General features: G+C 71.3%; 101 protein-coding genes, 6 tRNA genes, 1 rRNA gene, 1 other RNA gene and 1 pseudogene (1 of these 110 running past the window's edge). 58 read left to right on the top strand and 52 right to left on the bottom strand.

All coding sequences use genetic code 11. The features are described 5' to 3' along the window. Both BMY61_RS06825 and BMY61_RS06820 read right to left on the bottom strand, forming a co-directional pair. Positions 1-979, bottom strand: partial view of a PP2C family protein-serine/threonine phosphatase gene (locus BMY61_RS06825; RefSeq protein WP_042454214.1) — the 5' portion only. It extends 302 nt beyond the left edge of the window; 979 of the gene's 1281 nt are visible here — the first part of the coding sequence; its start codon is at positions 977-979; its stop codon lies off the left edge, out of view. Positions 980-1233: 254 nt separating this feature from the next. Then, complete coding sequence (locus tag BMY61_RS06820) at positions 1234-1899, bottom strand: glycosyltransferase family protein (protein ID WP_143094207.1); 666 nt, start codon at positions 1897-1899, stop codon at positions 1234-1236. A gap of 351 nt (positions 1900-2250) precedes the next feature. On the opposite strand from BMY61_RS06820, the gene BMY61_RS06815 reads away from it, so the two are divergent. Beyond that, positions 2251-2904 (top strand): bifunctional DNA primase/polymerase, encoded by a 654-nt coding sequence (locus tag BMY61_RS06815; RefSeq protein WP_042454216.1) that lies wholly within the window; start codon positions 2251-2253, stop codon positions 2902-2904. Positions 2905-3126: 222 nt separating this feature from the next. Here the strand turns inward: BMY61_RS06815 and BMY61_RS06810 are convergent, their stop codons facing one another. From BMY61_RS06810 to BMY61_RS06795, 4 genes are all read right to left on the bottom strand, one after another. Continuing rightward, on the bottom strand, positions 3127-4101 hold the full coding sequence (locus BMY61_RS06810; RefSeq protein ID WP_042454218.1) for a DUF5926 family protein: 975 nt from the start codon (positions 4099-4101) through the stop codon (positions 3127-3129). Between the two features lie 111 nt (positions 4102-4212). Next, on the bottom strand, positions 4213-4704 hold the full coding sequence (locus tag BMY61_RS06805; RefSeq protein ID WP_052439125.1) for an ATP-binding protein: 492 nt from the start codon (positions 4702-4704) through the stop codon (positions 4213-4215). A gap of 274 nt (positions 4705-4978) precedes the next feature. After that, complete coding sequence (locus tag BMY61_RS06800) at positions 4979-5812, bottom strand: glycerophosphodiester phosphodiesterase (protein ID WP_042454220.1); 834 nt, start codon at positions 5810-5812, stop codon at positions 4979-4981. A 105-nt stretch (positions 5813-5917) separates the two neighbouring features. Continuing rightward, positions 5918-7282 carry a purine-cytosine permease family protein gene (locus tag BMY61_RS06795; RefSeq protein ID WP_042454222.1) on the bottom strand — a complete coding sequence of 455 codons (1365 nt, stop codon included), beginning with the start codon at positions 7280-7282 and terminating at the stop codon, positions 5918-5920. A gap of 287 nt (positions 7283-7569) precedes the next feature. Between BMY61_RS06795 and BMY61_RS06790 the strand changes: the two genes are divergently transcribed. The 8 genes from BMY61_RS06790 to BMY61_RS06755 all read left to right on the top strand — a co-directional run bounded on the left by BMY61_RS06790 (position 7570) and on the right by BMY61_RS06755 (position 16961). After that, complete coding sequence (locus BMY61_RS06790) at positions 7570-9264, top strand: S1C family serine protease (protein ID WP_075003783.1); 1695 nt, start codon at positions 7570-7572, stop codon at positions 9262-9264. Between the two features lie 79 nt (positions 9265-9343). Further along, positions 9344-9430: transfer RNA gene (locus tag BMY61_RS06785), tRNA-Ser, on the top strand. Positions 9431-9837: 407 nt separating this feature from the next. Next, entirely contained in the window at positions 9838-11025 is a 1188-nt protein-coding gene (locus tag BMY61_RS06780; RefSeq protein ID WP_042454224.1) for a serine hydrolase domain-containing protein, read from the top strand. A gap of 122 nt (positions 11026-11147) precedes the next feature. After that, positions 11148-12872 (top strand): DUF885 domain-containing protein, encoded by a 1725-nt coding sequence (locus BMY61_RS06775; RefSeq protein ID WP_042454229.1) that lies wholly within the window; start codon positions 11148-11150, stop codon positions 12870-12872. A gap of 183 nt (positions 12873-13055) precedes the next feature. Beyond that, the gene (locus BMY61_RS06770) at positions 13056-13373 is read left to right on the top strand and encodes a hypothetical protein (RefSeq protein WP_042454230.1); all 318 of its coding nucleotides are present in this window, start codon (positions 13056-13058) and stop codon (positions 13371-13373) included. A 100-nt stretch (positions 13374-13473) separates the two neighbouring features. After that, on the top strand, positions 13474-14754 hold the full coding sequence (locus BMY61_RS47450; protein WP_042454231.1) for an OB-fold domain-containing protein: 1281 nt from the start codon (positions 13474-13476) through the stop codon (positions 14752-14754). Then, positions 14751-15935, top strand: a complete 1185-nt coding sequence (locus BMY61_RS06760; protein WP_042454233.1) for a lipid-transfer protein — start codon at positions 14751-14753, stop codon at positions 15933-15935. The genes BMY61_RS47450 and BMY61_RS06760 overlap by 4 nt, the downstream gene beginning before the upstream one ends. Before the next feature lie 42 nt (positions 15936-15977). After that, positions 15978-16961: a GNAT family N-acetyltransferase gene (locus BMY61_RS06755; protein ID WP_042454236.1), complete on the top strand. Its 984-nt coding sequence runs from the start codon at positions 15978-15980 to the stop codon at positions 16959-16961. Between the two features lie 117 nt (positions 16962-17078). On the opposite strand, the gene BMY61_RS06750 is transcribed toward BMY61_RS06755, so the two are convergent. Further along, positions 17079-18059 (bottom strand): EamA family transporter, encoded by a 981-nt coding sequence (locus BMY61_RS06750; RefSeq protein ID WP_143094206.1) that lies wholly within the window; start codon positions 18057-18059, stop codon positions 17079-17081. A 185-nt stretch (positions 18060-18244) separates the two neighbouring features. On the opposite strand from BMY61_RS06750, the gene BMY61_RS06745 reads away from it, so the two are divergent. The 5 genes from BMY61_RS06745 (at position 18245) to BMY61_RS06725 (ending at position 24651) form a co-directional block, all read left to right on the top strand. Next, positions 18245-19114, top strand: a complete 870-nt coding sequence (locus BMY61_RS06745; RefSeq protein ID WP_052439127.1) for a DUF1906 domain-containing protein — start codon at positions 18245-18247, stop codon at positions 19112-19114. Positions 19115-19313: 199 nt separating this feature from the next. Further along, positions 19314-20981: a long-chain fatty acid--CoA ligase gene (locus BMY61_RS06740; protein WP_042454240.1), complete on the top strand. Its 1668-nt coding sequence runs from the start codon at positions 19314-19316 to the stop codon at positions 20979-20981. Positions 20982-21223: 242 nt separating this feature from the next. Further along, on the top strand, positions 21224-22540 hold the full coding sequence (locus BMY61_RS06735) for a hypothetical protein (protein ID WP_143094205.1): 1317 nt from the start codon (positions 21224-21226) through the stop codon (positions 22538-22540). Between the two features lie 229 nt (positions 22541-22769). After that, positions 22770-23714: a PD40 domain-containing protein gene (locus tag BMY61_RS06730; protein WP_042454242.1), complete on the top strand. Its 945-nt coding sequence runs from the start codon at positions 22770-22772 to the stop codon at positions 23712-23714. Positions 23715-23895: 181 nt separating this feature from the next. Continuing rightward, entirely contained in the window at positions 23896-24651 is a 756-nt protein-coding gene (locus tag BMY61_RS06725; RefSeq protein ID WP_143094204.1) for a hypothetical protein, read from the top strand. 31 nt (positions 24652-24682) lie between these two features. On the opposite strand, the gene BMY61_RS06720 is transcribed toward BMY61_RS06725, so the two are convergent. After that, entirely contained in the window at positions 24683-28195 is a 3513-nt protein-coding gene (locus tag BMY61_RS06720) for a hybrid sensor histidine kinase/response regulator (protein WP_143094203.1), read from the bottom strand. 207 nt (positions 28196-28402) lie between these two features. Between BMY61_RS06720 and BMY61_RS06715 the strand changes: the two genes are divergently transcribed. From BMY61_RS06715 to BMY61_RS06695, 5 genes are all read left to right on the top strand, one after another. Beyond that, positions 28403-28493, top strand: a tRNA-Ser gene (locus BMY61_RS06715). 408 nt (positions 28494-28901) lie between these two features. Next, positions 28902-28977: transfer RNA gene (locus BMY61_RS06710), tRNA-Arg, on the top strand. A 107-nt stretch (positions 28978-29084) separates the two neighbouring features. Next, a tRNA-Arg gene (locus BMY61_RS06705) sits at positions 29085-29160 on the top strand. Positions 29161-29352: 192 nt separating this feature from the next. After that, a complete protein-coding gene (locus tag BMY61_RS06700) occupies positions 29353-29868 on the top strand; it encodes a L,D-transpeptidase (RefSeq protein ID WP_052439130.1) in 516 nt (171 codons plus the stop codon). Between the two features lie 93 nt (positions 29869-29961). Then, positions 29962-30453 (top strand): peptidylprolyl isomerase, encoded by a 492-nt coding sequence (locus tag BMY61_RS06695; RefSeq protein ID WP_042454247.1) that lies wholly within the window; start codon positions 29962-29964, stop codon positions 30451-30453. An 86-nt stretch (positions 30454-30539) separates the two neighbouring features. Here the strand turns inward: BMY61_RS06695 and BMY61_RS06690 are convergent, their stop codons facing one another. Beyond that, positions 30540-31124 carry a class I SAM-dependent methyltransferase gene (locus tag BMY61_RS06690; RefSeq protein ID WP_201777619.1) on the bottom strand — a complete coding sequence of 195 codons (585 nt, stop codon included), beginning with the start codon at positions 31122-31124 and terminating at the stop codon, positions 30540-30542. A 111-nt stretch (positions 31125-31235) separates the two neighbouring features. Between BMY61_RS06690 and BMY61_RS06685 the strand changes: the two genes are divergently transcribed. Next, positions 31236-31757: a DUF4240 domain-containing protein gene (locus BMY61_RS06685; protein WP_042454313.1), complete on the top strand. Its 522-nt coding sequence runs from the start codon at positions 31236-31238 to the stop codon at positions 31755-31757. A 144-nt stretch (positions 31758-31901) separates the two neighbouring features. Here BMY61_RS06685 and BMY61_RS06680 read toward each other — a convergent pair whose 3' ends face one another. Then, on the bottom strand, positions 31902-33425 hold the full coding sequence (locus tag BMY61_RS06680) for a S53 family peptidase (RefSeq protein WP_042454251.1): 1524 nt from the start codon (positions 33423-33425) through the stop codon (positions 31902-31904). Between the two features lie 243 nt (positions 33426-33668). Between BMY61_RS06680 and BMY61_RS06675 the strand changes: the two genes are divergently transcribed. Genes BMY61_RS06675 through mscL form a run of 3 tightly spaced genes read left to right on the top strand, consistent with a single transcriptional unit; the run spans position 33669 to position 36283 of the window. After that, on the top strand, positions 33669-34151 hold the full coding sequence (locus BMY61_RS06675; protein WP_042454253.1) for a MarR family winged helix-turn-helix transcriptional regulator: 483 nt from the start codon (positions 33669-33671) through the stop codon (positions 34149-34151). Then, on the top strand, positions 34148-35827 hold the full coding sequence (locus BMY61_RS06670) for an MDR family MFS transporter (protein ID WP_082015367.1): 1680 nt from the start codon (positions 34148-34150) through the stop codon (positions 35825-35827). The genes BMY61_RS06675 and BMY61_RS06670 overlap by 4 nt, the downstream gene beginning before the upstream one ends. A gap of 36 nt (positions 35828-35863) precedes the next feature. Continuing rightward, complete coding sequence (mscL, locus tag BMY61_RS06665; protein ID WP_042454255.1) at positions 35864-36283, top strand: large conductance mechanosensitive channel protein MscL; 420 nt, start codon at positions 35864-35866, stop codon at positions 36281-36283. Between the two features lie 3 nt (positions 36284-36286). Here mscL and BMY61_RS06660 read toward each other — a convergent pair whose 3' ends face one another. Continuing rightward, positions 36287-36940: a nucleoside/nucleotide kinase family protein gene (locus BMY61_RS06660; RefSeq protein ID WP_174514545.1), complete on the bottom strand. Its 654-nt coding sequence runs from the start codon at positions 36938-36940 to the stop codon at positions 36287-36289. Next, complete coding sequence (locus BMY61_RS06655) at positions 36940-37908, bottom strand: aldo/keto reductase (protein ID WP_042454257.1); 969 nt, start codon at positions 37906-37908, stop codon at positions 36940-36942. Before BMY61_RS06655 ends, BMY61_RS06660 begins: the two co-directional genes overlap by 1 nt. A 141-nt stretch (positions 37909-38049) precedes the next feature. Here BMY61_RS06655 and BMY61_RS06650 point away from each other — a divergent pair, with 141 nt between their 5' ends. Continuing rightward, complete coding sequence (locus BMY61_RS06650; RefSeq protein ID WP_042454259.1) at positions 38050-38250, top strand: hypothetical protein; 201 nt, start codon at positions 38050-38052, stop codon at positions 38248-38250. A gap of 28 nt (positions 38251-38278) precedes the next feature. Here BMY61_RS06650 and BMY61_RS06645 read toward each other — a convergent pair whose 3' ends face one another. Next, entirely contained in the window at positions 38279-39076 is a 798-nt protein-coding gene (locus BMY61_RS06645; RefSeq protein ID WP_052439131.1) for a hypothetical protein, read from the bottom strand. Between the two features lie 149 nt (positions 39077-39225). Here BMY61_RS06645 and BMY61_RS06640 point away from each other — a divergent pair, with 149 nt between their 5' ends. Beyond that, on the top strand, positions 39226-40044 hold the full coding sequence (locus tag BMY61_RS06640; RefSeq protein ID WP_042454261.1) for a tyrosine-protein phosphatase: 819 nt from the start codon (positions 39226-39228) through the stop codon (positions 40042-40044). Between the two features lie 16 nt (positions 40045-40060). On the opposite strand, the gene BMY61_RS06635 is transcribed toward BMY61_RS06640, so the two are convergent. From BMY61_RS06635 to BMY61_RS45990, 6 genes are all read right to left on the bottom strand, one after another. Next, entirely contained in the window at positions 40061-40732 is a 672-nt protein-coding gene (locus tag BMY61_RS06635; RefSeq protein ID WP_143094202.1) for a VC0807 family protein, read from the bottom strand. Between the two features lie 10 nt (positions 40733-40742). Continuing rightward, positions 40743-41360 (bottom strand): TetR/AcrR family transcriptional regulator, encoded by a 618-nt coding sequence (locus BMY61_RS06630; protein ID WP_042454263.1) that lies wholly within the window; start codon positions 41358-41360, stop codon positions 40743-40745. A 71-nt stretch (positions 41361-41431) separates the two neighbouring features. Continuing rightward, positions 41432-42235, bottom strand: coding sequence for an RNA polymerase sigma factor SigF (locus tag BMY61_RS06625; RefSeq protein ID WP_042454324.1), 804 nt, complete (start codon positions 42233-42235; stop codon positions 41432-41434). 299 nt (positions 42236-42534) lie between these two features. Next, positions 42535-43422 (bottom strand): RNA polymerase sigma factor SigF, encoded by an 888-nt coding sequence (locus BMY61_RS06620; protein ID WP_425314669.1) that lies wholly within the window; start codon positions 43420-43422, stop codon positions 42535-42537. A 171-nt stretch (positions 43423-43593) separates the two neighbouring features. Continuing rightward, positions 43594-43887 (bottom strand): Dabb family protein, encoded by a 294-nt coding sequence (locus BMY61_RS06615; protein WP_042454264.1) that lies wholly within the window; start codon positions 43885-43887, stop codon positions 43594-43596. Positions 43888-43938: 51 nt separating this feature from the next. Next, positions 43939-44103: a hypothetical protein gene (locus BMY61_RS45990; protein ID WP_169791884.1), complete on the bottom strand. Its 165-nt coding sequence runs from the start codon at positions 44101-44103 to the stop codon at positions 43939-43941. 448 nt (positions 44104-44551) lie between these two features. Here BMY61_RS45990 and BMY61_RS06610 point away from each other — a divergent pair, with 448 nt between their 5' ends. The 5 genes from BMY61_RS06610 to BMY61_RS06590 all read left to right on the top strand — a co-directional run bounded on the left by BMY61_RS06610 (position 44552) and on the right by BMY61_RS06590 (position 48983). Beyond that, positions 44552-45361 carry a pentapeptide repeat-containing protein gene (locus tag BMY61_RS06610; protein WP_236656426.1) on the top strand — a complete coding sequence of 270 codons (810 nt, stop codon included), beginning with the start codon at positions 44552-44554 and terminating at the stop codon, positions 45359-45361. A gap of 93 nt (positions 45362-45454) precedes the next feature. Next, on the top strand, positions 45455-45811 hold the full coding sequence (locus tag BMY61_RS06605) for a YciI family protein (protein ID WP_042454266.1): 357 nt from the start codon (positions 45455-45457) through the stop codon (positions 45809-45811). 3 nt (positions 45812-45814) lie between these two features. After that, a complete protein-coding gene (locus tag BMY61_RS06600) occupies positions 45815-47053 on the top strand; it encodes an RNA polymerase sigma factor (RefSeq protein WP_236656428.1) in 1239 nt (412 codons plus the stop codon). A gap of 74 nt (positions 47054-47127) precedes the next feature. Then, the gene (locus BMY61_RS06595) at positions 47128-47721 is read left to right on the top strand and encodes a sigma-70 family RNA polymerase sigma factor (RefSeq protein ID WP_063773338.1); all 594 of its coding nucleotides are present in this window, start codon (positions 47128-47130) and stop codon (positions 47719-47721) included. After that, entirely contained in the window at positions 47718-48983 is a 1266-nt protein-coding gene (locus BMY61_RS06590) for a hypothetical protein (RefSeq protein WP_042454267.1), read from the top strand. Before BMY61_RS06595 ends, BMY61_RS06590 begins: the two co-directional genes overlap by 4 nt. A 72-nt stretch (positions 48984-49055) precedes the next feature. On the opposite strand, the gene lysA is transcribed toward BMY61_RS06590, so the two are convergent. The 7 genes from lysA to BMY61_RS06555 all read right to left on the bottom strand — a co-directional run bounded on the left by lysA (position 49056) and on the right by BMY61_RS06555 (position 57594). Beyond that, positions 49056-50333, bottom strand: coding sequence for a diaminopimelate decarboxylase (gene lysA / locus BMY61_RS06585; RefSeq protein ID WP_042454268.1), 1278 nt, complete (start codon positions 50331-50333; stop codon positions 49056-49058). Positions 50334-50618: 285 nt separating this feature from the next. Then, the gene (locus tag BMY61_RS06580; protein ID WP_042454269.1) at positions 50619-53090 is read right to left on the bottom strand and encodes a PKD domain-containing protein; all 2472 of its coding nucleotides are present in this window, start codon (positions 53088-53090) and stop codon (positions 50619-50621) included. Between the two features lie 438 nt (positions 53091-53528). After that, entirely contained in the window at positions 53529-55754 is a 2226-nt protein-coding gene (locus BMY61_RS06575; RefSeq protein ID WP_042454270.1) for a YncE family protein, read from the bottom strand. Between the two features lie 171 nt (positions 55755-55925). Next, positions 55926-56012 (bottom strand) — tRNA-Ser (locus tag BMY61_RS06570). A gap of 62 nt (positions 56013-56074) precedes the next feature. Further along, positions 56075-56569 (bottom strand): tRNA adenosine(34) deaminase TadA, encoded by a 495-nt coding sequence (tadA, locus tag BMY61_RS06565; protein WP_042454271.1) that lies wholly within the window; start codon positions 56567-56569, stop codon positions 56075-56077. A gap of 10 nt (positions 56570-56579) precedes the next feature. After that, entirely contained in the window at positions 56580-57149 is a 570-nt protein-coding gene (locus BMY61_RS06560) for a tRNA adenosine deaminase-associated protein (RefSeq protein ID WP_042454272.1), read from the bottom strand. Positions 57150-57378: 229 nt separating this feature from the next. Further along, a complete protein-coding gene (locus BMY61_RS06555; RefSeq protein ID WP_042454273.1) occupies positions 57379-57594 on the bottom strand; it encodes a hypothetical protein in 216 nt (71 codons plus the stop codon). Positions 57595-57731: 137 nt separating this feature from the next. Between BMY61_RS06555 and upp the strand changes: the two genes are divergently transcribed. Continuing rightward, positions 57732-58370: a uracil phosphoribosyltransferase gene (upp, locus tag BMY61_RS06550; protein WP_042454274.1), complete on the top strand. Its 639-nt coding sequence runs from the start codon at positions 57732-57734 to the stop codon at positions 58368-58370. A 60-nt stretch (positions 58371-58430) separates the two neighbouring features. On the opposite strand, the gene BMY61_RS06545 is transcribed toward upp, so the two are convergent. The 3 genes from BMY61_RS06545 to BMY61_RS06535 all read right to left on the bottom strand — a co-directional run bounded on the left by BMY61_RS06545 (position 58431) and on the right by BMY61_RS06535 (position 60848). Continuing rightward, positions 58431-59177: a LytR C-terminal domain-containing protein gene (locus tag BMY61_RS06545; protein WP_052439133.1), complete on the bottom strand. Its 747-nt coding sequence runs from the start codon at positions 59175-59177 to the stop codon at positions 58431-58433. A gap of 192 nt (positions 59178-59369) precedes the next feature. Continuing rightward, on the bottom strand, positions 59370-59666 hold the full coding sequence (locus tag BMY61_RS06540) for a type II toxin-antitoxin system VapB family antitoxin (RefSeq protein ID WP_042369700.1): 297 nt from the start codon (positions 59664-59666) through the stop codon (positions 59370-59372). 9 nt (positions 59667-59675) lie between these two features. Continuing rightward, the gene (locus BMY61_RS06535; protein ID WP_042454276.1) at positions 59676-60848 is read right to left on the bottom strand and encodes a glycoside hydrolase family protein; all 1173 of its coding nucleotides are present in this window, start codon (positions 60846-60848) and stop codon (positions 59676-59678) included. A gap of 296 nt (positions 60849-61144) precedes the next feature. Between BMY61_RS06535 and BMY61_RS06530 the strand changes: the two genes are divergently transcribed. The 3 genes from BMY61_RS06530 (at position 61145) to BMY61_RS06520 (ending at position 67395) form a co-directional block, all read left to right on the top strand. Further along, the gene (locus BMY61_RS06530) at positions 61145-62527 is read left to right on the top strand and encodes an MFS transporter (protein WP_042454277.1); all 1383 of its coding nucleotides are present in this window, start codon (positions 61145-61147) and stop codon (positions 62525-62527) included. 171 nt (positions 62528-62698) lie between these two features. After that, positions 62699-65308 (top strand): protease pro-enzyme activation domain-containing protein, encoded by a 2610-nt coding sequence (locus BMY61_RS06525; RefSeq protein ID WP_042454278.1) that lies wholly within the window; start codon positions 62699-62701, stop codon positions 65306-65308. Between the two features lie 134 nt (positions 65309-65442). Next, positions 65443-67395 carry a S9 family peptidase gene (locus tag BMY61_RS06520; RefSeq protein WP_082015370.1) on the top strand — a complete coding sequence of 651 codons (1953 nt, stop codon included), beginning with the start codon at positions 65443-65445 and terminating at the stop codon, positions 67393-67395. A 54-nt stretch (positions 67396-67449) separates the two neighbouring features. Here the strand turns inward: BMY61_RS06520 and BMY61_RS06515 are convergent, their stop codons facing one another. The 10 genes and pseudogenes from BMY61_RS06515 to ffs form a co-directional block, all read right to left on the bottom strand. Beyond that, a complete protein-coding gene (locus BMY61_RS06515) occupies positions 67450-68247 on the bottom strand; it encodes an SURF1 family protein (protein WP_042454279.1) in 798 nt (265 codons plus the stop codon). A 20-nt stretch (positions 68248-68267) separates the two neighbouring features. Further along, positions 68268-69977, bottom strand: coding sequence for a hypothetical protein (locus tag BMY61_RS06510; protein ID WP_042454280.1), 1710 nt, complete (start codon positions 69975-69977; stop codon positions 68268-68270). Positions 69978-70111: 134 nt separating this feature from the next. Continuing rightward, positions 70112-70741 (bottom strand): annotated as a pseudogene (locus tag BMY61_RS47440) (SigE family RNA polymerase sigma factor); the annotation flags it as partial. A gap of 192 nt (positions 70742-70933) precedes the next feature. Then, positions 70934-72037, bottom strand: coding sequence for an aspartate-semialdehyde dehydrogenase (locus BMY61_RS06500; protein WP_042454281.1), 1104 nt, complete (start codon positions 72035-72037; stop codon positions 70934-70936). Beyond that, positions 72034-73320: an aspartate kinase gene (locus tag BMY61_RS06495; RefSeq protein WP_075003781.1), complete on the bottom strand. Its 1287-nt coding sequence runs from the start codon at positions 73318-73320 to the stop codon at positions 72034-72036. Before BMY61_RS06495 ends, BMY61_RS06500 begins: the two co-directional genes overlap by 4 nt. Before the next feature lie 368 nt (positions 73321-73688). Next, positions 73689-74387, bottom strand: a complete 699-nt coding sequence (locus BMY61_RS06490) for a DUF5063 domain-containing protein (RefSeq protein WP_075003780.1) — start codon at positions 74385-74387, stop codon at positions 73689-73691. Beyond that, the gene (gene recR / locus BMY61_RS06485) at positions 74380-74979 is read right to left on the bottom strand and encodes a recombination mediator RecR (RefSeq protein WP_042454283.1); all 600 of its coding nucleotides are present in this window, start codon (positions 74977-74979) and stop codon (positions 74380-74382) included. Before recR ends, BMY61_RS06490 begins: the two co-directional genes overlap by 8 nt. A gap of 159 nt (positions 74980-75138) precedes the next feature. Beyond that, on the bottom strand, positions 75139-75480 hold the full coding sequence (locus BMY61_RS06480; RefSeq protein ID WP_042454284.1) for a YbaB/EbfC family nucleoid-associated protein: 342 nt from the start codon (positions 75478-75480) through the stop codon (positions 75139-75141). Between the two features lie 171 nt (positions 75481-75651). Next, complete coding sequence (locus tag BMY61_RS06475) at positions 75652-77796, bottom strand: DNA polymerase III subunit gamma and tau (RefSeq protein WP_075003779.1); 2145 nt, start codon at positions 77794-77796, stop codon at positions 75652-75654. 46 nt (positions 77797-77842) lie between these two features. Then, positions 77843-77939, bottom strand: an RNA gene (gene ffs, locus BMY61_RS06470) — signal recognition particle sRNA small type. Between the two features lie 142 nt (positions 77940-78081). Here ffs and BMY61_RS06465 point away from each other — a divergent pair. From BMY61_RS06465 to BMY61_RS06455, 3 genes are all read left to right on the top strand, one after another. Next, positions 78082-78166: transfer RNA gene (locus BMY61_RS06465), tRNA-Ser, on the top strand. 153 nt (positions 78167-78319) lie between these two features. After that, positions 78320-79030, top strand: a complete 711-nt coding sequence (locus BMY61_RS06460; protein ID WP_143094201.1) for a hypothetical protein — start codon at positions 78320-78322, stop codon at positions 79028-79030. Between the two features lie 82 nt (positions 79031-79112). Next, the gene (locus BMY61_RS06455) at positions 79113-81245 is read left to right on the top strand and encodes a hypothetical protein (protein ID WP_143094200.1); all 2133 of its coding nucleotides are present in this window, start codon (positions 79113-79115) and stop codon (positions 81243-81245) included. Between the two features lie 126 nt (positions 81246-81371). Here BMY61_RS06455 and BMY61_RS06450 read toward each other — a convergent pair whose 3' ends face one another. From BMY61_RS06450 to BMY61_RS06440, 3 genes are all read right to left on the bottom strand, one after another. Beyond that, complete coding sequence (locus tag BMY61_RS06450; protein ID WP_042447619.1) at positions 81372-82610, bottom strand: tyrosine-type recombinase/integrase; 1239 nt, start codon at positions 82608-82610, stop codon at positions 81372-81374. Positions 82611-82621: 11 nt separating this feature from the next. Further along, positions 82622-82924, bottom strand: a complete 303-nt coding sequence (locus BMY61_RS06445; protein ID WP_042447623.1) for a helix-turn-helix domain-containing protein — start codon at positions 82922-82924, stop codon at positions 82622-82624. A gap of 189 nt (positions 82925-83113) precedes the next feature. Continuing rightward, positions 83114-83626 (bottom strand): helix-turn-helix domain-containing protein, encoded by a 513-nt coding sequence (locus BMY61_RS06440; RefSeq protein ID WP_042447625.1) that lies wholly within the window; start codon positions 83624-83626, stop codon positions 83114-83116. 389 nt (positions 83627-84015) lie between these two features. Here BMY61_RS06440 and BMY61_RS06430 point away from each other — a divergent pair, with 389 nt between their 5' ends. The 5 genes from BMY61_RS06430 (at position 84016) to BMY61_RS06410 (ending at position 90101) form a co-directional block, all read left to right on the top strand. Continuing rightward, entirely contained in the window at positions 84016-85215 is a 1200-nt protein-coding gene (locus BMY61_RS06430) for a DUF3631 domain-containing protein (protein ID WP_042447631.1), read from the top strand. 573 nt (positions 85216-85788) lie between these two features. Then, positions 85789-86775: a DUF2637 domain-containing protein gene (locus BMY61_RS06425; RefSeq protein WP_042447634.1), complete on the top strand. Its 987-nt coding sequence runs from the start codon at positions 85789-85791 to the stop codon at positions 86773-86775. Positions 86776-86933: 158 nt separating this feature from the next. Beyond that, a complete protein-coding gene (locus BMY61_RS06420) occupies positions 86934-87803 on the top strand; it encodes a MobC domain-containing protein (protein ID WP_143094198.1) in 870 nt (289 codons plus the stop codon). Beyond that, the gene (locus BMY61_RS06415) at positions 87793-89571 is read left to right on the top strand and encodes a relaxase/mobilization nuclease domain-containing protein (protein WP_075003813.1); all 1779 of its coding nucleotides are present in this window, start codon (positions 87793-87795) and stop codon (positions 89569-89571) included. Before BMY61_RS06420 ends, BMY61_RS06415 begins: the two co-directional genes overlap by 11 nt. Positions 89572-89792: 221 nt before the next feature. Beyond that, positions 89793-90101, top strand: a complete 309-nt coding sequence (locus BMY61_RS06410) for a hypothetical protein (protein WP_052438693.1) — start codon at positions 89793-89795, stop codon at positions 90099-90101. 142 nt (positions 90102-90243) lie between these two features. Here BMY61_RS06410 and BMY61_RS06405 read toward each other — a convergent pair whose 3' ends face one another. Beyond that, complete coding sequence (locus BMY61_RS06405) at positions 90244-90558, bottom strand: hypothetical protein (protein ID WP_143094197.1); 315 nt, start codon at positions 90556-90558, stop codon at positions 90244-90246. 9 nt (positions 90559-90567) lie between these two features. Between BMY61_RS06405 and BMY61_RS06400 the strand changes: the two genes are divergently transcribed. The 3 genes from BMY61_RS06400 to BMY61_RS06390 all read left to right on the top strand — a co-directional run bounded on the left by BMY61_RS06400 (position 90568) and on the right by BMY61_RS06390 (position 93378). Next, a complete protein-coding gene (locus tag BMY61_RS06400) occupies positions 90568-91386 on the top strand; it encodes a serine/threonine-protein kinase (RefSeq protein WP_174514498.1) in 819 nt (272 codons plus the stop codon). Positions 91387-91524: 138 nt separating this feature from the next. Next, positions 91525-92367, top strand: a complete 843-nt coding sequence (locus BMY61_RS06395) for a hypothetical protein (RefSeq protein ID WP_042447645.1) — start codon at positions 91525-91527, stop codon at positions 92365-92367. Positions 92368-92427: 60 nt separating this feature from the next. After that, positions 92428-93378 (top strand): phosphotransferase, encoded by a 951-nt coding sequence (locus BMY61_RS06390; protein WP_063773248.1) that lies wholly within the window; start codon positions 92428-92430, stop codon positions 93376-93378. Here BMY61_RS06390 and BMY61_RS06385 read toward each other — a convergent pair. From BMY61_RS06385 to BMY61_RS06365, 6 genes are all read right to left on the bottom strand, one after another. Next, the gene (locus BMY61_RS06385; protein WP_042447650.1) at positions 93336-94004 is read right to left on the bottom strand and encodes a nucleotidyltransferase domain-containing protein; all 669 of its coding nucleotides are present in this window, start codon (positions 94002-94004) and stop codon (positions 93336-93338) included. The genes BMY61_RS06390 and BMY61_RS06385 overlap by 43 nt on opposite strands. Continuing rightward, entirely contained in the window at positions 94001-95488 is a 1488-nt protein-coding gene (locus BMY61_RS06380) for a pyridoxal phosphate-dependent decarboxylase family protein (RefSeq protein WP_042447653.1), read from the bottom strand. Before BMY61_RS06380 ends, BMY61_RS06385 begins: the two co-directional genes overlap by 4 nt. A gap of 16 nt (positions 95489-95504) precedes the next feature. Continuing rightward, complete coding sequence (locus BMY61_RS06375) at positions 95505-96281, bottom strand: aldo/keto reductase (protein WP_236656013.1); 777 nt, start codon at positions 96279-96281, stop codon at positions 95505-95507. 8 nt (positions 96282-96289) lie between these two features. Beyond that, positions 96290-97486 carry a JmjC domain-containing protein gene (locus BMY61_RS06370; protein WP_042447659.1) on the bottom strand — a complete coding sequence of 399 codons (1197 nt, stop codon included), beginning with the start codon at positions 97484-97486 and terminating at the stop codon, positions 96290-96292. 97 nt (positions 97487-97583) lie between these two features. Beyond that, positions 97584-97751, bottom strand: a complete 168-nt coding sequence (locus BMY61_RS45985; protein ID WP_169791853.1) for a hypothetical protein — start codon at positions 97749-97751, stop codon at positions 97584-97586. Between the two features lie 207 nt (positions 97752-97958). After that, a complete protein-coding gene (locus BMY61_RS06365; protein WP_143094196.1) occupies positions 97959-98378 on the bottom strand; it encodes a hypothetical protein in 420 nt (139 codons plus the stop codon). A gap of 247 nt (positions 98379-98625) precedes the next feature. On the opposite strand from BMY61_RS06365, the gene BMY61_RS48310 reads away from it, so the two are divergent. The 10 genes from BMY61_RS48310 to BMY61_RS06320 all read left to right on the top strand — a co-directional run bounded on the left by BMY61_RS48310 (position 98626) and on the right by BMY61_RS06320 (position 107291). Further along, positions 98626-99990: a helix-turn-helix domain-containing protein gene (locus BMY61_RS48310; RefSeq protein ID WP_042447664.1), complete on the top strand. Its 1365-nt coding sequence runs from the start codon at positions 98626-98628 to the stop codon at positions 99988-99990. After that, complete coding sequence (locus tag BMY61_RS06355; protein WP_042447667.1) at positions 99987-100892, top strand: phosphotransferase family protein; 906 nt, start codon at positions 99987-99989, stop codon at positions 100890-100892. Before BMY61_RS48310 ends, BMY61_RS06355 begins: the two co-directional genes overlap by 4 nt. Positions 100893-101016: 124 nt before the next feature. Then, positions 101017-101442: a hypothetical protein gene (locus BMY61_RS44790; protein ID WP_143094195.1), complete on the top strand. Its 426-nt coding sequence runs from the start codon at positions 101017-101019 to the stop codon at positions 101440-101442. 231 nt (positions 101443-101673) lie between these two features. After that, positions 101674-103434, top strand: a complete 1761-nt coding sequence (locus tag BMY61_RS06350) for an Eco57I restriction-modification methylase domain-containing protein (protein ID WP_052438694.1) — start codon at positions 101674-101676, stop codon at positions 103432-103434. Between the two features lies 1 nt (position 103435). Next, positions 103436-104539, top strand: a complete 1104-nt coding sequence (locus tag BMY61_RS06345; RefSeq protein ID WP_042447670.1) for a BsuBI/PstI family type II restriction endonuclease — start codon at positions 103436-103438, stop codon at positions 104537-104539. 72 nt (positions 104540-104611) lie between these two features. Further along, a 5S ribosomal RNA gene (gene rrf / locus BMY61_RS06340) occupies positions 104612-104728 on the top strand. Between the two features lie 437 nt (positions 104729-105165). Then, complete coding sequence (locus tag BMY61_RS06335; RefSeq protein ID WP_143094194.1) at positions 105166-105822, top strand: hypothetical protein; 657 nt, start codon at positions 105166-105168, stop codon at positions 105820-105822. 187 nt (positions 105823-106009) lie between these two features. Next, entirely contained in the window at positions 106010-106417 is a 408-nt protein-coding gene (locus tag BMY61_RS06330; protein ID WP_244904196.1) for a type II toxin-antitoxin system Phd/YefM family antitoxin, read from the top strand. Further along, complete coding sequence (locus BMY61_RS06325) at positions 106414-106677, top strand: Txe/YoeB family addiction module toxin (protein WP_042447675.1); 264 nt, start codon at positions 106414-106416, stop codon at positions 106675-106677. The genes BMY61_RS06330 and BMY61_RS06325 overlap by 4 nt, the downstream gene beginning before the upstream one ends. A gap of 314 nt (positions 106678-106991) precedes the next feature. Next, entirely contained in the window at positions 106992-107291 is a 300-nt protein-coding gene (locus BMY61_RS06320) for a hypothetical protein (protein ID WP_082015042.1), read from the top strand. A 29-nt stretch (positions 107292-107320) separates the two neighbouring features. On the opposite strand, the gene BMY61_RS45980 is transcribed toward BMY61_RS06320, so the two are convergent. After that, the gene (locus BMY61_RS45980) at positions 107321-107497 is read right to left on the bottom strand and encodes a hypothetical protein (protein ID WP_161791253.1); all 177 of its coding nucleotides are present in this window, start codon (positions 107495-107497) and stop codon (positions 107321-107323) included. 179 nt (positions 107498-107676) lie between these two features. On the opposite strand from BMY61_RS45980, the gene BMY61_RS06315 reads away from it, so the two are divergent. Next, positions 107677-108834 carry a sensor histidine kinase gene (locus BMY61_RS06315; protein ID WP_042447683.1) on the top strand — a complete coding sequence of 386 codons (1158 nt, stop codon included), beginning with the start codon at positions 107677-107679 and terminating at the stop codon, positions 108832-108834. 42 nt (positions 108835-108876) lie between these two features. Then, positions 108877-109518 carry a response regulator gene (locus BMY61_RS06310; RefSeq protein ID WP_042447686.1) on the top strand — a complete coding sequence of 214 codons (642 nt, stop codon included), beginning with the start codon at positions 108877-108879 and terminating at the stop codon, positions 109516-109518. Between the two features lie 27 nt (positions 109519-109545). Here BMY61_RS06310 and BMY61_RS06305 read toward each other — a convergent pair whose 3' ends face one another. Both BMY61_RS06305 and BMY61_RS06300 read right to left on the bottom strand, forming a co-directional pair. Further along, positions 109546-112140 carry an FtsX-like permease family protein gene (locus BMY61_RS06305; RefSeq protein ID WP_082015016.1) on the bottom strand — a complete coding sequence of 865 codons (2595 nt, stop codon included), beginning with the start codon at positions 112138-112140 and terminating at the stop codon, positions 109546-109548. Further along, positions 112137-112910 (bottom strand): ABC transporter ATP-binding protein, encoded by a 774-nt coding sequence (locus BMY61_RS06300; protein WP_042447689.1) that lies wholly within the window; start codon positions 112908-112910, stop codon positions 112137-112139. The genes BMY61_RS06305 and BMY61_RS06300 overlap by 4 nt, the downstream gene beginning before the upstream one ends. A gap of 535 nt (positions 112911-113445) precedes the next feature. On the opposite strand from BMY61_RS06300, the gene BMY61_RS06295 reads away from it, so the two are divergent. Beyond that, positions 113446-115343: PKD domain-containing protein (locus BMY61_RS06295; RefSeq protein WP_143094193.1), on the top strand; the 1898-nt coding region annotated here is incomplete at its 3' end.

Genomic DNA, 115343 nt, shown 5'->3' with positions numbered 1-115343 from the left:
ACGAGGCGCCGAACGAGGTGACCAGCAGCGGCGGGCACTGGCCGGCCCCGGCCAGGGAGAGCCGGCGCGCGCCCGGTTCGACGTACGCGTACAGCGCCGTCGCACTGCGGGCCGCCTCCGTGCTCTTCAGCAGCAGCTCCAGATCGCCGAGCACGGCGACCGGGTCCTCGCCCTCCAGCACGGCGTACGCGCGCAGCGCCGCGCGCAGGCGGCCCATGGCGGCCGCCGAGTCGGGGCCGCCCCCGGTGACGCTGCCGACGCTGAGGGCCAGCGCGCCTTCCGGCAGGGCGATCGCGTCGTACCAGTCGCAGCCGCCCGCGCCGTCGAGCCCGGCGGGGACGCAGCGCGCGGCGAGCCGCATGCCGGGGGTCCGCGGCAGCGCGTTGGGGAGCAGGCCGCGGCGCAGCGCGTCAGCGGTCCGGCGCAGGCGGTCCCGGTCGACCTCCTTGGCCAGGATGCGCGCGGCGGAGGCGCAGTAGAGCCCGGCGAGGCGCTGTTCGCGCTCGCTCGGCTGGGTGGGGGTGTCGTAGAACCAGACCACGGAGCCGAGGTCGGCCAGCGGCTGGGCGTAGGACGCGGCGATGCCGAGCTGGACCGCGACCTCCTGGAAGCGGTCGCCGGTCGGTTCGCCCGCGCTCGGGCGCAGGACCTGGGCGGTGGGGACGGTCTCCAGCGCGCCGAGGTCGGCGCGGTCGAGGCCGAGGCCGAGGGTGGTGAAGGGGTGGGTGAGCAGGAGCATGCCCCGGCTGGCGCCGACCAGGGCCGCGCCGTCGGTGAGGACGCCGTTCAGTGCCGCGGTGAGGTCGGGTGCGCTGCCGAGCCGGTCGGTCAGGTCGTAGAGGGTGGTCAAATCAGCCAGGGGGTCGGCGGAGCGCTCGCGCATGGCACAGATCTGCTCGCCGCTGATCGTTTCAGCAGGGCCGGCGGGCGCGGGGAGGCCCAGGGCCGTGGGCGGAGTGGTGGTCTGGGGCTCAGCCATGGTCCGCACCTGCGAAAACTACAAAGAGTGATGCTGGATTCTTAGTGGATTGTCTGAATTGAATCACTATGCACCCCCATGTCATGCCATACGGCAATTAATGAGTCTCTTCTACACACACCGATCGGGTGATGTCCAGAACTGTCCGCTGCCGGGTGGTTGGTGTCTTTGCCCGAATATTTGGCCGAAAAACATCGGTGCGAATGATCGTTTATCAGATCGAGTTCTGTTACCGGCTGCGATGATCCGGCTGGTCACCGACGTTCCCGCAGCGCCCGGGCCACCTGCCGCCGCCCGCGCCAGCCGCGGGCCCGGTGCTCCCTCGGTGCTTCGAGCACGACCGGAAGGACCGTCCGTCCGGCCCGCAGCAGATCGGCGACCGCACCGGGCAGTGCCCCCGCACCCGCCGCCGGCGGCCAGCTCAGCGACCAGGCCGCGTGGCTCAGGCAGTACTCGCCCGACAGGACCCCCGGCAGGACCAGCCCGGCCCGCTCCAGGCCCCGCCTGGACAGCCGGGCCGCCGCGTCCCCGCGCCCGCCGCCGACGGCCACCGTGGCGTCCGCCCGGCCCGCCACGACGGGCCCGAGCAGGGTCAGCGCCTCCGTGACCCGTTGCTGGCGGCCCGCGTCCAGGAACAGCAGCGGCAGAGGTGCGTATCCGGCCAGGGCCGAGGCGTCCGCGGGCACCGCCGCGCCGCTGTCGGCGGCGACCCGCCGGGTGGAATCGGTCGAGGCGCTCGGGCCGGATTCCAGCACCACCACCGCCCGTACGCCCGGTAGGGCGCGCGCGGCCAGCACCGTCAGGGCGATCCGACCCGCGTCGTTGTGGGCGGGCACCACGACGACGCATTCGGGTGCGTTGTCCGGAACGGGAATTGATGCGGAATCAGCCTCGTGGGCCGATGCAGAGTCCGGGGCCATCCCCGGATGGTACGGTCCCCGCCGCTCCGCGACACCCCCGCGTCGATCCCTCTAGCAGACCCGTTCGCACACCGCCGGGGGAATACCCCGAACGGAGGAACCATTGGCGCTCACCGTGCGTCATTCCGGACGATGCGTCAGTCTCGTCCCAGAACGTGCTCGCGCGAGCCTTCGATGGGTAGAGAACCGGTAGGGGCGGCATCGCCCGGGCCGGAAGGTCCTGGTAGCCGGATGTCACCGCCGTCCCGCGCCCGTCCCGTCGGCTTCCACGAGCCCGTCGGGCGTGGTGCGCTTCTCGTTGCGCGAGGTCACGTACCGATCCTTGACCGTCACGGAAAGGAACGAGTGCTCATGCGCGGGGTATCAACACTCGTCAGCAAGGTGGGTCGGCTCCGCTCCCGGGCGCGACTCCGCGGCGCGGCCAGGATCGCTTCCCAGGGGTGGGGTTGGCCGGTGCTGCCCGGAGTCGGCCTCGGAGCGGACGGCGGCTGCCGCTGCCCCCGGCCGGACTGCCTGATTCCCGGGGTCCATCCGCACGACCCCAAACTGCTCGCCGCGACGACGGACGACCGGATGATCCAGTGGTGGTGGTCGCGCCGTCCGCAGGCGCCGGTCCTGGTCGCCACGGGGGGCAAGGTCTGCGCGCTCAGCCTGCCCGCCGAGGCCGGTGCGCGGGTCCTGGACTACTTCGACGCGCTGCACGTCCGCACCGGGCCGGTGATCGCGACACCGACGCGCTACGTGCTGCTGGTGGCGCCGTACTCGTTCCCGGAGCTGGCCGAGCTGCTGGAGACCCAGGAGTGGGTGCCGACCAGCCTGCGCTACCACGGCCCCGGCGGCTTCGTCGTGCTCCCGCCCTCGCGCACCGCGTCGGGCGCGCTGCGCTGGGTCCGCCGCCCGGCGTCCTCGCAGCGGCGGCCATGGCTGCCCGCGGTGGGCGATCTGGTGGAGGCACTGGTCGCGGCGAGCGTCGCCGCACCGGACGGGGCGACGCTCGCGCCCTGAGCGGCTGAGCGCCCCGAGCACGTGTATCAGGAAAAGGAAAAGGCCCGGCCGCTGGCGACGGGGGATGCACCAGCGACCGGGCTGTTCAAACCGTAACAAACTCTGGCCCGCAAGCAAATTCCCTGAGGCCGTCGATTTGTGCGGAATTATCGACTCCACCGGGTGAATGTGATGCAGATCACTTGACCTGGTGGTGTGTCGACTGCCGAAAGTGAGACCAATTCAGCTGAGCGTCACCTGGCGGCTGGTGAGCGAGGCCCGCGCCTTGCGCTGCTCCGGCGTCAGCGGCTCGGTCACCGCGAGCGCGGCGGCCAGGCGCTCGGCGAACTCCGCGGCCGGCTTCTCGACGTCCGCGGCGGTGACGCTCTGCGGCAGGTCCCAGACCGGCACGACCAGGCCGTGCGCACGGAACGAGCCGACCAGCTTGGTGCCCTCGCCGAGCGAGGCCTCGCCGGCCGCGGCGAGCCGCGCGAGCGCGTCGAGCAGCGCCTCCTCGGCGTGCGGCATCACCCAGCGCAGGTGGTTGCGGTCCGGCGCGGCGCACCAGTAGGCCTGCGGCACCGACTCCAGCTTGGCGGTCGGGATGATCGCCGCGTTGGCCTGCTCCAGCGAGGCGGCGACCTCGCCGGTCGCGGTGCTCGGGTCCTCCAGCCAGAACTCGAAGCCGGACCGCACGTCCGGCTCGAACGCGGCGTCCAGGTCCAGCAGTTCCTGCAGGCGCGGCCCACCGGGCGCCGGGCGGCGCGGCGGCACGGGGTTGCCCGGCTCGGCGGCCAGCGCCTGGACCAGCGCGTCGGCGAGGTCCCGGCTCAGGTCGCCGGAGGAGGTCTGCGTCTGCAGGCCCAGCAGCACGCTGCCGTCCTGACGGCGCATGGCCGGCCAGGCCATCGGCAGCACGGTCGCGAGCGTCACCGACGGCACGTCACCGGCTGCGGTGGCGAGCGTCTCCGGGTTCACCGTCAGGGCGACGGTGGCGGCCGGCACGAGCTCGCGGAGCGCGACCCAGTCGCCCTCGCCCGGCAGGCCCTCGAACGGGCGCTGCACCAGCTCCGTGACAGCGTGTGCCGCCTCCCGCCCGTGGCACGCCTTGTAACGACGGCCCGACCCGCAGGGACAGGCTTCCCGCGCGCCGACGACGGGCACCGGCCCGTCGGTCACGGCCGCGGCGGAGCGGAGGGGGGCCTTCTTCTTGGCCATGGTGCGAACTCCCGAGGGGAACGGAACGTGTCTCCCTGAGAGCCTAGAGGTAGTTGCACCCTCCCAGGCGGCGCAGCCGCCCCCCTGGACGGTGCAACTGGGCGGCGGTGCCTAACTGGCTGCCGCGGCCGGGGGCTCCTCCCGGCGGGCGTGGCGGGCACGGACGCGGAGGACGGCCCATACGGTGACCTCGCCCGGGGCGTCGTCGCGGACGCCCCACTCCGAGGCCAGTTGACCGACGATCCCCAGCCCGCGGCCGCCCTTCGCCGTCAGGGACGGACTGCCGCGACGCGGCCGCGTCGGGCCGCCGCCGTCCGTCACCTCGACGGTCAGCAGGCCGTCGCTGTGCAACTCCCAACCCACCACTACTTCTTCGTGCTCCTGCGGAGCCGGCTTCCGCTCCAGCGGTCTCGCATGCCGACAGGCATTGCTGAGCAGTTCCGACAGGATCAGTACCGCGTCGTCTATGACGGGCTCGGGGACCAGGTGTTCACCGAGATCCTCGCGCAGCCTCCGTCGCGCGGCACGCACACTCTCCGGACCATGAGGCACTGCCATGGTCGACGAAGAAGTCGGCACATCATGCGCCACCACCACGGCCACCCCCGGACCTCCTCCTTCGTCTTGCGCCAGGGTGTGAATGCCCGGTGCGGGCAAGTCGAAAACTGAAAACAAGGCAACCCTGCGTGCTTTCCGGGGGCTCACTGCGCGCGCAAGGAGCGCATTTCACAGCGCGTCACTACGCCGTTACGCTATGCGGTCACTCGTGGTCGGAAAATGTGCTTCCGGCCAGGGTCCAGAGGAATTTCCAGCCATTCCGGACGAATGGATCGGGCCATCGGCCGGAATGAACCCCATGACTCGGCAGGGGCTCGGTCTACCGTCCGAGCTGGTCGAGAACCCGCCGCGGGTGGTTGGTGATGATCGCCTCGACGCCCAGGCGCAGGCACAGTTCGACGTCCTCCGGATCGTCCACCGTCCACACGTGGACGCGGTGCCCGGCCCGGTGCAGCGCGGCGACGTAGCCGGGATTGGCGCGGACCAGGTCGATGCCGGGGCCGGCGATCCGTGCGCCGTGCGGGAGCGAGCCGTCGCGCAGCCACGGCAGGACGCGCTCCATCAGGAAGACCGTCGGGAGCTCGGGCGCCATCTGCCGGACCCGCTTGAGCGAGAGCTGCGAGAAGCTCATCACCCGCACCGGCGACGGGCCGTCAGCCTTGCTCGGCACCAGGCCGAACCGGTGCAGCAGCTCCAGCAGGCGCTTCTCCACCAGACCCGCGTAGCGGGTGGGGTGCTTGGTCTCGATGGCCAGCTCCACCCGACGGCCCGCGTCGGCGTGCAGTTCGAGCAGGCGCTCCAGCGTCAGGACGCGGGTGTGCTCGGGAGAGGTCCAGTCGGCCTCCTCCGGCGCGTCGGTGCCGTTCGCCTTCCAGGCGCCGAAGTCGAGCTCGGAGAGCTGGGCCAGCTCCAGCGTGGAGACGACCCCGCGCCCGTTCGACGTCCGGTTGACGGTGCGGTCGTGCACGCAGACCAGGTGGCCGTCGGCGGTGAGCCGCACGTCGCACTCGAGTCCGTCCGCGCCCTGCTCCAACGCCAGCTGGTAGGCGGCGAGGGTGTGCTCGGCGAAGGTGCCGGAGGCGCCGCGGTGGGCGATGACCGTCGTCTGCGCGCGGTTGGGGACGAGGGTCCGGGGGCTGGGCTGGCTGTGCACGCCTCCACCTTAGGCGGCGCGCGTGTACGCGAGGTGAACGCGCTGCCCCCGGACCTTCGCGCAGGTCAGACGCTGGTCAGGTGCCGTGGTCCGGTCACGCGCCGGTCAGGCGCCGCGGCGGCGCAGCGCCGGAGCGAGCGCCAGGGTGACCCCTCCCGCGATGAGGAAGGAGAAGAGCGAGGCCGAGGTCCACGAGGTCGGGTGGATGTGGGTGAACTTCTGCGCGTTCGCCCAGAAGTCCGTCCACCACGCGTACGGCAGCGTCGCGGGGTTGATCAGCTCGTAGAGGACGAAGCCCAGTGCCCACGGCAGCAGCATCAGCCAGCGCGTCGGCGCCGTCTCGCTCATGTCCCAGCCGTCGCGGCCGCGGCCGAGGAAGAAGTCGACCGCCAGCACCGCCAGCAGCGGCACGAAGAACGCGCCGATCAGGCCGAGGAAGGCGTAGTAGGTGTTGGTGAAGCCGTCGATCGAGAGCGCGCACGCCGTGACGACCGCGCCGATGCCCAGCGTCAGCCAGCGCCGGTCCACCTTCGGGAAGAGGTTGTGGATCGACATGGCCGTCGAGTAGACGTTCGCGAACGACTGGTCCGCCTCACGCAGCACCAGCACCAGGAAGAAGATCCAGCCGGCGGTCAGGCCGGTGAAGGTCGAGAAGATCTTGTTCGGGTCGCCGCCGACCTGCGTCAGCGCGATCGCGCCGACCACGTAGCACCACACCTGCGCGACGGTGTAGCCGGTGAAGGTGCCCCAGAAGGAGCCCTTGCCGCTCTTCGAGTGGCGCGTGTAGTCGGCCGCCAGCGGCACGAAGGAGATGGAGACCGCGACCACGTAGTCGGTGGCCTGCAGGAAGCCGTTCCAGTTGCCGCCGCCGGGGTTCTGCACCCCGTGCCGGGCCAGCTGGACGGTGAAGTAGAGCATCGAGACGCCGACGGCGACGGCCACGTAGCGGCGCAGCGCCGCGATCGAGCCGAGCGGCCAGATCGTCATCGTGGTGGTCAGCAGGCCGGCCAGGACGACGTAGACCCAGCGCGGGATGCCCCCGTAGAGCGCCTGGGCGCCCTGGGTGATCACGATCAGCTCGTAGACGCCCCAGCCGATGCACTGGAGGATGTTCAGCACCGTCGGTACATAGGAGAGGCGGGTGCCGAACAGGCCGCGCAGCACCGCCATGGCGGGAGCGCCGGTCCGGGCGCCGATCAGCGCCGCGAGCGCGAGCATGAGCGTGCCGACCACGGTGCCGACGACGATGGCGGTGATCGAGGCGGCCAGCGCCAGGTTCTTGCCCTCGCCGTTGACCATCACGGTGGCCGCGCTGGAGAACCCGATCAGGCTCACGCCCAGGTTGGCCCAGAAGGCCGCCTGGTCGCGGAACCCGAGGGTGCGCGGCGGGGCGGTGTCGAGGACGAGCGGCGCCTCGGGGCGCGCCTCGTGGGACGCCTTCGAGGCGTCGTCGTGCAGGGTCGCGGACATGGCCGTCTACAGAGCTCCCTACGCCGGCATTACCCGGTCAGGTTCAGGCGGTCGGCGGCCCTGCCGCGTCTGCGGCTCGCTGCCCTCTCAGCCCGGATCAAGGTCCAAGCTCCCGCGCATATGATGCGTGTGTTCGAGGGCATGGTAAGCCGTCCCGCCGGCGGGGCCAAGAGCATCGCCGCAGTTCGGACAACGAGACGGTGCTCAGCGCACGGCTGGGATTTACGATGCCCCGACAGCGTGTGCGGAATGCTAGGGACGTTGGTCCCTCAACAAGGAGGTCGTTCGTGAGCACCGAGCACGAGGGCGCGCCCGAGGGGATGGAGTCCCCCGCCCCCGCTGCGGTTCCGGCGGACAGCACGGATCGTCCGGTGGATCAGGCGCCTGCGAGCAGCCCCGTCGAGCCCCCGGCCGACCCCGACCTGGCCGGTTACCCGGCGCCTGCGGCGCCCGCGGCCGAGGTCGAGGCCGAGTCGGTCGAGCCTGCCGCCACCGCGCAGCTCCCCGCGTTCGTGGAGCCGCCTGCGTCCGCCGCCGCGTCCGCCGCCGCACCGGCGGCGAGCGAGGACAGCGCGCCCACGCAGCCGCTCCCGCAGCCGCCCGTCCCGCCGTACCAGCCGCAGGCCGCCGCCCACGCGCAGCCGGCTCCCGGCTACCCGACCGCACCGCCCGCCGCGCAGCCCACCGCTCCGGCCCAGCCGTACGGCGCGCCGCCGCTGCCGCCGGCTCCTCCGACGCAGCCCCCCACCACGCCGCCCACCGCCACGGGCGGCGCTTTCGGCGGGCAGCCGCCGTACGACGCCGGTGTCGGCCCCTACGGCATGTACGGGGCGGGCGTGCCCTACGAGAAGCCCAAGAAGGGCAGCCGTCGCGGCACCTTCATCGCCGTGCTCGCGGCGACCGCGATCCTCGCGGGCGGCCTCGGCGGCGGCATCGGTGCCTGGATGGAGAGCCGCAACTCCGGCGGCACCGAGGCCAGCACCACCGTCTCCAGCAGCACCGACCCGAAGGCCCTCAGCCGCGCCCCGGGTTCGATCGCCGCGATCGCGCAGAAGGCGCTGCCGAGCGTCGTCACCATCGAGGCGAGCGGCTCCTCCGAGTCGGGCACCGGCACGGGCTTCGTCTTCGACACCCAGGGTCACATCCTCACCAACAACCACGTCGTCGCCCCCTCGCTGGGCGGCGGCAAGCTCACGGTGAAGTTCGCCGACGGCTCGAGCTACGGCGCCTCCGTCGTCGGCCGCGCCCAGGGCTACGACGTCGCGGTGATCAAGCTGGACTCCACCCCGAAGGAGCAGTTGGTCCCGCTCCCGCTGGGCGACTCGGACGCGGTCCAGGTCGGCGACACCACCATCGCCATCGGCGCGCCCTTCGGGCTCTCCGGCACGGTCACCTCCGGCATCGTCAGCGCCAAGAACCGCCCGGTCGCCTCCGGCGACCAGACGGGCGCGCAGACGTCCTACATGAACGCGCTGCAGACGGACGCCTCGATCAACCCGGGCAACTCCGGCGGTCCGCTGATGAACGGCGAGGGCCAGGTCATCGGCATCGACTCGGCGATCCAGTCCACCGGCCAGTCCTCCGGCGGCGGCCAGTCCGGCAGCATCGGCCTCGGCTTCGCCATCCCGATCAACCAGGCCAAGTGGGTGGCCCAGCAGCTGATCAAGACCGGGGTCCCGGTCTACCCGATCATCGGCATCCTCCGCGACGACACCTACACCGGCGACGGCGCCCGGATCAACACCAGCGCCGTCCAGGGCACCCCGCCGGTCACTCCGGGTGGTCCCGCCGACAAGGCCGGTCTGAAGCCGGGCGACATCATCACCTCCCTCGACGGCGTCATCATCGACTCCGGTCCGACCCTGGTCAGCGAGATCTGGGCGCACCACCCGGGCGACAAGGTCTCCGTCACCTACACCCGCAACGGGCAGACCCACACGACGACCCTCACCCTCGGCTCCCGAACCGGTGACAACCAGTAATCGCCACCACTTGCGGCCCGACTCGTGAGAAGATCCCTGGCGTGGACCGTGATCGCATACGATCACCCCGTTCACACCAGGAGTCTTGCCCGAGCGGCCTAAGGGAACGGTCTTGAAAACCGTCGTGGCTTCACCGCCACCGTGGGTTCAAATCCCACAGACTCCGCCGTAGAGCAGCCCCCGACCAGCGACAACGGTCGGGGGCTGCTTCGTGCCCGGCCCTGGAAGGGGTCCGGGGACCGCGCGAGCTGTGCAGGATCGCCCCGGCGGGAGCCTCCGGGGATCCGGGCGTTGCGCGACCGAGTGCCACGAGCGCCTCCCGCAGGTCCGTGGCCGGCTCCCCGAGGACGATCGCGCTGAGGACCAGTTCGAGCATCGCGCGATCGAACTCGTCGTCGGCGTGCCGATACCTGTCCGCTTTCCCCTCGACCGCCGCCGAGGCGATCCGCCCCACGGGGTGGTGCCAGGGCCACCGGGAAGACGGGTCCCGGCGACAGCGACGGGCGTCATGTGCTCCGGAAGGCTGAGGGGTGTCCGGAGGGGACGTGTACGAGGGAGTCGGGAGGGGTTGCGGTGAAGCTCAACGGATCCGTGCGGGCCGGGTTGGTTGCGGTGGCGTCGGCGGTCGTGGTGGGGGTCGCGGTGACGCCGGCCGTGGCGGCCGGAGGGGGCGCCGCGCCGGGGTTCGGGCAGCCGGACGGTGTGGCGCTGCAGGCGGCGATCGGTGGGTTGCCGAACCCCGTCATCACCGGCTCGGTGGTCGAGGTCAGTGGTACGGACGGCAGTTGGAGCGGGGTGTCCGGGCTCGGTGACGTGGCGGAGGGGACCGCGCCCGCGCCGGACGCGCGGTTCAGGATCGGCAGCGTGACGAAGATCTTCACCGCGATCGTCACCCTGCAACTGGTCGCCGAGCACCGGGTCGCGCTCGACGGGACCGTCCAGCAGTACCTGCCCGGCGTCCTGCCGGCGGACTTCCCGCCGATCACCGTCGCCGAGCTGCTCAACCACACCAGCGGTCTGCCGGCCGTGGACATCGGCGACGACGAGGCGGACAACGCCGGCTTCGTCGCGCATCGCTTCGAGCACCCCACGCCCGCGCAGGTCGAGGCCGCGCTCGACGGTGAGCAGATGAGCTTCGCGCCCGGCACCGAGCAGCAGTACAACGGGGTCGACGACTACCTCCTCGGCACTCTCGTCGAGCAGGTCACCGGCCACAGTTACGCCTCCGAGGTCGAGCGGCGCATCATCCGCCCGCTGCGGCTCGGCGCCACCGAGGTGCCCGCCGCCACGGACGACGGCATCCGCGGGCCGAAGCTCCACGGATACCTGGCCGTCGGGACCGGCGGCGGCGCGACGCAGCTCGTGGACGTGACCCGGCAGAGCCCCTACCCCTGGGCCGAGGGCGGCATGATCTCCTCGGCGGGCGACCTGAGCACGCTGATGAAGGGCCTGCTCGACGGGCGGCTGCTGCCGGGAGTCGAGTTGAACGACATGTTCACCGTTCCTGACGTCGCGTACGTGGGCCACAGCCAGTGCCAGTTGGGCAACCCCGGGCGTGCCTGCTTCGGCATGGGCCTGATGAGCGCGACGATCAACGGCGTCACGCTCTGGGGCAAGACGGGCTCGCGACCGGGCTACACCGACGGCGCGTTCGTGACGCGGGACGGCGCGCGGGTGCTGGTCTACGCGTTCACGCCCACCAGCGAGACCGCCGACACGAACCGCTTCGTCCTCGGCATCGCCCGCGCCGCGCTGAGTTGACCAGCAGTCAGCCCTCCGTCCAGGCGACAGGCCTCAGTGGCTTGCGCGCCGCCCGGATCCGGGCCATTGCCCGCGCCGGGGCGGGCTGGTCCGAGCCGCCCCGGCGCGGCAAGGTGTGCGCCATGGCAGACTCCTTCCTCCCGCCCTCGGTGGACACCGCGACCCACGCTCCGGCGGCCACCACGCCGCGGCAGATCGCCGACGCGTACCTGGACCGGATGGTTCGTCAGCAGCCGGTCATCGCGGCCCGGCTGGGCGTCGATCCGGGCGGCAGGCGACAGCCGGACCTCTCGCCCGACGGCTTCGACGAGGAGGCGGCGATCGCGCGGGAGGCCCTGGCCCGGCTGGCCGCCCTGCCGGAGGCGGCCTTCGGCGCCAAGGCGGAGGCGTCCTGCGCGCGGTTGCTGCGCGAGCGGCTCACCGCCCGCCTCGCCGTCCACGACGCCGGCGACCACTTCCGTTCGCTGAACAACATCACCGCGCCGATCCACGGCGTGCGCGGGATCTTCCTGTCGACGCCGACGGCGACCGACGACGACTGGGCCGCCCAGGTCGACCGCATGCGTGAGGTCGCGGGGGCCGTCCAGGGCTATCGGGCGACGCTCGCCGAGGGGCTGCGGAGGGACCTGGTGAGCGGTCCGCGGCAGGTGGCGACCGTGGTCACCCAGCTGGGGGCGTGGTTCGAGGACCAGGACAGCTGGTACGCCGGGTTCGCGCGCGACTGCCCCGAGGCGCTCCGCCCGGGGCTGGACGCCGCCGCAACCCGGGCCGCGGACTCCGTGGCCTCGTTCCGCGGCTGGCTGCGCGAGGTCTACGCCCCGGCCGCCGCCGGGCGGCCGGACATCGCCGGACGCGAGCTCTACCAGCGGTCGGTGCGGTCGCACACCGGTGCGGAGCCGGACCTGGCGGAGGCCACCGCGTGGGCATGGGAGGAGTTCCACCGTCTCGAGGGAGAGATCCGGGCCGAGGCCGACCGGGTCGAGCCCGGTGCCACACCGCAGGAGGCCATCGCGCACCTGGAGGTCGAGGGACACGCGGTCGAGGGCGTCGAGGAGGTCCGCGCCTGGCTCCAGGGCGTGATGGACGAGGCCGTCGACGCGCTCGACGGCACGCACTTCGACATCCGCGGCCCGCTGCGCCGGGTCGAGTCCCGGATCGCCCCGGTGGGCACCGCGGCCGCCCCGTACTACACGCGGCCCAGCCTGGACTTCTCCCGCCCGGGCCGCACCTGGCTGCCGACGCTGGGCCGGGAGCGGTTCCCGACCTGGCAGTTGGTCAGCACCTGGTACCACGAGGGCGTCCCGGGGCATCATCTGCAGCTGGCCTCCTGGGTCGCGGCGGCGGACTCGCTCTCCCGGTACCAGGTGGCCCTGGGCACGGTCAGCGCGAACGTCGAGGGCTGGGCGCTGTACGCGGAGCGCCTGATGGACGAACTCGGCTTCCTCGCCGATCCGGGCCGCCGTCTGGGGTTCCTGGACCACCAGATGATGCGGACCATCCGCGTGATCATCGACATCGGCATGCACACCGGCGCCGTGATACCGGCCCACTCCCCGTTCCATCCGGGCGAGACCTGGACGCCGGAGCTGGCCTCCGCGTTCTTCGCCGCCCACAGCGGGGTCCCGGCGAAGATGCGGGAGAGCGAGATCATCCGCTATCTGGGCTGGCCGGGCCAGGCCATCGGCTACAAGCTCGGCGAACGCGTCTGGCGCCAGGGCCGCGCCGCCGCGCAGGCGGCGAAGCTGGCCCGCGGCGAGACCTTCGACCTGAAGTCCTGGCACATGCGCGCCCTGGCCCAGGGCAGCTTCGGCCTCGACGACCTGGCCGACGAACTCGCGGCGCTGTGAAAGGAAACCAGCGGATGGGTAACCGCTCGGGCGCCGGTTATGCGTGCTCCGTACCCGATCCACACCAAAGGGCGAAATGGACTGACAGGTCTGGCTCTTTGTCGATTCGTTGAGGAATTCTGGCAGTGCGACGTCGCAGTCCGCGCAAGTCCGAAGTACCGCAGAGCCAGCCAGGAGGACCGCATGTCCCGTATCCGTACCGCTCTCGTCGCCGTCCCGCTCGCCGCCGCCGCGCTCCTGCTCGGGGCCGGGGCCGCGTCCGCCGACAACGGGGCGTTCGCGGGTGGGGGTTCGACCAGCAGCACCACCACCAGCTCCGTGACCGACACCGGGTCGGGGAACCTCTCCGGGTGGGTGGACGGCAACGCGAACTGGTCGCAGCAGACCGCGAACGGTTCCGGTGCGTCGAACCAGAACAACACCCTTGGCGTGAAGGGCAACAGCGGCCAGCTCTTCAGCAACCAGTCCAACAGCAATGTGCGGATCGTGTTCGGCGGCTAGGCCGGCCGGTCTCGGTACGTGACGGCGGCCCCGGGGTGTCCCCCTCGGGGCCGTCGTCCTGTCTTGACACGGTCGCTGTATCTGACGCACTGTCAGATCCGTGAATCTGGAGCTGGAGGCATACCAGGGACTGCCCTCCACGGTGGCTGGAGTGGGGCCCGATCCCGTCAACGCGCCCATGATCAGGCACTGGTGCGAGGCCATGGGCGACACCGTCCCGCCGGACGGGGTCGCGCCGCCCGCGATGCTGCAGGCGTGGACCATGGGACAGTCCGGGCGCAGCGAGCACTTCGACTCCCTGATGCGGGAGCTGGAGGCCGCCGGGTACGGCTCCGTGGTCGCGACCGACTGCGAGCAGGAGTACGCGCGGCCGCTGCGGATCGGCGAGCGGGTGCTCTTCGACTCCGTCATCGAGAGCGTCTCCGCCGAGAAGCACACCGCGCTCGGCACCGGCCACTTCGTCACCACGCGGATGAACGTGCGCGCCTACGACGAGGCGGCCGGGGAGAAGCCGGGCGAGGCCACCCCCGTCGGCACCCACCGGTTCCGGATCCTCAAGTTCAGGCCGACCGGGAAGGGCGAGCGTCCACAGGCTGTGGACACGAGGCCGCGCCGTCCGAGACCCGTGGTCAACCGCGACAACGCCGGCTACTGGGACGGTGTCGCCGCCGGCGAGCTGCGCTTCCAACGCTGCGACGCGTGCGGCACGGCGCGCTTCCCCTGGCTGCCCGGGTGCAACGCGTGCGGCGGCGACCAGTGGCACGCCGAGGCCGCGAGCGGCGACGGCGCGGTGTACTCGAAGGTCACCGTCCACCACCCGCTGCCGGTCGCCTTCGGCGGCAAGCCCTATGCCGTCGCCCTCGTCGAACTCGCCGAGGGTGTGCGGATCGTGGCCAACGTGGTGGGCGCTGCGGCCGACCAGGTGACCATCGGCATGCCCGTCCGTCTCGGATTCCAGCGCTTCGACGAGGAGTTGGTGCTGCCCGTCTTCCATCCGGCCGGCCCGGACCGGCTGCCGCCGCTGCGCGTCCCGCTGACCCGCACGCTCATCGTGTCCGGCGCCATCGCCTCCCGCGACTACCAGGACGTGCACCACGACGCCGAGTTGGCGCGCGCCAAGGGCGCACCGGACATCTTCATGAACATCCTCACCACCAACGGCCTCGTCGGCCGCTACGTCACCGACTGGACCGGACCCGACGCCCGGATCGAGGCGATCGCGATCCGGCTCGGCGTGCCCGCCTACCCCGGCGACGAGCTGCAGTTCAGCGGCGAGGTGACCGAACGCGGCGAGGACGGGCGGACGGTGCTCGCGATCCGCGGGACGAACCGGCTCGGTGTGCACGTCAGCGGAACAGTGAAGGTGAGGAGGCACGGATGAGTCTGCACCGCGCCGACACGCTCGGCGGTCACGCCGCGGTCGCCGGGATCGGGGCCACGGAGTTCTCCAAGGACTCCGGCCGCAGCGAGCTGAAGCTCGCCGTCGAGGCGGTCCACGCCGCGCTCGACGACGCCGGGCTCACGCCTGCGGACGTCGACGGCCTGGTCACCTTCACCATGGACACCAGCCCCGAGATCACCGTCGCCCAGGCGGCGGGCATCGGCGAGCTGTCCTTCTTCAGCCGCATCCACTACGGCGGCGGCGCCGCCTGTGCCACCGTCCAGCAGGCCGCGATGGCGGTCGCGACCGGCGTGGCCGAGGTCGTCGTCTGCTACCGGGCCTTCAACGAGCGCTCCGGACACCGGTTCGGCAGCGGCCTCCAGTCGCGCCAGCCCTCCGCCGAGGGCGTCGCCATGGGCTGGACGATGCCGCCGGGCCTGCTGACACCCGCCTCCTGGGTCGCCCTGCACGCCGCCCGCTACCTGCACACCTACGGGCTCAGCCCGGACGTCCTCGGCCACGTCGCCGTCGCCGACCGGCGCCACGCCGCGACCAACCCGGCCGCGTACTTCTACCGGCGCCCGATCACCCTTGCCGAGCACGCCGCCTCCCGCTGGATCGTCGAGCCGCTGCGCCTGCTCGACTGCTGCCAGGAGACCGACGGCGGCCAGGCCGTCGTCGTCACCTCCGTCGAGCGCGCCCGGGACCTGCGCCACGCGCCCGCCGTCATCGCCGCCGCCGCCCAGGGCGCCGGCCGCGCCCAGGAGGCGATGACCAGCTTCTACCGCGACGACCTCACCGGCCTGCCGGAGCTCGGCGTCGTCGCCCGCCAGCTGTGGCGCAGCAGCGGGCTGCGGCCCGAGGACGTCGACACGGCGGTCCTGTACGACCACTTCACGCCGTTCGTGCTGATGCAGCTGGAGGAGTTCGGCTTCTGCGGCCGTGGCGAGGCGGCCGCGTTCGCCGCCGACGGCGGCCTGGAGCTCGGCGGGCGGCTGCCCGTCAACACCCACGGCGGCCAGCTCGGCGAGGCCTACCTGCACGGTATGAACGGCATCGCCGAGGGTGTGCGGCAGCTGCGCGGCAGCAGCGTCAACCAGGTGGCGGGCGCGTCGGCGGTGCTGGTCACCGCGGGGACGGGCGTCCCGACCTCGGGGTTGGTGCTCACGGCGGACGGGTAATTGCGTTGCCCGCCGGGCCGGGCCGTGCGCAGACTCGATCGTATGAGTGCTGACAGTGCCACGGAGCTCGCCTGGCGTCCCCTCGAGCGCGCGGACGTGCCGGCCTGGCACCGGCTGCTGGTGGCGATCGAGGCGGTCGAGCAGGAGGACGAGAACCCCACCGAGGCCGACGTGCTGACCCGCTTCGACGACCCGTACGTCGACATGGCGCGCGGCAGCCTCGCCGTCTGGGACGGGGGCCGCATGGTCGGCTACCACTACATGAAGGCGCGGACCGTCGCCGAGGCCTCCCACGACTTCTGGCAGTTCGGCGGGGTCGACCCGCAGTACCGCGGCCGCGGCGTGGGCGGGCGACTGCTGACCTGGGCGGAGGACGCCGCCCGGGCACTGAGCGACGAGCGCTTCCCCGGAGTTCCGGTCGTGATGAACGACGGTTGCGGCGTCGGTTCCACCGCGTCGGAGCGGCTCTTCGCCCAACTGGGCTACGAGCCTTCGCGCTGGTACCGCAACATGGTCGTCGCCGACCTGGCGGCGACGGTGCCCGCGCTGCCCGAGTCGCCGGCTCCGGACGGCGTGGAGTTCCGCGTGTTCACGCAGGAGCGCTCGGCGGACGCGCTCGCCGTACGCAACGAGGCCTTCGTGGACCACTACGACAGCGTGCCGCAGACCCCGGAAGGGTGGGCGCACTTCACCGGCGGCCCGGCGTTCCGGGCCGGGAACAGCTTCGTCGCGTACGACGCGGGCCGTGGGACGCCGCTGGCGATCGTCCTGGCCGAGGAGTACGTGACTCCGGAGGGACGCGAGCTCTACGTCGCCCTCGTCGGCACGGTCCGGGCGGGCCGCAAGCGCGGCATCGCGTCCGCGCTGCTGGCCCACACCATGAGGGTGGGCCTGGCCGACGGCTACACCCGGTCCTGCCTCGGCGTCGACGCGGAGTCGCCGACGGGGGCGGTGGGGCTGTACGAGCGGCTGGGGTACCGGGCGAAGCAGACCTGGGTGGCCCAGCGGAAACCCCTGGACGCGTAGCGTCCAGGGGGTGGGGAACTGCGCGAGCAGCCACCCCGCGCGGACGGCCCTGTGCGTTGAGGGCCGGCTGCTCGTCGTCGGCTTGTCGCGCGGTTCCTCGTGCCCCTGGTGGTGCGACTACCTCTTGTCGAAGAAGGTGGCCCCTGCGCTCGCGGCGACCACGCAGGCGATGCCGGCCAGCTGCACCGGTGACAGGACCTGCCCGAGGACGGTGAGTCCGACCAGCGCCGAGACCGCGGGTTCCAGGCTGGCGATGACGCTGAAGACCCGCTGCGGCATCCGCCGCAGCGCCGTCATCTCCAGCAGGTAGGGGGCGAGCGGGAACAGCATCGCCACGCCCGCGGCACTGAGCAGCGGCGCCCACGGGTGGGCGCTGGTGCTGACGCCGTGCCAGGCCTGGGCCGCACCGAAGGGAACGAGGACGATCGCGGCGACCGTCAGCGACAGGGCCAGGCCCTCGAACCCGCTGAACGCCGTGCCGACCTGCTGCGTCAGCAGGATGTAGAGGCCCAGGCAGACGGCCGCGCCGAAGGCGAAGGCCAGCCCGCTCGCCGAGACGTGGCCGGAGCCCCCGCCCACGAGGGTCAGCAGGGCGACGCCCGCCGCGGCGAGCAGCGCCCACAGGACGTGGCCGAGACGTCGGGAGAAGCCGAGGGCGACGGCCAGCGGGCCGAGGAACTCGATGGTGGCGGCGGTGCCCATCGGCAGCCGGGCCACCGCGCTCGCGAAGGTCAGCGTCATGCCGGCCGAGGCGACGCCCAGCAGCGCGGCCGCGCCCAGGTCGCGGGCGCTGCGTCCGCGCAGGCGCGGGCGGGTGGCGAGGAGCAGCACCGCGGACGCGGTGAGCAGCCGCAGCAGCGTGGTCCCGGCGACGCCCAGCTGCGGGAAGAGCGGCGTGGACAGGGCGATGCCGAGCTGCACGGTGACCATGGCCGCCAGACAGAACAGCGGCGCCGGAATCCTGCTCCGGCGCCGCTGTGCTTCCGTTCCCTCGCCCGCAGGCGACGGAGGTGGCGCACCGACACGGACCGACGCGTCGCTCCAGCCACCGTGCTCCTCGAAGGGCGCGGTGCGGGAGGAGGACGGGGTCGAGGTCATGGGGTCGAGTATGCGGTAAGGAGTGTATAAACGGCAATGACCTTACTCTGGCGTGGCATATCGTCAGATAACGGACATTCAGCTCACGATCGCGTGTGACCAAAGCCCGAACCGTTCTGCGCCGTCGTCGCTCTCCGCGGTCTCGAGCCGCGCTGCGCTCACTGCTCTGCACGATGCTTGCGCTGGTGTTCGTACCAGCGCTGGTGTCCCCGACCGAGGCCGCCGCGAGCACGTGGCGAGGAGTGCCGCAGGTCTTCCACGGACAGGCCTTCGACACCTGCTCCGCCCCCGACTCCGCGCTGCTGCGCGCCTGGAGACAGAGCTCTCCCTATGGCGCGCTCGGCCTCTACATCGGCGGCGGCAACCGCGCCTGCTCCCAGCCGCACCTGAACCGCGGCTACGTCCACGCCGCCGCGGCGATGGGCTGGCGCTTGCTGCCGCTCTACGTCGGGGCACAGGCGCCCTGCGTCACCGACGCGCACGCGCGCACCTCGCGGATCAGCTCCTGGAAGGCCTTCGGCCAGGGCCAGTCGGACGGGCAGGACGCGGTCCGTGCGGCCCGCTCGCTCGGCCTCGCCCCCGGCAGCCCCGTCTACCTGGACATGGAGGCGTACTCCCGCGACCGCGGCAAGTGCAGCCTCGCCGTCCTGCGCTACACCACCTCCTGGTCCCGCGCCGTGCACGCGGCCGGCTACCTCTCCGGCTTCTACAGCTCCGCCGACTCCGGCGTCGCCGACCTCGTCTCCCTCGCCGCGACCGGCCGCGGGCCGGCCGCCGAGTGGCGGGCCGGCGTCGACCCCGCCGAGGCCGGCCAGTACCGCGAGGCGGGGCTCACCCGGGCCGCGCAGCAGGTCGGCGCCCTGCCGGACGTGATCTGGTACGCCCGCTGGGACCACCGCTCCTCCACCGACGGCTACCGCGCGCTCGGCCAGAGCCAGTGGGCCGGGCACCACCGCGTCCACCAGTACGTGGGCAACACCACCGAGAGCCACGGCGGACGCACCGCGATGATCGACCGCAACGCGGTGGACGCGCCCGTCGCGGTCGTGGAGTAACGCCGGGCCGAGAGCGGGCCGGGGCTTCCCGGCAGGGCCGAGCGGTGTGACGCTTGTCCTCTGGACAGGTCGCACAGTCGCTCGGCCATTGTCCTGCGGCCGGGTGAGGGCGAGAATTCCCCCACATCGCTCCTACCCACCAGTAGGCAGGGGCTCCGGCCTGGGCGGGGCCGGACAGGTCAGGTCAAGGAGGACCCAGGTGCTCAGCACAATGCAGGACGTCCCACTCACCGTCGGCCGCATCCTCGCCCACGGAGCCGGATTCCACGGCGCGGCGACCGTGGCGACCTGGAACGGCACCCGTGCGGACAGCCGCACCTTCGCCGAGGTCGGCGCCCGCGCCGCCCAGCTCGCCCACGCCCTGCGCGACGAACTCGGCGTCACCGGCGACCAGCGCGTCGCCACCCTGATGTGGAACAACACCGAGCACCAGGAGATCTACCTCGCCGTCCCCTCCATGGGCGCGGTGCTGCACACGCTGAACCTGCGGCTCCCGGCCGCGCAGCTGTCCTACATCGTCAACCACGCCGCCGACCACGCGATCTTCGTCAACGGCAGCCTGCTGCCGTTGCTCGCGCCGTTGCTGCCGACCCTCGCGCCGACCCTGCGCCACATCGTGGTCGTCGGTCCCGGCGACGTGGCCGCGCTGGACGACGCCAAGGCCCGCGGCATCACCGTCCACGCCTACGAGGAGCTGATCGCCGACCGGCCGACCGTCTTCCCGTTCCCGGCCGATCTGGACGAGCGCACTGCCGCGGCCATGTGCTACACCTCCGGCACCACCGGCGACCCCAAGGGCGTCGTCTACAGCCACCGCTCGATCTACCTGCACTGCCTCCAGGTCATCTCCGCCGAGGACTTCGCGCTCACCTCCGCCGACAAGGCGCTGCCGGTCGTGCCGATGTTCCACGTCAACGCCTGGGGCCTGCCGCACGCCGCGTTCATGGTCGGCACCTCGTTGCTGATGCCGGACCGCTTTCTGCAGCCCAAGCCGCTCGCCGAGATGATCCAGGCCGAGCGCCCGACCGTCTCCGGCGCCGTCCCGACCATCTGGACCGGCCTGCTCGACGAGCTGGACCACGGCTCCTACGACACCTCCTCGCTGCGCCGCGTCGTCATCGGCGGCTCCGCCTGCCCGCCGTCGCTGATGAAGGCCTTCGAGGAGCGGCACGACATCACCCTCGTCCACGCCTGGGGCATGACCGAGACCTCCCCGCTCGGCTCCTTCGCGCTGCCCCCGGGCAATCTGACGGCCGAGGAGCAGTGGCCCTACCGCCTCACCCAGGGCCGCTTCCCCGCCTCCGTCGAGCCGCGCATCATCGGCCCCGACGGCACCCCGGCGCCCTTCGACGGCGAGACCGCCGGCGAGCTGGAGGTCCGCGGCCCGTGGATCGCCGGCTCCTACTACGGCGACGACGAGCTCTCCTCCGACAAGTTCAGCGAGGACGGGTGGCTGCGTACCGGCGACGTCGGCACCATCAGCCCCGACGGGTTCCTCACGCTGACCGACCGGGCCAAGGACGTGATCAAGTCGGGCGGTGAGTGGATCTCCAGCGTCGAGCTGGAGAACCACCTGATGGCCCACCCCGACGTGCTGGAGGCGGCCGTCGTCGCCGTCCCGGACGAGAAGTGGGGCGAGCGCCCCCTGGCCACCGTCGTGCTGCGCCCGGAGGCGAAGATCGGCTTTGCCGAGCTGCGCGCGTTCCTCGGCGAGCGCGTCGCCTCCTGGCAGCTGCCCGAGCGCTGGTCGCTGATCGAGTCCGTGCCGAAGACGAGCGTCGGAAAGTTCGACAAAAAGGTCATCCGCGCCGAGTACGCGGCCGGTGAGCTGGACGTCACGCTGCTGGGCAAGGGCGACCAGGGCTGAGACGCCTCTCGAAAACCGTGGCGGCCACCGGGATCCCCGGTGGCCGCCCGCGCATTTCGTGGGTTGTCCGGTCGAACGCGATGAATTTCCCCGGTACATTCCCCAAAGGTCCGTTCAACTCCAAGTTCTGCACGGTAGTTGAACGTCCCGTCGACCGACCGACCTTCTGGGGTGTCCGTACTCGCTGATATTGTGCGGAGGCAAATTATCAAGGCCTCTCCGCATCAATTCAGGAGCAAACTATGGCAAATCGCCGTGCGGTCAAGGGCATGGCCTCGGCATTCATCGCCGGGGGTGTCGTTCTGGGCGGGGCGACCGCCGCGCACGCGAATACGGGAATATCCGTCCAGTACGCGCAGAACGACGCCGTGAACAACGGCAAGCTGGATCTTTCGCTTGCCGCGCCGACCGCCGTGAGCAACGTGAAGGTCAGCCTGTACTCCATGACCACGCAGCAGACCGTGGCCACGGTGACGAACTTCGAGCTGACCTCGGGCACCACGACGAACGGCGTCTGGGAGCCGAAGACCCGCATCCAACTGCCGTCGCTGGGCTCGTACCGGATCGACGTGTCAGCCACCGACGCGGGCGGCGACACCCTGTCCACCACGGGTGCCGGCTACTTCTACTACTCGGTGCGGACCAATCTCAACGACTCCACGGTCGACCGCACCACCGTCGACTACCAGCACCGCAGCATCACCATGAGCGGCCACCTGATGGGTCAGTGGCCGAGCTCGGGTGCCGTCACGCCGCTGGAAGGGCTCACCGTGGGCGTGTCCTCCTACTTCCAGTACGGAGAGGCGACGACTGCGGCGGACGGCAGTTGGTCGGTGACGCTCCCGGTCACCGACCAGTACCAGAACACGATTCAGGCGTCCTTCTCCTACGACCAGAATCACCCCTTCGACAGCCAGTCGTCCTCGCGCCTGATCCCGATCACGATCAAGAAGACGGCGACCAAGCTGGTGATGACGCCGAGCGTGCGCACCATCCCCTTCCAGGGCACGGTGAACTCGACGAGCGCGACCCTGCTCTGGGATTCGCCGACGGGATGGGCGCCGCTGGCGGGCAAGAACCTCGGCTCCAACTCCTTCGGGAACTACGTCCAGGAGACCACGGACCTGAACGGCAACGCGCTGTTCCCTGCGACGCCGTCCCTGTGGAGCGACTACACGATCCAGGCCGGGTGGGTCAGTGACGACCTCTACCTGGCCGACGCGCAGGCGAGCAGCACGATCACCGTCGTCCAGCCGGCGGCCTTCGCGTCCTTCACCCCCACGCGCACGGACGCGTCGACCGTCTCCGTCGCGGGCGACCTCGCGTTCAGCGGGCTTGAGACCCCCGGCACCATCCCGGTGGACATCCAGTTCTCCACCAGTGGCAAGGGCGGCTGGACGACCGTCGCCACGGTGCCCAACTCCTCCTGGGACGGGACCGGGTACGGCTTCTCGGCCACGGTTCCCAGCACCACCGCCGGGTACTGGCGCGCCACCTTCGCCGACGGCAGGCAGTTCCAGACTGCGGTGAGCTCGGTCGTCTACCTCCCGGCTTCCTGACGCTCACTGAGGACGGACGGACCCGCTCCCTCGCGGTCGGCTCCGTCCGTCCTCATGTGGCAGCGGTCCGCGCCGGGTACGCGGCAGGTGGTCATCCCCCGCTGTTGCGAGCCGGTGACATCAGCCCCACAGAACCACGATCTCCGGCCGTCAGGATGGTCACATCGCACCGAGCGGCCGCAGTTCCCGGACCGTCGCCACCGCTCGCTTCCTTGGGGAGGGACCCGCCATGACCGCTCGTCACCGCCGCACCGCGGCCGCCGTCGTGATCGCCGCCGCCGCTCTGGCGGGCGCCCTCGCGCCCACGCTGGCCAACGCGGCCCCGCGTGGCGAGGCCACCACGGCCGCGACGTTCCTGAACGGCACCGCCCACAACGGTCTGACCATCAGCAACGGCACCCGGTGGGTCGTCATGAACGGTACCCGGGTCGACTTCGGCACCGACGTCCGCGACCTGGCCTGGAACCCGAGCGGGACCAAGGCGGCCTTCGTCGACAGCTTCGGCAACCTCGACGTCGCGAACCCGAACGGCAGCGGCCGGGTCGTCGTGGTCAAGCACGTCGCCGGTCAGAACTTCTCCCACCCGACCTGGCAGGTCGCCAAGGCCGACCGGGTGGACGGGATTCCGGCCAAGGACAACCTGATCTTCGTCGCCGCCAAGGGCGGCACCACGCGCCTGGAGACCGTCCGCGCCACCGCGCACGACGGCAAGCCCGCCCTGCTGCCGCTCGGCAACTACGCCGGCCCGGGCGAGACTGCCAACCCCACGACCGGCAACGCCTGGCCGAACGGCGGCGGTGGCTACGGCACGATCGTCTACGACAACACCCACACCGGTGACGTCTACATCCGCGACGACTACATCCGCCAGCAGGGCGGCGCCCTCCTCCCGGGCTCCGAGCCGGCGCTCTCGCCCAACGGCGAGGAGGTCGTCTTCGTCCGCTCGGTCGGCGGCCACGACCACATCTTCGAGGAGAACCTCGGCACCTCGAAGCCCGTGGCCCGGGACCTCACCCCGCACGCCACCGCCAACTACACCGAGCCCACCTTCTCGCCGAACGGTGCCTCCATCGCCTTCCGCACCCCGACCGGCGTCGACGTGATCGCGGACCAGGGTCGCGGCGTCCCGGTCAAGGTCTCCAGCTACACCGGCCTCCCCGCCTACCGCGGCTGAGGGACCACCACGTGAGGGGCGCGGGGAATCTCCCCGCGCCCCTCACGCGCGTTCGGCCTCCCCGCAATCTGCAACCGTTGCGGCGGGTCACCGCACCACGACCCCGCCCTGAGCCGCGTCCGGTGGAACACCACGGTGTACCCTCCGGCCCCGGTGGTTCCGTGATGTGGGAGGGGAAGCCGTGGAGCGGCGAATAGTGGTCGGCACGCTGGCGACGGCAGCGGCGGGGGCGGTCGTGGCCGGTCTGGCCGCGTTCGGCACCGGGGCCGGGGGTGGGCGGGAGTCGGCGGCGGCCGCCGAATCGGCGCAGGCCGTGGTGCAGTTGGTGCGCGGGGACCTGGTCGCCGGGTTCTACGCGCCCGGCGGCAGCTACGGCGGGGTGTTCACGCAGGGCACCCTCGTGCAGCAGGTCGAACAGCACGGAGGCGTGCTGCTGACCATGGCCGCCGACCCCGCGCGGGCGACGAACCGCGCGACCCTGCTGCTGGACGTCGACGGGACGCCGACCTGCTACGCGCTCTCCTTCGGGCTCGGCGCCGCGTCGGTGCGGGCCATCGAGCAGGCCTGCCCGGCGCGGGTGGACGTCGCGGCGGCCCGCCGGATGCTGGAGCGGCGCCTGCCGTCGGTCGACGCCGTCGTGCCCGGGCAGTACGCCACGGACGGGTCCGGCGTCCGCGCCCTGCTCGCGCGCGCCACCGTCACCACGTCCGCGGCCCGCGCGGACAGCGCCGTGGTCGAAACCACCACGGCGGGCGGGGTGCTCAGCGGCACGGCCCGGATCGAGGGCGTCTGCTACATCCTCCGCCTCGGCGGTCCGGCGACCCAGCAGACCGTGCCGCTGTGGCAGGCGCCGCTGGACGACCAGCCGACCTGCGGCGCCGCCCAGGCGGCGGCCGCGTCGGGCACCTTCGGCGAGGACCCGGCGCAGGCCGGGTGACCTGCCGTCACCGCGCGCTCGACGCAGCGGGTCAGGTCTCGCCCAGGGCGCCGATGCGGCCGAGCAGGTCGACGATGCGGGCCTGGACCTCCGGCGAGGTGGACCGTTCCGCGAGGAACAGGACCGTCTCGCCCGAACGCAGCCCGGCGCGCTGCTCGGGACCGTCCACGGAGGTGTAGACGACGAGCGGGGTGCGGTGCAGCCGGTTGTTGCCGCGCAGCCAGTCCACGATGCCCATCCGGCGGCGCCGGATCAGCATCAGGTCCATCACGACCAGGTTCGGCTGGACGCTGCTCGCCCGCGACACCGCGTCGTTCTCCGACGCGGCGTGCTCGACGTGCATGCCGCGCCGTTCCAGCGCGGCCGTGAACGCCGAGGCGACGTGCGGGTCCTGCTCGATCAGCAGCACGCGCGGGGCGTGCCGCTCGCTGTCGCGCGGGGCGAGCGCGCGCAGCAGCACGGCCGGGTCGGCCCCGTACGCGGCCTCCGGTGTGGCCTGGCCGAGGCCGGCCGTCACCAGCACCGGCACGTTCGCATCCCCGGCGGCGGTGCGCAGCGACTGCAGCGCGGTGCGCGTGATCGGCTCGGTCAGCGGGTCGACGAACAGCGCCGCCGGGAAACCGGGCACCTGCGCGTCGAGCTCGTCCCGGGTGCGGACCAGGATCGGCTTGTAGCCGCGCTCCTGCAGCGCCTGACGGGTCGACGGGTCCGGCTCCGGCCAGACCAGCAGGCGGCGCGGCCGCCCGTCCGAGGCCGGGGCGACCATGGTCGGGTAGTCGGCGCCCGCGATGAACTCCAGCCGACTCTCGGTCAGCGGGCCCTCGTCGCCCGGCTGCTGCGCCGACGACTGCTGCGACTGCGACTGGGCCTGGAACTGCTGCGGGACGGGGTGTCCGTGCGGCGGGGTCGGCTGCGTGGGCAGCGGCGTGCCCGCCGGCGGCGTCTGCACCGCCTGGAGCGGGGACTGCGACAGGCTCATCACGCCGCCGCGGCCGCCGAAGGTGCCGCCGTTCGGCACCGGCGCGGCCGGGGGCAGCGGCAGCGCCGCGTGGCTGCGTGCCCGCGACTGCTGCGGGACGGGGGTGCCGGGGGCCGAGCCGATGGCCTGCCGTCCCATCGGGACGCCGCCGTTCGCCTCCCGGGCCTCCCGCGCGCCCTGGGCGGGGGCGGGGGCCGGCGCGGGGCCGAGCTCGAAGCGCCCGCCGAAGGGCGCGGACGCGGCCTCGGCGGCCATCGGAGCCGGAGCCGTGCCGGGCTGCATCGACGGCACGGGCGGCACGGCCGGATGGACCGGCTGCAGCGCCGCAGGGCCCGTCTCGGCGGGTTCCTCGCCGCTGGGGAGGGCGTAGGGGCCGTGCGACTGCGGCGCCGCGCCGTTCTGCCCCGCCGGGGCCTCGTCGCCGGCCGCGGGGCCGAGGGCGAGGCGGCGTCGGCGGCCGTTGCCGTTGGCCTGGCGCCGCTGCTCGGGCGTGATCACGCTGCCGGCCGGGGGCAGCGCGTGCTCCAGGCCCGGGTAGACCGGGCCGCCGATCAGGCCGGGGAACTCGCCGGACTGCTGCTGCTCGACCGCGCCGGACTCCTGCCCCGGCAGCGCCGGCAGGTGCTGTCCCGACTGCTGCAGGGCCTGCTGGGCCTGCAGGGCGGCGAGCTGCTCGGCCTGCTGCTGCTCGTACTCCTCCTGCTGGGCGCGTGGCGGACGGACCACCTCGGGCGCGGGCAGGCGGTTGCGGCGTCGCGAGCGGTCCGTTCCCTCGGCGGGCGTCTGCTGCCCCTGGGCCGGGGTACCGGCCGCGGGGGTGGCGCTCTCCGCCGCGGCCTCGCCGGCCGGCAGCGCGGCCGGGGCCGGGGGCTCCAACGGGAGCTCCGGCAGCAGCGTCGTCGCGTTCTCGCCCGGCGCGGGCTGCGGAGCGAACGCCGCCGCGTTGGCCGGGTCCAGCGGCAGCTCCACGATGTAGACGCGGCCCTGCCCGTCGGGCAGCTCCTGCGACTGCAACACGCCGCCGTGGCGCTCCACGATGCGCCGCGCGATCGGCTCGTGCACCGTGCCGGTGCCGAGGCCGGGGCCGCGGAGTTCGATCCGGGCCACCTCGCCGCGCTGTGCGGCCGCGACGACCACGCCGCCGCTGCCCGCGCGCCGCGCGCCGTGCCGACCGCCCGGGCGGCGTCCGGACAGCCCGGAGGCCACCCCGACCGCCATCCCGTACAGCTCGTTGCCGCTGCTCGTGCCCGCCTCGGGCGCGACCGCGACCTCCGCCAGCAGATGCCCGAGCGCCTCGGCCAGCCGGTCGGCGTCCCCGATCAGCTCGACCTGCGCGGGGTGCACCGAGATGTCCACGCGGCCCGCGCCGAGCAGCTCCGTTGCCTTGGCCACGGCCTCGTTCAGCACCGCGTCGAGCTGTACCGGCTGCTGCGCCAGGTGCTCCTTGCCCGCCTCCACGGCGGCGTCGAAGCGCTGGTACGACAGCACCCCGTCGACCAGCGCGGAGGTGCGGCGGCACTCGTCGGCCAGCCGCCGCAGCACCCAGTTCGCCTCCGGCCACAGCTGGCCGGCCGGGTCGCGGGCCAGCTGCTCCAGGGTGTCGTTGAGCCGGTCGAGCGGCTTGCGCAGCTCCTGCTCCAGGACGGCCGTCAGGTGCTCGTGGCGGTCGGCGAGGTTCAGGTAGGGGGTGCGGTCGGTGAACGTCATCACCGCGCCGACCAGCTGGTCCCCGTCGCGCACCGGGGCCGTGGACAGCTCCACCGTCACCGGCCGGCCGTCCTTGCGCCACAGCGTCGCGGTGCGGACCCGGTGCCGGCGCCCGGAGCGCAGCGTGTCGGCGAGCGGGGACTCCTCCGGCGGCAGCGGCGAGCCGTCGGGGCGCGAGTGCATCACCAGCGGCAGCAGCTCCGCGCCGCCCAGCTCCCCGGCCCGGTGGCCGAGGATGTGCGCGGCGGCGGGGTTCACCAGGACGACCAGGCCGTCGGTGTCGACGCCGACCACGCCCTCGGCGGCGGCGCGCAGGATCATCTCGGTCTGCTTGTGCTGACGCCGCAGCTCCGCCTCGACCTCCAGCCGGGCGCTGAGATCGCGCACGACGATCAGCAGCAGCTCGCGGTCGCTGGGGGAGTTCACGCCGGGGCCGGCGCCGTAGTACGAGCCCGAGCCGTAGGAACCCGAGCTGTACGAGCCGGACGAGCCGGACGAGCTGCTCATGGAGAGCCGGCCGTCGTCCTCGAACTCGGCGGCCTGCACCTCGACCGCCAGGGAGGCCCCGTCGGTGCGCAGCGCGTTCATCCGGACCGGCGCGTCGTCGTCCTCGTCGCCCTCGGCGCCGCCGCCCTTGCGGGGGCGCATCGAGCCGGGGATCCGGCTCGGATCGAAGTCGGGCAGGAGGGACAGCACGCCCCGGCCGACCAGCGACGTCCCGGGAGCCTGGAGGCTGCGCACCGCCGCGGCATTGGCGTCGACAACGGTGCCGTTGCTGTTGACCAGCAACAACGCGTCAGGGAGGGCGTCGAGTATCGCTGCGAGGCGAGCAGTGCCTCGGGTCGGCCTGCTGCTCACGACGGGAGGTCCTCCTACTCGCTTCCTTGCTGCTCCTTGCGGCTGCCGGCGGCGGGAGCCGCTTCGGCCAGCTAGCACTATCGCATTGTTTTTGCGTCCCCGGCGACCCGCCTAGTAACGTGGTCCGGGGTTGGCCGCAGCCCCCAGGGTTGTGGCATCATCCATGCAGACGGTTGTGATCGCCAGTCGGCGAGCGCAGACGTTTGAGGAGGCTTCGCCTAGTCCGGTCTATGGCGCCGCACTGCTAATGCGGTTTGGGCTTTACCGTCCATCGAGGGTTCAAATCCCTCAGCCTCCGCTCCACTCCGGGGCCCTGATCTGTTACCCAGGTCAGGGCCCTGTGGCGTTCCCAGGGGGCCGGCGACCTCCGCGCCGGGTGACCTGTGCCGCTCACCCGTGCCGCTCACCCGCGCGGACCCGCCCGCGCGGCCTCGGGCCTCGTCCTGCCGTCCCCTGGTTCCGCACCCTGCTGCCGTCCTCCGCCGCGGGTGTCGGCACCTCGGTGGACTTCCCGGCCTGACCGGACGACCGGCGCCGCAGGCAGACCCGCCGGCGGGCGGGCCCGCAGACCCGCAGGTGGGAGGCCTGTCGGACGGTCGAATACTCGATTTCGCCTCCGGGCTGCGGTCGTGTAATGTTCTTCTCGTGAGGCCGCGAGGGGCAGGCGAGAGCCGAGTCCGGAGCAGGCCGAACACCAACTGAACAAGCGCTCGTAGCTCAACGGATAGAGCATTTGACTACGGATCAAAAGGTTGCAGGTTCGAATCCTGCCGAGCGCACCAGCTGAGAGGCTCTCCCCGATCGATCGGGGAGAGCCTCTCGCGGTTCGGCGCACTGATCGCCCGATTTCGTCCCGAGGCCTCCCGTCGTGTATGGTCTCTGGGGTTCGGCGCTCGTAGCTCAACGGATAGAGCATTTGACTACGGATCAAAAGGTTGCAGGTTCGAATCCTGCCGAGCGCACCAGCTGAGAGGCCCTTCCCGATCGATCGGGAAGGGCCTCTCGCGGTTTCAGCGCCGGGGCAGCCTGCCCACCGGGCTCCCCGGTTGCGTCACCGTCTGCGGGAATGCTGATCCGATGGGATGAAGAATCGATCGACCGTGATTCAGTTCTTTTCTGGTTGGCCACTGTTGAGGTTCATGAAGAAACGTTCAGTCATGGGTGTTCCGCAGGCCTCCCTCGCCGCGGTGATGGTGTTCGTCGTCACGGTGCTCGGCGCCGTCTTCGCGCCCGGCGCGCAGGCGGCGACGGCGCGGGCGGCGCGGGCGGTGCGGCCGAGCGTCGCGGAACTGCGGCACTGCCACGCGGACGGGCAGAACCCCGTCGTGTGCGTGGACCTGAGCGCGCAGCGGATGTGGGTGATGAAGGGCAAGGCGGTCGTCTTCGCGCCCGTCACGGTGCGGACCGGACGGCGCGGGCACGTGACGCGGACCGGAAAGTTCCGGATCTACTGGCGGCATCTGCACCACTGGTCCACCGAGTACAACTCGCCCATGCCGTACAGCCAGTTCTTCAGCGGCGGTGAGGCGCTGCACGCCATCTTCGGGAACATCCACCGCGGCCCCGGCTCCTACGGCTGCGTGAACCTGACCCTGCACGACGCCGCGCGGCTGTGGTCGGTGACCCGGAAGGGGACCGCCGTGGAGGTGTGGGGGCGCAAGCCGGGCACGTGAGGGCGTGAGGGTCCTGGGGAGGAACCGCCCGAATCGGGGCGTACGGGTGGGATGGCGAGCGATCACTGTGCCGGGGATGTGAGGATGGTGCCCATGAGTGACAACGTTTTCTTCGACATCACCATCAACGACGAGCCGGCCGGCCGGATCGTCTTCAAGCTGTTCGACGAGGTCGTCCCGAAGACGGCCCGCAACTTCCGCGAGCTCGCCACCGGTGAGCAGGGCTTCGGCTACGAGGGCTCGCACTTCCACCGCGTGATCCCGGATTTCATGCTCCAGGGTGGCGACTTCACCGCCGGTAACGGCACCGGCGGCAAGAGCATCTACGGCGAGAAGTTCGAGGACGAGAACTTCCAGCTGAAGCACACCAAGCCGGGTCTGCTGTCGATGGCCAACGCCGGCCGCAACACCAACGGCTCGCAGTTCTTCATCACCACCATCGTCACCGACTGGCTCGACGGCAAGCACGTCGTCTTCGGCGAGGTCGTCGAGGGCATGGACGTCGTCAAGAAGATCGAGGGCCTCGGCTCCCGCACCGGCGCCACCAGCGCCAAGGTGAAGATCGCCAAGTCCGGCACGGTCTGATCCACGGATCGTCCGACGCCGTTCGAGCGGCGCCGTTGGGGCGCCCGAGCCACCGGCTCGGGCGCCCCACGCACGTCCGGGTGCTGTCAGGCCCGGGCGACCAGGTCGAGGACGTGCCAGTGCTTCGGGCCGCCGACGGCATGGCCCTCGCGTTCCTCCTCGCGCAGCGCGACGATCTCCAGGCCGTCGAGCAGGGCGCGGGCCTCGGCCAGGGTGTGGGTGGTGATCGCGGGGTCCGCCGCCCAGGTGTCGCGCGGGCCGAAGAGGTTCACCGCGAGCAGCGCGCCGGGCTCCAGCGCGGCGCGGATCAGCGACCAGGTGCGCGCGAAGGTGTCGGGCCGCTGGAAGGGCAGGGCGTAGCCCGCGTAGACCAGGCCCGCCCGCGGCAACCGGTCCAGCGAGCCGAAGGACTGCTCGGTGACGGTCAGGCGGGCGCGGTCCTCGGGCGGGGCCGACGCCTCGATCCGCAGGTGCGCGCCGGGCGCGCCGTCGAGAGCGATGACGTGCCAGCCGGCGGCCAGCAGGGCCGCGGTCTCCCGTCCGGCTCCCGCGCCGAGGTCGAGGGCGAGCCGCCCGCGGGGGTCCCCGGCGGTGCGGATCGCCTCCAGGCAGAGGGCGCGGACGGGGTTGCCGGAGGTGGCCGCGTAGAACGGCTCCCAGTCGTCGAACATGTCGTTCATTGTGCGTCCGCGTGCGTCCGCGCTGTGTCCGCGTGTGTCCGCGGGCGCCCGAGGTCCGCGGGCGTTGTCAGTGGTGGGTGCCATGCTGCGGCCATGGACAGCGTGGACATCCGGGGGTTCTGGCAGCTGATCGAGGAGGCCCGTGGCAGCGGCCCGGAGGGGGTCGCGGCGCGGGCGAGCGCGGTGCTCGCGCGGCGGGAGCCGGGGGAGATCGTCGCGGCCCAGCGGGGGCTGTGGGCGCTGATGGCGGCGTCGTACCGCAGTTCGCTGTGGGCGGCGGCGTACATGATCAACGGTGGCTGTTCCGACGACGGCTTCGACTACTTCCGCGGCTGGCTGATCCTGCAGGGGCGGGAGACGTTCGAGCGCGTCGTCGCCGATCCGGACGCGCTGGCCGAGCTGCCGGCGGTCCGCGCGGCGGTCGCGCAGGGGGAGGATCTGGACGGCGAGGAGGCCCTCTCCATCGCCTGGCAGGCGCACCTCGCCGCGACGGGCGCGGAGCTGCCGCCGCGGTCGTTCAGCGTCCGCTACCCGGAGCTGGACCAGGCGTGGAACTTCGACTTCGACGACAAGGGCGAGATGCGCCGCAGGCTGCCGCGCCTTGCGGCTCTTTACGGTGGTTAGTTGCACCACCCAGGGGCGCGAGGAACTGCGCGGCGAGCCACCGTGTGTGGTGGCTCGCCGAACGAGCAGGGCCATCCGCACGCCGGTGGTTGCTCGCGCCCACGCGGCGGAGCCGCATACCGGCAGAGCCTCGCGCCCCTGGGTTCAGTGCGCCGCCGCGACCAGGTCGGGCAGGAGCAGGGCCGCGTTCGGGGTGCCGAGGCCGGTGACCGGGTCCCAGCCCGCGGACGCGGAGTAGCCCGCGACGGTCGGGTCGGTCTGGTTGTTGCCGATGGTGATGTCGTTGAAGTCCGCCGCGTACTGCGTCGGGTTCGCCGCCACCTTGTAGAGCGCCGGGTTGATCTGACCGAGGCCGCCGCCGTTGATCTGGTCGGCGATGGCGACCAGGCCGGCCCACTGCGGGCACGACAGCGACGTGCCGCCGATGTCGTACCAGCCGGTGCTGCACGCGGTGGCGCCGCAGTTCAGGCCGCCGTTGCCGTCCGGCGGGAGGGACGTGTAGACGAGCATGCCGGTGCCGGAACTGGCCTGCAGGGAGATGTCCGGGACGCCGCGCATCGCGCCGATCGCGGTGCTACCGGTCGGCAGGGTGTCCTGGTAGGCGGGGCGGGAGAAGATCGAGCTGTAGCCGCCGCCTCCGTCCGTCCAGCCGACCTCGGCCTGGCCGGGGTTGGCCTGGCACTTGGCCGGGTTGCTGCTGCTGTCGACCGTGCGCGGGTCGGCCCCGGCCGCGTTCGCGTTCGTGCACAGGTACGTGCCGCCGACGCCGGTGACCAGCGGGTCGGAGGCGGGCCACTCGACGCCCGGGTCGGGCAGCGTCCGGGGGTTCTTCACGGGTGTCTTCAGCGTGATCGCCGAGCCGTTGTCGCCGGAGGAGCCGAGGACGGTGACGCCGTTCGCGGCGGCGTCCTGGAAGGCGTAGCGCAGGTTCTGCAGTGCGGCGCTGCTGGAGAAGGCGCCCTCGCCGGAGGCGAAGGACTGCGAGATGACATTGGCCAGGTGGTGCTGGACGACGTAGTCCTCGGCCGCCATCATCTGCGGCATGCCCTGGACGCCCAGGGTCTCCGCGGTGGGCGTGGTGACCAGCAGGATGTTCGCGCCAGGTGCCATCGCGTGTGCGGTCTCGACGTCGAGGGAGACCTCGAGCGCCCAGGCGGCCTTGTTCTCCTGTCCGGTGCCCTTGCTCTGGGACGGCGGAGCGACGGTGGCGGGCGCGCCCTGGAGCTGCAACTCGCTGAAGGAGGGCATCCCCGGCGCGCAGGCGACGGACTCCTCGCCGCACATGGCGGCGATGCCGAAGGCCTGGTCGAAGACGTGGAGGTCGTGGGCCATGGTGTCGCTGCCGTAGGAGTCCACGATCGCGATGGTCATGCCCGCGCCGTTGTAGCCCCGGGCGTAGAGCGGGCCGACGTCGTAGGCGGCCTGCACGGACTGCGGCTGGAAGCAGCGCCGTCCGGCCGAGGAGCACTGGGCCTGGGTGGGCGGGGTGGTCGAGGTGCTGAGCTGGGTGTACTCGGCGACGGTCGGTCTGACCTGCGGGTACGTGGCTGCTGACGCGGTTGTCGCCGCGGTCGCGCTGAGCGCGGCGCTCGGCACGACCAGGGTCAGGCCGCCCACGACGGCGGCGAGCAGTCGGCGACGTGCGCGACGAGCGGGGGGTGGAACCATTGAGCGCCCTCCAGAGGGTGTGAGGGGGATCAGGGTCCGTGCGAGCGCCCACGCTAGAGGGGGAATCTGCTTCCGCACTACGCCTCGGACAGGACCGAGACCGGAGCGCAACCAACTGCCTCCTCTTGCGGTGGTGCTCGGTCCGGAGGCCGAGCCCGGCTCCTCCTGAAGTTGGATTTTGCACGCACCGACGTGCGCTACATTTAGTTGCTGGGAGCAAGCAACTATGTAGGGGGGCGGGTCGTGGAGACGACGACGCCGGTCGCTGCGGTCGGTCCGGTGGATCCGGTCGCCGCGGAGCTGGGCGAGGAACTGGTCCGGTTCTTCCGGCTGATGCAGGCCAAGCGGCAGCGCTCGCGGGACGAGAACGGCGGCGACGCCGCGCTGCTCGCGGTCCTGGTCCGGTGCGGCCCGAGGCGGGCGACGGACCTCGCCGGTGATGCGCACCTGGATCTGTCGACCGTCAGCCGCCAGGTCCGCTCGCTGGTCGAGCGCGGGCTGGTCGAGCGGACCCCCGACCCGGACGACCGGCGCGGCGCGCTGCTGACGGTCTCTCCGGCCGGCCTCGCCGCGTTCGACGCCTTCCGTGAGCAACGCAACCGGGAGCTGAGCACGCTCCTGGAGAACTGGACGGGGGAGGACCGCCACGAGCTGGTCCGACTCCTGTCCCGCCTGAACGACGAATTCGCCCGGCGTCACTTCGCCGAGCAGGGAGCAGCCAAGTGAGCAGCAGCAACAGTCATGGAGGGGCGGCCACGGCCGCCGCGCCGGGCATACCCGAAGCGGCCAAGGCCGGACTGAGCCACCGCCAGATCCTGACGATCCTGTCGGGCCTGATGATGGGCATGTTCCTGGCCTCGCTCGACCAGACCATCGTCTCCACCGCCATCCGGACCATCGCCGACGACCTGCACGGCCTGAGCGAGCAGGCCTGGACGACCACGGCCTACCTGATCACCTCGACGATCGCCACGCCGCTCTACGGCAAGCTCTCCGACATCTACGGCCGCAAGCCGTTCTTCCTCGCCGCGATCAGCATCTTCGTCGTCGGCTCGGTCGCCTGCACCTTCTCCACCTCGATGATCGAGCTGGCCGCGTTCCGCGCCTTCCAGGGCATCGGCGCCGGTGGTCTGATGTCCCTCGCGCTGGCGATCATCGGCGACATCGTGCCGCCGCGCGAACGCGCCCGCTACCAGGGCTACATCCTCTCCGTCTTCGCCACCTCCAGCGTGCTCGGCCCGCTGGTCGGCGGCTTCCTGGCCGGCCAGAGCTCGATCCTGGGCATCGCCGGCTGGCGCTGGGTCTTCCTGGTCAACGTGCCGATCGGCATCGTCGCGCTGGTCGTCGTCGCCAAGGTGCTGAACGTCCCGCACGTCCGCCGCGACCAGCGGATCGACTGGTGGGGCGCGGTCACGATCGCCGTCGGTGTGGTGCCGCTGCTGCTGGTGGCCGAGCAGGGCCAGGCCTGGGGCTGGACCTCCGCGCGTTCGCTGTCCTGCTACGCGATCGGCGTGGTCGGCATCATCACCTGGATCCTCGTCGAGCGCCGGATGGGCGACGCCGCGCTGATCCCGATGCGGCTCTTCTCCAACAAGGTGTTCAGCCAGACCAGCATCCTCTCGGTGCTGATCGGCATGGCGATGTTCGGCGGGATGATGATGATCCCGCAGTACCTGCAGATCGTGAAGGGCGCGAGCCCGACCAAGTCCGGTCTGATGATGCTGCCGCTGATGCTCGGCATGATGGTCACCTCCATCGTGGTCGGCCGCCTGATCGCCCGCACCGGGCACTACAAGATCTACCCGGTCGTCGGCACCGCCGTGATGGTCGGCGCGATGCTGCTCTTCCACTTCCGGGTGGAGTGGAACACCCCGCTGCCCGAGACCATGGGCTACATGGCCGTCTTCGGCGTGGGCCTCGGCCTCACCATGCAGACGCTGACGCTGGCCGTGCAGAACGCGGTCCCGCCGCAGGACATGGGTGTGGCCACCGCCTCCGCCACCTTCTTCCGCCAGCTCGGCGCGACGGCCGGTACGGCGATCTTCCTCTCCGTGCTGTTCAGCACGGTCAAGGACAACGTCGCCAAGGCCTTCACCGCCGCCCAGCACACCCCGGCCTTCCAGCACGCGGTCGCGCAGAACCCGCACGCGCTCAGCGGCGCGAACTCGGGCTCGGTGCTGAGCGACTCCTCCTTCATCCAGCAGCTGCCGGACGCCCTCGCGGCACCCTTCAAGATCGGCTTCGCCGACTCGATGCACCTGGTGTTCCTGATCGCCTCCGGCGTGGCGGCGGTGGCCTTCCTGCTCTCACTGGTCATCAAGGAGGTTCCGCTGCGCAAGGTTTCCGGCATCCAGGCCCAGGCTGCGGCGCAGAAGGCGGAGGAACTGGACAAGTCGGCGTAACTTACGTCCCCCTAACGGGTGATACGGTGACCCGCCATGAAGGGATTCCGGAAGTTTCTGCTCCGCGGCAATGTCGTTGATCTCGCCGTCGGTGTCGTCATCGGTGCGGCCTTCACGGCCGTCGTGTCGGGGTTCGTCAAGGACTTCCTGACCCCGCTGATCGGCCTCTTCGGCGGCGCGAACAACGACCTCGGCAAGAAGACCTGGCACAGCTTCGCGTACGGCGACTTCATCAACGTGGCGCTGAGCTTCCTGATCACCGCCGCCGTCGTCTACTTCTTCGTGGTGCTGCCGATCAGCAAGCTGACGGCCCGCTTCGCGACGAAGGCGGACGTGGACGCGCCGAAGAAGGACTGCCCGGAGTGCCTGAGCTCCATCCCGGCCGCCGCCAGCCGCTGCGCGTTCTGCACGGCGCCGGTGCCGGTGGAGTTCGCGACCACCGTGCCGAGGCAGTAGCCGTCAGACGTTGACGACCAGTGCGGGCCGACGAGGATCGTCGGCCCGCACTGTCATGTCCGACTGCTCCTCGGGGCGGACCTCCGCCTCGTAGCGGGTGAAGGCCGGCAGGGTCCACCGCTCCGGCTCCGGCGTGCGGCGCTCCAGCGCGGCCGGGCTCAGCCGCAGGTGGACGGTGAGGTCCAGCGGGAACCAGCGGCCCAGCAGCAGTGGGCCGTCGAGGACGAGGACGCCGCCCGGCGGCAGCGGGACGCGTTCCGCGCGCGTCGCGCGGTCGGTGGCCGGGTCCCACAGGGTGGGCAGGACCAGCCCCGAGCCGCCCGGCTCCAGCGGGTCGAAGACCTCGCGGAAGAGCGCGCCCGCGTCCAGCCACTGGTCCAGGTAGGCGTCCGCGTCCTGGTGCCCGTACTCGAACCGCAGCGAGGCCGGGCGCAGGTAGTCGCGGGCGCGGACCCGCTGCACGGGCCGCCCGCGCAGGCGCAGCGGTTCGACGAGCGCGTCGGCGAGGACGCCGGGGCGGGCGGCGTCCGCGCCGTCCACGGCGACCCTGGTCCAGGTCCGGCCGTTCTCCTCGGCCTCCTCGGCAAGCCGGGCGATCCGCTCGGCCAGCTCCTGTGCGAGCAGCTCCGGGGTGAGCGGCCGGACCTGGACCGGCATCAGGCGGAGGCCTCGGCGGTCGAGGCCGCCGTCAGCGCGTCCAGCTCGGCCTGGGTGAGCACGAGCTCGGGGAAGGCGACCAGGTCGGCCAGCTGCTCCACGGTGCGGGCGGAGGCGATCGGTGCGGCCACCGTCGGCTGCGCGGCGAGCCACGCCAGCGCGACCGTCGCGACGGCCACGTCGTGGGCCTCGGCGACGGCGTCCAGGGCGGCGAGGACCCGCTGCCCGAGCTCGCTCGCGGCGAGCTTCTCGGCGGCGCTCGCACGCACGCTGTCCACGGCCGGACCCCCGGCGCGGTACTTGCCGGTCAGGAAGCCCCCGGCCAGCGCGTAGTAGGGCACGCAGGAGATGCCGAACTCGGCAGCGACTCCGGCCAGTTCGCTCTCGTAGGCGGCCCGGAAGCCCAGGTTGTAGTGCGGCTGCAGCGCCACGTACTCGGCCAGGCCCTCGCGGCGGGCGAACTGCATCGAGGCGCGCAGGCGCGCCGGGGAGATGTTGGACGCCGCGATCTGGCGGACCTTGCCGGCCCGGACCAGCTCGTCCAGCGCGGTCATGATCTCCTCGACCGGCGTCGACTCGTCGTCGAAGTGGGTGTAGAGCAGGTCGATCCGATCGGTGCCGAGGCGCTTGAGGGAGGCCTCGGCGGCCGTGGCGATGTTCTCCGCCTTCAGGCCCTTGAACTCGGGGTGCGCGCCGATCTTGGTGGCGATGACGAGGCCGTCACGGTTGTCGCGGGCGGCCGCCCAGGCGCCGATGATCGTCTCGGACTCGCCGCCGGAGTTGCCGGGCGCCCAGGCCGAGTAGACGTCGGCGGTGTCGACGAAGTTGCCGCCGGCGGCGGCGTAGGCGTCGAGGACGGCGAAGGACTGGTCCTGGTCGGCGGACCAGCCGAAGACGTTGCCGCCGAGGTTGAGCGGGAAGACGGAGAGGTCGGAGCTGCCGAGCTGCACACGTGCGGAGGAGGTCATGCCGGGATCAACGACAGGCCGGGCGGCACGTGTTCCCTGCCACGTCACACGACTTCTCCACCCGAAATCCCGGCTTTCTGTCACAGAGCTGCGACATTCGGGGGTCCAGCTTCCGTTCCGGATTGGCTAGAGTCAGGGCACATGTCGAACTACCAGAACTACCAGCAGCCCGCGAACGAGGACAGCTCCGCGAGCACGCAGATGTTCCGCGCCTTCGTCGACGAGCCCGTCGCCCAGCCGGCGACCGCGCCGAGCGAGACGCGCCGCACCGGTGCGATCGCCACCGCGGTGATCATCGGCCTGGTGGTCGTCCTCGGCGTCTGCTACCTCGCCTTCAAGTAAGCCTTTCCCTTCTGCGCGGCGGCCCCGGTCAGCCGAGGGTCGCCGACCGCGTCTCCAGGTGCATGCCGGCCGGCACGCGCCAGGAGTCCAGGCAGACCGTCCAGCTCTCGTCCGCGCTCGCGTGACCCGCGACGGGCGCGGCCAGCGGCTGGCTGGTCTGGTACGTCCACCAGTCGACGCCGAGCGCGCCGATGACGTGCGTCGCGAAGGTCACCGTGCCGGCGGTGGCGGCCCGGTCGCCGCTGTTGATCAGCGTGAGGGTGACCCGCTGGCACCAGCGCTGGCCGGTGTCGGCCGTGTGCAGGGCGGCGACCTTGAGGCTTGCGGGCGTCTGGGGCGCGCTCGACGTGGGCGTGCCGGTCGGGGCGCCCGTCGGCGTGCCGCCGGTGCCTCCGGCGGACCCGCCTGAGCCACCACCGGAGCCCGAGCCGCTGCCTGAGCCGCCGCTGCCTGAGCCGCCGCTGCCCGGGCCACCGCCCGTGCCACCGCCTGAGCCGTTGCCGGGCGTTCCCGGCTGCCCGGTGGCGGGAGCGCCGCCGGAGGAGCCTCCGCCCGCGCCCCCGCTCGTTCCCGTGCTCCCCGTCGAGCCCGTGGGGGGTGTGGGTGTCGTGCCGGGCGTCCCTGGGGTGCCCGCGCCGCCGCCGGGTGTGGGGGAGTCCAGCGGGACGAACACCACACCGCTGTGGGAGGGCGTCGTCAGTGCGGGGGCGGGCGCCGGGTCGCCCAGGGCGACGGAGCCGCCACGGTCGCTGCCGCATCCGGCCAGGACCAGCACCGTCGAGGCGAGCAGCCCGCCGATCACCAGCCCCGTCGTGGAACGTCCCATCGACGCTCGTCCTCCCCGTCGCCCGATCGCCACAGCGCTGTCGGAGGTGCCAGTTTACTGACGGGTCATCAGATGAGGAAGCTTCCCGGTGACGCCTAAACTGGCGAACAATTGCACGATGAAACGAGTCTGCGAACCGAGGAGTCGACGTGACCCAGCAGGACCGCGCCCCGGGGCGCAGTCTCGGCCTCCAGTGTGCCGTGAACGCTCGTGACCTGGGCGGATACCGCACGACGGAGGGGCGCACGGTCCGCTCCGGCGTCGCCCTGCGCGGTGACGCGCTGCACCGCGCCACGGCCGAGGACCTCGCGATCCTGGCCGAGCTCGGGCTGCGCCACGTGATCGACCTGCGCGGTCTGAACGAGGTCGCCGAGAACGGCACGGACCTGCTGCCCGCCGGCGCGGAGCTGGAGGCGCAGCCCGTCTACGCGACCGACCACGACATCTACGTCGCGCTCCGGGACACCCTGGCCGCGCAGGACGGCGACGCGCAGCGGGCGCTGCTCGGCGACGGCGGCGCGGAGCGGATGATGGTCTCGATGTACGACTGGTTCGTCACCGACCCCGAGATCCGCGCGCGCTTCGCGGCCACGGTCAAGGCGCTGACGCGCCCCGAGCGGCTGCCGCTCTTCTTCCACTGCACGGCAGGCAAGGACCGCACGGGCTGGACGGCGGCGATCGTGCTGACCGCCCTCGGGGTGGACCGCGCGACGGTCTACGAGGACTACCTGCTCACCAACGAGCGCACGGAAGGCCTGATCGCCCGGATCCTCGACCACCTCGGCACCCAGGGGGTCATGCGCGAGCCCGAGCTGATGCTCCCGGTGATGCGGGCGGACCGCGCCTACCTCGACTCCGCGTTCGCGGCCGTCGCGGCGGGCTGGCCGAGCTTCGACGCGTTCCTCTCCGACGGCCTGGGCCTGACCGACACGGACCTCGAGGCCCTGCGCAAGAACCTCCTCGACTAGGGCCTCGGGGCGGGGGCTACGGCTGGACGGCCGGCAGCAGACCCTGCTCGCGCAGCGGGTCGTACAGGCGGGAACGCCGGTCGTACAGCCCGCTGGCGACGTAGTAGACGTTGGTGATCACGATCAGGACCACCGAGGTCGCCACGTAGAGCAGGGTGCCCAGGGCCGGGACGGAGTCCATGGGCAGGGTGTAGGCCATGATCACTCGCACCACGGAGTCGGCGAGCAGGGCGACGCCCCACAGCACGCTGCCGACCTTCCAGATCCGGCGGAAGCGCGGCAGCCGCTCCCACAGCTCGTCCCAGTCGCCGGGGATGTCGGCGAGACGGCGGTGGCCCTCCAGCATCGGGCGGGTGTAGAGGAAGGCCAGCGGCCGGGAGGCCCGGAGCGAGGCGATGAACCACAGACCGGTGATCCCGGTCAGCCAGCCCTCGCGGGCCAGCAGGAACCTCGGGCTGCCGCTGACCAGCGAGACGAGCGCGCTGGCCACCAGCATCGAGAGCATGTAGAGCGCCAGCCCGTCCCGCTCGCGCGAGCGGAACCACTGCAGGACGGCGACGCCCGCCGGCAGCACCGCGGAGAGGACCAGCGTCAGGTAGAGCCCGAGCCCGGCCGCGCGGAGCACGTAGAACATGGCTGTGGGGACGGCCAGGTCGAGGACGAGGCGCAGGCCCTGACGCACCTTCATCGAGGCCATCTCATCCCCCCGCGGTGGTCGCGAGGGTGAAGAGGGTGACCAGCTCCTCGGCGTAGGCGTCGAGGTCCAGCTCCGGGGCGGTGCGCAGCAGGAAGGGCAGTCCGTCGAGCGAGCGCTGCACCGTGGCCGCCATCACGAAGCTGTCGAAGGCGCGGAAGTGGCCGCTGCGCTGCCCCGAGTCGAGGATCTCCAGCAGGGGCGCGAAGGCCGCCGTGTCGCCCGCGTAGCCGCCGTCCGCGGGGGCCTCGGCGGCGCCCGCGCTCAGGAAGACGGACATCAGGGCGTCCATCTGGGTCCGGTGGGTGGCGACGAACGCGACGACCGCGCGGATGTACGCGGCCAGGGCGCCCGGGGGATCCGTGACGTCCCGCATCCGCGCGCCCATGAAGGCGGCCATCTCGCCGTACAGCTCGGCGATCACGGCCTGGATCAGCTCGTCCTTGCCGGCGAAGTGGTAGGAGATGAGCCGGGTGCTGCTGAGCCCGGCGCGTTCCGCGATCCGGGCGAAGGAGGCCTGGCCGTAGCCGAGCTCGCCGATGGTCTCGATGGTTGCCGCGATGATCTGCGCCCGCCGCGCGGAGGCGGCGACGGAGCGCGCGCCGGCGTCGTTTACTCGCATGAGTAAAAAGTACGTCGGCTGAGTAACGCGCGCAAGAGCCCGGCAGGGGCAGCTGCCGGGCCTGCCCCGGCCTACCCCTCGGAGATCAGCCCCTCCCGGAGTGTGGCCAGGGTGCGCGTCAGGAGGCGGGAGACGTGCATCTGGGAGATGCCGATCTCCTCCCCGATCTGCGACTGCGTCATGTTGCCGAAGAAACGCAGCATGATGATCCGGCGCTCGCGTGCCGGGAGACGGGCGAGCAGGGGCTTGAGGGCCTCGCGGTACTCCACGCCCTCCATCGCCGCGTCCTCGTAGCCGAGACGCTCGGCGAGCGGGCCGTCGCCGTCCTCCTCGGAGGGCGTGCTGTCGAGCGAGGACGCGGTGTAGGCGTTGCCCACGGCGAGGCCCTCGACCACCTCCTCCTCGGTCACGCCGAGGCAGGCGGCGAGCTCGGCCACGGTCGGGCTGCGGTCGAGCCGCTGGCTGAGCTCGTCGCCCGCCTTGGTGAGGGCCAGGCGCAGCTCCTGCAGGCGGCGCGGGACGCGCACGGACCAGCTGGTGTCGCGGAAGAAGCGCTTGATCTCGCCGATGATCGTCGGCATCGCGAAGGTGGGGAACTCCACGCCGCGGTCGTGGTCGAACCGGTCGATCGCCTTGATCAGCCCGATCGTGCCGACCTGGACGATGTCCTCCATCGGCTCGTTGCGGCTGCGGAAGCGCGCCGCCGCGTACCGCACCAGCGGCAGGTTGAGCTCGATCAAGGTGTTCCGCACGTAGGCGTGATCGGGGTGCTCGGGTGTGAGCTCCGCGAACCGCAGGAAGAGCGAACGGGAGAGGGTACGGGTGTCGAGCCCGTCCTCCCCCGGTGCGGTCGCCCGCTGCGCGGGCAGGACCACGGCGCCGTGGACGAGAGCGTCGTGAGCGCCGTGAGCTTCGTGGACGAGAGCCTCGGACACGCTGCAACCCCCTTCAACTCAGCCATCGATGAGTCGACATGCCGACGACTCCGTACCTCCACTGGGATACCGGCACAGCATCCCCGGCAAACCACGAGAGGGCCAGATGTCACGCGGCAGTAACGTGCTGTCAGGAGCTAATTCGCAAGTTGATCAGTAGGACTATTACGGCATATGACGGACAGTCCGCTACGCAGAGCTACCGGCGCCGAGTCGCGACGCGTGCGCCGCCGAGAGCCTCAGCTCTCCCAGTGGTTGCCGCTGCGCAACCGCGCGAAGATCCGTGCCAGCAGCCTCGAGACGTGCATCTGGGACATGCCCAGCTCCGTCGAGATCTGCGACTGCGTCAGGTTGCCGAAGAAGCGGAGCATCACAATCTGTCGCTCCCGATCCGGCAGCTGGACCAGCAGGTGACGAACCATGTCCCGATGCTCCACATGGGTGAGCGCCGAGTCCTCGTAGCCGAGCCGGTCGAGCAGGGCGAGGCCGCCGTCGTGCTCCTGCTGGGCCTCCAGCGAGGTGGCGTTGTAGGCGCGGCCGGCGTCGAGGCAGGCGCGCACGTCCTCCTCGGGGATGCGCAGTGACGCCGCGATCTCGGGGACCTTGGGCTGCCGTCCGTGGGTGACCGTCAGCTCCTCCATCGCGCCGCTGACCTGGACCCACAGCTCCTGCAGCCGGCGCGGCACGTGCATGGTGCGGACGTTGTCGCGGAAGTAGCGCTTGATCTCGCCGAGGATCGTCGGCAGCGCGTAGGTGGGGAACTGGACGCCGCGGTCGATGTCGAACCGGTCGATCGCGTTGATCAGGCCGATGGTGCCGACCTGGACCACGTCCTCCATCGGCTCGTTACGGCCGCGGAAGCGCGCGGCCGCGTACCGGACGAGGGGGAGGTTCACCTCGATCAGCGCGGCGCGCACGCGCTCGTGCTCGGGGGTGCCGGGCGGCAGTTCGGCCATCCGCTCGAAGAGCACCCGGGTGAGCGCCCGCACGTCCACACGCGACTCCGCGATCGCGGTGGAGAGCGTCTCGGCAGGTGCTTCGGCCGCCTCGGTGGGCGGTGCCCCGGCGGCCGGGGCCTCGGTCGGCGCCTCGGTCGCCGTCTCCGCGGGCGGAACGGGCTCGCCCACTCCGCCTGGGACTTCCTCCGGTGCCTGCATCGCCACGCCGCCCCTCGTGAAGTCCAGCGGACCCGTGTTTGCAAGTCCCATATCTGGCAAAACTGGTCATAGCATCACAAGTGGGGCGGGAGGCGGGCAAGCACCGGCCTTACGCGTGTTGGTGGAATTATTGATTCCGGATCAGACCTCGTAGTCCGCGATCACCCAGGTGGCGAACTCGCGCCAGAGGCCGGCGGCGGCCACGTGGTCGGGGTGGGTCAGGTAGGCCTGGAGCGCGTCGCCGTCCTCGACCAGGCTGTTGATGGCGAAGTCCTGGGCGATGTCGCGGTCGGTGATGTTCCAGCCGATCTGCCACTCGCGCAGCTCCGGCACGGTCTGACCGACCTTCTCGAAGGCGGCGACGGCGGCCGGGATGCGCGGGTCGTCCTTGGTGACGCCGGCGTTCAGCTTGAAGAGGACCAGGTGGCGGATCATGAGCGGCACTCCTTGAGGGCTTGAGTGCCCCGAGGGTACTTCACCTGCGGATTACTTGATCAGGTTGCTCATGAACGTGCCGAAGGCCTTGGCCGCGTGCGAGATCCCGGTGAAGCCCACCTGCACCAGATCGGCCGCGCGCACCGGCGAGGTGATGATCGTGTACAGCACGAAGATCACGACGGCCCAGGTGGCGATCTTCCTGGCCTGCCCCATCCCGTGCACCTCCCCGTGTCCCCGACGCCGCTGACTTTCCCTCACCCGTGCGGGCTCTCACCCGTACGGGCGAAGCCTAACCCCCTGCCCCGGCCCGGTGTGAGCGGTGCGTGAACTCCGCGGGACCTAGGTCCTTGCACATCAGGCCCAACGCCGCCTGCGAGCCGCCGCGCGGCGCGGCAGAGTGGAACACGTACCGGGCAGGTCTGGCAGGAACCGCTCCGGTACGTGGATCCGGAGATCCCGCTGTGGGATCGACGGCGCCTCCCTCCCCCCGGAGGCGTCGCCGATTGGGATCTCCGCGGGGGAGCGGCGTGTCCCCCCGTCGTCGCTCCCCCCTCCGAGCGAGGTCCTGCTCCCGACGCGATAGTGGCAGGGTGGTCAGCGTCGGGAGCAGGGCTTTTCGCACACCCGGGGGCTGCCGCTGGCGACCTGGGACAATGGGTCCGTGCCCGCTGACCTCTCCCTCGTCTCCGACTGCGGCAACTGCTTCGGCCTGTGCTGCGTCGCCCTCCCCTTCGCCAAGTCCGCCGACTTCGCCCAGGACAAGGCCGCCGGCACGCCCTGCCGGAACCTCGCGGAGGACTTCCGCTGCGGCATCCACGCCAGGCTCCGGGAGTCCGGCTACACCGGCTGCACCGTCTTCGACTGTTTCGGCGCCGGGCAGAAGGTCTCCCAGGTGACGTTCGGCGGCGTCGACTGGCGCCGCGACCCCGCCTCCGCCCCGGCGATGTTCGCCGCGTTCCCGATCATGCGGCAGCTGCACGAACTCCTCCGCTATCTCGACGAGGCCCTCGCCCTCCCCGCCGCCGCGCCGCTCGCGCCGCGCCTGCGCCGGGCCTTCGAGGACGTCGACGCGATGACCCGCGGCGACGCGGACGCGCTGGCGGCCGTCGACGTATCGGCCGTGCGCGACGGCGTGAGCGGGCTGCTGCTGGAGGCCAGCGAACTGGTCCGCGCGGGCCTGCCCGGCCGTCGGCGCAACCACCGCGGTGCCGACCTCGTCGCCGCGAAGCTCCGCAAGGCGGACCTGCGCGGCGCCAACCTGCGCGGTACCTACCTCATCGGCGCCGACCTGCGGGAGGCGGACCTGCGCGGAGCCGACGTCGTCGGCGCGGACCTGCGCGGGGCCGACCTACGCGGAGCGGACCTGACCGGGGCGCTCTTCCTCACCCAGATCCAGCTGAACGCCGCCCGCGGCGACGCCGCCACCCGCCTGCCGGACACCCTGACCCGCCCGGCGCACTGGACCGCCTGACCGGCACCCGGCAATCCGTGTGTCGTCGGTGTCGAATCCGGCGCACCCCGCTCGTATAGAGGGTGGAAGCACCGAGCGAGGAGGCGACACGCCATGAAGAAGCAGTACCTGCTCAGCATGTACCAGCCGCAGGGGCCGATCCCGGACGCGGAGTTCCTGGCCGAGGTGATGGCGGAACTGGGCAAGATCCGCAGCGAGCTGCAGGCGACCGGCGACTGGGTCTTCGGTCAGGGCCTGCACCAGCCCGACACGTCGACCGTGCTGCGCCCCAAGGACGGCGAGGTGCTGGTCGTGGACGGGCCGTTCACCGAAGGCAAGGAGTACCTCGGCGGCGTCACCGTCATCAAGGCCGTCGACCTGGACGCCGCACTGGCCTGGGGCCGCCGCTACGCGCAGGTGACCGGGCTGGCCATCGAGGTCCGCCCGTTCCAGGGCGAGGTCGAGGACTGACCCGTGGACGACCGGCCGGCCACGCCGCTGCCGCCCGGTGAGATCGAGCGGATCTTCCGGGCCGAGTACGGACGCGCCGTGGCCGTGCTGGTCCGTGGACTCGGCGACATCGATCTCGCCGAGGAGGCGGTTCAGGAGGCCTTCGCCGTCGCGGCGGAGCGCTGGCCCACGGCCGGGCTGCCGCCCAGCCCGGCCGGGTGGCTCATCACCACCGCTCGCAACAAGGCGATCGACCGGGCCCGCCGCGAGGCGACCCGCGACGCCCGCCAGGCGGAGGCCGCCCTGCTGCACTCACCCGAGGTGACCACCGACGCCCAGGAGGACGCCGTGCCCGACGACCGACTGCGGCTGATCTTCACCTGCTGCCACCCGGCTCTCGGCGAGCAGGCCCAGGTCGCCCTGACGCTGCGCCTGCTCGGCGGCCTCAGCACCGGGGAGATCGCTCGCGCGTTCCTGGTCGGCGAGCCGACCATGGCCCAGCGCCTCGTCCGCGCCAAGGGCAAGATCCGCGACGCCCGCATCCCGTACCGCGTCCCCGCCGAGTCCGACCTGCCCGACCGACTGCGGCCGGTGCTCGCGGTGCTGTACCTGATCTACAACGAGGGCTACCTGGCGGCCGAGGGCGGGAGCGCGCGCGAGGAGCTGTGCGCGGAGGCGATCCGCCTGGCACGGCTGCTCGCCGCGCTGATGCCCGACGAGCCGGAGGTGCTGGGTCTGCTCGCGCTGATGCTGCTGATCCAGTCCCGCCGGCCGGCCCGGTTCGGCCCGGACGGCACGCTGGTGCTCCTCGCCGACCAGGACCGCGGGCTGTGGGACCAGGAGCTGATCGCCGAGGGGCAGGCCCTCGTCCGCCGCTGCCTGCGCCGCGACCGGCCGGGCCCGTACCAGATCCAGGCGGCCGTCAACGCCGTCCACAGCGACGCCGCGACCGCCGCGGCCACCGACTGGGCGCAGATCCTGCGCCTGTACGACCAGCAGCTCGCCCTCGCCCCCACCCCGGTGGTGGCCCTGCACCGGGCCGTCGCCCTCGCCGAGGTGGCGGGCCCGGCCGCCGCCCTGGCCGAGGTCGACACCCTGGCGACGCGGCTGGACGGCTACCACCTGCTGCACGCGCTGCGCGCGGACCTGCTGACCCGCCTCGGCCGCCGGGACGAGGCGGCCGAGGCGCTGGCGCGTGCCCTCGCCCGCACCCGCAACCCCGCCGAGCGCGAGCAGCTGGAACGCCGCCTGCGCGAGATCTGACCGACAACCGGTGCCCACCCCCAACGAAACACCCGAGCTGTTCGTGTGAATGGATGAGGGGCTGGGAGGGGCTTGTGACCGAGTGGTCGGATCAGCTCGCACAACTGGTGCGAGCACGCGGGGCGGAGCTGAGCCGCTACGGCTATCTGCTCTGCGGTGACGTGACGGAAGGCGCGGACCTCGTCCAGGAGGCGCTGGTCCGGGTCTTCGCGCGGCCGCGGCGCAGTTGGACGCTGGGCGACGTCGAGGGCTACGTGCGCCGCACCATGCTCAACGACTTCCTCGACCGGCGCCGCCGCAGCCAGCGCTTCACCCGCCTGCTGCCGCGCCTGACCGGGCCGGAGACCGCCCCGGACCACAGCGGCGGCGCCGTCCGCCGCCTCGACGTGACCGACGCCCTGGGGACGCTGTCACCACGCCAGCGGGCCTGCGTGGTGCTGCGCTACTACGAGGACCTGCCGGTGGCGGGGGTGGCCGAGCGGATGGGGCTGAGCCAGGGTGCGGTCAAGCGCTACCTGAGCGACGGGCTGGCCCGGATGTCCACCGTCGTGGACGCGCCGTGGCAGGAAGGGGCGGAGCAGGAGAGCGCGGAGCACGCCAGGCCGGAGCCCCCGGCGGGGCCGTTCCGCGCGGGCGGGCGCATGGCCGGAAAGGGGATCGCGCAGTGAGCGCGCAGACGTCGTCGTCGCAGGCGCCCGAGGCGGACCTGCCGGAGCTGTCCGCGGCGCTGCACCAGGCCGCCGAGCGGGCGCTGACCCCCCTGCTCGACACCGACCACCTCGTCGGCCGGGTGCGCCGCAAGCGCCGCACCCGAGCCGTCGTCGCCGCCGGTCTGGCGGCGGTCCTGCTGGCCGTCGGCGCGCTCGCCGCTCCGCACCTGCTGACCGCCAAGCCGGATCCGGCGAACCGGACCCACAAGCCCAGGCTGGCGCTGGCGGACGTCACCGAGGCACGGATGATCTCGTGGTTCGCGTCCACGCTGCCGCCGGGCGGTCGAATCAGCGGTGCCAGTGGGCTCGGTATGGGTCAGAAGCCACCGGCCGACCAGATCGACACGGGGCAGTACGTCGCCAACGCCGTGTTCGTCTACGACAACGGTCACAGCGCGGGTCGGCTGAACGTCTTCGTCCAACGCTGGGACGCCAACGGGGTGACCAAGATGCCCCCGGGCTGCGCCACCGGAAAGACCAACCCCGGCTACTCGTGCACTCAGACCGACGTGGCGGGCGGTGGTCGACTCAGCCTTGTCCAGGGCGGGATCCAGGTGCCGATGCAGTCGGTGCCGATGGTCGACCTCAGTGCCTGCCTGATGTTCCGCAGCGGTGGGCAGGTGTGCGTCGGTGAGATGAACCAGACCGATCTGTCCACGTTCCCGACCCATCGGGACGTGCCGCTCACGCTGGCGCAGCTGCGGGCGTCCGTGACCGCGCCGATCTGGCAGCAGATCCTCGCGGCCATCCCCAAGCAGGGCAAGCTCGTGCCGAAGTCGCCCAGCATCGAGAAGGTGATGGCGGGGCTGCTGCCGGCCGGTTACGCGCACACGCCGGTGGTGCGGGCCAAGACCAAGTGGGAACTGGGATACGGCAGCGTGCTCACCGGTCCGCAGGGCAAGGGCAGTGTCTTCGAGGACTCGGTGTACAACGGAATGAAGGCGAGCGACTCGCTGGCGGAGTTCCACCAGACCTACCCGCACGCCGTGAAGCTGCCGGACGGGGACTGGCTGGGCGAGAGCCGGCTGAGCGGCGAGAGCGGTCGTGGCGTGGTGTGGAACCAGGCCGCGGTGATCCACGGCACCCTGTGGATCACCATGGTCGCGCTCAACAGCGTGGACGTGAGCGGGCCGCCGACGCTGTCGTCACCCGTGCTGACGTTGGATCAGCTCGCCACCATCGCGGAGAACCCCGTCTGGCGACAGGCCATGTGGGGCTGAGCCACCACCAGTCTTTCCTCGGCACCACCTGGTCGGGCCCGTACGAGGGGGCGGGCTCGGCCAGGACCCTTCTCAGCCCTCCGTCTCCTCCGTCGTCTCCTCCAGTGCCAGCAGCTCCGCGACGGTCTGCCGACGGCGGATCAGCCGGATCGCGTCGCCGTCCACCAGGACCTCGGGGATCAGCGGGCGGGAGTTGTACGTCGAGGACATGCTCGCGCCGTAGGCGCCCGCCTCGTGGAAGACCAGCAGGTCGCCGATGCTCGGCTGCGGGAGCGGGACCGAGTGCACCTCGCCGCCGGCGCCCTGGGTGAACACGTCGCCCGACTCGCACAGCGGACCGGCCAACACGGTGTCGCGGACGCCCTCGGTGCGCCGCTCGCCCTCCGGGCAGAGCAGCGTCGCGCGGTGGCTGCTGCCGTACATCGCGGGCCTCATCAGGTCGTTGAAGCCGGCGTCGACCAGGACGAAGTCGTTGCTGCCGACGGGCTTGGCCGCGCGCACCTCACTCACCAGCACACCCGACCCGGCCACCAGGAACCGACCGGGCTCGATCTCCAGCCGTACGGCGTGGCCGAGTTCGCCGACCAGCTCCTGCCGGGCGGCGTCCCACAGCGCGAAGTACCGGTCGGTGTCGATCTCGGGCTCTCCCGGCCCGTAGGGGACGGAGAGCCCGCCGCCTGCGGAGATCGCCCGCAGGTCCTGCCCGGCGAGGCGCACCTGCTTGACCATGGTCTCGCAGACGGCCTCCAGGTGGCCGTAGTCCACCCCGGAGCCGATGTGCATGTGGAACCCGACCAGATCCAGCCCGTGACGCGCGACCAGCGCGAGGCTCTCGGCGAGGTGCTCGTGCCAGATCCCGTGCTTGCTGTGCTCCCCACCGGTGTTGGTCTTGCGGCTGTGGCCGTGCCCGAAGCCGGGGTTGATCCGGATCCACACCTTGTGGCCGGGCGACGCCTGCCCGATCTGCTCCAGCATCTGCGGCGAACCGGCGTTGACGGGCACCCCCAGCTCCACGACCCGGCGCAGCGCGGCCCGGTCCAGCAGATCCGCGGTGAACACCACCGGCTCGTGCTCGCCCGCCACGTCGTACCCGGCCACCAGCGCCCGCTCGATCTCCCCGAGCGACACGGCGTCGACGAGCACGCCCTCGGCGCGCATCAGCCGCAGCAGATGCGTGTTGGACGACGCCTTCTGCGCGTACCGGATCGTGTCGAACCGGCGCAGCCGCGCGATCTGGGCGCGGATCGTGCCCGCGTCGTAGGCCCACAGGGGCGTGCCGTACCGTTCGGCGAGCCCGGCGATCCGGGGCCCGTCGAGTGCGCCGGGGAACGGGGCGGGAAGGCGCGTCACGTCGGATCCTTTTCGCGGGGTCGGCCGAGTCGTCCGCGCAGCGCGCGGGCTGGCCACGCTAGCGGGCAAATCGGGCACGCCCGCGCGCCCGCCCACCGCTCTCGGGGCCCCGGGCACAGATCCTCCGACGGCCCAGGGGCGAGGCCGTAAATTCCCCGGTCGCGCCCGCGCACCGCGCAACAACAGGGCCCCGGATTCGGGAGAAACCGCAGTCTCACCCCTCGGGACGGCGGAAGGCCCGCGCCGCAGGTGCGGGGCGGGCCTTCCGTCAGGGAGCGGGGACGGTCAGGAGAAGACGAGGTTGTAGGTGTTCCAGCCGCCGCCGATGCGGGTGCGCGTGCGGAAGGGGGCCGCCGGGTTGTTGGTCCCCTCGTAGAGCCAGAGCACGCCGGTGGTGTCGCGGGCGACGACGTCGTTGTAGCCGTCGTTGTTCAGGTCGCGGGCGCCGACGATGCTGTTGTAGATGTTCCAGCCGCCGCCGACCCGGACGCGGGCGCTGAACGGCGCCTTGGCGTTCCCGGTGCCCTGGTAGAGCCAGAGGGCGCCGGTGGTGTCGCGGGCCAGCAGGTCGCCGGCGTTGTCGCCACCGATCAAGCCGATGCCGACGAGGCTGGTGTAGGTGTTCCAGCCGCTGCCGATCCGGATCCGCGCGCCCAGCGGGGCGTTGGCGTGGCCGGTGAACGGGTAGAGCCAGAGCACGCCGCTGGTGTCACGGGCGACCAGGCCGTTCGTGGCGTCGGCGCCGGCGATGGTGTTGTAGATGTTCCAGCCGCCGCCGACCCGGATCCGGGTCTGGAACGGGCCGCTCGCCTTCGGGGAGCCGGGGAAGTACCAGAGCACGCCGTTGGTGTCGCGGGCGTACATGTCGCCGTAGCCGGAGGTGTCGTAGCCCTCGGGGAGGGTCATCAGGTTGTAGCTGTTCCAGCCGCCGCTGACGAGGACACGGCTCTGGTAGGGCGCGCTCGCCTGACCGGTGGTCTGGTAGCGCCACAGGTTGCCGGCGGCGTCCCGGGCGAAGAGATCGTGGCGGTCGATGGAGGGGGTGCCGAACTCCACGCTGCTGCTGATGCTCTTCGTGCGGCCGTCGCTGTCGGTCTCCGTCAGCGTGATCTCGTAGTAGCCGGGTGCCGCGTAGGTGTGGTCGGCGGTGCCGGTCGCGGTGATGTCCTGGACGGGGGTGCTGTCACCGAAGGAGAGCGTCCGCTGGGTGATCGGCAGCGGGTCGGTCGAGCCCGTGGTGTTGACGTGCACGGACCGGCTCCACGCGGCGCCGGTGTCGGCGACGAGCAGGTTCGGGGCGAGCGGTCCGGGGTCGGTGACCTGGATCCCGGTCGCGGTCTGCGTGTGGGTGACCGCGTTGGAGGTGACCGTGACGCTGATGGTGAAGCCGCCGGCCGGCGCCGCCGTGGTGTAGGTGTGCGCGTAGGTCGGCGTGGTCGTGGTGACCGTGGGCGTGCCGTCGCCGAAGTTCCAGGTGTAGGAGCTGATCGGGTCCGACCACGGGTTGTTCACGGTGGCCGCGGCGGTCACCGTCAGCGGGAAGGTGCCGCTGGTGTGGTCGACGGTGACGCCGGTGAACGCGTAGGGGTCCTGGACCTCGACCGCGCCGCGGTCCAGGTCACCGGGGAAGTTGCCGGTGTTGGGCGTGAGCGGGTCGTCGACGGTCTGGTGGCCGTAGAAGTCGAGCGCCGCCTCGCCGGTGGCCTGGTAGTCGCCGGAGTCGATGGCCGGGGAGCCCTCGAGCGGGGTGTAGCCCTGGCCCAGCTGCGGGTCGTCCGCCAGGTCGTGGGCACCCTGCCCGGTCCCTGAGTCGAACCCCGCCGGGCTGCCGTAGGTGGCGCCGCCCCAGAGGTAGGGCGTCACCCCGGAAGCCGGGTTGACGAGGTTGTAGTCCGCGATCGTGCCGGCGGTCGAGCCCGCCGAGACGCTGATCTGCGCGCCGTCGCCGCCGGCCGGGCACGGCGGGGCGGAGACCGGATGGGTCAGGATGTTGTTCTCTATCAGGGAGTTGGCGGAGTTGCCGGCCAACTGGATCTCGTCGGCACACGCGCCGACGAACGTGTTGCCCGCCAGGTCCGCGAGCGTGTCGGTCACGGCGATGCCGTGCGCCCCGCCCGCCAGCACGATGTTCCTGCTCGCCAGCACACCGCCGCCCGTGCCCTGGCCGATTGTCAGCCCTGTCCCGTAGAGGGAGCGCAGCGTGCTCCACAGGACCTGCACGTCGCTGCCCGGCTGGGAGAAGGTGACCGCCGACGTGTCCCCCGCCGAGGCGGTGGCGGAGTCCGTGATGTTGTCGTGGGTCAACCTGATGTCGGAGCCGCCGTTGACGGCGACGACCGTGCCGGAGCTGGTCAGGCCCATGGAGGTGAGCACGATGTCGTGCACGTTGTTCAGGGTGAAGGCGGGCTGGGCGGAGCCGGAGACGCCGCCCTCGTCGTAGGAGTAGTTCGGGTTGGCGCCGGTGATGGTGATCGGCGCCCCGGGCTGGCCGGAGTGGGTCAGGGTGACGGCGCCGGGGTGGTTCCCGGGGGCGAGCACGACGGTCTGGCCGGGCTGCGCGGCGTCGGCCGCGGCCTGGACGGTGCAGTAGCTCTGGCCCGCGGTGCGGGTCGAGCTGTCGGTGCAGCCCGACGTGTCGGACACGTACAGCGTGCCGGTCGTCGTGGTCGCGGTCTGGGCGGCGGCGGGCACGACCACCAGCGCGGTGCCGGCGGTCACCGTGAGCACGGTGAGCGCGGCGAGGGATCGGAACGTCATGGGGGCTCCGGAAAGCGTGTGGCAGAGCGGGTCGCGCACGCGCGCGGTCCTCGGGAAGGCGGCCTCGCCGGCCGCAGCCACACAGTAGCGGTGCAGCTCAGAGCGGTGCAGGCCGGTGTGCGGGCCGCGTCCGGGCGAGGGCGGACGAATGCCGGGGTTTGGCCCGATTGGCCGGTGCGAAACGTGCCTGACGGCAGGTAGGAACTCGGCAAGAGAGCGGCCGACGGCGGCCTCGGGGCCACCACCTCAGGGCCACCACGACCTCCGGGCCACCACGACCTCCGGGCCAGCACGACGAAGGGCCCCGACCGTGACGGTCGGGGCCCGGTTCCTGCACGGGGTGCCCTTCCAGGCTGCGCCAGGGCCAGTACTCGAGAACGGCCTGGTACATGCTGATGTCGGCGGCCGGGATCCACTCCCGCAGCCGCACCCCGGCTGTCAGCCGCTGGTGATGAAGTACTGCCAGGCGCCGGCTGTCGTCGCGTAGGCCCCGTCACCCCTGAACACCGCGTCCAGCCGGAACAGGTGCCCCGCCCACGACTTCCGGCTGTTGACCACGACCGCCGCCGAGCTCGACCTGTCGAGCGGGTAGCAGGAGGTGGTGGCGAGAGAGCGCCATGCGCCCTGGGCGTACTCCTGCAGCCGGAACACCACGCATCCCCCGCTCCTGTTCGGCGACACGGTGGCAGCCATGAGCGGGAGGCTCCCCGCGCGGTAGACGCGGTACAGGGTGTGGCCGTAGCGCTTGCTGCCGGTGTAGCCCGCCTGCGCTTCGAGGACGGTGGCGAGGACGCCGACGTCCATGGAGGCCGTCGCCGGCGCGTACCGGTAGTCCCCGGCGTAGGAGGCGTTGAACGCGGTGTTCGAGCCGAGGCGGAAGTGCTCGACCACGTTGCCGTGGGCGTCGGCGGTGGCCGTCCAGGTGACGGTCCTGCCGATGGCGGGCACGGCGTCGAGGCGGACCGTGCGGCCGTTGAACGTGCTGCCCAGATGCACGGTGATCGTCGACATCGCCCCTGAGGCGTAGGTGCGGGCGTCCGTCGTGACGGAGAGTGTGGTCGCCAGGCGGGAGACATCCACGAATGCCAAGGAGCCCGACGGCTCATGCCCGGGGTCCCCCGCGTAGTCGGCGATGTAGGTGACCGAGCCGCCGATCTGCGGAGTGTCGGTGAAGCTGAAGGAGCCGTCCGGGTTCACCGCGACAGTGCCGAGCTGCGTCCCTTGGGACGCCTGGTCGGACTTGGTGAGCCGCACCACCTTGCCTGCGGGGTAAGGGGCGTTGCCCAGCTGACCGGTGACGGTGAGCGGTGCGCCCCGGTTCGAGGTCGCCGGATACGTCAGCTGCATGTTCGATGCAGGCCTGGCGACCATGACCTGTGCGGTCGCGGTCGCGGTCCGGTGCCCGGCGTCTCCTCCGTAGGACACGGTGTACGTGTACGCGTCCTCGGCTGTCGTGGCATCCGCGATGGTGAACGACCCGTCCGAGCCGATGGCCACGTCCGGGAGCGGAGTCGGGGTCGTCGACGTCCGGGACGTACCCGTCCGCGTCACGTGCACGACGGTGCCTGCGGCGATCGGCGCCGTGGAGGTGAGCGTCCCGGTCAGCGTGACGGTCTGAGCCGGCATCACCCGCGCGGACGAGGGCGTCAGAGCCAGCCGACTCGGCGCGACCTCCGGATCGAGCAGAACGTGCAGGTTCAGAGTGACGTAGCCGTTGTTGTCGTTCTCGGTCACCGCGAAGAGACGGTGGCCGTCCGGGGCCCAGGCCAGGCCGCTCGGAGGGACCGTCGGGATGACCTCGGTCACGGGCGCGGTGTAGTTGTACGCGTTCAGCAGGACCGATCCGCCCGGAGCGAAGACGGAGACGGTGTTCTCCGACGGCAGGCTGGCGTCCATCCCCGTCGCCACGGTGCCGTCCGGAGCCACGGCGACGGCTCTGGCATAGGACTGCACGGGGTAGCTGCCGTCCGGTGCGAGGTCTCCGGTCCTGAACAGCTGCGAGCCCAGGATCAGATCGGCGCCGTCCGGGGTCAGCGCCAGGGACGACGTGCTGGAGACACTGGGCACGTCGGCGTTCACGACGGTGGTTGCCGGCGAGGTGGACACGTCGTAGACACCGGCCCAGCCACTGCCGAGCTCGGCTGCCGCCAGAAGCCCCGGCTTGCCGGGCGTCGCCGCGAGGTCGGGGGGAGTGGACCAGCTCTCCTGCGTCTGCTTCAGGGCCACCGCGGCCGGCGAGACGCTGGGATCCATCGAGCCGATTCCCGGCCAGGACCCGGTGGTTGAGGTCGAGCTGTAACTGAACCAGAGCTTGCCGCCCGTCCAGGCGAGGTACGCCGGGTTCACTCCGGGAGTCGCGTAGCGCGCGGTCTCCTTCAGCGACACGGTGCTGATCGCCGCGACGGCGGCAGAGCCTGACAGCGCTGCGTAGACGGTGTTGCCGTCCGGTGAGGCAACGAGCCCGTCGGCCCCGGGCTCGTTGGAGAGCGTGGTGACGGTCCGTCCGTCGAGGTCGGTGACCAGGACGGTGTCGGCCTGGGAGCCGCCGCTGATGAAGATGTGACCGTTGGCAACGACCATGCGGCCGAAGGAGTGGAGGGGGAGTCCGGGCGACGAGTCCGCCTGCGCCGTGGTCGGCAGCGCCGAGGTGATGATCCCGGCCATGACGGCGGCTGTGGCCGCCCTCAGCGGGACCCTTCTATGAGGCATACGGTTCCCTGCGGGTGCGATGTGTGCCGACTGGAAGAAGAGCACCCGAAGAGTAGTGGACCCCGACGACAGCGACGAAGGGCCCCGACCATGACGGTCGGGGCCCTTCGTTCTTGCTGCTCAGAGCGGTAGCGGTGGGATTCGAACCCACGGTGAAGTTGCCCCCACACACGCTTTCGAGGCGTGCTCCTTTGGCCGCTCGGACACGCTACCGTGGGACAGCCTACCGGACGGTGAGCCGTGCTCCTAAACGCATTCCCGCCCCGTGAGCGGCGTCACTCGCGGTGGCCGTCGAAGAAGGCGTGGAGCTGGGTGGTGCAGTCGGCGGCCAGGACCTCGGAGACGACCTCCGGGCGGTGGTTGAGGCGCCGGTCGCGGATGACGTCCCAGAGGGAGCCCGCGGCGCCGGTCTTGGGTTCGAGGGCGCCGTAGACGACGCGGTCGAGGCGGGAGAGGACGATCGCGCCCGCGCACATGGTGCAGGGCTCCAGGGTGACCACGAGGGTGCAGCCGCTCAGGCGCCACTCACCGACCACTTTCGCGGCCTCGCGGATCGCGAGGATCTCCGCGTGGGCGGTCGGATCGCCGACGGCCTCGCGTTCGTTGTGGCCGCGGCCGATGATCGCGCCGTCGGGGGCGAGGACCAGCGCGCCGACCGGGACGTCGCCGGTCGCCGGGGCCAGCGCGGCCTCGGCGAGGGCGAGGCGCATCGCCGGCTCCCAGCGAGTGCGGACGGGGTCGAGGCGGGTCGGGGCGGGCAGACGGGTCATGCGACCAGTCTTACCGAACCGCCTCAAGGATCTCGCCGCAGCCCAGGGCCTCGGCGATCTCGCTCAGCGCGTCGCCGGGCACGGAGCCCTCGGCGGCCAGGTCCATCAGCTCCTTGGCGCCGAAGCCGAAGTCGATCAGGAGACCGGCGTCGCCCAGCGGACCGGACGGGATGCCCTGGGCGCCGGCCGCGCCGTCGGAGCTGTCCTCGTCGTCGTCCTCGGCGGCGGAGTCCTCGGCGTCCTCGTCGTCGAGGTCCACCACCAGGTGGTCGAGGTCCTCCAGGTCGTCGTCGCCCTCGCGGCCCAGCAGCTCGTCGGTGAGCACCAGCTCGCCGTAGGAGCTGCGGGAGGCCGCGGCCGCGTCGGAGACGAAGACCCGCGGGTCGTCCTCCCCGTCCACGCGGACGACGGCGAACCAGGCGTCCTCCTGTTCGATGAAGACGAGGACGCTCTCCTCGTCCTCAGTGGCCTCGCGCGCCAGGTCGGCCAGGTCGGCGAGGGTTTCGACGTCGTCGAGATCGGTCTCGCTCACGTCCCACCCGTCCTCGGTGCGAGCGAGCAATGCAGCGAAGTACGCCACCAGCGACTCTCCCAGGTCTTCGGCCGTTAGGACCGGTCGGTGCGGTCCAGGGCCTCCAGGTACGGACGCCCCATCGGCATCGTGACAGAAAGCGGTGCACTCCGGGGAGTGTTCCGGCGCGCGTCTTCCCAGGTCGTGTTGAGGAGTTGGCGGGATCCAAAGCCAACCGGAAGTGTTGGCAAAGGATCTTTGACGGATCTGTGACCAAAGCGCGGCGGTCACGCGGCCATCAGAAGCGGAAGGTTCGCATCCGTGCGGCCTGGCGCAGCCGCATCGCCTTCGTGCGGCGCGGCTGGACGCGCTCCCGCAGCGCCCGGGCCTCGGCGAGCTCGCGCAGGAAGACCGCCCGGCGGCGACGCCGCTCGGCGGGCGTCTCCTCCGCGGGCTCACTCTCGGCGGGAGGCTCCGCGGCGGCGGGTGCTGCGGTCCGCTTCGGCTTGGGCATCGGCGGTCACCCCTTGGGGGTCGCGTTTCCGTTCCCCCACACTCTCCCTCGCGTGCGCGCAGGGCACCAGTGGGGTGCACGGACGGGGTGCTGCGCGGATGGGAGTAAGGGCGGTTTCGCTCGGTTAATGTCGTCCCATGCGGATTCATGTCCTGGACCACCCCCTGGTCGCCCACAAGCTGACCACCCTGCGTGACGAGCGCACCGACTCCCCGACCTTCCGTCGTCTGACGGACGAGTTGGTGACGCTGCTGGCCTATGAGGCGACCCGGGACGTGCGGACCGAGCAGGTGGAGATCACCACCCCGGTCGCGGTCACCGCGGGCGTCAAGCTCAGTTACCCCCGCCCGCTGGTGGTGCCGATCCTGCGGGCCGGCCTCGGCATGCTGGACGGCATGACCCGGCTGCTGCCGACCGCCGAGGTCGGCTTCCTCGGCATGGTCCGCAACGAGGAGACCCTGGAGGCCTCCACCTACGCGACCCGGATGCCGGAGGACCTCTCGGGCCGTCAGGTCTACGTGCTGGACCCGATGCTCGCCACCGGCGGCACGCTGGTCGCGGCCATCCGGCTGCTGATCGAGCGCGGCGCGACCGACGTCACCGCGATCTGCCTGCTCGCCGCGCCCGAGGGCGTCGCGGTGCTGGAGAAGGAGCTGGCCGGGATGCCGGTCACCGTCGTCACCGCCGCGGTGGACGACCACCTGAACGAGCACGGCTACATCGTCCCGGGCCTGGGCGACGCGGGCGACCGCCTCTACGGCACCGCCGGGGACTGACCACGAAGGATCCCACGAGGATCCGGCAGGATCGTCCGCCCCCGGCGGTCGCCGAGTGCGTCAGCAGTGCGCGCCGGCCGCCGGGGAGGGGGAGACGGCCAGAGCGAGGGCCTGGGAGGCCTGCGCGGGGCTCAGCAGTGCGGTGAAGCCGTTGCCGATCACCAGGTCGACGCTGCCGTCGGTGCGGGTGTCGGTGGTCGTCGTGGCACCGGTGACCTCCGAGCCGACCAGCGTCATCGCGGCCTTGCTGCCGCCCGCGCCGGTGACCTGGGCCGCGCCGGTGATCTTGCCCTCCAGCGCCGTCGGCGCGTTGGCGATCTTGCCGATCTTGAAGCCGCGCTGACGCAGCAGCGCCGCGGTCTGCCCGGCCAGGCCGGCGTGGCCGGTGGCGTTGTAGACGTTCACGGTGACGGTGGACGGCTGCGGCATCCCGCTCGGCAGGGGCAGCACGGCCCCTCCGGTGGCACCGGCCGAGGCACCGGCCGACGCGGAGGCGCCGGGCGCGCCCGCGGCGGCCGCACCGGAGGCGGAGACGTGCGGACTCGCGGAGGCCTTGGCGGCGTCACCGCCCGCCGCCGCAGCCGAGGCCGGGCGGACGCACTGGCCTGCCGCGGCCGTCGGGGACTTCTTCTTGGCGCCGAACTGCGCCACCAGCTGGACCGTGCCCCAGCCGATCACTGCCAGTGCGACGACCGCACCCAGCGCCTGGAACACCCGACGGCGCTTCTGGCCGGGGCGGGACAGACGGGGGTACGCCTTGCCGCTGATGCGGTACTGCTTTCCCTTGAGGCCGGGGGGAGTCAGCATGCTCACCGCGGGTTGCCCCCTTGTGCGCTGGGCGGCCGCCGGACAGTACTCAACCGGTGCAGCACGAAATTGGTGCCACCAACTGGTACAACGCCGAAGGACGGCCGTGGTTCGGGTGTCGTTGCTCACAGTAGCCCCGACGACCAGCCGCGCGCCCGTCCAGGCGTACTAACGGATGATCAGTGAACCCGTTCAGTCGAGTTCGAGCACCCGCGCGTGCAGCACCTGGCGCTGTTGGAGGGCGGCACGGACCGCCCGGTGCAGGCCGTCCTCGAGGTAGAGGTCGCCCTGCCACTTGACCACATGGGCGAAGAGATCCCCGTAGAAGGTCGAGTCCTCGGCGAGCAGGGTCTCCAGGTCGAGCTGGCCCTTGGTCGTCACGAGCTGATCGAGGCGGACCGGGCGCGGAGCGACGTCCGCCCACTCACGGGTGCTGACCCGGCCGTGGTCGGGATACGGCCGCCCGTTGCCGATGCGCTTGAAGATCACACGGGCAGCCTACCGTGTATGGCCCAGCGCCGCGCCGATCCGGTCCAGGGAGGACAGCCGCATCAGCCCGTAGTGGTAGAACTCCACCTCCGGAACGCCCAGCTCACGCAGGGTCGCGACCTTCGCGGCGAGGTTCTCCGCGCTGTCGCAGTCCTTGGCCATCGGACGCAGGATCACCGCCAATGCGGACGGCGCCACTCCGTGCAGCGCGAACGCGGCCACCTTCTCCCGCACCTCGGCGGCGGTCTTCGCGTAGCCGAGCGTCTCGACCTGCGGCACCGCCTTGGCCAGGGCCGCCAGGTCGATCCCGGAGAGCCATCCGGTGCCCGGCCCGCCGCCGTCCATGAAGCTGAGCCGCATGCCGCAGGCCTCGGCGGTCTCGGCCGCCTCGGCGGCGAGGGAGGTGACGGTCGCGGCGGAGGCGTCGACATAGGCGGCGAGCGCCCCGTCCGCGATGTCGGTCAGCGAGCCGGGCGCGGTGGCGGCGTCCTCGTCGGCGAGCCGGGCGCGGATCTCCCGATGGACCGCGGCACGCACCTCGTCCGCAGGTACCCCGGCGCCCCGGGCGGCGGAGCGGCAGTGGGTGCAGAAGCAGAGGCCGAGCAGCGCCTCGGTGATCGGGCCGAGCTCCTCGAAATAACGTTCGTGGTGGTAGCCGTGGCGCAGCCCGTGGAAGTGCAGCGACTCGGCGCGGATCGCGTCCACGCCGTAGCGGGCGTGCTCCAGCACCAGGCCCCGCACGTACTCCCTGACGTCCGGGTTCGCCGGGCAGAGCTCGGTGAGGTGCCGGTCGCCGAACGCGTTCTCGGGGGCGCACTCGGGGTGCTCGAAGCCGAGCCGGTCGTTGTGCAGGAACACGGTCCAGGCGTGCAGCTTCATGCCGCGCCGACCGGCGTGCGCGGAGGCCAGCTCGAAGGGGTCCTCGTCGCCGATGGCCGCGGCGGCGCGCGGGGCGAGGGTACGCCCGCGCCACAGGGCCGGGTCGGGCCGGAAGTAGGCGGCCCCGGGCTCAAGGTAGCGCAGGACCCGGCGCGGGTTGTGCGGGAAGACGTCGCGCGCCTCGTGGTAGACGGAGGCGAGGGTCACCCCGCCGACACCGGCGCGGTCGGTCAGGTTGCCGAAGAACGGCTCGGCGCCCTCGTCGAGGAGATCGACGGCGAAGGCGAGGACGGAGGACTCCATGGCGCCGACGCTATCGACTGGGCCGCCGTTGGTCTAGACCTTACGGGATCCGTGGCCGCATGTGCCGAGCTCGGCAGCAGCGCGGTCCCGGCGGTGAAACCGGCGGTGGCGAGAACGGCGACGGCGGTGAGGGCGCGCGAGCGGATGCGGGGGTCCATGCCTCAAGGCTCCCGCCCGGACCTATGGGTTCCATGATCCGCGGGTCACAGCTTCGCTACGTCGCCACTGCGACGATTGTCGGCCGGCAGAGATGCTCCTCTTCCGATTATGTCGGTGGCAGAGATAAACTCGACCACATGGCCCTCAGCGACGCACCGATACCCCGCGGCTGGGATCTCCTCACCCAGGAGCGTCCCCGCCCCGACGTGGTCCGCAGGCGCAGCTGGGCCTGGCGCCTGGCCGTGGCGACGGTGTGCTTCGGCGCCTTCATGGGCCAGCTCGACGCCAGCATCGTGACGCTCACCTACCAGGCGCTCGGCAAGGACTTCCACGCCTCGCCGGCCGCGGTCGAGTGGGTCTCCCTCGCCTACCTGCTGACCCTCGTCGCGCTGCTCGTCCCGGTCGGACGGTTCTCCGACGCGCACGGGCGCAAGCTGATGTATCTCTACGGGTTCGGCGTCTTCACCGTGGCCTCCGCGGCCTGCGGGCTCGCGCCGGGGCTGGCCGTCCTGGTCGTCTTCCGCGTGGTGCAGGCGCTCGGCGCGGCGCTGATGCAGGCCAACAGTGTCGCCCTGGTGACCACCTCCGCCCCGGCGGCGCGGATGCGGACCGCGCTCGGCATGCAGGCCGCAGGCCAGGCCGTCGGCCTGGCGCTCGGCCCGACCGTCGGCGGGGCGATCGTCGCCACGCTGGGCTGGCGCTGGGTCTTCCTGGTCAACGTCCCCGTCGGGGTGCTCTCCCTCGTCGCCGGGCACTACCTGCTGCCGCGCACCCGCCGCCGCTGCGCCGACATCCGGGTGGACCGGCTCGGTGTCGCGCTGCTCGCGCTGACCAGCACCGGACTGCTGCTCGCGCTCTCGGTCGTCTCCGGCCTGGGCTGGCCGCTGTGGACGGCGGTCGCGCTCGCGCTCGTCTCCGCTGCGGCAGGCTGGGCCCTGATGCGCCGTCAGGCGCGGGTTCCGCAGCCGCTGCTGGATCCGAAGCTGCTGCGCTCGCACGGGCGCGGGCTGCTCGCGGGCATGAGCGGCTATCTCGTGCTGTTCGGTCCGCTGGTGCTGGTCCCGGTGGTGCTGACGCGGCAGGGTGTCGGCCTGATGACCGCGGGCCTGGTGCTGACGGCGCTGCCGCTCGGCTTCGCGCTCGCCGCGACCACGGCGGACCGGGTGCTGCCCGCCTCCCTGACGGACCGCGCGCGGGCGCGGGCGGGATCGCTGCTGTGCCTGGTCGCCCTCGGCGCGATGCTGGTCGTCCCGCTGAGCGTCACCGTGCTGCCGTTCGTGCTGGTGCTCCTCGGCTGCGGGCTGGGCGTGTTCACCCCCGCGAACAACACCATGGTGATGCGCGCATTCCCGACGGAATCCGCCGGAACCGGCGGCGGGATGGTCAATATGGGACGCGGACTCGGCACCGCGCTGGGCGTCGCCGCGGTCACCCTGATTCTCCAGCTCGTTCCGGGCATATCGGGCGAACGCGCGGCCGTCGCAGCCCTGCTGGCCTGGGCGTTGCTGATGGTTCCGTAACGTTTTGCTGAAAGTCCACGACCCCCCTGTGACGTGGCTTGATCGCAGCTGATAGAAATACTTCCTATTTCACTGTTGGGGGAGTCATCGGACCGCCCACGGCGCTCCGGTTGCGACGTCGCCGCCCCTTTTTCGGCCGGCGCGACGTCACCACGTCATAGGAGATCCAGCATGGCCAACAAGGCCGGTCGGGTCGCGCTCATATCCGCAGGTCTTGCCGCGGCCCTCTGCGCCACCAGCCCGCTTGCCTCGGCCGCTCCGCTCGCGGGAGGGTCCGGCGCCGGCGCCGACACCTCGCCGCAGCGCATCGGCTCCACCGTGCGCGTCCCCGTGGGCGCGCACACCACCGGCACGACAGCACCGTCGACCGAGCTCCGACTGAGCGTCTCCCTGAAGCCCCGCGATCCGGCGGCGCTCACCGCGTTCGTCGACGCGGTGTCCACCCAGGGCAACCCGCTGTACCACCACTTCCTCGCGACCGGCCAGTTCGCCGAGAAGTTCGGCCCGACCCGGCAGACGATCGCCGCGGTCGAATCCGCGCTGCGTCAGGCGGGCCTGAAGCCGGGCCAGGTCAGCGAGAACGGCCTCTCCATCCCGATCACCGCCACCGCCGCGCAGGCCGCCAAGGCCTTCGACACCGGCTTCCGCAACGTGACGCTCGCCAACGGCAAGCACGGTTACGTGGCCACCACCGCGCCGGCGCTGCCCGCGGACGTGGCCTCGCAGGTGTCGGCGATCGTGGGCCTGAACAAGGTCAGCACCTACACCTCGCACATCAAGGTGAACCACCACAACGTGGCGGTCGGCGGCACGACCCGTACGGCGCACGCCGTGACACCGCACGCCACCGGTGGCCCGACGCTCTGCTCCGACATCGCGCAGGGTCTGGCCGACAACTCGTGGACGGACGCCAACAACTACTACAGCCCGCAGTCGCTGGCGTCGGCGTACAACATGCCGCACACCGCCACGACGGGGCAGGGTCAGACCATCGCGGTCTTCGAGATGGAGAACGTCGACACCCAGAGCCTGGCCCAGTACCAGGCCTGTGTCGGCACCTCCACCCCGATCAGCTACACCAAGGTCGACGGCGGTCCGACCATCACGCCGGACAACAGCAAGTACGGCATCGAGTCGCTGCTCGACATCGAGGACCTGATCGGCCTGGTCCCCGGTGCCTCGATCCGCGACTACGAGGCGCCGGAGCCGCAGTTCGCGACCGACACCAACATGCTGGACACGTACCAGAGGATCGTGAACGACAACGCGGCCCAGGTGATCTCGATCAGCTGGGGTCAGTGCGAGACCAATCTCAACCCGTCCGACACGAGCCTGCTCACGGCCGAGCGGAACATCTTCCAGCAGGCGGCAGCCCAGGGGCAGAGCGTCGTCGCGGCAGCCGGTGACTCCGGCTCGAGCGACTGCTACAGCCCGGCGACCGGCAACACCGATACCCGCTTCGCAGTCGACGACCCGGCCTCACAGCCCTACGTCACCGGCGTCGGCGGCACCCACCTGCACGGCCTTGGCTCCTCGCTGACCGAGACCGTGTGGAACGACAGCAACGGCGCGGGCGGCGGTGGCATCTCCGGTTACTGGGGGGCACCGGCCTTCCAGGCCGGCTTCTCCTCCTCGAGCAAGCGCTCCGTCCCCGACGTGGCCGCCCTCGGCTCCGGGCTGAGCGGCTACCCGCTGGTCTTCACCGACCTCAACTCGAGCGACTCGACCTACCAGCAGGAGGTCGCCGGGATCGTCGGCGGCACCTCCGGTGCGGCGCCCACCTGGGCCGCGGCGATCGCCCAGATCAACTCCACCGCCTCCTGCCTCGGCGGCCGGGCGGGTTACCTCAACCCGGTGCTGTACCAGGCCGCGAAGACGAACTACGCCTCCGCGTTCCGCGACATCACCTCCGGCAACAACGACATCGCCGACTCCAGCGGCACCTACTCCGCGCACACCGGCTACGACTCGGCATCCGGCCTCGGCTCGCCGCAGGAGAGCGGGCTCGCGAGCATGCTGTGCCGCCAGCACGACCTCTTGGCCCGGGACGCCTCCGGCAACCTGTGGCAGTACCAGGGCACCGGCCAGGCGAGCAGCCCGTACCAGCCCCGCACCCTGGTGGGTCCGGGCTGGAACGCCTACAACCTGCTGACGCTGCCCGTCGGGCACGACTCCCTCGGCGGCGGCGACATGTACGCGCGCGACGCGAGCGGCGTGCTCTGGTACTACCAGGGCACCGGCAAGGCCGGCACTCCGTTCGCCTCCCGCGTCCGTGTCGGTCCCGGCTGGGGCATGTACAACTCGATCGTCGGTGTCGGCAGTGTCGGCACGGGCGGCGGCAGCCTGGTGGCCCGGGACGCGAGCGGCGTGCTCTGGCTCTACCAGGCAACCGGCAACCCCGCTTCCCCGCTGAAGGTCCGCGTCCGCGTCGGCTCCGGCTGGAACACCTACAACAGCCTGGTCGGCGTGGGCAGCATCGGCAGCAGCAGCTGGTCCGACCTGGTGGCCCGCGACGCGAGCGGCGTGCTCTGGCTCTACCAGGGCACCGGCAAGTGGAGCGCGCCGTTCGGCCCGCGGATCCGCATCAGCTCCGGCTGGAACAGCTACAACAGCATCGTCGGCGCCCGCGACATCACCGGCGACGGTGTGAACGACCTGGTGACCCGCGACACGAGCGGCGTGCTGTGGCTCAACCCGGGCACCAACAACACGAGCGCGCCGTACGGATCCCCGATCCGCATCGGCAGCGGCTGGAACGGCTACACCCTGCTGGCCGGCTGAGGCAGCAGCGCGCGTCCCTGCGGGGGCCCGGTCCGCACTCCGGTGCGGACCGGGCCCCCGCGGCCGTCCTCCACCCAGAGCGAGGTGATCCGGGGCCGTACCCGGTGTCACCGCCGTGCCCGATGATGGTCCCCATGACCAGCCAGCGAAGCGAGACCACGCAGCAGCAGGAGGAGGCCGTCCACGCGGTCTTCGACGCCCTCCCCGCCTGGGAACGGCGGTTCCGCGCCGCCCGGGTGAGCCTGCCCGAGTGGGCGGAGGACGCGCCGGACAGGTCCCTGTTCGTCTCCAACGCGACCGGCACCTACGAGATCTACGCCTGGGACCGCGCACAGGGCGCGCAGCGCCGGGTCACCGACCGGCCCAACGGCACCACCGAGGCGACGCTCACGCCGGACGGTGAGTGGATCTGGTGGTTCGACGACACCGACGGCGACGAGTTCGGCGTCTGGCGCCGCCAGCCCTTCACGGGCGCGGAGTCCTCCGACGGCGGCGACGGTGGTGACGGCGGCGACCGTGGTCACGGCGACGGTGGTCACGGCGACGGTGGTCACGGCGACGGTGGGGCGCACGCCGCGCAGTCGGACCCGGAGGCCGTGCCCGGCCTCGCTCCCTCCTACCCCGCCGGGTTGGCGCTCGGCCGCCGCGGCGAGGCCGTCGTCGGCCGCTCCACCGACGAGGACGGCACCACCCTGCACCTGGTCCGCCCCGGCTCCGCCGAGCCGCTGGAGATCTACCGTCACCGCGAGTCCGCCGGCGTCGGCGACCTCTCCCACGACGGCGCCCTGATCGCCGTCGACCACACCGAGCACGGCGACGCCATGCACAGCGCGCTGCGCGTGCTGCGCGTCGAGGGCGACGCGATCCACACCGTCGCCGAACTCGACGACGCCACCGGCCGCGAGGAGCCGCTCGGGCTCTCCTGCCTCGGCTTCGCGCCGCTGCCCGGTGACAACCGGATGCTCGTCGCCCACCAGCGGCGCGGCCGCTGGGAGCCGCTCATCTGGGACACCGCCACCGGCGCGGAGCAGGAGATCGTCCTCGACCTCCCCGGCGACGTCACCGCCGAGTGGTACCCGGACGCCACCGCGCTGCTGATCGAGCACAGCTTCCGCGCCCGCAGCGAGCTCTACCGCTACGAGCTGGCGAGCGGCGAGCTCAGCCGCCTGGAGACCCCCACCGGCACGGTCTCCGGCGCGTCCGCGCGTCCCGACGGGTCGGTCGAGTTCCTGTGGTCCTCCGCCGAGCAGCCGCCGGTCGTCCGCTCGACGACCGGCGCGGTCGTCCTTGCCGCGCCCGGCCCGCAGGCGCCTGCCTCCGTCCCCGTCGAGGACGTCTGGGTCGACGGCCCCGGCGGCACCGTCCACGCGCTGGTGCAGCGCCCCGCCGACGCGGGGGAGGGCCCGCTGCCCTGCGTCTTCGAGATCCACGGCGGGCCGACCTGGCACGACTCCGACTCCTTCGCCGCCGGCCCCGCCGCCTGGGTCGACCACGGCTTCGCCGTGATCCGCGTCAACTACCGCGGCTCCACCGGCTACGGGCGCGCCTGGACGGACGCCCTGCGCCACCGCGTCGGCCTGATCGAGCTGGAGGACATCGCCGCGGTGCGGGAGTGGGCCGTCGGCAGTGGCCTCGCCGACCCGAAGCGCCTGGTCCTGGCCGGCGGCTCCTGGGGCGGCTACCTCACCCTCCTCGGTCTCGGCACCCAGCCGGACGCCTGGGCACTGGGCCTGGCCGCGGTCCCCGTCGCGGACTACGTGACGGCGTACCACGACGAGATGGAGGCCCTGAAGGCGATGGACCGCACGCTGGTCGGCGGCACGCCCGAGGAGGTTCCGGACCGGTACGCGGCGTCGTCACCGCTGTCGTACGTCGAGGGCCTGGGCGCGCCCGTCTACATCAGCGCCGGCGTCAACGACCCGCGCTGCCCGATCCGACAGATCGACAACTACGTCGCGGAGCTGGAACGGCTGGGCAAGGTCCACGAGATCTACCGCTACGACGCCGGGCACGGCTCCCTGGTGGTGGAGGAGCGGATCAAGCAGTTGCGCCTGGAGCTGGACTTCGTGAAGAGGCACATGAGCTAGTTTCAGCGCCCTCAGGGGCGCGGGGCTCTGCTTGTCGCGCAGGTCCTCGCACCCCTAAAGGGGCTCGAGCCCCAGGGCGCGGTCCCGCTGGGTCTCGATCTCGCGGCGGACGAAGCGGAACCACATGAAGACGACGAACCCCGCGAAGACGAACCACTGCCCGACGTAGCCGAGATTCTGGATCGCCTGGAGGCTCAGCCCGCCGCTCGAGGCGTCCGCCGCGGAGGGCGCGCTGTACGGCACGGCGGTCAGGCCCGCCGTGCCGGCCGTCCCCGGGTCGAGGGAGGCCCAGCCGTTCCAGACGGAGTAGGGGAGGGCGTTGACCAAGGTCACCGGCGAGATCATGCCGAGCTGGCCGGCCGGCAGCGTGCCCGAGGAGATCGCTCCGGTGGTGTCGGGCGTCTCCGCCGTCCGCAGTCGGGCGGTGACGGAGACCTCGCCCGTCGGCGGCGCGGGCGCGGCGGCGGGGGAGCCGGGCAGCCAGCCGCGGACCACGGCGAGGTAGCCGCCGCTGCCGTTCAGCCGCAGCGGGGTGAGGATCAGGGAGCCGCTCTTCCCGTCCACCGTCCGCTGCGGGACGAGCAGCTGGTGTGCGGCGTCGTACGTGCCCGCGAAGGAGACCCGGCGGCCGTCGTCGTTGTTGACGCCGTCCTTGTCGGGGCCGGCGAGCAGCGGGGCGAACGCCGTCGGCGCCGCGTCCGCGGAGGCGTGGGCGGCCTGCTGCTTCTGGGCGTGACTGTGCAGCTCGAAGCGGCTCAGCTGCCAGAGCCCGAGCAGGATGCACACCGGCACGGCGACCAGCGCCAGCACGTGGACGGCCAGCCAGCGCGGGGTCAGAAGGGTCCGGTACACCCCACAACGGTAACCGCGCCCTAGTGCGGCGCAGCCAGGGGGTCGGTCCGGTAGATGGTTCCGGCGCACGCGCCCTGGAGCGTCGTGCTCGACGTCGCCGCGCCCCCCGACGCGGGGACCGCGGCGAGTTGGATGCTCGGACCGGTCGCCGCGGAGGGGTTGCCGGTGCCGCCCGTCCCGCCCGTGCTGCTCGTGCCGCCGGGCGTGCCGGGGGAGGAGGTGGGGCTGCCGCCGCCCGTGCCGCTACCGGCGGCGCCGTCCGTCGCGACACCGGCCGCCCCGGCGGTGCCACTGGTGCCGCCGGTGCTGCCCGCGCCACCCGTTGCCCCGGCCGAGGCGGCGCCGGCCGTCGCCGGTGCGGCGCTCGTGGTGTCGCTCGGACCGCCGTTGCTGTTGCTGGGGCAGACGCTCGGCACGTAGGCGAAGTCGATCACGTAGGTCTGGCCGGGTGCGAGCGCGACGGCCGGGTGGGCCGGATCGGGGGATGGCAGGGAGACGGCGGGGTCGCCCGCGGTGTGCGGGGCGACGGTGAAACGCGACACGTTCGTGCCGACGGGCGCCGTCACGTTGATCGCGCCCGCGTTGCTGATCTTGCACGGGGACGTCGAGACGTTGCTGACCGCGAAGGAGCCGTAGACGATCCCGGAGGTGTCCGGCGAGGCGAGTCCGGATGCGCCCCTGCCGAGTTGGCTCCGGCTGCACTCGGCCAGCGTGCTGCCGGCCGTGATGCCGTCCGTGAGCGACGCGGCCACGCTCGTCACCCCGCCGGAGGGCAGGGGGACCAGCACGCTGCCGCCGGGGTGGCCACCGGTCGCGCCCCAGGCGCTGCCGCCCACGGAGGGCAGGCCGGGCGCGGAGGAGTCTGTGGTCGGACCGCCGTGGCCGTGCTTGCTCGCGGAGGCCTGCGCGCCCGGCAACAGCGAGCCCATCGGTCCGGTCGCCGCGCTGGTGGCGGCGTCGGGGCCGAGTGAGTGCAGGGCGGTCAGCCCGAGCAGCGCGAGCGACGCCGCGACAGCGGCGCCGCCGTAGGCGCGACGCCGCAGCGCACGCCGCTGCGGCACGGCGTGGCGCAGCCGCGCCAGCGAGTCGGGCGCGGGCCGCACCCCGCCGACCGCCTGCTGCAGGCTCGCACGCAGCGCGGCCCCCACGGGGTCCTCGTCGGCGAGCCCGGCGCTCCCGGCGGAGCGGAGCGGGCCCGAGCCGAGCGGGTTGGACCCCCAGCCGCCCGTGCCCGCGCCGTGCGAGCCCGTGCCCGCGCCGTGCGAGCCGCGGGTGTCCGAGCGCGATGCGTTCGCGTCCGTATTCGGGCGGGACCCGCCGGGGCGGAAGGCGGCGGTGTCGACCAGACCGGGCCGCTTGCCGCCCGAGCCTGCCGTGCCCGTGCCCGTGCTCATGTTCGTGCCGGTGCCGGTGCCGGTGCCGGTGCCGGTGCCGGTGTGCGTGTGCGTACCGGACCCGTCGGGGCCTGTCGCGCCGGAGGCGAGCGTGCCGCCCGGGGAGACCAGCGGGCCGATGCCGGAGGCGTTCACGCGGCCCGGCTGGGAGGGGATCGTGCTGTCCGGGCTCGCCGAGGCCGCCGCCCGGGGCGGCAGGTCGGGGGTGGCGTCGAGCCACAGGGGCGGGGTCAGCGGTGGCTCCACGGGAAGCGGCGGCGTCGCTGCGGGATCGGAACCGGCTCCCGATCCCGGTCGCACCACGCGCAGGTAGCGCGAGCGCCGCTCCGCGCTCACCGCTGCCTCCCCTCTGCCCGATGCGTCTCTGTTCGGTGTGTTCTGACGGTCCGTACCGCCGCCCGGGGCGCGTCTACCCCCGGTCCGCGCGATGCATGCGCCGCCTGCGCCGCGTTTGTCGCGCTCGCGTCGAACGCGCCGCCGTCCATGGTGGTCCGCAGCGCGGCGAGCCCGCGCGAACCGTACGCCTTGACGGAGCCTACGGAAATGCCCAGGGTGTCCGCGACCTGAGCCTCCGTCATGTCGGAGAAGTAGCGCAGCACCAAGACCTCGCGCTGGCGCCGCTGCAGGCCGCGCAGGGCGAGGATCAGCTCGTCGCGCTCCAGCGCGTCGTACGCGCCCTCCTCGGCGCTGGCCGCGTCCGGCATCGGCTTCTGCAGCAGGCGCAGGCCCATGATGCGGCGGCGGAGCGTGGAACGGGAGAGATTGACCACGGTCTGGCGCAGGTAGGCGAGGGTCTTGTCGGGGTCGCGCAGCCGACGTCGCGCCGAGTGGACCCGGATGAACGCCTCCTGGACCACGTCCTCGCAGGACGCGGTGTCGTCCAGGAGCAGCGCGGCCAGGCGCAGCAGCGAGGAGTAGTGGGCCTGGTAGGTCTCGGTGAGGTGGTCCACGGTCGCGCCCACGGCGACCGTCACCGGGCCGGCCGTCACCGGGCCGGTCGGGACCGCACCGGCCGCGCCCACGCCGACGGGGCCCGCGGGCGCGTGCGGGTGCGGGCCCGGGTGGGAGCGGGAGGCGTCCGCGGTGAAGGGAGCCGTCATGACGAGCACCGAGGTTGGTGGCACGCCAGTTGGACGCATGACCCGCCGTGAGGGTTGTACGTCACCTGGCCCCTCCGTGACACCGTGTGCAGTGGCACTACGGTACGGGGCCGTCCACCGGCACGGAAGCCGAATCGGGCGTCTGCACCAACTCCCCTTAAACCTCTTCCGAATCCGTTCCGGCGTCCGCGGTCAGCCTGCCTGGCCCTCGGCTGCGACCAGCTCGGCGATCTGCACGCAGTTGAGCGCGGCGCCCTTGCGCAGGTTGTCCCCGCACAGGAACAGCTCCAGGCCGTGCGGCTCGTCCAGCGAGCGCCGGACCCGGCCGACCCAGGTCGGGTCGGAGCCGACCACGTCGGCGGGGGTGGGGTACTCGCCCTTCTCCGGGTCGTCGTAGACGATGACGCCCGCTGAGGAGTCGAGGATCTCGCGCACCCGGTGCACGTCCGGCTCGCGCTCGAAGACCGCGTGCACGGTCAGCGAGTGGCCGCTGACAACCGGGACGCGCAGGCAGGTCGCGGAGATCGGCAGCTCGGGCAGGCCGAGGATCTTGCGGGTCTCATTGCGCAGGCCCAGCTCCTCGCTGGACCAGCCGTCCTCGGTGGTGTCACCGGCCCAGGGCAGCAGGTTGTAGGCGAGCGGCGCCTCGAACGGGTCGTCCTCCTGCTCGGAGACGGCCCGGCGCAGGTCACCGGTGCGGGTGCCGACGGTCGGGTCGCCGGCGACCTCGGCAGTCTGGCGGCGCAGCGTGTCGACGCCGATGCGGCCGCGGCCGGAGGCGGCGAGTGCGGCGGTGACCACCAGCTGGCTGAGCCCGAACTCGGCGTGCAGCGCGGCCAGCGCCACGGTCAGCACGAGCGTCGCGCAGCGCGGCGCGGCGATGATCCCGATCCGGCGCATCCGCGCCGCCGAGGGGTTGATCTCCGGGACCACCAGCGGCACGTCCGGGTGGAGCCGGAAGGCCGAGGAGCCGTCCACCGCGACCGCACCGGCGGCGACGGCGAGCGGCGCCCACTCCTCCACGACGTCCTCGGGTGCTTCGAAGAGGGCGATGTCGACGCCCTCGAAGCAGCCCGGTTCCAGGGCGCGGACGGGCTCGGACCGACCCAGCACCTGGACCTCGGTGCCGATGCCCTCCGGTCCGGCGAAGAGCCGGACCTCGCCCCATACGTCCGCGCGGGTGGCGAGCAGATCCACCAGGACCCGCCCCACGGCGCCGGTGGCGCCGACGACGGCCAGGGTGGGCCGCACGGGCTGGGGCTTGGCGGAAGCGCGCTCGCCACCCGGAACGGTCATCGGCCCGTGCCGCCGTAGACGATGGCCTCGTCGGTCTCGCTGTCGAGGCCGAACGCGGTGTGCACGGCCTGCACGGCGGCGTTGACGTCCTCGGAGCGGGTCACGACCGAGATGCGGATCTCGGAGGTGGAGATCAGCTCGATGTTGACGCCCGCGGCGGACAGCGCCTCGAAGAAGGTCGCGGTGACGCCCGGGTGCGAGCGCATACCGGCGCCGACCAGGGAGATCTTGCCGATCGCGTCGTCGTAGCGCAGCGACTCGAAGCCGATCGACTCCTGGACCTTCTCCAGCGCGTCGATGGCCTTGCGGCCCTCGGCCTTGGGCGCGGTGAAGGAGATGTCCGTCCGACCGGTGGTCGCGGCGGAGACGTTCTGGACCACCATGTCGATGTTGATCTCGGCGTCCGCCACGGCGCGGAAGATGCGCGCGGCCTCGCCCGGCTTGTCGGGGACGCCGACGACCGTGACCTTCGCCTCGGAGGTGTCGTGGGCCACACCGGAGATGATGGCCTGCTCCATGTCGATCTCGCCCCCTTCGGGCTTGGTCAGAGGCTTGTTGGAGACCCAGGTGCCGGTCAGCCCGGAGAAGGACGAACGCACGTGGATGGGCATGTCGTAGCGCCGCGCGTACTCGACGCAGCGGGCCAGCAGCACCTTGGAGCCGGACGAGGCCAGCTCCAGCATGTCGTCGAAGGCGATCCAGTCGATCTTCTTGGCCTTCTTCACCACACGCGGGTCGGCGGTGAAGACGCCGTCCACGTCGGTGTAGATCTCGCAGCACTCGGCCTTCAGCGCCGCCGCGAGGGCGACGGCGGTCGTGTCCGAGCCGCCGCGGCCGAGGGTGGTGATGTCCTTGGTGTCCTGGGAGACGCCCTGGAAGCCGGCGACGATCGCGATGTTGCCCTGGTCGAGCGCGGCGCGGATGCGGCCCGGCGTCACGTCGATGATGCGGGCCTTGTTGTGGACGGCATCGGTGATCACGCCCGCCTGGCTGCCCGTGAACGACTGGGCCTCGTGGCCCAGGTTCTTGATAGCCATCGCCAGCAGGGCCATGGAGATCCGCTCTCCGGCGGTCAGCAGCATGTCGAGCTCGCGGCCCGCAGGGAAGGGAGACACCTGCTCCGCGAGATCGATGAGCTCGTCCGTCGTGTCACCCATGGCGGACACCACGACGACGACCTCATGGCCGGCCTTCTTGGTGTCGACGATCCGGCGGGCGACCCGCTTGATGCCCTCGGCATCCGCTACGGATGAGCCGCCGTACTTCTGCACGACAAGGCCCACGTGCGCTCCTCGACTCGGTGGTCCTGGCCTTCGGAGGTGGGAGTCCGGCAGGCCTGTGGTCGCTGGCCAGTCTAGCGATCGGCCTTGTCCCGGCGGGTGGTGTCCGAGGCGCGAGACGGTCGTATCAGGATTCGATCAACGGACGTCCCGGCCGGGACGGTGGGTTCACGGAAGATTTGCCGGGGGAGGGTGGCTGCGGCTCCGGAATTTCCCGGCCGCACGGAGAAGGGCGCCCACCGCGTGTCCTTCATCACATTCGGTGAACGCCCTCTCGTGCCCAGCTCAGCGCCCAGCTCCGTACGCGGCTCCGTGTGCCCAGCCCTGTCCCTGGCGGGCGGGTGCTCGGATCCCCAGCTCAGATCCCCGGCTCAGATCCCCAGCTCGGAGGCGAGCTCGGCGGCCATCAGGTCACCGGCCTGCTGCTCCAGCTGCTCGTCGGTCAGCCCGTCGTGGTCGGTGTCGGTGCCGTCGGCCGGTGCGGAGATCGGGCTGTCCATCCGGACGTGCGCCACCAGCGACTGCAGTGCGCGCAGCACGCTCGTCGCCGTGGAGCCCCAGGTGGCCAGGTAGGAGTACTGCCACCACCACAGCGCCTCGGAGATGCGGCCCTCGCGGTAGTGCGCCATGCCGTGGCGCAGCTCCGTGACGACCTCGGCCAGGTCGTCCGAGATCCGGCACGGCAGGGGCTTGTCCGGCGGGCCGTACGGGTCGAAGACCTCGTGGTAGACGTCGATGGGGGCGAGCAGCTCGGCCAACTGGCGGCGCAGCTCGTCCTCGTCCTCGTCCGGACCGGTGTCGGCCTCGTAGCGGTCGTCGGGCACGATGTCCTCGACGGCGCCCAGGCGGCCGCCGGTCAGCAGCAGCTGGGAGACCTCCAGCAGCAGCAGGCTGACCGCACTGCCCGGCTCGTCGCCCTTGGCGATCTCGGGCAGCGAGAGCAGGAAGCTCTGCACCGAGTCGGCGATCTGCACCGCGAACTCGTCCGGCGTGCCGTCGCCGTGCAGGCCGATCCTGGGCTGCGCGCTCTTGGAGATGTCGGGGGTGGCGTTGGGACGCGTGTCAGACATCGAGAAGTCGTCTCCCTTCGAAAGCCCGGCCGAGGGTGACCTCGTCGGCGTACTCCAGGTCTCCCCCGACGGGCAGACCGCTGGCCAGGCGGGTCACCTTGAGCCCCATCGGCTTCAGCAGCCGGGCCAGGTAGGTGGCGGTGGCCTCGCCCTCGAGGTTCGGGTCGGTGGCGAGGATCAGCTCGGTGACCGTGCCGTCCGCCAGTCGCTGCATCAACTCGCGGATGCGCAGGTCGTCCGGGCCGACGCCCTCGATCGGGCTGATCGCCCCGCCGAGCACGTGGTAGCGGCCGCGGAACTCGCGGGTGCGCTCGACGGCGACGACGTCCTTCGGCTCCTCGACGACGCAGATCAGGCTCGGGTCACGGCGCGGGTCCTGGCAGACCCGGCACAGCTCCGCCTCCGAGACGTTGCCGCAGATGGTGCAGAACCGCACCTTCTCCTTGACCTCCGTCAGGGCGTGCGCGAGCCTGCGCACGTCCACCGGATCGGCCTGCAGGATGTGGAAGGCGATCCGCTGCGCGCTCTTGGGCCCGACGCCGGGCAGCCTGCCCAACTCGTCGATGAGGTCCTGGACCACGCCCTCGTACACGCTGCGTTACCTGCTCTCTGATGGGGTTCTGCTGGGTTTCTACCTATTCGCGCCCATCATCCTCCGGACGGACGCACAGTCACAGCTTCCCGACACACCCAGTTACGCGCGGGAGGCCGTCCGGGTTCCGAGAGCCGGACCGGCCTTCGGCCGGAGCCGTCAGAACGGCAGGCCGGGGATGCCGCCCCCACCGCCGAGGCCCTGGGCCAGCGGGCCGAGACGCTCGGCCGCCATGCGCTGCGCGCCGGCCGTGGCGTCGCGGACGGCGGCGAGGACGAGATCCGCGAGGGTCTCGGTGTCCTGCGGGTCGACCGCCTTCGGGTCGATGACGAGCGCGCGCAGCTCACCGGCGCCGGTGACGGTGGCGCGGACCAGGCCGCCACCGGAACTGCCCTCGATCTCGGCGGCGGCGAGCTCCGCCTGCGCCTGGGCGAGCTGCTGCTGCATCTGCTGTGCCTGCTGGAGCAGGGCCTGCATATCGGGCTGGCCGCCGGGGAACATGGGAGCTCCTGTCCTGCCTGTCGTGGTGCTTGTGCCTGTGCCTGTCGTGGCTGAGCCTACGTGCTGCGCGCGTCGGATCGCCGTCAGTTCGGCCGCGCGACGCAGCCGCCGCCTCGCTCGGGGGTCACCGGGCGACGCACGTCCTGGCTCGCGTCCTGGCTCGCCGTCGACTCAGCGGTCGTGCTGCGTCTCCTGGATCACCGTCGCGCCCAGCTCGCGGATGATGAGGTCGTGGCCGGAGACGGACGTGGTGTCCTGCTCCGGGATGTCCTCCTCCGGATCGAAGGGCGGCGGGGGCATGTCCTCGTCGTCCGGCCCCTCCGGGTAGGGAGTGCTCGGCGCGCTGGGGCGCGGCGCGGGCGCGGACGGAGGCGAGGGCGCCGGGGTGTGCGTCGGCGCCGCCTGGGCCGGCGGCTGGAACGCGGGTGCGGGCGCGGGGGCGGGAGCCTGGGCCGACTGGTGCGGCGGCATGCCGCCGGGGGCGCCGGGGCCACCGGGGGCGTTGCCGAAGCCGCCGCCCGGCCCGCCGGGTGCGCTCGGCGCGCCGCCGAAACCGCCGGGCCGCTGCTGTGACGACGGCGGCGCGGAGCCGCCGGGGCTGATCAGGCACTCGACCTTCCACGAGACGCCGACGGACTCCTGGAGCGCCTGGCGCAGGATCTCGTCGTGCCCGCCGTTGACGAAGCCGTCCCGCGTCCCGGCGTGCTCGAAAGCGAGCTGCAGGGCGCCGTTGTCGAACCCGGCAACCTGGGCCTGCTGCAGCAGCATCCAGGTGACACGGCGACGGCCCTTCACGGCGTCCAGCACCTGGGGCCAGAACTGGCGTACCTGGGCGGCGCTGACGCCGCCGGCGTCGGCTCCGGCCGGCGCGGCGGCCTGTGGCGCGGGCGCGGCGGGGGCGGGAGGCGGTGTCGGGGCTGCCGTGGGCGTGGGCGTGGGTGCGGCGGGCGTCGCGGAACCGAAGCTCGGTGACACCGGCCACGCACCGGGCGTGCGCCCCCCGGCGGGTGCGGCAGGCGCGTCGGCTGCCGCTGCCGTGGGTGCGGGTGCCGGGGCGGGGGCCGAAGGCGCGGTGACCGCGGGCATGGCGGGCGCGGTCGACACCGGAGGCGCGGCGGGCATGGCCGGTGCGGCCTGCAGCGGGGCGCCGCCGCCGACCACGGCCCGGCGCTCCAGCTTCTCCAGCCGGGCCTGCCACGAGGTCTCGTCCGCGAAGGCGGACGGCAGCATCACCCGGGCGCAGATCAGCTCCAGCTGCAGCCGGGGCGAGGTGGCCCCGCGCATCTCCGTCAGCCCGGTGTTGACGATGTCGGCCGCCCGGCTCAGCTCCGCGGAGCCGAAGCGCCGCGCCTGCTCGTCCATGATCGCGATCCGGTCGGCCGGTGCGTCGATCAGGCCCTTCTCACCCGCATCCGGCACTGCGGCGAGGATCACCAGATCCCGCAGCCGCTCCAGCAGGTCCGCGACGAACCGGCGTGGGTCGTGCCCGCCCTCGATGACCCGGTCGACGATCCCGAAGACGGTGGCGCCGTCGTGCGTCGCGAACGCGCCGACGATCTCGTCCAGGAGGGTGGCGTCGGTGTACCCGAGCAGCGCCGTGGCCATGGCGTACGTCACACCGCCCGCGTCGGCCCCGGCGAGCAGCTGGTCCATGACGGACATCGAGTCACGCACGGAACCGGCGCCGGCGCGCACGACGAGCGGGTAGACGGAATCCTCGACCTGGATGCTCTCGCGCCCGCAGACCTCGGCCAGGTAGTCGCGCAGCGTGCCCGGCGGCACCAGCCGGAAGGGGTAGTGGTGCGTGCGGGAGCGGATCGTCCCGATGACCTTCTCGGGCTCCGTCGTGGCGAAGATGAACTTCAGGTGCTCCGGCGGCTCCTCGACGACCTTCAGCAGGGCGTTGAAGCCGGCCGTCGAGACCATGTGGGCCTCGTCGATGATGTAGATCTTGTACCGGCTGGAGGCGGGCGCGAAGAACGCCTTCTCCCGCAGGTCGCGCGTGTCGTCCACACCGCCGTGCGAGGCGGCGTCGATCTCGATGACGTCGATCGACCCGGGCCCGCCACGGGCCAGGTCCACACAGGACCGGCACTCGCCGCAGGGCGTGGGCGTGGGGCCCTGCTCACAGTTCAGGCAGCGGGCGAGGATGCGCGCACTCGTCGTCTTGCCGCAGCCGCGCGGGCCGCTGAACAGGTAGGCGTGGTTGACCCGGTTGTTCCGCAAGGCCTGCTGCAGCGGACCGGTCACGTGCTCCTGCCCGATGACCTCGGCGAAGGTCTCGGGTCGGTACCGGCGATAGAGAGCGAGCGACACGTCTTCGACCCTAACGGTCACCACCGACAAATCGGTGCCCTAGCAACGCAAGGACCCCCCGTGCACCCGCCAGAGCTCACCTACCCTTGCTGCCTTCCGGCCCTGGGGGGGTTCAGCGAGATAGCGCCACACGAGGGGCTGACGCCAACAGTACCGGATCCCGGCCCCGATCCTCACCGCCCCCGCCCGCCGATCCCCCGGCGATCCCTCCGCGATCACCCCGCGCCCCCGACCTGCGTCGACCGTGTGCACGAGCACCCCCAAACATCTAGTAAGCTCTCCCACGGAGGATTCGCCTAGAGGCCTAGGGCGCACGCTTGGAAAGCGTGTTGGGGGCAACCCCTCACGAGTTCGAATCTCGTATCCTCCGCACCGGCCCACCTGGGCAGATGAAGGCCCCGACCGCTCTGCGGTCGGGGCCTTCATCGTTCCGCAGTTGCAGTTTTAGTTGCGGTTGCCCTCCTTGGCGAGAATCGATCGGCGCTCAGGGCAAGGCCAACCGGGCGGAAGGCATCATGTGCGGGTGATCTCGCCACAGCACGATCTCGTTCTGCGACTCGTCGAGTCGGAGAAGCCTGCCGATGTTGTTCACGCGGGCGCTGCCTGCCTGGGGCAGATGCTGGGGGGCTTCGCGTGGGTGAGGTCGCGGCAGTCTCTGGAGCTTCGGGGAGCTCGTCGCCGCGAGGTGATCGGGCTGATGAAGAGCAAGTACAACCGGTCTGGGCATCTGATCGAGTTCATGGCGGAGCAGCTGACCGTCTTCGACGACGACCTGGGTGCCTGGCGTCGAGCCAGTCCCGACCTCACGGTGCGCAGACCGGAGTCAGTCGAGGCGATCGTGTGCGCCTCCAGCTTCTTGGACATGTCGAGTGAGTGCTTCGTGGTCCTGACCCGCCCCGAACAGCGCCTGGCGAAGCTTGAGCAGTTCGCTGATCACCTGCACGAGACGGCTCTGCCGTGGTTTGCCTGGTCAGCCGACCCGGAGCGGCTTGTGAGTGCTGCTCCCGACGCCGTGCTCTCGCCATGGGGATTTGCTCAGGACCTGATGGAGTTGCTTGTCAGCGGGGATCGAGTGGCGGAGGCGCGTGCTCTGTGGACGCGGGTCCTGAATCTCAACTCGAAGCACCAGCAGGCGTTCGTGACGGGTCAGGCCATGGCCGAGGCAGGGGAACGCCCTCGTTGGCACACAGCTGAGGCGATCGGGTGGAGCGCGTCGGTGCTCGATCTTCGGTAGGTAGTGCTGTGACCGAGGAGGTTCACTTGGTTCGCGCGGTACCCGATTGCGCAAGGAAGCGCGGCAGGTTCACGATGGGGCCGTGAGTCTTGTGGGTCAATCAGCCCTATTCAAGGTGACGGTCCGACCGGCACGGGCCGCCTACCTGATTGCCGAGGGAAGCAGTGACGGCTTCCGACGGGCAGTGCAGGAAGCGACGTCTCGATGGGGCGGTCAGACCGAGCCCATCATTCCCGTCCTGGAGGACGGCACGATCGCCCCGGACCACCGGCGGGTGATCGAGGTCGCACATGTGGATGGCGTGGTGAACGTCGACGCGCCGACCGATCATGCAAAGTCATTTGCTGCGTCGTTTGATATGCAGTGCGTGACTATCGATCAAATCGACCGGTGGGGCGTGACCATGTTCACGAGCCATCCCGCCGACATGGCACTGCCAACGACCGTCGACGGGAGCAACGGCTATGTCATCGCTGCCGAAGGTGCCCCGTTGTGGCAGGTTGCTGCTGCAGGCGATCTGAGGAGCGAAGCGGAGAAGGGGTTCCGCGACGCTGGAATGGTAGTGCGCCGGGCTCGATTTGATCACGAGATCGGCGAGTCGCAGCTCTGGGATCACACCCTGCTCGGGGCGACCACGGTGTCGATGGCTGAGACGTGGGCGTCGCCGGCCCCTATGGGCGCGTCGACGGTCATCATCCTCGTGTCGGATGCAGATGACCTCGAAGGTTGCCTGGCGTTTTGGAACCTGCGCGCTCTGCGCTCGGTCAGTCCCCGTGGGGCAACTCCTATACACCTGCTGCCAGTAGACATCAGCCACTGGACGTCGTGGCCGCGCGTTCTGTCCGATGCGTTGCAGCGTCCCGACCAGTTCTCCCCGGATGTGCTGATCGACTCCGCCTCTGTGGAGAAGGAGGCGATGCACACCTTCGCCGAGAGCATGGGTCTGCAACTGTCCGAGGAGCAGCAGGCCCGCCGCTCGATGCTATTCGGTAAGGAGGTGTTGAAACGCGCAGCACCGTTCACCTACCTACTTGGCTTGCCGGTGGGGTATGTCGGTTTCGAGCGTCGGTACGGCCTGGCAGCCTTCGTCGATGTGCCGGTGGTCGGTGAGAAGACTGCGTTGCGTCTCACGTGCCCGGTGCCGACGAAATCGGGCTATGGCGGGCTGTCGCTGGTCAGCATCTCCGATGGGCCGATTGACGCGCTTCCCAAGCGCGGGCCGGTGGCCAAGCTCGTCGAAGACAGTGCCGAGTGGCATGACGGCGGCATCCAGATCGCTGCCCGCCTGGAGCGCGACTGGCGGCTGGAGCTTCGGATCCCGACGCTGGATGCAGCATACGTGGCAGTGCTGCGCGAGCGGACCGCGTCCCACCCGCTGTCCGACAAGGGTGCGATCGGAACGGGTCTGCTGGATGAGTCCGCGATGGCCGTCTTGGCCGAGCCGGACGTCTTCGAGACGATCCGACAGCTGACGACTCCGCGCGGAGAGGACATCGCGAAGAAGCTGCAGAAGTTGTTCGGCAAGGGGCAGCCGCTGACCGAAGAGCAGAAGGCGTTCGCCGAGGAGTTCGGCGGGCGCAGCGAGCGGGTCTTCAAGAGCGCCGACCGCCTGGGTTACGGGTCTTTCGAGGCCGCGCAGACGGCTCTGGAGCGTCTCTCCGGAATCGGCTGGGCCGAGCGCGGCTTCCAGACCGCGTGCAACGAATGCAAGATCAGGAGCTTCGCGCCGTTTTCGCAGGGGACGGCCCGTGGGATCGCGCGCTGCCCCGTTTGTGGTTCGTCGACGGACTACACGCGCGAGCCGGGCCGCGGTCTGGTCGTGCACTACCGGCTCGACGCGCGTGTGGACTTCGCCAATGACAACGGTGTGATCGCCCACCTGATGGTGATCGGCGCCCTGAACCGGCGTTACACCCATACCCTCCTCAAGCCGGGGGTGGATCTCTTCTTCGCTGATGGGACGCAAGGCGAAGCTGACGTCATTGGCATCTGCGACGGCAAACTGGTCAGCGGCGAAGTCAAAATGTCCGGCTGGTCGTTCACCGATGCGCAGCTCAACAAGGACCTGGACATCGTCGAGCGGTTGCAGTCGGACATCTACCTGATGGCCGCTACCAGCCCTATCCAGGAGGAGACCAAGGAGCGCGCCAAGGCCCGTTGCGACGAACTCGGCGTCGAACTACTGATCCTCGAACGCAACGACCTGCTGCGTTGACTCGGCGGCTTGTCCGGCTGAGCAGGCAGAGGAAGGCCGACGAGGTCGCCGGCAACCAGGTGAACATTGCCAGGCAGAGTGGCCGGGTTGAGCTGATCACCAGCTCAACCCGGCCACTCGCATCGATCATGCGGCGGGCGGCTCTTCGGGCTTCGGCCAGAGCAGGCCGCCGATCTTGTCGGCGGTGTCCGTCAGTACCCGGTTGGTGAGGTGCTGGTACCGGCGGCGCATCCGGGCGGACTTGCCGGGCTCCCAGCCCATGATCGCGTCGACGATCGCGTCCGGGACGCCGAGGATCAGCAGGACGGTTGCAGCCGTGTGACGAGCGTCGTGGAGCCGACCAGTGCGCAGGCCCGCCGCCTTGAGCAGGTCCTTCCACTCATGGTGGTCTGTGTTCGGATTGAGGGGCTCGCCGGTCGGCGAGGTGAAGACGTAGCCCTTCTCCGTCCACAGGTCGGCAGCGAGCTGCCGGTCGCGCTCCTGGTCGCTCCGGTGCTGGAGGAGGAGGGCCAGCAGCGGGTCCGGGATGCCGATCGGGCGGCGTCCGGCGCGGGACTTGGTGTCCTTGGTCTCGCGGCGGATGTTGACCTTCTCCGGGCAGTAGCCGGGCTTGCGCCCGCAGGGGTGGCCTGCGCAGCCGTGCTGGTAGCGGGGCCGCAGCCGGTTGCGGTGGACGGTCAGGACGCGCAGCTCGAAGTCGACGTCGGTCCACTTGAGGCCGAGGACCTCGCCCTGGCGCAGGCCGAGCGCGAGTGAGATGACCCAACGGGCAGGGTGACGCTGCTTGTTGGCGAGGTCCAGGAGCCGCTGCACCTCCTCGACCGTGTAGGGCTCGACCTCTTCCTCCTCCAGGCGTGGGGGCTTGGCAATGGAGGCAGGGTTGACGGTGAGGTGGCCTCGGCGCACCGCCTCGTTGAGCGCGGTGCGGACGGTGCGGTGGACCTGGTGGGCGGTCCCGGCGGAGCTGCCACCGGCCTGCATCTTCCCGTAGAAGCGCTCCAGGTGCTCGGGCTCCAGCTTGGAGAGACGGTGCGACCCGAGGCCGGGGATGAGGTGGTGGTAGACCGCGACGCGGTAGCCGTCGATGGTGTTCTCACCGACGTGTGGTGCGGCGATGTTCTCGACCCAGTGGGTCAGCCAGGTCTTGATGGTCCAGGTCTGACCGGCCTTGCCGACGGTGCCGGCGTCACGCTTCTTCTCCAGCTCGCGCACGGCCTTGGTGGCATCGGCGCGGCGCTTGCGCATGACGTGGCGACGGTCGGGCTTGCCGTCGTCCTTCACGCCGACGGTCACGTAACCGTGCCAGTAGCCGTCCTTGCCGAGGAAGATCGAGGAAGCGCCGTTGGGCTGGCGTGAGTTGGCCATGTCCGCCCCCTTCAGGCCGCGAGGGCGGCGGTCGGGGCGACGGCCTGGGAGCGGGCCGCGATGTAGGCGTCGAGGGAGTCGACGGGTATGCGGCGCAGGCGGCCGATGCGGACCGAGTGGACCTCGCCGGAGGCGATGAGCGCGTACATGGTGGTGCGGCCGACGCCGAGACGGCGGGCGGCTTCCTCGACGGTGAGGGCGACCAGGGTGGTGTCCGGGGCGGGGGCGGAACACTCCAGGACGGCGGCGCGGAGCTGGTGTTCGGGGATGCCGAGGGCGTCGGCTATGAGGGACAGGGCGGGCAGGGTGGACAAGGAGACGCCTTTCGGCGGTCACGGGGGCAACCGTTGACCGCTGGCCTGTTCGGGATGGGCGGTGGGCTTGGTGGGTGTCCGCGCTGGTGGCCCTCGGTGTTCGTAGCACCGGGGGTCGGTCGGCGGATGGTGAACGTGCAGGCAGGCTACGGCGGCAGCGGCCGGTGACCTAGCGATTCCGGGCCGGACTTACAGGTCGGTGCCGGGCATGCTGCGGAGCGGGTCCTCGGGCGAGTTCGGTGCCGGGTAGAAGACGAGCTCGGTGGGCTCCGTCTCTTCCTCGACACCGAGGCGCGCGGCGATCTCGTCGTATCTGGCCTCGGCCTGGTCGAGTCTGGCCTTGGCGGCGTCGGCGAGGTCCTGGGCGACCTGGTGCTCCTGCTCGGCCTTCTGGATGTCGAAGGCCGCTTCCTGGAGTTCCCAGTGCGGGTCGTCGGGGCCGGCCACGGCTTCGAGCATGAAGTTCGCGGCGGGGACACTGAGAGCCTTGGCGAGGCCGAGGGCCTCGTCGAAGCTGATCCCGCGGGTGCCGTTCTCGATCTTGGCGATCTGGGTCTGGTGCAGCTTGAAGCCAAGGCGTCGCATGCGCTCGGCCATGTCCTCCTGGGAGAGGCGGGCCGTCGTGCGCAGGACCTTCAGGTTGTGCGCGACCAGGGCCTCGCCCTCCGGCGGGGCCCAGCGCTGGGGCTTGCTGTCGTCCACTTCTTCTACCTCCTCTCCCGGGCGGACGAGGGTCCACGAGACCCACAGTCGTAGACCATACCAGCATGGGATGCCCAACCTGCAAGCGCATACACGCGAATGTGACGTAGGTCACTATTGTTCTGGCCAGTGAATATGCTGGATTCGACTGGGAATGCCATGCGGCGTGAGGTTGACAGTGGGCGGCCGTCCGTGCATGCTCATGCTACGAGAGCATCAGAATGCCAGTCGAGAAGAGGTTGAACGTGTAGGTGCCTGACCCGAGGAACGCGAAAACCCCCGGCGCTACGAACACCGGGGGCTGCTGGAAACCTCGCCACCGCCCATCCCTGGAACAGTCGTCTGCGGCGGACCGGGTTGCCCCCCGGATCCGCCGAGTGAGGATCTCCATGACCGAGAGTACAGCCCCCGCCGCCCAGGCGGCACCCCTTCCGCCCGCCGCCCCATCTCCAGCCTGTGGACAGGCCGACGCCGCCGCGCTGCTCGACGAGCTGCGCGCCACCCTGGCCCGCTTCGTGGTCCTGCCCACCGCGCAGGCCCTGGACGCGACCGTGCTGTGGATCGCGGCAACCCACCTGCAGCCGGTGTGGCAGCACGCCCCACGCCTCGCGGTCGTCGGCCCCGCGAAGCGCTGCGGCAAGTCCCGCCTGCTCGACCTGCTCACCGAGACGGTCCACAACCCCGTCATCACCGTGAACTCCACCGCGGCGGCGATCTTCCGCTCCATCGGCGAGAAGCCGCCGACCCTGCTGGTCGACGAGGCCGACACCATCTTCGGCAGCCCCAAGGTCGCCGAGAAGAACGAGGAGATGCGCGGCCTCCTCAACGCGGGCCACCAGCGCGGACGCCCCGTCCTGCGCGTGGTCGGCAAGGAGCACGCCCCGCACTCCTTCGCGACCTTCGCCATGGCCGCGCTCGCCGGCATCGGCGACCTCCCCGACACGATCATGGACCGCTCGGTCGTGATCCGGATGCGCCGCCGCGCCGAGGGCGAGCACGTCAGCCCCTACCGCACCCGCCGCGACAGCCCCGCCCTCCACGCCCTCCGTGCCCGCCTCCAGCGTTGGACCACCTCGGTCGCCGACCAGGCCCTGCACCTGGAACCGCACATGCCGGTCGAGGACCGGGCCGCCGACACCTGGGAACCCCTGGTCATCGTCGCCGACCTCGCGGGCGGCACCTGGCCCGACCGCGCACGCGCCGCCTGCCAGCGGATGGTCGCAGCCGAGGCCCAGGCCGAGGAGGACAACCCCTCCAACGCCCGGATCCTCGCCGACATCCGCCGCGCCTTCGCCGGTGTCGGTGACCCGGAGAGCATGTCCACCGACACGCTGCTCTACCGCCTCAACTCCGACCCCGAAGCCCCCTGGGCCGAGACCGGACGCGGCGGCCTGAACCCGCGCGCCCTGGCCGGGATGCTGCGCGAGTACGGCATCCGCTCCGGCAACGTCCGCATGCCCGACCAGACCCAGCTCAAGGGCTACCTCCGCGCCAAGTTCACCGACGCCTGGAAGCGCTACTGCCCCACCGTCCACCCCGTCACCGACGGCGCTGACGGCCCCTCCGGCAGAGCGGGACACACCGGCTGACCCGCGCGCTGTTCAGTCGCCGCCCGCAGCCTGTGGACGGCGACTGTCGAGGCCAGGACCAGCTTCTCGGGCCGATTTTCCCGGAAAATCGCGAGCCCGTTTCCCGGAAAACGGACAGCGGATTTTCCCGGAAAATCCGCGCCTCCCTCCCGGGGGATGGCCGCAGGAGCTGAACGAGAGCGTGTGCAGCTCCTGTACGCGCCGACGTTCAGGTCCTGTACCCCCGGCACGAGACGGCCCAGGCCATACCCCGTCTCGTGCCGTCCCTGCCGTCCCAGCCGTATAACCGCAGGTCAACGCCCATCTAGCCAAGACGGCACAGCATCCCAAGACGGATAGCCATCCGTCTCAGCACGCCCACGAGGGCACAGGCGGAAGCCCGCCAAGCCGCCGTCACCGCCTCGGACCTACGGGAACGGCAGGACGTCCGCTGCACGCCACCGGACGGAGCGAAGACGCCACTCCACGGCCTCGCCGTACCGGCTCTGACCTGCGACGTCAACGGCAAGACGGCCAAGACGGATCACCGCACACCACCACCAGACCTCACCCCCGAACGGGAGTCCCACACCCATGTCCGACACCGTCATACCCACACCGTCGACCACGGTGGTTGGCCGTCACCGCGCCACCTGGTGGGACCGGCTCGCCATCGTCCTGCTCGGCCTCGCTGGGTGCGCTCTCTCTTACGACGCGTTGCGGCAGATGGCCACCGCCGTCCACGTCCGCCCCACCCTGACCTACGTGTTCCCCGTGGTCATCGACGGCTTCATCGCCTACGGCGTCCGCGCCCTGCTGGTGCTGCGGGAGGCCCCGCTGCCCGCGCGGCTGTACGCGTGGGGGCTGTTCATTGCGGCGACCGCCGCGAGCATCTGGGCCAACAGTGTCCACGCCCTGGACCTGAACCGGCCCGGCACGGTCAGCTTGCATCTGGGCGACACGACCGTCACCGTGCTGTCCGCCATCCCGCCGCTCGCGCTCGCCGGGGCGACTCACCTGCACCTGCTGATCAAGCGCTACGGCGGCACCCTTGCCGGGCCCGCCCAGGCCCCGGTGTCCGCAACCCTCGCCGGGGTTCAGGACGGTCCGCAACCGTCGCCTGCGCAGGCGGTGGAGGTTCCGTACACCGCCTCCGCTGGCGCGCCCGTAGAGATCCCGACGCTGCCGCAGGCTCCTGCTCTCCCCGCCTCCGTCGCCCCCGAGCGCACCGCCTCGCCCTCGGCCGACGGAGCCGAGCCCGAAGCTGGACACGGCGGCGAGGACGATCCGGTCGACGCTTACGACGACCCCGCCGAGGACCACGAATCCGCAGGCCAGAACCTGCGAGGGGATTCGGGTCAGCCTCCGGTGACGAGCCCTGGTGGACGCCCCGCGCTGGCCTCGATCGCTGGGCTGGCCGACGTTATCGCTGCCGCCCACCCCGACGGTTCCGGACTGACCCGCGACAGCGCCCGCAAGGCCGTCACCGACGCCGGACTCGGTGCCGGCACCGAACGGCTCACCGAGGCCATGGCCCTGGTCCGGCAGCGCAGCGAGGCCCGTCAGCACCCCGCCGACTGACCCAGCATCAACGACCGCTGCCCGGACCCGAACCGGTTCCGGGCAGCACCCTCTCTCTCGCCGCTGCCCAAGAAGCCCGGCCGAGCCAACCCGCCGAGTGTCCGCACACTCACCACCCAGCCCATCCACCTGAGCACCGACAGGAGCCACCGCCCCTCGTGAGCCGCAACCCCTTCGCCCGCAAGACCCGCACCACCCAGGCCCCGCCGCTGAGTAGCCTCTCCACAGCACAACCGCCCACGCTCGACCGCAGCTTCAACGGGGACGGCCTCCCCTCGACAGCGGAGCGAGCTGGGGCGAAGTCCACATCGCCTGGGGGCGATGCGGACTTCGCGCTCGTGCCCGCCCCGGCGGGAGCGGGCACCGCCCCGGCCCATGGGGCCGGGAGCGGAGCGGTTGCGGAGGTGGGGGCCGAGCGCGGCCTTCACCAGGACCAGGACCAACCCTCGCCCGCCGAGCCGAGCGAGCCCGCTGACAGCGCCGTCGTGCGCCTCGCGCCGACCATCAGCGCCGACGCGTTCGTCCACCGTGGCATTGCCGCAGTCGACATCCCCGCGCCCGCCCACGACGACGCTGTGCCCGGTGCCGCCCGCCGCCGGCACCTGAGCGACGTCCTGTACCGGCCCCGCTCGGGCACCAAGCGCAGCCTGCAGCTGACCTGCTCGGCGGAACCGGCGGAACGCGACTTCATCGACCTCGCCGCCCGCACGGCGAAGCGCTCCCGCTCCATGTACCTGATGGACTGCGCCCTCACCTTCGCCCACGCCTACCTGTCCGACCAGCGTCCCGAAGGCGTCGCGGCCCTGCCCTCCCCGCAGGCGACCCAGGACCTGATGGTCCTTTTCGGGAAGCTGCTGCGGGAGTTCGGCCGCATCGGGAACAACCTCAACCAGCTCGTCTACGCCGTCCACAAGGGGGATCTGCCCGACCGCGCCGAGGAGATCCTGGACGAGCTGCACCAGGTCGCCCAGCGCGCCCGCCTCCTGATGGACCAGGCCCTGGCCGGAGGTGGTCGCCGTGGTGCCTGACGTCTCCACCGGAGACCGCAGCCGCGGCCTCCTCTCCTACCTCTTCGGCCCCGGCCGCCGTAACGAGCACACCGACCCGCACATCGTCGCCGCCTTCGCCATGCCCGGAATCGTCGACCCTGGCCGCGTCCCCCTCGACCAGCACCAAGCCGCCCTCACCGAGCTGGCCGACTACCTCGACCAGCCCGTCCACCTGCGCGAGCAACGCCTGGGGAAGAAGGTGCCGCAGCACGTGTGGCACTGCCCCGTCCGTACCGCACCCGGCGACCGCTACCTCACCGACGAAGAGTGGGCCGAGGTCGCCCGCCGCATCGTGCACGCCACCGGGATCGCCGAGCACAGCGACGACACCGCCTGCCGCTGGATCGCCGTGCGCCACGCCGAGGATCACATCCACATCATGGCCACCAGCGTCCGCGAGGACGGCCGCCGCCCCCGCAACCGCGGGGATGGCCGCCGCGCCCAGGCCGAATGCCGACGGATCGAGGCCGAACTCGGGCTGCGCCGCCTCAAGTCCGGCGACGGCACCGCCCCGAAGACCCCGACCGGCGCCGAGGTCGCCAAGGCCGAGCGCCAGGGCCGCAAGAACACCGCCCGGGTCTGGCTGCGCGAACACGCCTACGCCGCAGCCGCAGCAGCCCGCGACGAGGCCGAGTTCTTCGCCGTCCTCACCGCCCTCGGCGTCCAGGTTCGGCCACGCCTCGGCCCCGTCACGGGCGAGGTCACCGGCTACAGCCTCGCCGCCCCCGGCGACACCGACGCCAAGGGCGACCCGATCTACTACGGCGGCTCCGCCCTCGCCCCCGACCTCTCCCTCAACCGGCTCCGCGAACGCTTCACCCCCACCGAGGACGGCGGGCACTCTGCCGTGGCCGAGCGAGGGGACGGCCAGTCCGACGCCGGCAGCACCTGGAGGCACGCCGACGCTGAGCTGCGCGCCGCCTACGCCTTCGTGATCACCGCGTCCGACGGCACAGTGGGCGACCAGGCCGACGCCCAGGTCCAGGCGCAGGCGGCGGCGTTCGCCGAACTGCTCCACAACACCGCCGCAGCCGCGCCGCGCCCGCTCCGTGTCGAACTGCGCGCGGCAGCAACCGCGTTGAACCGCGCCAACCGCTCTGCCATCCGCGCCGAGCACCGGGCCGCCGACGCACTGCGCCAGGCCGGACGGACCCTGCTCACCGTGCCCGGCAGCAAGGACGGCGATTTCGTCACCGCCGCCCTCGTCTCCGCGGTGTTCCTCCTCATCGCCCTGGGAGAGTGGCACACCCAGCGCGGCCACCAGCAGCAGGCCGAGGCCGCCCACCAGGCCCTCGCCCGTCTCCAAACGGCCCAGCAGCAGGCCGCCCGCCCCCGCCTCGCCCAGCTCGCCGCCCACACCCCCAGTCCACAGATACAGGACCGGCTGGCCGCCGCCGTCCAGGCCGCCGTCCCCGAGCACGCCCAGCGAATCCTCACCGACCCCGCCTGGCCCGCCCTGGCCACCGCCCTTGCCCAAGCCGAATCCGCCGGCACGCCACCCCGCCGAGCCCTCGCCGACCTCACCGGCCAGCGGGAACTCGACACCGCCGACCGGCCCGCCGACGTCCTCCTGTGGCGCCTGCGCAACTCCACCGCCGACCGCGTCGCCTTCCGCGTCCGCGCCGCCACCTCCCGGACCCGCCGACCCACCACACCCGCCGTCCCGCCCGCCGACATCCGGCCCACCGACGTCCGGCCCAGCACCACCACTCCGACCGCCGAGCACCCTGCCCGTCGCAGCCGCTGACCCTTCAGCCTCCCGCCCCGCCACTCCGAATGGCGGGGCGGGAGGAGGAGGCCAGGCAGAGCGTGGACCGAGGCGCGCGCCGTCATCGGCACAGGTCCGCTCTGGCGGGGGCGCAGGCCCGGTGTGGTGTCGATTCGATGTCTTCTTCCCCGACCGGGAACTGACCGACGGCAGCCGTCGTCGTGTGGTCCTTGCAACAGCCGCGCACAGGAAGGACCTGCGTGACCAATCCCGCCGAAGCCCACCGCCCGAGCGTGATCCGCGTGGTCGAGCACCCCGACGAGCTGAATCCCCGTGGCATCACGATCACCTGCCCCAGCTGCGGCGCCCGACGCGACTGGCTCCTGCTAGAGACCCGAGGCCGGACCTTTGTCCGCTGCCGGTGCGCGCACGAGTGGAAGGAGGCCGACCTCGACCTGGACTACTTCAACGCCAACTTCTGCTACCCGGACCGCACCTGGCCCGACTCTCGCGACGCCATGATCGCCATGGGCTTCGACGGACTCCTTGCCGGGGCGGTGTGGTCGTAATGGACGGTTCGCAGCGCCGGTGAACACGGTCAGGCCGACGGTGACGAGAGCCGAGTGTGGTACCGGCGCCAAGCGATCCCGAAGACCACGAACCGCATGGTCAGCCTCACAGGGGTGCGGTGACGTCGCCTGCAGCCAGCCGTCAGAAGATCGTGAGTCTGTCCACACCAGCTTCGTCGAAGGCGAGTTGGTAGACGAGGTCATCCAGTTCCACCGGCTTCAGGCTGCCAGCGCAGGACACGAGGAGATCGCGAGCACCGTGGTGGGGCTCGTCGTGCCGGGCGGCATTCCAGTGTCCGGCGGCGCCAGCCGGTATGGCCGCGATGTTCCTGCCACACCTGGTGCAAGTGGTCCGGGGCATCTTCACGCCCCACATCGTCGCAGCAGCGGCCGACATCAGCGTTATGCGATGAGCCGGTCCGGCCGATTCATCCCGACTGACGTGCTGGACTGCCATGCTCGCCTCATGGTCTTCGCCCTGCTCGATCTGTACTCGTCCGTCGAGCACCTGAGCGCGCTGCTTGCCAAGGCTGGCAAGGTGTTCGCCGCCTTCGACGCACAGGACTCGGGCTGCTGGTCCGCCGGAGTCGAGGCAGACGACGGCCAGCGGTGGTTCGTCAAGCTCGCCGGCACCTCGGCCGGCGAGAGCGCGATGCGCCGCGTCCAGGAGCTCCACCGGCAGGTCCGGCACCCCAGCATCATCCCCGTCGTGCACTCCTTCGCCTGTGCCGACGGCCTGGTGAACATCTACCCCTGGGCTGACGGTGACGTCCTCTACCACCCCACCACCGACGCCCGACCGGACCGGACACTCGCGACGCACCCCATGGCCTGCTTTCGCTCCCTGCCCCTACCCCGTGTCGAGACCGCGCTCGACACGGTCCTCGACGCCCACCAGGCCATCTGCGCGGCAGGTTGGGTCGCGGTCGACTTCTACGACGGCTGCCTCCTCTACGACTTCGGTACGCACGTGATGCGGTTGATCGACCTTGACGAGTACCGGCCCGGGCCGTTCACCGTCCCCGGTGACCGGCTGCCGGGCTCCAGCCGCTACCTCGCCCCAGAAGAACGGCGCCACGGTGCGCTCGTCGACGAACGCACCACCGTGCACGCGCTCGGCAGAATGCTCCGGCTGCTGATGGACGGCGGCGACATGGAAGCAGACTGGCGCGGCACGCCAGCCCAGCTTGCCGTCGTCACCCGAGCCACCGACCCTGACCCGTCCCGGCGCCAGCCGACCGTCAGCGCCCTGCGCGAGACCTGGCACGGGGCCGGACGGGCCTGACCCACCGCTCGGCAGCTCGGGATGGGCAGGAACCTCTTCGGGACGTCGTCACCGGCGTTGCGCAGTAGCCCTGCCCGTTTGTCTGCTTCGCGACTCTCAGCCCCGCTCGGGCCAGACGGGCTCTGCAACGATGAGCGCATGACGATGCGTTCCGTTGATCTGAGACTGGAGCCGGTGGAGGAGATCCTGGCACGGGCTGAGTCCGCACTGCAGGTGCAGTTGGACCGCGCCACGCTCGTTCGCAAGCGGCGGTCCATCGGCGCGGTGACCACGCGAGGAACCTGGGTGCGGATCGAGCGCCGCCCCTGGGCGAAGGTCGACGGCCAAGGGTGGAACGGCACGCAGAGCGCAGCCTCGCTGCACGGGATCGCCAAGCCCCAGTGGTACGCCGGCCTCACGTGGCGGGACAGCGCCGAACCCGCCGTTTGGCAGGTCGACGAGACCGCACTCCTGCCTTGCCAGCCGATCGGCACGGCGGTTCTCGCCGAAGCGCCACAGCTACCGGACGCGTGGTGGAAGGCGTTCAACGCCTCGCTCGATGCGCTGGCAGGCAGCCGGACGACGCGGGTGGCGACCCCGGACACCGAGACCCTCACCGTCGGGGGCATCACCGGGGCGATCAGCGCCGCTTTCGGTGTCGCTGTGGAGGCGGACTTCGGGCCTTGGGCGCCCGCACATGCGGATCTGAACTGGGCGAATATGACCGGCCCGGAGTTCTGCCTGTTCGACTGGGAGGACTGGGGCAACGCCCCGCGGGGCCTGGATGCCGCCTCGCTTTGGGCGGCGTCGCTGGCCGTCCCGGAGCTGGCGAAGAAGGTGCGTGAGGAGCGGCACGAAGACCTCTCGGGCCGCGACGGGAAGCTGATGCTCCTGTTCGCGCTGTCGAAGTTCGCCGGCCCCGGCGCCCACCCCGACGATCCCCGGGTGGCGCCGGGGCGCGAAGAGGCCGCCCGGCTCCTCCGGCAGCTCGACGGAGTCTGATCCCACAGCTCGACCCCGCACAGTCACCCCTGCTACCCGCTGTTCGATCTGGAGGTCGTCATGGCTTTGATGCCGCCGGCCAGTCGCCCCGCCTGGGAGGCGCTGTCGCAGGTCCTCCGCGCCGCCATCGAGGACCGCGTCGGCGGCCGAGTGAGCGTGGTCGACTACCCATCGGGCGGCTTCACGCCCGGCATCGCCGCGCGCCTCGAACTCGACTGCGGCGCCCGCGTCTTCATCAAGGGCATCGCGCTCGACGACCCGGCCTCGCGGATGTATCGGGCCGAGGCGGCTGTCGGAGCCGATCTGCCCGTGCGGGTCGCGCCCGCGCTGCTGTGGGCCGTCGAGGAAGCGAACTGGCTGGTCCTCGGCTTCGAGGACGTCTCCGGCTCGACCCCGGACCTGGCTCCGGGGTCGGCCGACCTGGATGGCGTGCTGGAGACCGTGGCGGCACTCGCCCCCGCGCTGACCCCGTGTCCCGCCAAGGAGGCCGACGCGTTCGCCGGACTCGCGGGGACCCTTGCCGGGTACTGGCGGCGACTGGAGGCCCAGGGCGTCCAGGGCTGGGATGCCCGGCACGTGGCGGAGCTGACCGCGCTCGACAGCGAAGAGGTCCTGGTCCGGGCCACGCAGGGTGACACCCTGCTGCACTGTGACCTGCGCGCTGACAACATGCTCGTGGAAGCGGGCCGGGCTCGCGTGATCGACTGGTCCTGGTTCGCCCGGGGCGCGGCCTGGGTCGACGTCGCGTTTCTGTTGCCGCAGCTCATCCTCGCCGGGCACCGCGCACCCGACGCGGACCGCCTCCTGGCCGCCGCCGTGCCCGCCTGGGCGCAGGCCCCCGAGGAGGGCGTCGTCGCGTTCGCTGTGGCCATCACCGGCTTTTGGGAGTGGCAGCAGCGCAGCGGCCCCGGCGGAGCGCTCGGTGCCTACCGTGGGCGGGCCGCCGCCGCGGGTCGGGCTTGGGTCGCTCACCGGATGGGCTGGAAGGAGCCCGCCTCGGTGCCGCTGTAGAGACCGCGGGCGGTGAGGTCGGCGAAGCCCCTGGCCAGGACCGAGTGCAGGTGAGCCGGGTGGAGGTAGCCGAGATAGTCCTTGCCGGAGCGTCCGTCGGGTGCGCGGAGAAGGGCGCTCGCGGCCTCGGCGATCGTGATGGCGGTCTCGCCGTGGATCGCGGTGGCCAGGCGCGCCGCGGTGCGGTCGGCGAGGGCGGTGTGCCTGCGGTAGGCGGCGGCGTTGCCGGCTAGGAACACGTGGGGGCTGGTCAGCGCGTTGAAGATGAGCCGCAGCCGGAAGGATTCGCCTTCCAGGTACCAGCTCTCGCGGATCGTGAGGGGCGCGCCGTGCACCGTGGTGAAGCCCGCGCCCTCGGCCGCTTGCTTGGCCTGCCCGAGCGTGGCGTAGAGCTTGGCTTGGTAGGGGACCTCTTCGTCGAGGTCGAGCCCGTGTCGGCTGTGTAGTTCCTTCACGGCACCGATGAGTTGGTCGAGTTGTCGGCCGTCGAGCTGCGCGGCTCCGGTGTAGAGCAGGTCGAGGTCGGAGGTGGCGCGGTCGGTGCCGGTGGCGTGGGAGCCGTAGGCGAGTGCGTAGCCGCCGGGGAAGACGGCGAGGCGGGCGGCGGCGTCGAGGGCGGCGCTCACGGCTGGACCTCCTGTGAGAGCGCGGTGACGTAGTCGAGGACTTGGCGCATGTGCTCGTCGGTGATGCGGGGGTTGATGGAGACGAACCGCAGCGGGGCGAGGACGGCTCCCTGGCGGACGCGTCCCAGGTCGTCGGGGATGGTGAACTGGTGGAGGTGCCAGCGCCCTTCGGCCATGAGGCGGGCGTGGAGGGCGCGGTTGAGCGTGTTGATCCGGTCGACGTCGGGTCGGGCCGGGTCGTGCCCGGCGGGCAGCACGAGGAACGCGACGGCGCACATGTCCGGTTCGTTCAGCCGGATCAGCCCGGGGCGGGCGTCGACGAGGTCGGCGAAGCGCCGGGCTCGGTCGAGGCGTTCGTCCATGACCTGGGCCAGTCCCTGGCGTCCGAGGGCGCGCATCGCCGCCCAGGCGCGCAGGCTGGTCCACTCCTTCGTGCCGATGAATGGGGTGACCTGCCCGAAGGCGAAGTCCTCCTGCATGATCAGGTCGCTGTAGGAGGAGACCAGCCGCAGCGAGGCAGGGTCGCGCAGGAGGAGGGCGCTGACACCGTAGGGGACGTTGAGGACCTTGTGCGGGTCCACGGTGACGGAGTCGAACAGCTCGATGCCATCCAGCAGGTGCGTCAGGCGTGGAGTGAGAGCGCACATCAGGCCCCAGCAGGCGTCGATGTGGAGCCACACCTCGGGGTCGTGCTCGCGGACGGTCTCGGCGACGGCGCACAGCCGGTCCACGGTCTGGGTGCGCGAGTCGCCGGCGTAGGCGACCACGGCCATCGTCCGGCCGCGCCGGGCCTTCACGGCCTTGGCGAGGGCACGCAGGTCGTAGCGGAAGCCCCGGGTGTCGACCTCGGTGACGTGCGTGCCGCAGCCGATCCAGGTGGCCGCGGACTTCACGCTGTAGTGGCCGATCCCCCTCGGGACGATGAGGCCGAAGCGTTCCGGGTCGGTGACGCCGGCGGCCAGCGTGCCGGGGGCGGCGTGCTCGCGGGCCAGCATCATGGCGACGGTGTTGGAGCCGGTGCCGCCGTAGGTGATGACACCTCCCGCGTCCCACACGGAGGTGACCTGGTCGGCGGGCGGGTTCGCGTAGCCGAGGAGACCGCGCAGCCACCGCAGGACCGCGATCTCGGTGAAGGTGCCGGACGGAGAGCAGAAGGACTGGTTGATCAGGTTCTGCTGCGCCAGGACGGCGAACAGGCCGGCCGCGAGCGAGGCGGTGTCTCCTCCCGTGTCGCCGAAGCCCATGAAGCGGGGCGAGTTCATGTTCACGCAGTACGGCAGGACCGTGTCGGTGATCTCCGTCCAGACCTGCTCCGGGGACGACGGGGCGTCGGGCAGGTCGCCGAGCAGCAGCGCCTGGAGCTGCTCCGGCGTGGCGCGGGTTCCGTAGACGTCCTCGCTGGTCTTGTGTTCCAGGCCAGCGGCGACGACCTCGTGCAGGAGCTTCGCAGTCGGCTCCAGGGTGTCCGGGTTGAGCACGTGCATCGTGGTCCCTCCCAGTTCAGACGGTCGTGGGTTGCTGCCGGGCGTCGAGCAGGGCGCGGTAGTCGCGGACCACCGCCGGATCGACGGGGTGGTCCAGCGCGGCGAGGAGGTCGGCGAGGTGCTGAGGCCGCTGGGCGCCGACCGCCACGCAGGAGACGGTCGGCAGCTCGAAGGCGAGCCGGAACGCCGCCTGCGCAAGGGTGAGGGCTTGGCCATCGGCGGGCAGGAGGAGCCGGGGGTCGACCGCCGACCAGACCGGGTCCGTGGTGCTGCCGCCGAAGGGGCTCATGCCCCACAACTGCTGGGGTCGCAGGTTCCAGCGGGCGGCGAGGGTCTCGCCGGCGGTCAGGGTGCGGGCACCGACCAAGAGCCCGGCGCGTACCATCAGCGTGTGCGGTGGCGGTGCGGCGCCGGCCAGGTCTAGGAGCGGTCGCGGGTTCCAGGTGGCGACGCCCCAGGAGCCGCACAGCCCGGCCGCCACGGCAGCGGCGAGGACATCGCAGGCATTGGCCCAGGTGGTCTCCGCGTCCCGGTCGTCGGAGAGGGTGGCTTCGGGGTTGTGGAGGAAGACCAGGTCAGGCGGTCGGCCGAGGTCGCGGACCACCTGTTCGAGAGTGACCCGCAGCATGACGGGGTGGAGCGAGTGCACGGGGCCGGTGGGGGCGGGGAAGTAGCCGACCTTGGTGGACAGGTGGAAGCGGTCCAGCAGGCGACCGTAGGTGCCGAGCGTCTGGTGCGCCGTGAAGCCGCGGTAGTTGAAGCTGGTGTCGATCGCGGTGACGCCCAGGTCCAACGCGGCGGTCAGTTCGTCGCGGTGGTGACCAGACCGGTGTAACCCGAGGACAACTCGGCGGTCAGCGGTGCGCATATCTCCTCCTCCACCAAGATCGCGGCGAGCTCTCGGACCTGGGCGCCCGCGGCGAGGGCCGCCTGCTCCAGGTCGACGGGTTGTCCGCTGAGCAGCAGCTCCAGCGCCGGTCGGGCCTTGGCGGCAAAGGTGAGCTTCTTGCCGGAGGTCACCACCTCGACGGCGGAGCCCGTCTCATCCAGGCGGGGCGGGAAGTGCGTCGTGCAGACGACTGCGGTCAGCGGACCGAAGATGTCCAGGTGGGGGACATGCCGGGGCAGGTTGGTCTGGTGCTCGTAGGAGGCCAGGTAGTCGGCGGGGGTGCGCTGCCGGATCAGCTCGGCTGTGGCTTGGGCCAGGTGCCCGGTGTCCGCCCCGACCGTGCGGTCGAGGTCGCGGCGGAATATCTCCTGCTCGCGGCACCAGTCGCCGAGCCAGGTGAGCCAGCTGGCGCCGGTGCGCTGGGTGATGCCGAATGTGACGTGCAGGCTCTGGCCCGAGCCGCTGCCGTTGCGGGTGGCCTGGTGCCAGTGGCCGCGCGGGATGTGCATGACGTCGCCGGCCCGCATCGTGCCCTGCCACAGGAACTGGTCGGGCGGGGTGCTGTTGGGGTCGGCGTCGCGGTACATCGGCACCGGGCGGGAGGTGCCGCGGACCTCCCACTGCTTCTCGCCCGCGAGTTGGACGATCAGGACGTCGTGGTCGTCCCAGTGCAGCGGGAAGCCGTCGGCGTCGTTGGTGGTCAGGTAGGCGTTGACCTGGACGCGCTCGCGGGACCACCACTGCAGGGCGCGGCAGGCGACCTCCATGGCGGGGTCGAAGACGTTGGCTTGGTCGAGGATGACGGTGGCGCCCTCGCGCAGCAGCCGGCCCAGCGCGTGCATGTTGACCATGCTGATGCTCTGGCCGCGGGGGCTGACGCTGTCGGTGTAGTAGATCGCCGGGTGGACCTCCTGCCCCTCGCGGAAGACGCGGAACTGCGGGCGAGCCAGGCTCCTGCGCATCACCATGTCCAGCAGGCTGTTGGGGGTCATGATGCGGGCGGGCAGCGCCTCGTCCTGGATGTGGCCGCGCACGAAGCCGCGGCCGAGCGGTTCGACGCTGCTCCAGCCGAGCGCGCGCTCGATGGCGGTAACGAGCCGGTGTTCCATGGGTCACTCCATTCACAGCGGGTGGACGGGTTGTCGAGAACGGGCGGGCGCGGGGCCGGTCCGGTGCGGTGGCTCCGCGCCCGCCGTCACGCCGGTGCTACTGGTTCTCGTGCAGGTTGCCGTCGCCGCCCGGCCACGGGGCGTCGCCCGAGCTGCCGGCGTTGTCGGACCGGAGGGTGTCGTAGCGGTCGTGGACCGCGGTCAGCTCCTCGACCGCGAGCAGGAGCCCGCTCTGGGCGGGGTCCCGCGGCGTGCTGTCGGCCATGTCCTCGTTCCTTCCTGTGTCGTGGTGCCGGTCCCACCGGAGGTCTCCGGCGGGAGCTGAGTGCGGGCCGTTGGTGAATGGCGGCCCCGGTGCTCGGATACGGGAGCTGTCCGGGGCCGCCTGGCTTCGCGTGCTGGCCCGGTCGCGGCGCGAAGCCCGTCCCGGCGGCGCGTTACGGGGAGCCGTGCCACCGGGGGTCTTGGAGGTTCAGGCAGCGGGATCCGGAGCAGGTGTCGGACGCGAGCGGGACGTGAAGGCGTCCGGCCAGGTACCGGCCGTCGGGGCTGCGGCGGCCCGCTGCGCGTCGGCGCGTCGGCGGGGCAGTGGGCTTCTGTCGGCCGGGGTACGGGAGATGGCCAAGAAGAAGCCCCGCTTGGTGAGTTCGGCCGCCACGTGCTCCTGGGCGACCGGGACGAGTGAGATCATCTCGTGGGAGTAGGTGAGCACCCCCTGGGCGTGGCCGGCTCGGAGGAGCGTGTCGACCGTCTGCCAGCCGGGACGCTGGTCGAGAGGGAGCTGGCGGTCGGTGTCGCGGATGACCTGGGTGGCCAGCACCCAGTCCTGCGAAGCGGCGTACCGGGTGCAGTGCCCGGCGATCAGCTCGGCGGCGTCATCCTCGGTGGTCACGACGTAGACCACCACACAGGTCCGCCCGGACCGGCCGACTGCGCTGGACTGTTGAGGGGGCACGGCTTCTCCGTTTCCGGTTGGCGCGGACGACGATGTCTGGAACACGTCACCCAGGACGCTGTCACGCGGTGTAATTGCTTGGTACGAATGGCTCGCCAACTATTAGGCGCGCCCAGCACGGGACCCGGGTGGGCTTGCAAGCCGACACCAGCAGTCGTCCGCTTCGACGGGCAGGAGGAGTCAAATGCCGTACCCGAAGCGCCCGTTACAGCCGACCCGGTCCCCGGCCGACTGGATGGGTGCCGAGCTGCACCACTGGCGGAAGCTCCGCGGTCTGACTCCCGCCGAACTCGGCGCGTTGGTGCACGTCAGCGGGGACTATCTCCGGAAGATCGAGAACGGCGACAGGCCCTGCACCAGGCACCTTGCCGAGGCCCTCGACAACGCACTGAGCACTGGGGGCGTCCTGTCGCGCTTCCACCCGCTCATGGCGGCGGAAGCAGACAAACGCGCCCACGAAGCAGACAGCGCGATCGAGACGTCCACACGGCACGGCGCGGGCCTCATCCTGGAGGGGAACCGCACAGCACCCGACAGGGAGTCACCCGTGCACCGACGCGCCTTCCTCCACACCGCCGGCGGGCTCGGTCTCGCCCAACTCCTCGATCTCCTGCAGCCCTCCACCGCCATTGCGGAAGGCCGGGTCTCCCGCGACGACATCGTCCGACTCAACGAGACCTGCGACACCCTCACCGGGTGGGAGAACTTCTATGGTTCCGCCGGACCGATCCGCGACGCGGCAGTCACCCAGCTCCGCCAGGCTGTCAGTCTCCTCGACTCCTGCCCATCTTCACTGCGCACCGAGCTCTTCGGCGCCGTCGGACGCCTCAGCCTCACCCTTGGCGCGTCCGCCTTCGACAGCTTCCACCACGCCGACGCGCGCCACCTGTTCACCGTCGCCACATCCTGCGCCGAGGAGGCCGGCGACTGGAACCTGCGGGCCAGCTCTCTGAACTGGCGTGCACGCCAGGAGGTCTGGTGCGACGACCCCGACAAGGCCCTGACCTACGCAGAGCTCGGCCTCGCTCGCTCCGACCGGCTGTCCGCCAGCGCCCAGGCGGCGCTGAACAATGCCCGTGCCCGCGCCTTCGCCAAAATGGGCCTCGCGAAGGAGACCCTCGCCGCCATCGGCACCTCCGACGACCTGTTCACGCGCCAGAACCGCGCCGAGGAACCCACCTGGCTCGCCTATTACGACAACGCCCAACACCACGGCGACACCGGCCACGCCCTCTACGACCTTGCCGTCACCGGACTCATCCCCGCCCAGCAAGCAGCTCACCGGCTCCAGGTCGCCGTCGCCGAGCACCCCGACGCCTACCGTCGCTCCCGCGCCATGTCCGGCAGCAAGCTCGCCGCCCTCCTCACCATCACGGGCGACCCGGCCGAGGCGGCGGTCATCGGGAACATCGCCCTCGACGACGTCGGCCGCGTCCGCTCCCGCCGCGCGGCCACCGACCTCACCCGCTTCGGCACCCTCGCCACCCAGCACCACGCCCCCGGCGCGGACGAACTCAACGCCAGAATCAAGAAGGCACTGACCGCATGACGACCACTGCGGCCGCCGAGGCCAGCCGGACCCACCTCTTCCAGGCATGCCATCTGGCCGGCCTCGAAACCGCCGACGCCCGCCAGGCCGAGGTGATCCGCCTGGGCGAAAACGCCCTGTGGCGCCTGCCAGGCGGCATCGTCGCCCGGATCTCGCGCGAAGGCCAGCACCGCGCCGCCGCCCGTGAAGTCGCCGTGGCCCGCTGGCTCGCCAGCAACGGTGTGCCGGCCGTCCGGCCGATCGCCGAGCTGGAGCAAGCCGTCGACGCCGGGGGCCGTTCCGTCACGTTCTGGCAGGAGCTTCCCCCGCACCGCCCCGGCACCACCGCTAACCTGGCCTATCTCCTCCGGCAACTGCACGCGCTGCCCGTGCCCGCCGACATCGACCTCGGCCGCCTCGACCCGTTCGTCCGGCTCGGCGACCGCATCGAAGAGGCCGACGTTGACCCGGAGGGGCGCGCGTGGCTTCTGGACCGCCTGGCTCAGTTGCGCGAAGCCTGGGCCAATTTGCCTGCTGGCATGCCGGAATGCGTCATCCACGGCGACGCCTGGACTGGCAACGTTGCCGTCCTCGACAGCGGTACCGCCTTGCTCCTCGACTTCGAACGTACCTCCATCGGCCCGCCCGAGTGGGACCTCACAAGCACTGCCGTGTCACGCGGCACCTTCGCTGAGCTCTCTGAAGCCGACTACCTGGCCTACTGCCACGCGTACGGCGACACCAACGTGCAGCTCTGGGCCGGCTACCCAGCGCTCCGCGACATGCGCGAGCTGCGTCTCGTCTGTTTCGCTCTCCAGGCTGCACTCCAGCACCCTCACGCCCGCGAACAAGCCGCGTTGCGGCTTGCATGTCTGCGTGGCCTTCGTGGACCACGACCCTGGCAATGGAGAGCCGTTCCATGAACCACGGCGGTTGCCGGATAGAAGGTGCCCGAGGCAGTCAGGTGCGTATGCAGCTTTGCACGGGTAGTTCCCGATCGGTGGGGCGGTTGGGGCTCGACCAGGGGACGATGTGGAGGGGACGATCGTGACTTACGAACTGGCAGCCATCTGCGATGCGTGCAAGCAAGCTGTTGGCGATGGCGACGGCAACCTCTGGCTGGACATGGCTGAGGTAGAGCAAGCCACAGTGAACAAGCGCGCCTGGGAGCAACTGGAAACCGATCACTCCTCGCCCGGGTTCGTGAAGGTCTCCTTCAGTGCCCACCTCTCCCACCCCGAACCCGCCCGCTGGCAAGTGCACCACTCGGCTTGTGACCCAGCGCCCGATGCCAATGCGTATGCCATCGAGGTGCATCGCTGTCGAAGCTGGGCAGACCTGGTTCTCTGGACTGCACACCTCATGGGCAAGGGATGGTTCCCGCACACCGACTGGGACGAATTGCTCGAAGCGGCTGGAGAGTCCGCAGGAAGTCGCATCACACCGACGACCCGGCCGACCCTGCACCGGTAGCTCTGGGGCGGTAGAGGCCGTGCGGGAGGGTCCACGGTCACCGGGGTGCGGAAGGTTTGGGCAGCAGCGGAACACTCAGAATCGAACGTCAGATAACGATGCGATCGCGTAATCGTGTAGATTGCGTGTCGACTCCTGGGGTTTGGCAGAGGCCATGGGGGCCTTTCGCGGACAGAGCGACTCCAGATCGCTACTGTTGCGTGGAGTCCTACCCTGAAGGAGCGCCGCTCTATGCCGGACCTGCTCGTGGCCGCAGCACTGTCGGAACCCATGGTGAGCACCGTTGCGGCGCGACCTCTGGGTTCGCGGGGCTCCCGCGAGGAGATCACCGACCTGCCCGCTGATCTGACCGCGAGTGCGGCGACTGTTCTCGCTGGCCTGCCGGGCTGGTGGCGGGCGAGGGCCAAGGCCGTCGGTTTGGCGGGCAAGTGGCTCGATATCGAACAGGCCCTCCAGGCAAAGCCGCCGGTTGACCTTTCTGGCAGTGCGGGCCTTCCAGTTGATCTATCTGCGTTCACCCCGGAAGGCGTGGGGGGCGCTTACGTAGAGGCCCTGTCGTCGGCTACTCGCGCCCGTCACGGCAGGCATTACACGCCCACGGAGCTGTCTGTCCGCCTCTGGGACCTCGCCCGCACCAGCCTGAAGCTGCCGCCACGCGACCGTGTGCTCCAGGGGCTCGTCCTCGACCCCGCCTGTGGGGCAGGAGCTCTTCTCCTCCCAGCCCTCCGAGAGCACCTCCGGGCGTCGTACGAGGTGGACCCAGCACTGACGCTGGCGGGGCTTCCCAACCTCGTTCGCGGGATAGATGCTGACGCTTTCGCGGTCTGGGTGGCCAACGTCGTTCTGGCTGCGGAGATGCTGCCCACTCTGTTGCGGGTGCCTGAAGCCCTTCGCAGGCCACTGCCCGGACTCGCGCACGTGGGCGACGGCCTCGACATGCCCCAGCAGGCAGCGCGCGTCGTGGTCATGAACCCGCCTTACGGCCGGGTGCGCCTGGCGCCGGCCGAGCGTGAGCGCTACGCCCACGTGCTTTACGGCCACGCGAACCTCTATGGGCTGTTCATGGCTGGTGCGGTCGACGCGCTGGACGACGAAGGTGTGCTCGCCGCCCTCGTGCCGACCAGCTTCACGAGCGGACGTTACTTCTCCAACCTGCGCTCCCATCTGGGAAGCGAGGCCGCGATGACTGCCGTCGCGTTCGTCGAGGACCGAAGCGGCGTGTTCACATCGGTGCTCCAGGAGACCTGCCTCGCAACTTTCGAGCGACGCCGGCGGATGAAGACCCGCATCAGCAGCCTGGGTAGCGCCGAGACCCAGATCGCTGCCGTCAAGGTTCAAAGGACCGGGGACCCTTGGGTCCTTCCACGCCGCTCCGACGACGCCACCATCGCCGCGGCCGCCTCCGCCATGAAGGAGAGCCTGTCCTCCTTGGGCTGGCGAGCCTCCACTGGGCCGCTGGTGTGGAACCGCCGCAGCGATGACCTGTACCCCACCAAGGGCACAGAGCGCTCCCACGTCATCTGGGCCGCAGATCTCGACGGCGGGGTACTTCACCGCGATCCCGCCCGTGACAAGATGCGCTTCCTCGCCCTGACCGTGGCATCCGATCTCAAGGTCATGGTGCTCAACGAGCCTGCCGTGCTCGTGCAACGAACCACCGCGCCCGAGCAGTCGCGCCGACTCGTTGCGGCGCATCTCAGCCAGCAGGACCTGGACGACCGCCAGGGCCGGGTCACCGTTGAGAACCACGTGAATGTACTGCGTCCGACCGCGAAAGACCCGGTCTTGACGCCCGAGGCCATGACCCGACTGCTCGCGACCAAGACCATGGATCGAGTCGTTCGCTGCATCTCCGGGTCCGTGGCACTCAGCGCGTACGAGCTTGAGTCGATCCCTCTGCCGCACCGCGATGAGGTGCGCAAGTGGAACGACCTGCAAGGAGCAGCCCTGGAGGCTGCTGTCGCTGCCGCCTACCGACCCACAGGAGAGTGAATTGAGGAAGCTCATCGAACCCGAGGAAGCCGAACGGCGCCTCCAGGTGATCTTCCCGCGGACTGCGTTCGACACAGCCCTCTCTTCGCCCTTGGCCGGATTGGCCGTCGCTGCGCTGATCTACGTCGATGCAGTTTGCAGCGCTACCGACAACGCGGACCAAGTGCAGTGGGCGCGTCCGACCACAGTCCTCTGGATGTCCGTCGGCACACTGGCACATTCGACAGACGACGAGCGCCTCGCCTGGCGCGCGGCTGCAGCGAAGGGCAGTAAGAAGGTTGCGGCCTTGTGTGAGGAGTGGGGGGAAACGTTCACGGCGACCTACCGTGACACCACGCGGGAGTCGCTGCGGGATGAGACCTTCAACGAATGGCGCGAACACGGCGCCCTCCGCAAGCGCGCAGGCTTGCCTAATAACAGCAGCCGGCCGAGTTGGTCATTGCTCGATCATTTCGCGGACCTTTTCGACCCGGATCTCTCGGCTGAAGAGGTGGAAGTTGCTGCGAGCGCCTGGAGGGATGAGCACCTAGACCCAGGGGCCAAGCTGAGGGTCTCCTTCGCGACAGCAGCTGAGAACGTCAAACACGCTGTAATTGTCAAGTTGCCTAATAGTGCGACGGGAGCAACACGGTCCCTTGAGGCCGGAAAATCATCGCTGATCATCAAGGGCGTCGTTGAAACATGGTCGCTTTCCCGATTGCAGACGCCAGTCGTTCTGGCGATTTCCGAGCCAGGCGATAAGGTTCACCTAGGGGAAGCCATAGCCCTGCAGAATCTGGGCATCACCATCGACTCCAAGAACGTCTTGCCCGACATCATCATGGCGGACCTCGGTACGAACCCCGTCCACTTCTGGATTATTGAGGTCGCTGCATCTGACGGCGTCATTCGCAAGACAAGGCGAGCGGCCCTGCTGAAGTGGGCTGCCGAGCAGAATATTGCCGCAGACCGTTGCTCCTTTCTCACCGCCTTCGAGTCCAGGAACTCGGATGCGGCCCGGAGGCGCCTGAAGGACCTCGCGCCTGGTACGTGGGCCTGGTTCGCTGCTGAGCCCAACCATGAACTGGCCTGGTACGAGGTCGTACCTGGGGCCGGAGACGAGTAGGTGCAAGCGCATGCGCGCAGGCATGTAAGCTGTCTTCTGCGTGCTGAGGGAGCGATCCCCGCGCCACAGGATTTCGGTGACCACAGCGTCAGGGAAACGCCCGGCAACATTCCGAACCCGGAAGCTAAGCCTGACAGCGCCGATGGTACTGCGAGGGGGACCTCGTGGGAGAGTAGGTCGTCGCCGAGAAATACATGAAGGGTGCCGCCCCGCTGGGGCGGCACCCCTTTTCGTGGCCGCGCAACGAGCGCTCCAGGCCGGCGGGGGTGGGGCCCGGAGGAGCCCCCGCCGGGAGACCGCGCGGCTGGAAGCCACCACGACGAGCGGAGGGCAATCGACCCCCGCAATCTGAGGCGGAGCGCAGCGGGCGCGGCACTGCCGGATCGGTCGCCAGGCCGATGGCGTGAGCCGAAATCCGCAGATGGAGCCACCAGCGTGACCCGTTTGCACGCTCGTCGTTGGGCAAGAAGGACCGCCCTTGCGACGGTCTCGGTCAAGCCGTTGGCCCGTGACTGGCGGCACTCGTGACCTGAAGGTGCCCCGCATCATCGCCGTGGTAGACGCCATCCACCGATCACCACACAGCGGAGCTGGATCACGGGACGGCTGCTGAAGGGGTGAACAGGTTGACCAAGCAGCACGCGCGCAAGACTGCGGCGAGGCAGCACATGGCGGCCACGGGTAAGTCGTACCAGGCAGCCCTGAAGGACATCCAGGCCAGCCAACAGGGCGGCGGAGAGGGCGTGCCCGCAGAACCAGTAGACAGCGCGACCGAGCGCGAGGATTTCATCGACTCGGTTCGCGACGCGGACCTCCCGGAGGTGGTCAAGGTCTGTCTCTTCGAACTGGCCTCCGCGATCTCGGAGGACTGTCAGTCCTGGGAAGGCAGCGGTCATGACGTGCCATACGACAAGATCGCTCTGGCGAGCGCCATCGGAGTAAGCCCCGGAACAGTTGAGCTCTGCATGGATATCGCGATTGAGACTGGCTGGGTGCGCACGGTCAGTGATGAGCGCGTCTGCCTTCGTGAGCCGCACGCAGACCTCTACTACTTGCTGCAGGCACTGGAGGACGACGGGGTCCCGATCCAAGACGTGGCTGTCTACCGCGGGAGGCTCGCGGCCTTCAGTGCCGAGACGGACCGACTCCGCAGCCGGCCGGGGGTCAGCGTGCGGCGTCTTCGCTGGGCCATGCACGAGTTGGGCTACGAGGATTGCTCACAGCTCGCGGCATGCACAGGTAGCCCCTTTGCTCGGTCGGCCACCGCCTCCTGGAATCGTTGATCAGCTCCAGCGTCTCTCCCTGCACGGGGCGTCGAGCGTAGTCTGATGCACGTTCAGTCGACCACGTCCTTGTGGCTCCTGAACTGGGAAAACGTTCCCCCGGTTAGTTGCAGTTCCAGTTGCATTCACCTCCGTTCAGGGCCGTCCGATCTTGCGCACTCCGGTCTCTCCGCCGCAGGTCAGGACGGTGGCGAACCCGTCCGGACACCCGGACGAACAGTTGGAAAGCGTGTTGGGGGCAACCCCTCACGAGTTCGAATCTCGTATCCTCCGCCTTGATCAAAGGCCCGGACTGCTTCTCGCGGTCCGGGCCTTTGTCGTTGGAGGGGTCGGTCAGTCGTGCAGCGTCAGCCGGGTCGCCGCGCTCGATGCCGTCGAGAACGACGCCGAAGAACTCGTCATCACCCGTGCCGGCCACGAACCGCTGGTCGTCGTCTCCCTCGCTGAGTACGCCTCACTCCGCGAGACCGACTACCTGCTGCGCTCCCCGGCCAATGCCGAGCACCTGCGCCGCTCTCTGCAGGAATACCAGCAAGGCCGCGCCCAGGCCCGTGAGCTGATCGACCCCGAAGACCTCAGCGAGCAGACCGCGTGAAGGTCCAGTTCACCGAGCACGGCCGGAACGACTACTTGTCCTGGCAAGCGGACGACCGCCGCCTCCTCAAGCGCATCAACCAACTGATCGACGACATCCGCCGCAACGGCAATGAGGGCATCGGCAAGCCCGAACCCTTGCGCCATGAGCTCGCTGGGGCATGGTCCCGTCGGATCGACCAGGAGCACCGTCTGATCTACGTCCTGGACGAGCAAGCCGACACCGTGTGCGTCATCGCCTGTCGCTACCAATACAGCTAGTAAGAGCCTGCGCCATACGGGACGGCCTGACGGTCGGTGCCCTTCGGCACCGAGCCGAAGCACCGCAGGCGGGACTTTGCGCAGGGGGTGCCCTCCGCACGTCAGGACGCTGGCGATTCCGTCCGGATCTCGTAGCCTCCGCAGGTAGAAGGCCCGCACCGGGAAACCGGGGCGGGCCTTCTGCATTCGTAGTCCCGATGGGCCGTTTTGCGTTCCTCCGCGCCGTCCTCGCCGGGCCCTACCGTGCGGGCGCCACGGCGAGCCCCCGCAGCGCCACAGTCGTGCTGTCAGTCCAGGTCACCAAGATGGGCAGCATGACGAAGCCCTCCGCAATCGCACCGACTGCCGATCTTGCTGACGCGGCCGCCTACCTCGACGCCGTCGCCAAGGCGCGCACGGCTGCCGAGGCCTACTACGGTTCCGGCGAGTCCAGCCTGGACGACGACACCTACGACCGGCTGCTGCGCTCCATCACCGCCTGGGAGGACGCGCACCCCGGGCTGATCGCGTCCGACTCCCCGTCCCAGCAGGTCGCGGCGGGCGTGACCACGGGCGACGTCGCGCACACCGTGCCGATGCTCAGCCTCGGCAACCTCGCCGGCTACCTGACCTGAGCTGTGTCATCGCTCCACAACCGGATCGCTCAGGAGGCGTTCTTCTCTCCGCGCATCAGCCACAGGCCGACTCCGGTAGCGACGGCGACGACGCCGGACACCGCCCGGCTGATGATCGCGGTGGCTCCGCTGAGGTCGGAGAAGTTGGTGAAGTAGACGGCCGCGCCGAGAGCGATGACGAGCAGGATCCAGAGCGTGGCCTTCATGGGGTGGTGCCTCCTGTGCTGAGCTGAAAAGTGATCGGCAGCTTTGTTCTGGTGGCTGCCTTGCCTACGTCCTCCACTCTGCCCGTGTGCTGGGAACGGTCGCATCAGAGCAGTCCCCCCGATCAATGGTGTAGCCCGCTACACCCTGCTCCCCGCGTGGGTCGCTTAGCCTGATCCGTATGCGCGAACCGGTCCGAAGAGCGGGAAGGGCTTCGGTCCAGCTGCTGGTCGGAGCGGGAGTCAGCGTGGCCTGCTATCTGCTGCTCGGCGTGCTGATGGTCGCCGCGGTCCTGTCGGTGACCGTGATCGGCGCCGGGGTGCTGCCCGAGGGCGTACTCACGCTGCGCCGGGTCGCCGGCTTCCAGCGCCGCCGTACCTCCGAGTGGACCGGGGAGCCGCTGCCGGAGGCGTATCTGCCCCTGGCCGGTTCGCTGAAAGCGCGCTTGCGGACGGCAGCCAGTGATCCCGGTACGGCCCGCGACCTGTTGTGGATGGCCGCGGACCTCGTCTACGGCCTGGCGCTGATGAGTGCGGCGCTGCTGCTGTGGGTGCCCGCGCTGCTGGTCGACGCTGTCTGGTGCGGCGTGGCCGGGAACGACGCGGTGCTGCTGCCGGTGATCGGGCGGCTCGCCGACCTGGAGGCGTCCTGGTCGCGCCTGCTGCTGCAGCACTCCCCGGACGCCGGCACGGCCGAGCGGATCGAGGAACTGACCGTCACCAGGGCGGGAGCGGTGGCCGCCCACGGCGCAGAACTGCGCCGGATCGAGCGGGACCTGCACGACGGGGCACAGGCGCACCTGGTGGCGCTTTCCATGCGGCTGGGGATGGCCCGTCGGGCGTACGACTCCGACCCGGCGACCGCGCGACGGCTGCTGGAGGAGGCGCAGGACCAGGCCGAGACGGCCCTGACCGAACTGCGCCATGTCGTGCGCGGCATTCACCCGCCGATCCTGACCGACCGCGGACTGGCGGGGGCCGTCCGCGCGCTGGCGGCGGGCAGCGGGCTGGCCGTGGACGTCGAGACAGGCGGCGTCGAGGACGGGCCGCGCGCGCCCGCCGCAGTCGAGGCGGCGGCGTACTTCGCGGTGGCGGAGGCGCTGACCAATGCCGCGAAGCACAGCGGCTCCGACCAGGCGCAGGTGGAACTGATCCGGTCGCCCGGGACGCTCCGCATCTCGGTGCGCGACGAGGGGCGCGGCGGGGCCCTGGCGAGCGGTGACGGCTCGGGGCTGCTCGGAATGCGTCGCCGGGTGGCGGCGCTCGACGGAACCGTGGGCATCACCAGCCCGGCGGGAGGTCCTACTGTGATCACTGTGGAGCTGCCGTGCGCGTGGTGACCACCAAGGTTCAGAGGTAGACCGTCTCCGAGGGGAACCGTCGTGCGGGTAGTGATCGCCGAGGACAACGTCCTGCTGCGGGAGGGGCTGCAACTGCTTCTCTCGTCCTCGGGGCACGAGGTGGTGGGCACGGCCTCCACCGGTCCGGAGGTACTCCCGCTGCTGCTGGAGCACCGTCCGGACGTCGCCGTGCTGGACGTCAGGATGCCCCCCGACTTCCGTGACGAGGGGCTGCGGGCGGCTCTCGCCGCGCGCGAGCAACTGCCGGACCTGCCGGTCCTGGTCCTGTCCCAGTACGTCGAGGAGACCTACGCCGCCGAGCTGCTCAACGGCGGCGCCCGGGGTGTCGGCTATCTGCTGAAGGACCGGGTGGGCCGGGTCGACGAGTTCCTCGACGCATTGGAGCGGGTGGCGGCGGGCGGTACCGCGCTGGACCCGGAGGTGGTGACGGAACTGATGCAGCGCCGCCGCGACCATCCCCTGGACGCCCTCACCCCCAGGGAACGCGAGGTCCTGGGACTGATGGCACAGGGACAGGACAACGCGTCGATCGCGAAGGCACTGGTGATCACGGAGCGCTCGGTGCACAAGCACATCAGCAACCTCTTCGCGAAGCTGGGCCTGTCACCGAGCGACACCGGGCACCGCAGGGTGCTGGCCGTCCTCGCCTTCCTCAACTCCTGAGCGCCTGCGGTCCTGAGCCCTACCGGGTCAGGTGGTGCGGCGGCGCAGCACCCGGCGGGCCGGGGCGAGTACACCCGCGAAGCCGGTGAGTACCGGGACCGCCACCATCAGGCCCAGCTCGGCCGGCGGCAGGTACGGCAGGCTGCGGGCGATGGTCAGGGTGAAGGCCAGCAGGGGGAACGCGGCGATGCCCGCGCCCACCACCAGGCCGGTCGTGGTGACCGCTGCCGCCTCCATCCGCAGCATCCGGCGCAGTTGTTTCCGGCTCGCGCCCAGGCGGCGCAGCAGGGCCAGTTCGGGACAGCGGCCGACCGTGATCAGCGCGAGCGTGCTGAACACCGCGATCACGGTGAGAGCGGCGATCGCGGCCATCAGGACCGTCGACATGGTGCTGTTCAACCGCGCGCCCTCGACGGTGAGCTGTATGGGTGCGGGCGGAGACTGGACCTGTGCCCCTGCGCCGTGGCCGAGACGCTGGAGGGCGAGCCGGACACGGCCCCGGTCCGCGCCCAGGACCGTTGCCGCCAGGACCTGCTGAGCCGCCGGCGCGGACATGTGCCGAGCCAGTTCGTCCCGTGCCAGCATGAAGTCGCCCAGGGCCAGCGACCGGTCGTAGACCGCGACGACCCGCAGCCGCTGCTGCTGCCCGTCGTCGAAGCGCAGGGTCACCGTCGAGCCGACCCCCACGTCGAGGGACTTGGCGCGTGCGGCGCTCACCGCCACCGTGTCGGGCTGCCCGAGATCGGTGAGACGGCCGTCGGTCACCCCTGGGTCCAGAGTGCCTGACAGCCCCTGCGGGGTGACCCCGAGTACGGGCAGCCGGTCCAGCAGCGGGCTGCCCGCCGAGGTGTGCGCCAGGATCACCGTGCCCGGCAGGATGTCCGTGGCCGCCGCGACCCCCGGCACCCTGAGGGCCTGCTGGGCCGTGACGCCCGCGCCCGACACCGAGAACTCGGCGCGCATCGCCCGATCGGCCTGCGCGGCCCCCGCGTGGACCATGGTGGAGCCCGCCGAGAACTGCACCGCGACGAAGGCGATCACCAGCACGATCGGGGTGATCGCCGCACCCAGCCGCCGGGTGTCCGACGCACAGGCGGCGGCCGCGAGCCTGCCGGACGCGCCACCCAGATGCCGCATCGGTCCACCCAGGACGAGCAGCGCACCGCGAGCGATCCAAGGGCCTAGTAGCGCGCAGGCGGCGACCATGGTCACGGCCGCCGTCCCCGCCGCAGCCGCGGCGGCGTCACTGCTCTGCACGGTCGCGGCACCCGCCGCGCTCACCCCGCAGAACAGCAGGACCAGACCGGTGATCCGCCGGGCCGTCCCCGGTTCCACGGGGCGCTCCGTCGGTCGGCCGCAGGCGAACGGGACGACCGACCGCGCCGCACCGACCGTCAGCCCTGCCGTGACCAGGACCCCGGTGAACAGCCACGGCGGGGTGGGCAGTTCGAGGCCGTCCGGCAGCGCCCCCTCGATCCGCAGCAGGTGCCACAGTCCCAGGAAGGCCGGTACCGCGACGACCGCGCCGACCAGTGCGGCCCACACGGCGATCCGCACGACCTCCCTTCCGACCGAGGAACGCAACTGGCGCGGCGTCATCCCGACCGCGCGCAGCAGGGCGAGTTCACCGGAGCGCTGTTGGAGTGCCTGGGCCACCAGGGAGGACAGAACAAGCAGCGCGATCACGAGAACCAGCCCGGAGACCGTGGCCAGCATCCCCAGCAACTCGCCCTGGACGGGCGCGGTCGCCAGATACTCGGCATTCCCCCGACCGTCACCCGTCAGCACCCGCAGCGACGAGGAATCGCCCGGAGCCCGCCGGCCCACACTCATGTCCTGGATGCGGCCGGCGTCCAGCGCGTGCCGCACCTCGGTGGACAGCCGCTGTGCCGGGACGCCGGAGGCGGGCAGCACCCCTATGGCGTCGACGGAGGCCGGGTGCCCGGCCAGCTCCTGCGCCCGGTCCTGGGTGAAGTAGAGCGCCGGCGGACCGTCCGCGACCCCGACGACCCGGTACCTGCCCGCGGTCGCTGTCGTGACCTCCTGCCCGGTCCGAAGACCGAGGCCGGTACTCGCGACCACCTGGTCGGGCTGCTCCGGGGCCCGACCGTCACGAAGCCCGTACGGTGCCAACGCGGCGGCCGGCCAGGGCCGTCCGACCACCGCCTGGTCCTGGACCTGGACCTGGTTGTCCGCGCGCACCCCGGGCACGGTGAAGACGTCGTCCGCGACCACCGACCCCACCTCCGGCAGCGAGCGCAACAGGGCGACTGTGCCGACCGGCACACCGACCCTTTCGGTGAGCGGTGCCGTCGCCGTCGTGGGCGGGTCGCCCCAGGGCTTCGACGTGTACTGCGTGGACTGGTTGCCCGTCACCACCACGGGTGCCGCTGCGTACCGGTCCACCGAGGCGTGGCCGAGCGCGGCCGAACCGATCGCCAGGACCACGCCGCCGAGCAGCGCCGAGACCATCGCGAGCGCCACGAACAGCGACGACCATGCCCTGCGGTGGGTCTTCAGCGCACGCGAGGCGAGCAGGCGCGTGGCTGCGCGGCCCTCCCGCCACGGCGCCCGCGGCTTGTCGACGCGCTTGTCCGCCGTGCACTTTGCCGCCGTGTTCATCGCTGCCGTCCCAGCCCGCGAAGTGCCTGGCGGACGTCGCCGGCCTCCGGATGCGCCAGGCGGCCCGCGATCCTGCCAGAGTCGAGGAAGACCGCCTCATCGGCCCACTGCGCGGCCATGGGGTCGTGGGTGACCAGAACGACCGTCCGACCCCGCTGATCCACCGCCGACCGCAGCAGCGCCAGGACCTCATCGGCGGTCACCGGGTCGAGCGCGGCCGTGGGCTCGTCAGCGAAGATCACCTCCGGCTCGGTGACCAGAGCCCGCGCGATCGCCACCCGCTGCTGCTGCCCACCGGACAGCCTGGCCGGGACGTCCTGCGCGCGGTCCGCCAACCCGACCGACGCCAGTGCGGCCAACCCCCGCTCCAGCCGCGCCGATCCCGCCAGCATCAGCGGCAGCACGGTGTTCTCCAGCACCGTCAACGACGGCACCAGGTTGAGGGATTGGAAGACGAAGCCGATCCGGTCACGCCGCAGCCGACTGAGCGCGGGCTCCTTGAGCTCCGCGAGGTCGGTCCCTCCGAGCCGCACCGTTCCGCTGTTGGGCCGTTCGAGACCTGCGGCGCACTGCAGCAACGTGGACTTGCCCGAACCCGACCGGCCCATCACCGCGAGAAAGCCGCCACGCGGCACATTCAGGCTCACCTCGTCCAACGCGGGTGCGACCTTCCCGTACCTTCGGCTGACCTTGTCGAGAGTCAGCGCATCCCCCTGCCCGGTCGTGACCGTCAGTGCAGGACCGTCGCTCCGCCCATTGATCTGTCCCATAGCTCCTCGCTTGCTCCGTCGCACGTCAGGCGGCCGAAGTCGCCACACACGACGCTAGGGACCACGGGCACGGGCGAGGAGCCTGCCAGCACCCACCGTCGAGACAGCACAGGCACGTAGGAACAGGTGGAGCCAGCTCCACCTGTCGGTCCGGCCGTCGTCGGCCACCGCCGCCCCGATCGACGCGCTTGGACGAGTTGCCAGCCGGTGCCGTGTCGGGACAGTCGGTAGCGCCTTGATGCCCGTCCGGCGACCGAAGCCCGGATTCGAGGATCACCGGCCTGCGCTCGGCGGCGGGCCCTCTCAGAGCTCCAGGACGTCCTGTGCCTTCATCTGCCGACTTCAATCGTGGTGTTGGCGTGACATTCGGGATCTACGGGACCTTCGGCACGAACGTCCGTGTGCGGTGAAACCGTCTGGTCGATTGTCTTATGCATCGGCTACCGTACGTCTCATCTTTCGTGGCGGAGGTGCGGCGGTGCGCCCGATCGCGCATGCCCCTCCGAACGTCTTTCTCCAGTTCCAGGGGTAACTCATGCAGCTCAAGCGGGTCTCGGTGCTGGCGGCCATGGCCGTCGTCGCCGGGCTCACCAGCACACTCGGCCCGGTCGCCTCGGCCACGGCCGCGGATCCCGCTCCGGTCCCGCTGTCCTCGTCGCTCGCCGATTTCGGGCAGATGGTCGCGACGCCGAGCCACCTCTTCTTCACCGCGCCCAGCGCGCTCGCTCTCGGCGGCACCAAGGCCGAGAACCAGGTCCTCGTCACGGACCTGGACGGCGGCAACGCCACGCCGATACCCAACGAGCCCGGTGCCGCCGCCATGGCGCTGTCCAAGGACGGTTCCACGCTCTATGTGGCGCGGTCCAAGGACTCGTCCATCGCCGCCATCGACGCCACCGCGGCCGTTCCGGCGGAGACCGCGCACTACGCGCTCGGCGACGGCGTCACGCCGACCTCGGTCGCCGTGATCGGCAGCACGGTCTGGTTCGGCTACGCGAAGGGCACGGAGTACGGCCTCGGCTCGCTGGATCTCAGCGGCGCCACCCCGGTCGTCACCCTGACCCCCATCGTGGACGCCGGCTTCGCCCCGGTGCACCTCAAGGCCTTCGGCACGTCCTTCGGCACGTCCGGGCTGGTCCTCGCCGACGGCGACCACACCGGCAGCTGGGTGCGTTCCTACGACGTGTCCTCCGGCACGCCGGTGGCGGGGAAGACCGTGACCAGGGCCGGGGTCAGCCTGGTGGCCCTCGATGTCACGGCCGACGGCCTGGACGTCGTGACCGGCTGGGACGACAACGCCGTCGAGGTCTACGACATCGCCTCGATGACCGTGTACCAGGCGTACCCGGTGCCGAAGATCACCGACGGCACCATGATGCCGACCTCCCTGGCGATCGGTGCCGACGGGATTCTCGCGGTCGGGGTCCAGGGCGGCGACGTCCACACCTTCGCCGGCGGCGAGCTGCGCTCCTTCGGCATCGGCGGAGGGGTGCCCGGTGGCGCGGTGGCCTGGTCCAGCGACCAGTCTCGCCTGTACACGATCACCGCCGACTCCGAGGGCGGCGACAACCCGGTCCTGCACATCCTGACCAACCCCGAGTTGGCCACCACGAGGCTGAACGCGACCACGCCGGCCACCGCCGTTCCGGGGCAGCAGGTCACCGTCAGCGGCACGCTGGCGTCCGGCTGGGGCGCCTGGGACGCCGGCATCACCGTCTCGGTCTCCCGCGACGGCACCGTCCTCGACGCGGCAGTGCCGGTGAACGGGGACGGCAGCTACTCCTTCACCGACACCCTGCCCACCGCCGCCGACGGCACGGTCTACCACTACGCCGTCAGCTACGCAGGCGACGCGAAGCACGCGGCGGCCCAGGCCTCGGCCCAGATCAGCGAACCCGCCCCGCTCACACCCTTGGCTCAGATCAGCCCTGTCGGGGGCAGCCAGTCGTTGACGGTCCAGGCGGACACGGGATCCTCGACGGACTCCTCAACGATCACGAGCCGCACCATGGACTTCGGTGACGGTACGGGCCCGGTGGACATCTCCACCCCGGGGAAGACCACACACACCTACGAGTTCCCCGGCACTTACCAGGTCAAGCTGACTGAAGGGGACGCAGCAGGGCGCAAGGCGAGCGTGACGTATCCAGTGACCGTCGGCCTGGCCGCCTCCGCTCGAATGAACCTCATAGCCCGTGATGCCGCCGGCGCTCTGTGGCAGTACCAGGGCAGTGGCATCTCCTCCCGAGTGTTCGAGCCCCGCGCCGAGATCGGCCCCGGTTGGAACACCTACAAGATGCTGACCAGCCTCGCAGGACAGAGGGCCGACGGCACCGGTGACCTGGTGGCGCGGGATGCGAGTGGGGTGCTGTGGCTGTACCAGGGCACCGGTAACCCGGCTGCGCCGTTCAAGTCCCGGGTCCGTATCGGTGG

It is taken from the genome of Streptacidiphilus jiangxiensis, assembly GCF_900109465.1.
In the GTDB taxonomy this organism is placed as follows: Bacteria; Actinomycetota; Actinomycetes; order Streptomycetales; family Streptomycetaceae; genus Streptacidiphilus; species Streptacidiphilus jiangxiensis.
This window is presented reverse-complemented; position numbering and strand designations above follow the sequence as displayed.

What these genes read in the sequence shown, in the direction of transcription:
- BMY61_RS06680 (WP_042454251.1), bottom strand. Translation starts at nt 33,425, where the DNA reads ATGGTTCCACCCCCCGCTCGTCGCGCACGTCGCCGACTGCTCGCCGCC.
- BMY61_RS06630 (WP_042454263.1), bottom strand. Translation starts at nt 41,360, where the DNA reads ATGCGAGTAAACGACGCCGGCGCGCGCTCCGTCGCCGCCTCCGCGCGG.
- BMY61_RS06810 (WP_042454218.1), bottom strand. Translation starts at nt 4,101, where the DNA reads ATGGCCAAGAAGAAGGCCCCCCTCCGCTCCGCCGCGGCCGTGACCGAC.
- BMY61_RS06690 (WP_201777619.1), bottom strand. Translation starts at nt 31,124, where the DNA reads ATGTTCGACGACTGGGAGCCGTTCTACGCGGCCACCTCCGGCAACCCC.
- BMY61_RS06775 (WP_042454229.1), top strand. Translation starts at nt 11,148, where the DNA reads ATGGCAGACTCCTTCCTCCCGCCCTCGGTGGACACCGCGACCCACGCT.
- BMY61_RS48310 (WP_042447664.1), top strand. Translation starts at nt 98,626, where the DNA reads ATGCCGTACCCGAAGCGCCCGTTACAGCCGACCCGGTCCCCGGCCGAC.
- BMY61_RS45985 (WP_169791853.1), bottom strand. Translation starts at nt 97,751, where the DNA reads ATGGCCGACAGCACGCCGCGGGACCCCGCCCAGAGCGGGCTCCTGCTC.
- BMY61_RS06755 (WP_042454236.1), top strand. Translation starts at nt 15,978, where the DNA reads ATGAGTGCTGACAGTGCCACGGAGCTCGCCTGGCGTCCCCTCGAGCGC.
- BMY61_RS06525 (WP_042454278.1), top strand. Translation starts at nt 62,699, where the DNA reads ATGGCCAACAAGGCCGGTCGGGTCGCGCTCATATCCGCAGGTCTTGCC.
- BMY61_RS06405 (WP_143094197.1), bottom strand. Translation starts at nt 90,558, where the DNA reads ATGGCAGTCCAGCACGTCAGTCGGGATGAATCGGCCGGACCGGCTCAT.
- BMY61_RS06315 (WP_042447683.1), top strand. Translation starts at nt 107,677, where the DNA reads ATGCGCGAACCGGTCCGAAGAGCGGGAAGGGCTTCGGTCCAGCTGCTG.
- BMY61_RS45990 (WP_169791884.1), bottom strand. Translation starts at nt 44,103, where the DNA reads ATGGGGCAGGCCAGGAAGATCGCCACCTGGGCCGTCGTGATCTTCGTG.
- BMY61_RS06645 (WP_052439131.1), bottom strand. Translation starts at nt 39,076, where the DNA reads ATGGGACGTTCCACGACGGGGCTGGTGATCGGCGGGCTGCTCGCCTCG.
- BMY61_RS06390 (WP_063773248.1), top strand. Translation starts at nt 92,428, where the DNA reads ATGGCTTTGATGCCGCCGGCCAGTCGCCCCGCCTGGGAGGCGCTGTCG.
- BMY61_RS06395 (WP_042447645.1), top strand. Translation starts at nt 91,525, where the DNA reads ATGACGATGCGTTCCGTTGATCTGAGACTGGAGCCGGTGGAGGAGATC.
- BMY61_RS06820 (WP_143094207.1), bottom strand. Translation starts at nt 1,899, where the DNA reads ATGGCCCCGGACTCTGCATCGGCCCACGAGGCTGATTCCGCATCAATT.
- BMY61_RS06660 (WP_174514545.1), bottom strand. Translation starts at nt 36,940, where the DNA reads ATGCCGGTCCAGGTCCGGCCGCTCACCCCGGAGCTGCTCGCACAGGAG.
- BMY61_RS06450 (WP_042447619.1), bottom strand. Translation starts at nt 82,610, where the DNA reads ATGGCCAACTCACGCCAGCCCAACGGCGCTTCCTCGATCTTCCTCGGC.
- BMY61_RS06580 (WP_042454269.1), bottom strand. Translation starts at nt 53,090, where the DNA reads ATGACGTTCCGATCCCTCGCCGCGCTCACCGTGCTCACGGTGACCGCC.
- BMY61_RS06425 (WP_042447634.1), top strand. Translation starts at nt 85,789, where the DNA reads ATGTCCGACACCGTCATACCCACACCGTCGACCACGGTGGTTGGCCGT.
- BMY61_RS06655 (WP_042454257.1), bottom strand. Translation starts at nt 37,908, where the DNA reads ATGACCTCCTCCGCACGTGTGCAGCTCGGCAGCTCCGACCTCTCCGTC.
- BMY61_RS06490 (WP_075003780.1), bottom strand. Translation starts at nt 74,387, where the DNA reads ATGTCTGACACGCGTCCCAACGCCACCCCCGACATCTCCAAGAGCGCG.
- BMY61_RS06380 (WP_042447653.1), bottom strand. Translation starts at nt 95,488, where the DNA reads ATGCACGTGCTCAACCCGGACACCCTGGAGCCGACTGCGAAGCTCCTG.
- BMY61_RS06635 (WP_143094202.1), bottom strand. Translation starts at nt 40,732, where the DNA reads ATGAAGGTGCGTCAGGGCCTGCGCCTCGTCCTCGACCTGGCCGTCCCC.
- BMY61_RS06735 (WP_143094205.1), top strand. Translation starts at nt 21,224, where the DNA reads ATGGCAAATCGCCGTGCGGTCAAGGGCATGGCCTCGGCATTCATCGCC.
- upp (WP_042454274.1), top strand. Translation starts at nt 57,732, where the DNA reads ATGCGGATTCATGTCCTGGACCACCCCCTGGTCGCCCACAAGCTGACC.
- BMY61_RS06520 (WP_082015370.1), top strand. Translation starts at nt 65,443, where the DNA reads ATGACCAGCCAGCGAAGCGAGACCACGCAGCAGCAGGAGGAGGCCGTC.
- BMY61_RS06795 (WP_042454222.1), bottom strand. Translation starts at nt 7,282, where the DNA reads ATGTCCGCGACCCTGCACGACGACGCCTCGAAGGCGTCCCACGAGGCG.
- BMY61_RS06300 (WP_042447689.1), bottom strand. Translation starts at nt 112,910, where the DNA reads ATGGGACAGATCAATGGGCGGAGCGACGGTCCTGCACTGACGGTCACG.
- BMY61_RS06700 (WP_052439130.1), top strand. Translation starts at nt 29,353, where the DNA reads ATGGGTGTTCCGCAGGCCTCCCTCGCCGCGGTGATGGTGTTCGTCGTC.
- BMY61_RS06535 (WP_042454276.1), bottom strand. Translation starts at nt 60,848, where the DNA reads ATGGAGTCCTCCGTCCTCGCCTTCGCCGTCGATCTCCTCGACGAGGGC.
- BMY61_RS06555 (WP_042454273.1), bottom strand. Translation starts at nt 57,594, where the DNA reads ATGCCCAAGCCGAAGCGGACCGCAGCACCCGCCGCCGCGGAGCCTCCC.
- BMY61_RS06320 (WP_082015042.1), top strand. Translation starts at nt 106,992, where the DNA reads ATGACGAAGCCCTCCGCAATCGCACCGACTGCCGATCTTGCTGACGCG.
- BMY61_RS06355 (WP_042447667.1), top strand. Translation starts at nt 99,987, where the DNA reads ATGACGACCACTGCGGCCGCCGAGGCCAGCCGGACCCACCTCTTCCAG.
- BMY61_RS06530 (WP_042454277.1), top strand. Translation starts at nt 61,145, where the DNA reads ATGGCCCTCAGCGACGCACCGATACCCCGCGGCTGGGATCTCCTCACC.
- BMY61_RS06770 (WP_042454230.1), top strand. Translation starts at nt 13,056, where the DNA reads ATGTCCCGTATCCGTACCGCTCTCGTCGCCGTCCCGCTCGCCGCCGCC.
- BMY61_RS06430 (WP_042447631.1), top strand. Translation starts at nt 84,016, where the DNA reads ATGACCGAGAGTACAGCCCCCGCCGCCCAGGCGGCACCCCTTCCGCCC.
- BMY61_RS06350 (WP_052438694.1), top strand. Translation starts at nt 101,674, where the DNA reads ATGCCGGACCTGCTCGTGGCCGCAGCACTGTCGGAACCCATGGTGAGC.
- mscL (WP_042454255.1), top strand. Translation starts at nt 35,864, where the DNA reads ATGAAGGGATTCCGGAAGTTTCTGCTCCGCGGCAATGTCGTTGATCTC.
- BMY61_RS06730 (WP_042454242.1), top strand. Translation starts at nt 22,770, where the DNA reads ATGACCGCTCGTCACCGCCGCACCGCGGCCGCCGTCGTGATCGCCGCC.
- BMY61_RS06750 (WP_143094206.1), bottom strand. Translation starts at nt 18,059, where the DNA reads ATGACCTCGACCCCGTCCTCCTCCCGCACCGCGCCCTTCGAGGAGCAC.
- BMY61_RS06760 (WP_042454233.1), top strand. Translation starts at nt 14,751, where the DNA reads ATGAGTCTGCACCGCGCCGACACGCTCGGCGGTCACGCCGCGGTCGCC.
- BMY61_RS06650 (WP_042454259.1), top strand. Translation starts at nt 38,050, where the DNA reads ATGTCGAACTACCAGAACTACCAGCAGCCCGCGAACGAGGACAGCTCC.
- BMY61_RS06480 (WP_042454284.1), bottom strand. Translation starts at nt 75,480, where the DNA reads ATGTTCCCCGGCGGCCAGCCCGATATGCAGGCCCTGCTCCAGCAGGCA.
- BMY61_RS06545 (WP_052439133.1), bottom strand. Translation starts at nt 59,177, where the DNA reads ATGCTGACTCCCCCCGGCCTCAAGGGAAAGCAGTACCGCATCAGCGGC.
- BMY61_RS06400 (WP_174514498.1), top strand. Translation starts at nt 90,568, where the DNA reads ATGGTCTTCGCCCTGCTCGATCTGTACTCGTCCGTCGAGCACCTGAGC.
- BMY61_RS06305 (WP_082015016.1), bottom strand. Translation starts at nt 112,140, where the DNA reads ATGAACACGGCGGCAAAGTGCACGGCGGACAAGCGCGTCGACAAGCCG.
- BMY61_RS06575 (WP_042454270.1), bottom strand. Translation starts at nt 55,754, where the DNA reads ATGGCCGGGATCATCACCTCGGCGCTGCCGACCACGGCGCAGGCGGAC.
- BMY61_RS06695 (WP_042454247.1), top strand. Translation starts at nt 29,962, where the DNA reads ATGAGTGACAACGTTTTCTTCGACATCACCATCAACGACGAGCCGGCC.
- tadA (WP_042454271.1), bottom strand. Translation starts at nt 56,569, where the DNA reads ATGACCCGTCTGCCCGCCCCGACCCGCCTCGACCCCGTCCGCACTCGC.
- BMY61_RS06615 (WP_042454264.1), bottom strand. Translation starts at nt 43,887, where the DNA reads ATGATCCGCCACCTGGTCCTCTTCAAGCTGAACGCCGGCGTCACCAAG.
- BMY61_RS06815 (WP_042454216.1), top strand. Translation starts at nt 2,251, where the DNA reads ATGCGCGGGGTATCAACACTCGTCAGCAAGGTGGGTCGGCTCCGCTCC.
- BMY61_RS06500 (WP_042454281.1), bottom strand. Translation starts at nt 72,037, where the DNA reads ATGACCGTTCCGGGTGGCGAGCGCGCTTCCGCCAAGCCCCAGCCCGTG.
- BMY61_RS06605 (WP_042454266.1), top strand. Translation starts at nt 45,455, where the DNA reads ATGAAGAAGCAGTACCTGCTCAGCATGTACCAGCCGCAGGGGCCGATC.
- BMY61_RS45980 (WP_161791253.1), bottom strand. Translation starts at nt 107,497, where the DNA reads ATGAAGGCCACGCTCTGGATCCTGCTCGTCATCGCTCTCGGCGCGGCC.
- BMY61_RS06370 (WP_042447659.1), bottom strand. Translation starts at nt 97,486, where the DNA reads ATGGAACACCGGCTCGTTACCGCCATCGAGCGCGCGCTCGGCTGGAGC.